Annotated in this window: 86 protein-coding genes, 1 tRNA gene and 1 pseudogene (2 of these 88 running past the window's edge); 45 read left to right on the forward strand and 43 right to left on the reverse strand. The window is 63.2% G+C overall.

Features of this window, described 5'->3' with window-relative positions; translation table 11 throughout:
- From R5N89_RS07940 to R5N89_RS07950, 3 genes are all read right to left on the reverse strand, one after another.
- Positions 1 to 116 carry the 5' end (the start) of an EAL domain-containing protein gene (locus R5N89_RS07940; RefSeq protein ID WP_354680670.1) on the reverse strand. Its footprint begins 2182 nt before the window's first position, so 116 of the gene's 2298 nt are visible here — the first part of the coding sequence; its start codon is at positions 114 to 116; its stop codon lies beyond the left edge, outside the window.
- 23 nt (positions 117 to 139) lie between these two features.
- Positions 140 to 697, reverse strand: a complete 558-nt coding sequence (locus R5N89_RS07945; protein ID WP_244192288.1) for a Crp/Fnr family transcriptional regulator — start codon at positions 695 to 697, stop codon at positions 140 to 142.
- Positions 698 to 1699: 1002 nt separating this feature from the next.
- The gene (locus R5N89_RS07950; protein WP_110570073.1) at positions 1700 to 3022 is read right to left on the reverse strand and encodes an ATP-dependent RecD-like DNA helicase; all 1323 of its coding nucleotides are present in this window, start codon (positions 3020 to 3022) and stop codon (positions 1700 to 1702) included.
- 537 nt (positions 3023 to 3559) lie between these two features.
- Here R5N89_RS07950 and R5N89_RS07955 point away from each other — a divergent pair.
- Positions 3560 to 4786, forward strand: coding sequence for an MFS transporter (locus R5N89_RS07955; RefSeq protein ID WP_110570072.1), 1227 nt, complete (start codon positions 3560 to 3562; stop codon positions 4784 to 4786).
- Between the two features lie 35 nt (positions 4787 to 4821).
- Here R5N89_RS07955 and nagA read toward each other — a convergent pair whose 3' ends face one another.
- Positions 4822 to 5925 (reverse strand): N-acetylglucosamine-6-phosphate deacetylase, encoded by a 1104-nt coding sequence (nagA, locus tag R5N89_RS07960; protein ID WP_110570071.1) that lies wholly within the window; start codon positions 5923 to 5925, stop codon positions 4822 to 4824.
- A 283-nt stretch (positions 5926 to 6208) separates the two neighbouring features.
- Entirely contained in the window at positions 6209 to 8764 is a 2556-nt protein-coding gene (locus tag R5N89_RS07965) for an EAL domain-containing protein (protein ID WP_110570070.1), read from the reverse strand.
- 506 nt (positions 8765 to 9270) lie between these two features.
- Between R5N89_RS07965 and R5N89_RS07970 the strand changes: the two genes are divergently transcribed.
- From R5N89_RS07970 to R5N89_RS07980, 3 genes are all read left to right on the forward strand, one after another.
- Positions 9271 to 11784, forward strand: a complete 2514-nt coding sequence (locus tag R5N89_RS07970; RefSeq protein WP_110570069.1) for an HWE histidine kinase domain-containing protein — start codon at positions 9271 to 9273, stop codon at positions 11782 to 11784.
- A 42-nt stretch (positions 11785 to 11826) separates the two neighbouring features.
- Positions 11827 to 12966 (forward strand): sorbosone dehydrogenase family protein, encoded by a 1140-nt coding sequence (locus R5N89_RS07975; protein WP_110570068.1) that lies wholly within the window; start codon positions 11827 to 11829, stop codon positions 12964 to 12966.
- Positions 12967 to 13073: 107 nt separating this feature from the next.
- Positions 13074 to 13640, forward strand: coding sequence for a cupin domain-containing protein (locus R5N89_RS07980; protein WP_373320432.1), 567 nt, complete (start codon positions 13074 to 13076; stop codon positions 13638 to 13640).
- 196 nt (positions 13641 to 13836) lie between these two features.
- Here R5N89_RS07980 and R5N89_RS07985 read toward each other — a convergent pair whose 3' ends face one another.
- Entirely contained in the window at positions 13837 to 15186 is a 1350-nt protein-coding gene (locus tag R5N89_RS07985) for an amidohydrolase family protein (protein ID WP_110570066.1), read from the reverse strand.
- A gap of 902 nt (positions 15187 to 16088) precedes the next feature.
- On the opposite strand from R5N89_RS07985, the gene R5N89_RS07990 reads away from it, so the two are divergent.
- From R5N89_RS07990 to R5N89_RS08020, 7 genes and pseudogenes are all read left to right on the forward strand, one after another.
- Positions 16089 to 16790 carry a YoaK family protein gene (locus R5N89_RS07990; RefSeq protein ID WP_110570065.1) on the forward strand — a complete coding sequence of 234 codons (702 nt, stop codon included), beginning with the start codon at positions 16089 to 16091 and terminating at the stop codon, positions 16788 to 16790.
- A 97-nt stretch (positions 16791 to 16887) separates the two neighbouring features.
- Positions 16888 to 17385, forward strand: a complete 498-nt coding sequence (locus R5N89_RS07995) for a YbaK/EbsC family protein (RefSeq protein ID WP_110570064.1) — start codon at positions 16888 to 16890, stop codon at positions 17383 to 17385.
- 80 nt (positions 17386 to 17465) lie between these two features.
- Positions 17466 to 18368 (forward strand): DMT family transporter, encoded by a 903-nt coding sequence (locus tag R5N89_RS08000; protein WP_110570063.1) that lies wholly within the window; start codon positions 17466 to 17468, stop codon positions 18366 to 18368.
- Between the two features lie 101 nt (positions 18369 to 18469).
- Positions 18470 to 21424, forward strand: coding sequence for a glycosyltransferase (locus R5N89_RS08005; protein ID WP_110570062.1), 2955 nt, complete (start codon positions 18470 to 18472; stop codon positions 21422 to 21424).
- A gap of 130 nt (positions 21425 to 21554) precedes the next feature.
- Positions 21555 to 22232, forward strand: a complete 678-nt coding sequence (locus R5N89_RS08010) for an NUDIX domain-containing protein (protein WP_110570061.1) — start codon at positions 21555 to 21557, stop codon at positions 22230 to 22232.
- Positions 22233 to 22446: 214 nt separating this feature from the next.
- Positions 22447 to 22803, forward strand: coding sequence for a YidB family protein (locus tag R5N89_RS08015; RefSeq protein ID WP_110570060.1), 357 nt, complete (start codon positions 22447 to 22449; stop codon positions 22801 to 22803).
- Between the two features lie 230 nt (positions 22804 to 23033).
- A pseudogene (locus tag R5N89_RS08020) lies at positions 23034 to 24378 on the forward strand (IS1182 family transposase).
- A 154-nt stretch (positions 24379 to 24532) separates the two neighbouring features.
- Here R5N89_RS08020 and R5N89_RS08025 read toward each other — a convergent pair.
- A tRNA-Val gene (locus R5N89_RS08025) sits at positions 24533 to 24607 on the reverse strand.
- A gap of 175 nt (positions 24608 to 24782) precedes the next feature.
- Here R5N89_RS08025 and R5N89_RS08030 point away from each other — a divergent pair.
- From R5N89_RS08030 to R5N89_RS08040, 3 genes are all read left to right on the forward strand, one after another.
- Positions 24783 to 25643, forward strand: a complete 861-nt coding sequence (locus tag R5N89_RS08030; protein ID WP_110570210.1) for an N-formylglutamate amidohydrolase — start codon at positions 24783 to 24785, stop codon at positions 25641 to 25643.
- 495 nt (positions 25644 to 26138) lie between these two features.
- Positions 26139 to 26498 carry a general stress protein gene (locus tag R5N89_RS08035; protein WP_110570213.1) on the forward strand — a complete coding sequence of 120 codons (360 nt, stop codon included), beginning with the start codon at positions 26139 to 26141 and terminating at the stop codon, positions 26496 to 26498.
- Between the two features lie 92 nt (positions 26499 to 26590).
- On the forward strand, positions 26591 to 26968 hold the full coding sequence (locus R5N89_RS08040; RefSeq protein ID WP_244192307.1) for a PRC-barrel domain-containing protein: 378 nt from the start codon (positions 26591 to 26593) through the stop codon (positions 26966 to 26968).
- Positions 26969 to 27110: 142 nt separating this feature from the next.
- On the opposite strand, the gene R5N89_RS08045 is transcribed toward R5N89_RS08040, so the two are convergent.
- The 3 genes from R5N89_RS08045 to R5N89_RS08055 all read right to left on the reverse strand — a co-directional run bounded on the left by R5N89_RS08045 (position 27111) and on the right by R5N89_RS08055 (position 29856).
- On the reverse strand, positions 27111 to 27647 hold the full coding sequence (locus tag R5N89_RS08045; protein ID WP_110570208.1) for a methylated-DNA--[protein]-cysteine S-methyltransferase: 537 nt from the start codon (positions 27645 to 27647) through the stop codon (positions 27111 to 27113).
- Between the two features lie 150 nt (positions 27648 to 27797).
- The gene (locus R5N89_RS08050; RefSeq protein WP_110570207.1) at positions 27798 to 28982 is read right to left on the reverse strand and encodes a YncE family protein; all 1185 of its coding nucleotides are present in this window, start codon (positions 28980 to 28982) and stop codon (positions 27798 to 27800) included.
- A gap of 52 nt (positions 28983 to 29034) precedes the next feature.
- A complete protein-coding gene (locus tag R5N89_RS08055; RefSeq protein ID WP_110570206.1) occupies positions 29035 to 29856 on the reverse strand; it encodes a creatininase family protein in 822 nt (273 codons plus the stop codon).
- Positions 29857 to 30015: 159 nt separating this feature from the next.
- Between R5N89_RS08055 and R5N89_RS08060 the strand changes: the two genes are divergently transcribed.
- The 4 genes from R5N89_RS08060 (at position 30016) to R5N89_RS08075 (ending at position 35268) form a co-directional block, all read left to right on the forward strand.
- On the forward strand, positions 30016 to 32118 hold the full coding sequence (locus tag R5N89_RS08060) for a catalase (protein WP_110570205.1): 2103 nt from the start codon (positions 30016 to 30018) through the stop codon (positions 32116 to 32118).
- A gap of 597 nt (positions 32119 to 32715) precedes the next feature.
- Positions 32716 to 33030, forward strand: coding sequence for a SelT/SelW/SelH family protein (locus R5N89_RS08065; protein WP_110570212.1), 315 nt, complete (start codon positions 32716 to 32718; stop codon positions 33028 to 33030).
- An 82-nt stretch (positions 33031 to 33112) separates the two neighbouring features.
- Entirely contained in the window at positions 33113 to 33496 is a 384-nt protein-coding gene (locus R5N89_RS08070) for a DUF4112 domain-containing protein (RefSeq protein ID WP_110570204.1), read from the forward strand.
- Positions 33497 to 33651: 155 nt separating this feature from the next.
- Positions 33652 to 35268 carry a glycosyltransferase family 9 protein gene (locus R5N89_RS08075; protein ID WP_244192306.1) on the forward strand — a complete coding sequence of 539 codons (1617 nt, stop codon included), beginning with the start codon at positions 33652 to 33654 and terminating at the stop codon, positions 35266 to 35268.
- A gap of 8 nt (positions 35269 to 35276) precedes the next feature.
- On the opposite strand, the gene R5N89_RS08080 is transcribed toward R5N89_RS08075, so the two are convergent.
- Positions 35277 to 36698, reverse strand: coding sequence for an FAD-linked oxidase C-terminal domain-containing protein (locus R5N89_RS08080; protein WP_354680671.1), 1422 nt, complete (start codon positions 36696 to 36698; stop codon positions 35277 to 35279).
- Positions 36699 to 36877: 179 nt separating this feature from the next.
- On the opposite strand from R5N89_RS08080, the gene R5N89_RS08085 reads away from it, so the two are divergent.
- The gene (locus R5N89_RS08085; RefSeq protein ID WP_110567676.1) at positions 36878 to 37813 is read left to right on the forward strand and encodes a DMT family transporter; all 936 of its coding nucleotides are present in this window, start codon (positions 36878 to 36880) and stop codon (positions 37811 to 37813) included.
- A 12-nt stretch (positions 37814 to 37825) separates the two neighbouring features.
- Here the strand turns inward: R5N89_RS08085 and R5N89_RS08090 are convergent, their stop codons facing one another.
- On the reverse strand, positions 37826 to 38767 hold the full coding sequence (locus tag R5N89_RS08090; RefSeq protein ID WP_110567674.1) for an AEC family transporter: 942 nt from the start codon (positions 38765 to 38767) through the stop codon (positions 37826 to 37828).
- A gap of 660 nt (positions 38768 to 39427) precedes the next feature.
- Between R5N89_RS08090 and R5N89_RS08095 the strand changes: the two genes are divergently transcribed.
- From R5N89_RS08095 to R5N89_RS08105, 3 genes are all read left to right on the forward strand, one after another.
- Positions 39428 to 41449 carry an acyltransferase family protein gene (locus R5N89_RS08095; protein ID WP_110567673.1) on the forward strand — a complete coding sequence of 674 codons (2022 nt, stop codon included), beginning with the start codon at positions 39428 to 39430 and terminating at the stop codon, positions 41447 to 41449.
- A 528-nt stretch (positions 41450 to 41977) separates the two neighbouring features.
- A complete protein-coding gene (locus R5N89_RS08100; RefSeq protein ID WP_110567671.1) occupies positions 41978 to 43489 on the forward strand; it encodes an aldehyde dehydrogenase family protein in 1512 nt (503 codons plus the stop codon).
- Positions 43490 to 43693: 204 nt separating this feature from the next.
- On the forward strand, positions 43694 to 44974 hold the full coding sequence (locus R5N89_RS08105) for an NAD(P)/FAD-dependent oxidoreductase (RefSeq protein WP_110567669.1): 1281 nt from the start codon (positions 43694 to 43696) through the stop codon (positions 44972 to 44974).
- A gap of 134 nt (positions 44975 to 45108) precedes the next feature.
- Here the strand turns inward: R5N89_RS08105 and R5N89_RS08110 are convergent, their stop codons facing one another.
- Complete coding sequence (locus R5N89_RS08110; RefSeq protein ID WP_110567667.1) at positions 45109 to 45744, reverse strand: TetR/AcrR family transcriptional regulator; 636 nt, start codon at positions 45742 to 45744, stop codon at positions 45109 to 45111.
- Between the two features lie 83 nt (positions 45745 to 45827).
- Complete coding sequence (locus R5N89_RS08115) at positions 45828 to 46502, reverse strand: DUF1868 domain-containing protein (RefSeq protein WP_167400828.1); 675 nt, start codon at positions 46500 to 46502, stop codon at positions 45828 to 45830.
- On the opposite strand from R5N89_RS08115, the gene R5N89_RS08120 reads away from it, so the two are divergent.
- A complete protein-coding gene (locus tag R5N89_RS08120; RefSeq protein WP_167400819.1) occupies positions 46401 to 46679 on the forward strand; it encodes a hypothetical protein in 279 nt (92 codons plus the stop codon). The two genes, R5N89_RS08115 and R5N89_RS08120, sit on opposite strands and share 102 nt — an antisense overlap.
- Positions 46680 to 46737: 58 nt before the next feature.
- Complete coding sequence (locus tag R5N89_RS08125; RefSeq protein ID WP_110567663.1) at positions 46738 to 47919, forward strand: lipase family protein; 1182 nt, start codon at positions 46738 to 46740, stop codon at positions 47917 to 47919.
- An 8-nt stretch (positions 47920 to 47927) separates the two neighbouring features.
- On the opposite strand, the gene R5N89_RS08130 is transcribed toward R5N89_RS08125, so the two are convergent.
- On the reverse strand, positions 47928 to 48716 hold the full coding sequence (locus tag R5N89_RS08130) for an alpha/beta fold hydrolase (RefSeq protein WP_110567661.1): 789 nt from the start codon (positions 48714 to 48716) through the stop codon (positions 47928 to 47930).
- Between the two features lie 207 nt (positions 48717 to 48923).
- Between R5N89_RS08130 and R5N89_RS08135 the strand changes: the two genes are divergently transcribed.
- A complete protein-coding gene (locus R5N89_RS08135) occupies positions 48924 to 49175 on the forward strand; it encodes a hypothetical protein (protein ID WP_110567658.1) in 252 nt (83 codons plus the stop codon).
- Between the two features lie 39 nt (positions 49176 to 49214).
- On the opposite strand, the gene R5N89_RS08140 is transcribed toward R5N89_RS08135, so the two are convergent.
- On the reverse strand, positions 49215 to 50867 hold the full coding sequence (locus tag R5N89_RS08140; protein ID WP_373320414.1) for an alginate export family protein: 1653 nt from the start codon (positions 50865 to 50867) through the stop codon (positions 49215 to 49217).
- Positions 50868 to 51407: 540 nt separating this feature from the next.
- Here R5N89_RS08140 and R5N89_RS08145 point away from each other — a divergent pair.
- Genes R5N89_RS08145 through R5N89_RS08155 form a run of 3 tightly spaced genes read left to right on the forward strand, consistent with a single transcriptional unit; the run spans position 51408 to position 53888 of the window.
- Positions 51408 to 52229, forward strand: coding sequence for a MetQ/NlpA family ABC transporter substrate-binding protein (locus tag R5N89_RS08145; protein ID WP_110567654.1), 822 nt, complete (start codon positions 51408 to 51410; stop codon positions 52227 to 52229).
- Positions 52220 to 53254, forward strand: a complete 1035-nt coding sequence (locus R5N89_RS08150; RefSeq protein ID WP_110567652.1) for a methionine ABC transporter ATP-binding protein — start codon at positions 52220 to 52222, stop codon at positions 53252 to 53254. Before R5N89_RS08145 ends, R5N89_RS08150 begins: the two co-directional genes overlap by 10 nt.
- Positions 53235 to 53888 carry a methionine ABC transporter permease gene (locus tag R5N89_RS08155; protein WP_110567650.1) on the forward strand — a complete coding sequence of 218 codons (654 nt, stop codon included), beginning with the start codon at positions 53235 to 53237 and terminating at the stop codon, positions 53886 to 53888. The genes R5N89_RS08150 and R5N89_RS08155 overlap by 20 nt, the downstream gene beginning before the upstream one ends.
- 55 nt (positions 53889 to 53943) lie before the next feature.
- Here R5N89_RS08155 and R5N89_RS08160 read toward each other — a convergent pair whose 3' ends face one another.
- Positions 53944 to 55230 (reverse strand): NAD(P)/FAD-dependent oxidoreductase, encoded by a 1287-nt coding sequence (locus R5N89_RS08160; protein WP_110567733.1) that lies wholly within the window; start codon positions 55228 to 55230, stop codon positions 53944 to 53946.
- Positions 55231 to 55567: 337 nt separating this feature from the next.
- Between R5N89_RS08160 and R5N89_RS08165 the strand changes: the two genes are divergently transcribed.
- Entirely contained in the window at positions 55568 to 56329 is a 762-nt protein-coding gene (locus R5N89_RS08165) for an SDR family NAD(P)-dependent oxidoreductase (protein ID WP_110567648.1), read from the forward strand.
- A 73-nt stretch (positions 56330 to 56402) separates the two neighbouring features.
- On the opposite strand, the gene R5N89_RS08170 is transcribed toward R5N89_RS08165, so the two are convergent.
- The 5 genes from R5N89_RS08170 to glpD all read right to left on the reverse strand — a co-directional run bounded on the left by R5N89_RS08170 (position 56403) and on the right by glpD (position 62509).
- The gene (locus R5N89_RS08170; protein WP_078523595.1) at positions 56403 to 57161 is read right to left on the reverse strand and encodes a DeoR/GlpR family DNA-binding transcription regulator; all 759 of its coding nucleotides are present in this window, start codon (positions 57159 to 57161) and stop codon (positions 56403 to 56405) included.
- A 33-nt stretch (positions 57162 to 57194) separates the two neighbouring features.
- Positions 57195 to 58301 carry a class II fructose-bisphosphate aldolase gene (gene fbaA / locus R5N89_RS08175; RefSeq protein ID WP_110567646.1) on the reverse strand — a complete coding sequence of 369 codons (1107 nt, stop codon included), beginning with the start codon at positions 58299 to 58301 and terminating at the stop codon, positions 57195 to 57197.
- Between the two features lie 51 nt (positions 58302 to 58352).
- Positions 58353 to 59339: a class II fructose-bisphosphatase gene (glpX, locus tag R5N89_RS08180; RefSeq protein WP_110567644.1), complete on the reverse strand. Its 987-nt coding sequence runs from the start codon at positions 59337 to 59339 to the stop codon at positions 58353 to 58355.
- A gap of 34 nt (positions 59340 to 59373) precedes the next feature.
- Complete coding sequence (gene glpK / locus R5N89_RS08185) at positions 59374 to 60873, reverse strand: glycerol kinase GlpK (protein ID WP_110567642.1); 1500 nt, start codon at positions 60871 to 60873, stop codon at positions 59374 to 59376.
- Between the two features lie 73 nt (positions 60874 to 60946).
- Positions 60947 to 62509 (reverse strand): glycerol-3-phosphate dehydrogenase, encoded by a 1563-nt coding sequence (glpD, locus tag R5N89_RS08190; RefSeq protein ID WP_110567640.1) that lies wholly within the window; start codon positions 62507 to 62509, stop codon positions 60947 to 60949.
- 455 nt (positions 62510 to 62964) lie between these two features.
- Between glpD and R5N89_RS08195 the strand changes: the two genes are divergently transcribed.
- Positions 62965 to 63777 carry an MIP/aquaporin family protein gene (locus tag R5N89_RS08195; protein WP_110567638.1) on the forward strand — a complete coding sequence of 271 codons (813 nt, stop codon included), beginning with the start codon at positions 62965 to 62967 and terminating at the stop codon, positions 63775 to 63777.
- Positions 63778 to 63871: 94 nt separating this feature from the next.
- On the opposite strand, the gene R5N89_RS08200 is transcribed toward R5N89_RS08195, so the two are convergent.
- Positions 63872 to 64635 (reverse strand): IS5 family transposase gene (locus R5N89_RS08200; protein WP_110567731.1). Its coding sequence is split into 2 segments (ribosomal slippage): positions 63872 to 64302 and positions 64302 to 64635, totalling 765 coding nucleotides; the frame shifts between segments, so codons are not numbered across the junction.
- Between the two features lie 75 nt (positions 64636 to 64710).
- Positions 64711 to 65154 (reverse strand): Lrp/AsnC family transcriptional regulator, encoded by a 444-nt coding sequence (locus tag R5N89_RS08205; RefSeq protein ID WP_110567729.1) that lies wholly within the window; start codon positions 65152 to 65154, stop codon positions 64711 to 64713.
- Positions 65155 to 65291: 137 nt separating this feature from the next.
- Here R5N89_RS08205 and alr point away from each other — a divergent pair, with 137 nt between their 5' ends.
- Both alr and R5N89_RS08215 read left to right on the forward strand, forming a co-directional pair.
- Positions 65292 to 66473, forward strand: a complete 1182-nt coding sequence (gene alr / locus R5N89_RS08210) for an alanine racemase (RefSeq protein ID WP_110567636.1) — start codon at positions 65292 to 65294, stop codon at positions 66471 to 66473.
- Complete coding sequence (locus R5N89_RS08215) at positions 66473 to 67729, forward strand: D-amino acid dehydrogenase (protein ID WP_110567634.1); 1257 nt, start codon at positions 66473 to 66475, stop codon at positions 67727 to 67729. The genes alr and R5N89_RS08215 overlap by 1 nt, the downstream gene beginning before the upstream one ends.
- Positions 67730 to 67733: 4 nt before the next feature.
- Here R5N89_RS08215 and R5N89_RS08220 read toward each other — a convergent pair whose 3' ends face one another.
- The 3 genes from R5N89_RS08220 to R5N89_RS08230 all read right to left on the reverse strand — a co-directional run bounded on the left by R5N89_RS08220 (position 67734) and on the right by R5N89_RS08230 (position 72974).
- On the reverse strand, positions 67734 to 68684 hold the full coding sequence (locus R5N89_RS08220) for a LysR family transcriptional regulator (RefSeq protein WP_110567632.1): 951 nt from the start codon (positions 68682 to 68684) through the stop codon (positions 67734 to 67736).
- 180 nt (positions 68685 to 68864) lie between these two features.
- Positions 68865 to 70943: an FUSC family protein gene (locus R5N89_RS08225; RefSeq protein WP_110567630.1), complete on the reverse strand. Its 2079-nt coding sequence runs from the start codon at positions 70941 to 70943 to the stop codon at positions 68865 to 68867.
- A 318-nt stretch (positions 70944 to 71261) separates the two neighbouring features.
- Positions 71262 to 72974, reverse strand: a complete 1713-nt coding sequence (locus R5N89_RS08230) for an NAD-dependent malic enzyme (protein ID WP_110567628.1) — start codon at positions 72972 to 72974, stop codon at positions 71262 to 71264.
- A 118-nt stretch (positions 72975 to 73092) separates the two neighbouring features.
- Here R5N89_RS08230 and R5N89_RS08235 point away from each other — a divergent pair, with 118 nt between their 5' ends.
- Positions 73093 to 73998: a LysR family transcriptional regulator gene (locus R5N89_RS08235; protein ID WP_110567626.1), complete on the forward strand. Its 906-nt coding sequence runs from the start codon at positions 73093 to 73095 to the stop codon at positions 73996 to 73998.
- 105 nt (positions 73999 to 74103) lie between these two features.
- Here R5N89_RS08235 and R5N89_RS08240 read toward each other — a convergent pair whose 3' ends face one another.
- Positions 74104 to 75240 carry a cell wall metabolism sensor histidine kinase WalK gene (locus tag R5N89_RS08240; protein WP_265001330.1) on the reverse strand — a complete coding sequence of 379 codons (1137 nt, stop codon included), beginning with the start codon at positions 75238 to 75240 and terminating at the stop codon, positions 74104 to 74106.
- 507 nt (positions 75241 to 75747) lie between these two features.
- Between R5N89_RS08240 and R5N89_RS08245 the strand changes: the two genes are divergently transcribed.
- The 5 genes from R5N89_RS08245 to R5N89_RS08265 all read left to right on the forward strand — a co-directional run bounded on the left by R5N89_RS08245 (position 75748) and on the right by R5N89_RS08265 (position 81610).
- On the forward strand, positions 75748 to 77475 hold the full coding sequence (locus R5N89_RS08245) for a carbohydrate porin (RefSeq protein ID WP_110567624.1): 1728 nt from the start codon (positions 75748 to 75750) through the stop codon (positions 77473 to 77475).
- A gap of 184 nt (positions 77476 to 77659) precedes the next feature.
- Positions 77660 to 80068, forward strand: coding sequence for a TonB-dependent siderophore receptor (locus R5N89_RS08250; protein ID WP_110567622.1), 2409 nt, complete (start codon positions 77660 to 77662; stop codon positions 80066 to 80068).
- A gap of 31 nt (positions 80069 to 80099) precedes the next feature.
- The gene (locus R5N89_RS08255; RefSeq protein ID WP_110567620.1) at positions 80100 to 80789 is read left to right on the forward strand and encodes a Fe2+-dependent dioxygenase; all 690 of its coding nucleotides are present in this window, start codon (positions 80100 to 80102) and stop codon (positions 80787 to 80789) included.
- A 226-nt stretch (positions 80790 to 81015) separates the two neighbouring features.
- Entirely contained in the window at positions 81016 to 81222 is a 207-nt protein-coding gene (locus R5N89_RS08260) for a cold-shock protein (protein ID WP_061271879.1), read from the forward strand.
- A 154-nt stretch (positions 81223 to 81376) separates the two neighbouring features.
- Positions 81377 to 81610 (forward strand): hypothetical protein, encoded by a 234-nt coding sequence (locus R5N89_RS08265; protein ID WP_244192079.1) that lies wholly within the window; start codon positions 81377 to 81379, stop codon positions 81608 to 81610.
- 132 nt (positions 81611 to 81742) lie between these two features.
- On the opposite strand, the gene R5N89_RS08270 is transcribed toward R5N89_RS08265, so the two are convergent.
- The 4 genes from R5N89_RS08270 to R5N89_RS08285 all read right to left on the reverse strand — a co-directional run bounded on the left by R5N89_RS08270 (position 81743) and on the right by R5N89_RS08285 (position 88251).
- Positions 81743 to 85255, reverse strand: a complete 3513-nt coding sequence (locus R5N89_RS08270; protein ID WP_110567616.1) for a YhaN family protein — start codon at positions 85253 to 85255, stop codon at positions 81743 to 81745.
- Positions 85242 to 86501 (reverse strand): DNA repair exonuclease, encoded by a 1260-nt coding sequence (locus tag R5N89_RS08275; RefSeq protein WP_244192078.1) that lies wholly within the window; start codon positions 86499 to 86501, stop codon positions 85242 to 85244. Before R5N89_RS08275 ends, R5N89_RS08270 begins: the two co-directional genes overlap by 14 nt.
- A gap of 39 nt (positions 86502 to 86540) precedes the next feature.
- On the reverse strand, positions 86541 to 88010 hold the full coding sequence (locus R5N89_RS08280; protein WP_110567612.1) for an NAD-dependent succinate-semialdehyde dehydrogenase: 1470 nt from the start codon (positions 88008 to 88010) through the stop codon (positions 86541 to 86543).
- 73 nt (positions 88011 to 88083) lie between these two features.
- Positions 88084 to 88251 (reverse strand): hypothetical protein, encoded by a 168-nt coding sequence (locus R5N89_RS08285; protein WP_167400827.1) that lies wholly within the window; start codon positions 88249 to 88251, stop codon positions 88084 to 88086.
- A gap of 48 nt (positions 88252 to 88299) precedes the next feature.
- Here R5N89_RS08285 and R5N89_RS08290 point away from each other — a divergent pair, with 48 nt between their 5' ends.
- A complete protein-coding gene (locus R5N89_RS08290; protein WP_167400826.1) occupies positions 88300 to 89202 on the forward strand; it encodes a LysR family transcriptional regulator in 903 nt (300 codons plus the stop codon).
- A gap of 27 nt (positions 89203 to 89229) precedes the next feature.
- On the opposite strand, the gene R5N89_RS08295 is transcribed toward R5N89_RS08290, so the two are convergent.
- The 6 genes from R5N89_RS08295 to R5N89_RS08320 all read right to left on the reverse strand — a co-directional run bounded on the left by R5N89_RS08295 (position 89230) and on the right by R5N89_RS08320 (position 95152).
- Positions 89230 to 89727 carry a hypothetical protein gene (locus R5N89_RS08295; protein ID WP_208624632.1) on the reverse strand — a complete coding sequence of 166 codons (498 nt, stop codon included), beginning with the start codon at positions 89725 to 89727 and terminating at the stop codon, positions 89230 to 89232.
- A 40-nt stretch (positions 89728 to 89767) separates the two neighbouring features.
- Positions 89768 to 90622, reverse strand: a complete 855-nt coding sequence (gene nadC / locus R5N89_RS08300) for a carboxylating nicotinate-nucleotide diphosphorylase (protein ID WP_110567610.1) — start codon at positions 90620 to 90622, stop codon at positions 89768 to 89770.
- Positions 90623 to 90639: 17 nt separating this feature from the next.
- Positions 90640 to 92175: an L-aspartate oxidase gene (locus R5N89_RS08305; protein ID WP_110567608.1), complete on the reverse strand. Its 1536-nt coding sequence runs from the start codon at positions 92173 to 92175 to the stop codon at positions 90640 to 90642.
- Positions 92172 to 93152: a quinolinate synthase NadA gene (nadA, locus tag R5N89_RS08310; protein WP_110567607.1), complete on the reverse strand. Its 981-nt coding sequence runs from the start codon at positions 93150 to 93152 to the stop codon at positions 92172 to 92174. The genes R5N89_RS08305 and nadA overlap by 4 nt, the downstream gene beginning before the upstream one ends.
- A 140-nt stretch (positions 93153 to 93292) precedes the next feature.
- Positions 93293 to 94183 carry an NrtR DNA-binding winged helix domain-containing protein gene (locus R5N89_RS08315; RefSeq protein WP_110567605.1) on the reverse strand — a complete coding sequence of 297 codons (891 nt, stop codon included), beginning with the start codon at positions 94181 to 94183 and terminating at the stop codon, positions 93293 to 93295.
- 66 nt (positions 94184 to 94249) lie between these two features.
- On the reverse strand, positions 94250 to 95152 hold the full coding sequence (locus R5N89_RS08320) for a diacylglycerol kinase family protein (protein ID WP_244192077.1): 903 nt from the start codon (positions 95150 to 95152) through the stop codon (positions 94250 to 94252).
- A gap of 285 nt (positions 95153 to 95437) precedes the next feature.
- Here R5N89_RS08320 and R5N89_RS08325 point away from each other — a divergent pair, with 285 nt between their 5' ends.
- Entirely contained in the window at positions 95438 to 96790 is a 1353-nt protein-coding gene (locus R5N89_RS08325) for an amino acid permease (protein WP_110567722.1), read from the forward strand.
- A gap of 2 nt (positions 96791 to 96792) precedes the next feature.
- Here the strand turns inward: R5N89_RS08325 and arsC are convergent, their stop codons facing one another.
- Together arsC and R5N89_RS08335 are read right to left on the reverse strand one after the other, a co-directional pair.
- Complete coding sequence (gene arsC / locus R5N89_RS08330; RefSeq protein WP_110567601.1) at positions 96793 to 97164, reverse strand: arsenate reductase (glutaredoxin); 372 nt, start codon at positions 97162 to 97164, stop codon at positions 96793 to 96795.
- An 84-nt stretch (positions 97165 to 97248) separates the two neighbouring features.
- Positions 97249 to 97926: a hypothetical protein gene (locus R5N89_RS08335; protein ID WP_110567599.1), complete on the reverse strand. Its 678-nt coding sequence runs from the start codon at positions 97924 to 97926 to the stop codon at positions 97249 to 97251.
- 90 nt (positions 97927 to 98016) lie between these two features.
- On the opposite strand from R5N89_RS08335, the gene R5N89_RS08340 reads away from it, so the two are divergent.
- The 3 genes from R5N89_RS08340 (at position 98017) to R5N89_RS08350 (ending at position 102094) form a co-directional block, all read left to right on the forward strand.
- Positions 98017 to 99078 (forward strand): rhodanese-related sulfurtransferase, encoded by a 1062-nt coding sequence (locus R5N89_RS08340; protein WP_110567720.1) that lies wholly within the window; start codon positions 98017 to 98019, stop codon positions 99076 to 99078.
- A 302-nt stretch (positions 99079 to 99380) separates the two neighbouring features.
- Positions 99381 to 99962, forward strand: a complete 582-nt coding sequence (locus R5N89_RS08345; protein WP_146220183.1) for a DUF1851 domain-containing protein — start codon at positions 99381 to 99383, stop codon at positions 99960 to 99962.
- A 236-nt stretch (positions 99963 to 100198) separates the two neighbouring features.
- Entirely contained in the window at positions 100199 to 102094 is a 1896-nt protein-coding gene (locus R5N89_RS08350; RefSeq protein WP_244192076.1) for an ABC transporter ATP-binding protein, read from the forward strand.
- Positions 102095 to 102112: 18 nt separating this feature from the next.
- Here the strand turns inward: R5N89_RS08350 and R5N89_RS08355 are convergent, their stop codons facing one another.
- On the reverse strand, positions 102113 to 102886 hold the full coding sequence (locus R5N89_RS08355; RefSeq protein ID WP_110567595.1) for an SDR family oxidoreductase: 774 nt from the start codon (positions 102884 to 102886) through the stop codon (positions 102113 to 102115).
- Positions 102887 to 103031: 145 nt separating this feature from the next.
- Here R5N89_RS08355 and R5N89_RS08360 point away from each other — a divergent pair, with 145 nt between their 5' ends.
- On the forward strand, positions 103032 to 103946 hold the full coding sequence (locus tag R5N89_RS08360; protein WP_110567716.1) for a LysR family transcriptional regulator: 915 nt from the start codon (positions 103032 to 103034) through the stop codon (positions 103944 to 103946).
- A gap of 55 nt (positions 103947 to 104001) precedes the next feature.
- On the opposite strand, the gene nhaA is transcribed toward R5N89_RS08360, so the two are convergent.
- A complete protein-coding gene (gene nhaA, locus R5N89_RS08365; RefSeq protein WP_110567593.1) occupies positions 104002 to 105150 on the reverse strand; it encodes a Na+/H+ antiporter NhaA in 1149 nt (382 codons plus the stop codon).
- Positions 105151 to 105260: 110 nt separating this feature from the next.
- Positions 105261 to 106850, reverse strand: a complete 1590-nt coding sequence (locus tag R5N89_RS08370) for a sodium:proton antiporter (protein WP_110567714.1) — start codon at positions 106848 to 106850, stop codon at positions 105261 to 105263.
- Between the two features lie 478 nt (positions 106851 to 107328).
- Between R5N89_RS08370 and R5N89_RS08375 the strand changes: the two genes are divergently transcribed.
- A protein-coding gene (locus R5N89_RS08375) for a GH36-type glycosyl hydrolase domain-containing protein (RefSeq protein ID WP_354680673.1) crosses the window boundary here: on the forward strand, positions 107329 to 115343 show its 5' portion. The gene runs 589 nt beyond the window's last position; 8015 of the gene's 8604 nt are visible here — the first part of the coding sequence; its start codon is at positions 107329 to 107331; its stop codon lies beyond the right edge, outside the window.

A 115343-nucleotide genomic window follows, 5' to 3' on the forward strand; every position in this document is an offset into this window, starting at 1 on the left:
GCCGCCTGATTATAGAAGATGATCTCGTTTTCCTGCCCGATGATGACGGTTGCATCAATGGCCTGCTCAAGGGCGGGAAGAAGGATTTCTGTGGTGAGGGCAGTGATGTCGGGCATCGTCGTGCTGTCTTTCTTCGCTATCATTCGGGATGGGCCACGATCGCCCGCAGGCGGTCAGGATCGAGAATATGGATGGCGCGGCGTTCCCGGGAGATAAGCTGCTCCCGATGGAAGGCGCTGAGCAGGCGGCTGACGGTCTCGGTTGTCAGGCCAAGGAAATCAGCCATGTCGGCGCGTGAGATGGCCGGATCAACGGGCCAGAGTTCACCTGACCCCATACGTGTGCCCTGACCGAGCAGGAAGGTTGCGAGGCGCTCGCGCGCGGTCTGGCGGCCAAGCATGAGCAGCCGGTTATGCAGGCTGACCAGCAGTTGGCGGGCAGAATTCAGCGAAGCCGCGCAGGCACCGGGCGAGGTTTCATGCAGGTGGCTCAGATAGGGCGCGGGCACGCACACCACCTGTAGCGTGCGCATGGCTTCGGCGCTGTAGTGGTAGCGGGTGCAGGGATAGGCGGGAAGCACGTCGCCTTTATGGGCAAAACCGATAATCTGCCGCCGCCCGTCAGGCAGTGATTTGAAAAGACGCGCCCCTCCGGCCACCACATGGAAATGCATGCTGGCGGGCATATCTTCCGTCATGAATTCCCGACGTTCGGAAAATGTCCGTTTCATTCCATCAGAAGACAGAGAGGGCCGCACAAGAGACATGTTAATTTTTTTCTGTTTTCAGCACGATTACGAATGCTCTCATTAATGACATATTTCCGCCATAAGTTAATTTGTAAAATATATGCAGAATATCCGATACGGTTTTTATGCATCTGCCTGATAGTTTATACTTTCAGTTAATGGTTAACGGATTGCCAGACCGTATAATGTAAGTGTCCATAGCGGATCGGGACTTCACTTACCTCATCACGATACCCCATGGCGTATGACGCAGCGCCGCCCGCCGGGATCGGTAACGGACACGCATTTCCACGCTTGCGGCACGCGATCCATATGGCGCACGACATGCCGTGAGCATGGATGTGTTATCGTTGATTCCGATCATTGCGGCCGGACCGGTACCGTCTGTCAGGCAGATGAGGTTCCTGTTCCCATGGCGCCCTTGCAGGAACCGGGGTTGCCTTCGCCTTCTCCTGTCAGGGCCGGACGGGAAATAACCCGTTATCCGGCACCTGGTGGGTTGCCTCGCCTGTATGCCACGGGGGGAACCCCATGGCGTTCTGTTGCCCCCTTCGTGGCCTGTCGGGCCGGGAGGCTGACCGTGCGCACCCGCGTGGTCAGCGTGCAGCGGCCTGGATACGCCTGTCAGCGCGTGGTCATGCCTTGCAGGCGGGAAGAAGACAGTCGTGCCATCATATCGGACCACGTGGTCCATGACTGACAGGCAGGCAGTTCATTCCCCTCTCCCATGGCGCAACCATGAGCCTTCAATCTCATGGAGATGATTTAAGATTTTATGAAAGTTTTCGGGAATTTCAAAAATATAAAATATATCGCATATAATATGCATCTTATTGAAAAGACCGAGAATTTTTCTAAAAATCGCGAAAAACCGCCATAATTTCTAAGTCGTATCGCAGCGGTCTTTTTTTGAACAACAGGACGTGAACAGTCCTCTATCCACCCCGCGCCTCACGTCCGGCCAGACGCGCCGGTGGGCAGGCCCGTGAGAATCATGGCCGTGGTGGGGCGGGTGGCCGCGACATAAAGCAGTTGCTGTGCCTCAAGCACATTGGTGGCGGCGCGGCGGCTGATATCGCCCACATCCACGAACACACGGCCAAACGTACTGCCCTGCGCGGTATGCACGGTCATGGCGTAAACCGCCTGAAGCCGCCCGATGCTGCGGCGGAACACAAAGCGGTGCTGCCAGCGCGCGCGCTCAAGGGCGGCCTCGCGCTTCAGGCGCTGCTCGATCTCCCCCATGTTCGCGCCGGGGCGCAGGATGGCCACCGGCGTTTCATCGCCCGCCAGGGTACGCAGCACCACATCATACACCGGCAGGTCGGTGGTCCATCCGGGCACCTTTGAGGTGGCGGGAAAGGCATGGCGCAGCACGCCGGGGCGGATATCAGCTATTTCCGCCTCCTCATTAGTGGCCACCATCACGCGGCGGCCTTCCACATCCATGACCGGAACGCGGGCAATCACGCGCTCGCCCACCACAAAGGGCATGGGCGTCTCGCCCCCGTGCACCCACCGGCGCACGGTGCGGTTCACGGCCTCGACCCGCGCATTGGTCCAGCACAGGTAGCGGAACGCATCACTATCGGCCCGGAAGGCATCAGAGGTGAAAGCACGCTGCATCCAGGCATCTGGCGCGCGCGGCACGAACAGGCCCGCGCCCTCATGGTGGCTGGCGCGGCACCATGACCAGTCCAGCGGGCCGCCCTGGCTTTCGCGGATGGCGGTGGCGGCGGCCACCAGCGGGTTGTCGGCCGCCTGCCGCACCACGGTTTCGAGATGCGAGGCCGAACGTATGGCGAAGGACGGGCTGATCGCCTCGCCCACTGGCGGCAGCTGCGCCGGGTCGCCCACAAACAGCACGAAGCGGTCGGGCACAAGGTCGCGCACCCAGCGCATGAGTTCGGAACCAACCATGGAACATTCATCAATGATGATGACATCCGCCGTAATCGGCTCGGGCCGGTCGGCGCGTTGCAGCACCTCACGGCCATCCTGCGCGCCGGGCTGGAGCGAGAGCACGTTATGAATGGTGCGGCACGGTGCAAGCTTGCCCACCCGCGCCTTGAGCACGGCGGTGGCCTTGTGGGTGGCGGCGGTAAACACCACATCCGCCCCCTGTTTGTGCAGCGCGCGGGCCACCTGCTGCATGAGGGTGGTTTTGCCCGTGCCTGCGTAACCGGTCAGCAGATGCGTGGCCGAGACCCCGCGCGCGGCCAGGATTTCAGCCAGCGCACGCTCCTGGCACGCGGTCAGGACCGTGCGGGACATGGAATGCTGGATCCTTGGATGGAGCGGGACGGGCGCATCGGGGGGTGAAGCGTTCCTTCTGGGCAGGGCATGGCTGGGGCAGTATTAGGCCGCCCCCTTCAAACGGGCCAGCACAAATGCATGGCTCATGAATGAAATACCCCGCCACCTCCATGAAGATCGGACATGGCTTGACGCGCCGCGCGCGCCCTCGTTACGCTGAACCGCGCCTGAAGCAAGGCGTTACAGGCCGCATGATGCCCTGCGCGCCCTTCCCCATCACAGTGCGTTGCAACCGGCGCTGGCCATGTGTGGCGGCAGGTCACGTTCACCGCGCTTTCATGCCCCTGCCCTTACAGTGCAATCGGGACATGCGCGCGATGGGTGAGGAAACCGGGCAGACCACGGCACCCCTGTTACCCTGCTGGCACCCTTTCATGAACGCGACGCCTGCCCATCATCCCGCCCGCTCCCGGCCCCGACGCCCGCATGCATGACAGCGCCACGACCGGCACGACGGGAGCCGTCATCGCCCTTCAGCAAAGGTTGTAAGTTCCCTTGCCGCTTTCTTTCGCCTTTGGCGCCCGCGCCATACGCTCGCTGCGCCATCGCAACTACGCCATATGGGCCAGCGGCGCTGTCGTATCGAACATTGGCACCTGGATGCAACGCACGGCGCAGGACTGGTTTGTGCTGACCCAACTGACCGCGCATGACGCGACGGCGGTGGGCATGACCATGGCCTTCCAGATGGCGCCGCAACTGCTGTTCCTGCCATGGACAGGCTATGCCGCCGACCGTTTCGACCGCCGCGGCCTGCTCATGCTCACCCAGGGCCTGATGGGCGCCCTGTCACTCGGGCTTGGCATACTGACGGTCAGCGGCACGGCGCGACTGTGGGAGATGTATGTCTTTGCCTTCCTGTTTGGCAGCGTGGCCGCTTTTGATGGCCCGGCACGCCAGACCTTCGTATCGGAACTCGTCGGGCGCGACGACCTGCCCAATGCGGTGGCGCTCAATTCGGTCTCCTTCAATGCCGGGCGCATGCTGGGGCCGGTGGCGGCGGGGGCGTGCATTGCCGCCGTGGGCACGGGGTGGGCATTCGTGCTCAACGGCATTTCGTTCATTGCCGTGCTCATGTCGCTGCTGGCCCTACGCGGGCGGGCCGTGGCACTACCCGCAAAGCGGGGCGCGCGGGGCCTGCTGGAAGGCTTCCGCTACGTATGGCGGCACCCTGACCTGCGCACCATCGTGCTGATGCTTCTGCTCATTGGCATGTTTGGCCTGAATTTTCCGCTGTTCATTTCCACCATGGCGGTCAGCGTATTTCATGTCGGCGCGGGGCAGTATGGGCTGCTGAGCGCCTGCATGGCGGTGGGCACCATGCTCGGCGCGGTTCTGGCGGCGGGTCGTGAAAAGGTCTCGATGGCAACCCTGCGCACGGGCGCGCTGCTGTTTGGGGTGGGGTGCCTGCTGGCCGCCGTGGCCCCCGGCTACGGGCTGTTTGCCGCGGCCCTCGGGCTGGTGGGGCTGGCGACCCTGACCTTTACCACCACGACCAACAGCCTGATGCAGCTTTCCGCCGCCCCCGAGATGCGGGGCCGCGTCATGGCCATCCGCCTGGCCGTGGCCCTTGGCGGCACACCCGTGGGCGCGCCGGTCGTGGGGTGGGTGGCCAATCATTTTGGCCCGCGCTGGGGGCTGGGGCTGGCGGCGGCCTCCGGCTTTGCCGCCGTGCTGGTGAGCCTGCGGGCACAAAGGCCTATTTCAAAAACAGACCCGTGACCAAAAATTTTTCAGGATGTTCGCCAGCATTGCCCTCAGGCGCAACGGCGGCCGTTCACCCATACTTCCTGCACGCTCAGGTCAGCCCCCATCACCACAATATCGGCCCGGCGACCGGGCATGAGCATGCCACGGTCATGCAGGCCCAGCCAGTTGGCGGCATGCGTACTGACCAGTGCGGCCGCCTGTGGCAGCGAGGCCCCGGCCTGCATGGCGTTACGCAGCGCCTGATCCAGTGTCAGCACGCTGCCCGCCAGCGTGCCATCAGGCAGCCGCGCCACGCCATCGGCCACCATCACGTTCTGGCCACCGAGTTCACTCGGGCCATCACCCGCGCCGGTGCCGCGCATGGCATCGGTTACGAACACCAGCCGGTTCCCCATGACCCGATGCGCCAGCCGGAACAGCGCAGGATGGACATGATGGGTATCAAACACCATCTCGGCATAGGCCATGTCACTGCACAGCAGGGCCGCAGCAGCCCCCGGCGCGCGCGCCATGACCGGCGGCATGGCGTTGAACAGATGCGTGCCCCCTGCCGTGCCCCCCATGCCGCAGATCCGGCATATGGCCCGCTCCGCCTGCTCGTAACCCGCCTGCGTATGCCCGATATTGACCCGTATGCCCGCATTGACGAATTTCTGGATGGCGGCATCCGCCTGCTCGATTTCCGGGGCCAGCGTCACGATCTTGATGGCGCCGGTCTCGATCACCGCACTCACCCGCGCGGGCGTGGGCAATACAGTAAAGGGCGGCTGCGCGCCACGCCTGTGGGGGTTGATGAACGGCCCTTCCAGATGGGCGCCGGGAATGCTGGGGCCGCCATAAATGCCCAGATGCACCACATCGGCCACCGCATGCAGCGCCGCCATCACATCAATCCACGGGGCGGTGATGGTGGTGGGCAGCAGGGTGGTCACGCCATGCGCCATATGAAACATGGCCAGATGGCGGATGGCATCCACCCCATCCATCACGTCAGCCCCGCCGCCGCCATGCACATGCCCATCAATAAAACCGGGCAGAATGTAGCGATCAGGCACAAGCGAGAGCGGGCGGACATCGGTAATGGCCGTATCAAACACGACACGCCCCGGCATGACCCGGTCTGGCAGTACGATGTGGCCATCAATATTCACGGTGCGGCGTTCCCTATCCGGCAGGGGTGTAAAGGCTTTACGGCCCTGTTACCCTACTGCACCGTGAAAGGCCATATGTTGCGTGAATACGACCGCAATCCAGATCAGAATAAGATACGTATCAGATACAATAAATATCCTGCGTGTAATGCCTGTAGCCGTTACATGAAATGACGGGATGCGTATTTCCCGCGCCATCATGGGCCGTGCCCCGGTCATGCTTCACGCACCACGAGGCTGGCCTGATCCACCCTGCCCTGCCTGCACGGTCCGGCAGGTTCCCTCAGTTGCCCACGCCACCCGACTGATAGGCGGAGAACCAGGCCGCCAGTTCCTCCGCTGGCAGCGGCTTGGAGAACATGTAGCCCTGCAGCACGTCGCAATCCATGTTGGCCAGCAGGCGGCGCTGTTCTTCATGTTCCACGCCTTCGGCCACCACGGTCATGCCCAGGCTCTGGCCAATGCGCACCACGGCCATCACCACCGCCCGCACCTTCTCGATGCTTTCCAGCCCGGTCATGAAGCTGCGGTCGATCTTCACCTCGTTGACCGGCAGGCCCGCAAGGTTGGACAGGCTGGAGAACCCGGTGCCAAAATCATCCATCGACATGCCAACCCCCATTTCACGCAGCTTCTGGGCTACGCGGATGGTGCGTTCGTAATTGTCGATCATGGTGCTTTCGGTAATTTCTATGGTCAGGCTCTCGGGCGGGATCCCGGTCTCTGCCAGCAGTTCGGTCACGAACTGGGGCAGTGTTTCATCACGGAAATGCAGCGGCGACAGGTTGACCGAAACCACCGGCACCTCCACCCCATCACGAATCCACTGCGCCATCTGGCGGCATGCCGCGCGCAGCGACCATTTGCCGATGGCCTCGATCTGCCCCGTTTCCTCCGCCACGGTAATGAAGCGCGCGGGCGAGACAAAACCAAGCGAGGGGTCGATCCAGCGCGAAAGCGCCTCCACGCCGTAAAGCTTGCCGCTGCTGGCGTGCACCTGCGGCTGATAGAACAGGCGCAGCCGGTCATGGGCAATGGCATCACGCAGGGCGGCGGCCAGAATGAGGCGGTCGCTGGCCTGCTGGTTCATGCGCGGGCTGAAAAAGCAGCAATGCCCGCCCCCGTTCGCCTTGGCCTGGAACATGGCGGTCTCGGCATTCTTGAGCAGGGTGTCGCCGTCCTCGCCATTTTCGGGGTGAACGGCCACGCCAAGACTGGCCGAGAGGCTGACCGGCACATCGCCAATATGCGATGGCACGGCCAGCACGCGCAGGATATTGGCGCTGAGCGTGGAGGCATGCTGCTGCTCGCCATTGGTCACGATGGTGAACTGGTCGCCACCGCTGCGCACCAGCGTGTCGTCTATGCTCAGCACCTCGCGCAGCAGGCCGGCAATGCGGGCAATCAGGTCATCACCCGCCGTATGGCCGAACACGTCGTTGATATGCTTGAAGTTATCTATGCCCACGGTCACGAGCATGAGGTTACCCCGCACGGCGCGGCGCAGCATGCGCGGCATGTTCTGGCGCAGCCAGCGGCGGTTGGGCAGGCTGGTCAGCAGGTCAAAGTCGGACAGGCGGTTGATATGTTCCTTCGCCTCCTGCCGCTCTATGGCCAGGGTGCACAGGTGCAGGCTGGTGGCCACGGCCTTCTGGCAGGCGGCATCGGGCAGCGAACTGGTGCGCGAGTAGCAGGTGAACACGCCCGCCACCCGGTTGTTGCGCAGGATGATGGGCGTGGCGCGCGCGGCCTTGATGCCGTTATGCAGCGTCTGCTCGCGCATGTGCTGCCAGCGCGGGTCATGGGCAATGTCCGGGCTTTCGGCCACGCTGCCGGTGCTCGCGGCAACGCCCGAGCAGGCGGCATCGAGGCCTATGGGTAGCGTGTCATACAGCTTGACCAGCGAGAGCGGCAGGCTGGCGCGGCCCTTGCATTTAAGCCGGTCGTCCTTTTCCACCAGGTAGATGGCGGGCATGACATCGGGAATATAATGCTCGATGCGGCGGCAGATGAAGTCCATCACCTCATGCAGGCCCAGATCGCTTGAAATCGCTTCCAGCGTGTCGCGCTGCAGGCTGTCAAGGAAGTGCTGCTCGGTAATGTCGGTCAGCACCACCACGATGTTCTCGATCTCGCCGCTGTCATTGAACACGGGGTTCATGGCCGCCGAGACCCAGATATCGCGGCCACTGGCGTGGCGGGCGCGAATATCGAGCGTGAAGCCGCGGGCGTTGCGCGCGCCCTCGTGCAACTGGTTGAGAATGCCGATATCGGTCGTATCGCCCGCGAGGATGACCGACAGGCCATGCCCCGTCACCCGCTCGGCGCCAAAGCCGAACATGTCGCTGAAGGCGCGATTGACATAGATGATGCGGAATTCAGGGTCGAGAATGGCCACGCCACGGTCGGTCTCGCGCACCACGAGCGAGAGCAGGCGGATCTTCTCGCGGTCATCAACTTCCTGTGAAATATCGCGAATCAGCGCCATGTAGCCGATCTTGCCATCCACCGCGATGCGCGACAGCGAGAGGTTGGCCCAGAAGGTCGTGCCATCGAAACGCTCGACGCAGACCTCGCGGCTGGTGCCGACGATCTTGTTGATCCCGGTCTCGCGGTTGTGGCGGATCAGGTCATCATGGGTGGAGCGGATGTTGCGCGGCACCAGCACGTTGACATTGCGCCCGATCACATCCTGCCGCGAACAGTGCCACAGGCCCTCCGCCGCCTTGTTGAAAAAGGTGACGGTGTTATGTTCATCAATCAGGACAACGCCAAGAATGGTCTGTTCCAGCGCGGGCAGGACGGTTACCTGCATGTCGTCTATCATGTCGCGGGGCATCTGGCTGTAGGTCTCCGGCTGGCTGAAAGCGAACGGGGGTAAGGCTGAAATCGTGACACCTGATTTTATGTTCCGGGCCACTGTAATAAGTGACAGCCAGCATGATGTTTCATACCCATGACTGTGTTAATAAAGAGTATATGCCAAACCGTATAAAATATTGTACAAATCATGCATGTAATGAACAGGGTATATGCGGGCATGACGTGCGGCGCGTGGGGGCGTGAATATCCGGGCGGCCTCCCCCACGGCAGATGACAGGTCCGGCGCGGCCCTTGATGGAGCGCCCGATGCGTTCCCCTCCTTTTTCGCTGCGCTGTCACTTAATGGTGCAGTCGCGTGCATCGCTGGAAAAACCGGTACTGCAGGTATAGCATCACACTCCGCGTCGCATGCAGGAGCCTGTATGGCACAACTGAAGTCCCGTTACCCCACCGGGCAGACTACGCTGTCCGGCCCTGTTCCCCCCCGGCCGCCCCGCCGGGGCGAAAGTGAAATGACGCAGCATGACTGAACAGGCATTCCACCAGGCAGGAGATGAAGGCATCCAGCCCCATGGCTGGCTGCTGGCGTGCGATGCGCGGCTGGGGCACATCGTGCGCTGGTCGGCCAACGCCCCGGCGCATCTGGGGCTTGACGGGCTGGAGACGGGCCTGCCGCTGCGCGATGTGATCGGCCGCGACGCCACCCACAACATCCGCAACGCGCTGGCCATGCATGGCGAGGCCCATCGCCGCCCGGCGCTGGTCTTTGGCCAGGAACTGCCCTGTGGCGGGCGGTATGACGTGGCCATCCACACCGCAGGCCCCGACATCATGCTGGAATGGGAGCCCGCCCTGAGCGAACGCGACGGTGCGCACCTGTCGCTGCTGCGCACCATGATCGACCGCATCCGCGAGATTACCGACTTTGACCGGCTGTTCCGCACGGTCGTGCGCCTGCTCTCGGGCGTGCTGCGCTATGACCGCGTCATGCTCTACCGCTTTGCCGAGGACGGATCGGGCAAGGTCGAGGCCGAGCATCACGGCCCCAACCTCGAAAGTTTCCTGGGCCAGCACTTCCCCGCCTCCGACATGCCCGCCCCCTCGCGCAGGCTTTACAGCACCAACCTCATCCGCGTGATCGGCGACGTGGCGGCCGTGCCCGTGCCCGTGATCTCGCCGGGCCATCCCCTGCCGCCCGACCTGTCGCACGCCCATCTGCGCGCGGGCACGCCAAGCCATTACAGCTACATGCGCGGCATGGACGTTTCAGCCTGCGCGTCGGTCTCGCTGATGGTGGATGGCCGCCTGTGGGGCATGATCGTGTGTCATCACTACAGCGCCCATGTGCTCAACATGAGCGAGCGCATCGTGGCGCGCATGTTTGGCGAGTTCGTCTCGCTCCAGATCACCAACCTGCTGCGCACCAAGCGTCTGGACATGACGCGCCAGACCCATGGGCTGATCGAAACCTTCCTCAAGGGCGCGGCCCCCGTGGCGGACATGCCCGCCTACCTCATGGCGCATCTGACCGACATGCTCACCTTCGTGCAGTGCGATGGCGCGGCATTATGGGTGGGCGGCCAGTGGACCTATACCGGCCAGCACCCGCCGCCCGCGGCCATGCCAGCCATGCTGGACCTTGCCCGCGCCCGCGCAGGCAGCCAGATCTGGCATACAAGCTGCCTGACCGCCTACATCCCCGATGCCGAACAGTATGTGCGCGAGGCGGCGGGGATGATGATCGTGCCGATTTCGTCGCAGCCCGGCGATTACCTGCTGGTGTTCCGTGGCGAGGAAATACGCAGCATGAAGTGGGCCGCCGACCCCGCCGCCCCACCCCGGAGCGAAGATGAAGACGGCTATTTCGGCCCGCGCAGCAGTTTTGCGGTCTGGACCCAGCAGGTTACCGGCGCCTGCCTGCCGTGGTCGGGCGATGACATGGAGGCTGCGACGCTGGTCCGTTCCGCGCTGATCGAGGTCATGGGCGCCTACCACCAGTTACAACTGCGTGAACGCGCCACCGCCGACCTGCGCCAGCGCATGCTCAACGAGGAACTGAACCACCGGGTCAAGAACATTCTGGCCGTGGTGCAATCGCTGGTCAGCCAGCCGGTGGAACCCGAAATGACGGCGGCCCAGCATGTCGCGCGCCTGCGCGGGCGCATCCGCGCGCTGGGGCTGGCGCATGACCAGGCCGTGCGCAGCGATGGCGGCGGCCTGCTGCGCGCCCTTCTTGATGCGGAACTCGCGCCCTACCGCGAGCGTTGCTTCATCACCTGCACCGGCCCGCGCATCTGGCTGACAGGCCAGGCGCTGTCGGTGCTGGCGCTGGTGGTGCATGAACTGGCCACCAACGCCGTCAAATACGGGGCGCTGGGTCAGGCGCGCGGGCGGCTTGATGTGGCATGGTCGCATGATGCGGCACACGATGAGTGGCGCATTACATGGCGCGAGCGTGGTGGCCCTGCCGTCACCCAACCCCGACGCCGGGGTTTTGGCTCGGTGCTGATGAAGCGCGGCTTTCCGCATGAACTCGGCGGGGCCACGCATGCGCATTTCCACCCTGACGGGCTGGAGGTGATCATGCACCTGCCCTGCCGCCATGTCAGACCCGCCCCGGATATGGAAACCCCGGACGCCGCCCCTGCTCCGTTACACGCTGAGGCCCCAAAGGAGAATCCCGTGCTCGATGCTGACATCCTGCTGGTGGAAGACCAGTTCCTCATTGCCATGGAAGCCGAAAGCGCGATTGAGGAAATCAATATCGGGCAGGTCCGCACCGTCGCCTCGGTCTATGAAGCGATGAATGCCATCAGCGCGCGCGTGCCGGATGTGGCGATACTTGATGTAAACCTCGGCGGTGAAAACTCGCTTGAGGTCGCGCGCATCCTTCAGGCGCGGGGCGTGCCCTTCATCTTCGCCACCGGCTATGCCGACCGCACCATGATCCCGCCCGAGCTGCGCGACGTGCCGGTTGAGCGCAAGCCCTATTCAGCGCGCGCTCTGGCGGAAAAAATACGCCAGATCGTATCCTGACCCGATCCTGACAGCCCCGCGCCCCAAGGAGATTTTCCACTTATGAAACGCCTTCCCGGTCTCTTTCGTGCTTCTTTCTCCGGTATGGCCAGTATGACGGCCCTCAGCCTGTGCACCCCCGCCCAGGCGGCCCCCCAACCCGATGCGCTGCAGGTGCCATCGGGGTTTCATGTCAGCGTGGTCTCGGATCACGTGCCGGGCGCGCGTGAACTCGCCCGTGGCGCGCGGGGCACCATCTTCGCGGGCAGCCGGGGGCCGGGCAAGGTCTATGCCATTACGGGCGTGGACGGGGGCGGGCCGGTAATGGTGCGCACCATTGCCCAGGGGCTGACCCTGCCGGTGGGCGTGGCCTACCATGATGGCGACCTGTATGTGTCCGACACGCAGCGTATTGTCGTGCTGCGTGATATCGAAAATCACCTCGACAAACCGCCCAAACCCGAAACCGTGGCTGACAACCTGCCCTACCGCATGGGCGACCATTCATGGAAATTCATTGCCTTCGGGCCAGATAACCGGCTGTACGTGCCCATCGGCGCACCGTGCAACATCTGCGACGTGGGGCATGATTTTGGCCGGATCATCAGCATGGCGCCTGATGGCACCGACCGGCGGGACGTGGCGTTTGGCATTCGCAACACGGTCGGATTCACATGGCAGCCCGGCAGCGGCACCATGTGGTTTACCGATAACGGGCGCGACAATATGGGCGATGACATGCCATCGGATGAACTCAACCGGCTTGATACGCCCGACCAGTCCTTTGGTTATCCCTACTGCCACCAGGGCAACGTGCCGGACCCGGAATTTGGCAGGCAGCATGCCTGCTCCGAATTCACGCCGCCCGCCCTGCTGCTCGGCGCGCATGTGGCAGCGCTCGGCCTGCGGTTTTATGAGGGCACCCAGTTTCCCGCCGCCTATCACGGCAACCTCATCATTGCCGAGCACGGATCATGGAACCGCAGCCAGCTTGCGGGTTATCAGGTCGTGAACGTGGCGTTCGACGCGGATGGCAAGCCCAGGGCGCCGCAGGTGCTCGTGGGCGGGTTCCGGCAGGGGCAGCATGCATGGGGGCGGCCAGCGGACGTGCTACCCCTGCCCGATGGCAGCGTGCTGATCAGCGATGATCTGTCCGGCACGGTCTATCGCCTGAGCTATGGCGGGGCCGCACCCACGCCGTAAGCCATGCAACCAGCCTGCCGCCCCTGCCCTGCGGAAACGGTGCGACACAACCGGGCGGAGAAGTACGGCAGGCCCCTCCATTCCAGCCAAGGAGGCATGTCATGTCCATGCGCAAAACGCTCATGTTCGCCGCCCTGCTCATTCTGCCCGGCATGACCGCGCAGGCTGCGCGTCCCCCTACAACGCCAGCCCCTGCCATACTGCCCGATACGACCCAGCCCACCCCGCCACAGCGGCTGTACCGGCATTTATGGGCCGACGACAAAGGTGTGAGCCATATCACCACCTGCCCGGTGCATGATTTTTTTCTTAAAAGCATGTCGCCCCCTGCCGGGCCGCAATGGCAGGACCCCATGGCCCCGCAGATGGCGACCATCATGATGACGGTCCAGCCCGCTCACTGGAATGGCACCTGGCACCCCGACCCCAAGCCACAGTGGATCATTCCGCTGCAGGGACGGTGGTATGTGCGGGCAATGGATGGCACGCGGGTGGAAATGGGCCCCGGCGACATCCTGCTTGGCGAGGATCAGGCCGTGCGGCCCATGGCCAAAGGCCCCTTTCGTGGCAAAAAAGGCCATGATGCGGGCAATGTAGGCGATGGTCCGGTCACGCTCATGGTGATCCAGTCCGAGGCGGCACCGGTTACGAACCAGCCCTGCCGCTACAATTGAAGGTACCTGGCCTTATCCACAGATTCCGGGGATAGTCAGAAAGATAACCCTGTGGAAAAAACATGAATATTTTCATTCATGCTGTAAAATAAACAATCTTTCAAAAGGGCATATGGTTTCGCGGCCCTGCCCCAGCGTGCCGGCCATGGAGCCACGCATGGAGGGCTGGGTCGCAGCGCCCATGCGGGCCGCGCCCTCAGTCGAGGCGCTGGATGCGCCGCGCATGTCGGGCATGCTCACGCAGGATATCGGTCAGCCCCGGCAAGTTGGGCTCGCAGTTCTCCACCAGCACGCGACCGTTGACGATCGTGGTGCCCGCCACGGCGGGGCCACAGCGCAGCCAGGCCTCGACCGGATCGGTCAGCGCGCCCGCCAGCGCCACGTCGGACATATGCCAGATCACAAGATCCGCGCAGGCGCCGGGGCGCAGATGACCGATCTCGTCCTCCCACCCCAGGCAGGCGGCTCCGCCCCGCGTGGCCATGTTCAGCGCCTCACGCGCGCCCATGGATTCCGGGCCGCCGCGCATGCGGCCAAGCAGCATGGCGTTGCGGGTTTCCATCCACATCGAGGCATGATCGGTCGTGGCCGAACCATTGCAGCCCAGCCCCACGCGCATGCCGCGCTCCTGCAGGTTCTGTACGTCGGCGCTGCCACCGCCGATCATCATGTTCGAGCCGGGACACTGCACCACACTCACCCCGGCCTGCGCCAGGCGATCGATCTCGGATGAGGAAGGATAGATGTAATGGGCAACCCATGAGCGCGGGCTGGCCCAGCCCATCTGCTCGAAATGCTCGGTTGGCGTGCAGCCATAAACGCTCAGGCTGTAGTCATCTTCCTCCATGTCCTCGGCCAGATGGGTATGCAGGCGCAGGTCATGGCGCTCGGCCAGCGCCACGGACTCCCGCATGACGCGATCGGAGGCCGAGAACAGCGATGCCGGGCCAAGGGCAACCCGCCCCATGGCGCCGGGCGCGCGATCATGGAAAAGACCGACCAGCCGCTCGCAATCGGCCATGATGGCCTCTTCATCCTGCACGAGGGCGGCGGGGGGCAGGCCACCATCTTCCACCGAGCGGGTCATGCTGCCGCGTGTCGCGTAGAAACGGAACCCGATGTCACGCGCCGCGCGGAACTGCGCATCGATCAGGCCGGGCCGGGGATGGACGTACATATGATCCATCGAGGTGGTGCACCCGCCCATCAGCAGTTCCACCATGGCCACATAGGTGGCGACATAGGTCGCCTCCTCATCAAGCACGGTCCACAGGGGATACAGTTCCTGCAGCCACGTGAAGAGCTTGCTGCGCGTGACCGGCGCGTACGAACGCGTCAGATTCTGGATCATGTGGTGATGGGCATTGACCAGGCCAGGCGTGACCAGCCGCCCGCGCGCGCTTATGACGCGACGGGCCTCGGGCCGGGGCTGCCCTGCGGCGCCAACGGCGTGGACGCGATTTTCCCTGATCGCTATCCAGCCATCAGGAATTTCCCATTCACGGTCAATGTAAAGGTGGGCATCACAAATCAGGATATCGATCATTACTTACCCATGCTGCCCCAGTACCGGCATGGGCAGGCTCAGGACAGGCCCACTGCATCCCGGTTTGCTGGAGACGTAAACGCTTCATCATCACTTAAGTAAATTCATTAGGTATTTTTCGAAACATGCCATCATCATGCGTGCCTGTCTATATGTATAGATCGGAATATTGAGGGGGAAAAAGGAGAATAACAACCCGCGATTGTAAAAAACAGGCGCGAAAGACCACCTTCTTTCCCTTTCAGGTTGTATGGAAAAGATAGAATTAATGTGGAAATCGTGTTTTCTTGCAAAAAAATTGGAACAAAATATTACGTTAATATATATTAACTTTATGCTTTGTGATTTTATTTAGATCAGTCTATAAAAAATCACTTAAAAGATGCCTATTCATTTCTAAAGCACATAGTTCCCGACTGGAAAATTGACACTTAGGTATATTTTCCTATAATCTGAACTATGCCGGCGTATTAACAGGTCATGCCTCGGAATAGCAGCATTATTACCTTTGAACGGCATCATATTATTAATATATGTTTATGTGAACACTATCAATATTTATGAAAGCGTCGACTGTCTCACTTACCATAATCGTATAATGAAATGGTTCGGTTAAAAACGTCTTTATGAATATGGCAAAAATCGGGCAGCGCCTGCACCCGGTGCCGGATCTTGCGGCAGGGCATCCGCAACAGGATACATGCCGTACCTCAATAAAAAATATTCATGATATTATCAGAAACATTCCACCTGCGGTTGCATTTGTGCCTTCAGTCCCTCGCGTTGATGTGATCCTGCCCGATCATACCGGGGCGTGCGGTATTGCTGGTTGCATTTGCCGTATCCTCTGGCCGATACCACCGTCATGGCGCGGACTGTCCCGCGTTACGCGGAAGACGGATATGCTGGTTCACGAAGGCCCATCGCGCAGTATCAGAACCGACCTCAGGCTGGGCTGCACGCTTGCCGCGGTGGCAGGCGGCGTCAATGCGACCGGTTTTCTGGCAGTCGGTGCCTATGCCGCGAACATGACAGGCAACCTTTCTGCCATGGCGACAGGGCTGGCGCAGGGCGGGCGCATGACCGTGCTGTGTAGCCTGGGGCTGGTCGTGGCCTTCGTGGCGGGGGCCATGGTGGCAACGCTGCGCCTCAGGGCCGGATACAGGCGAGGCGTGGCGTGCATACATGCCCGCATCATCGTGCTGGAGGGCATCGTACTCGTGGCGCTGGGACTGACCTCACCCTGTCTGCCCACGCGGCCAGGCGTGGGCGTGCTGGGCTATGGCCTTGCTTTCCTTATGGGGATGCAGAACGCAACGGTCACCCATATTTCAGGTGCGCGGGTACGCACCACGCACATGACCGGCATGCTCACCGACCTCGGGCTGGAACTGGCCCAGTGGATGGAAAACCGCACGCGCCCCTCGCCTGACGTGACAACCCGGCTGCGCCTTCATGGGGCGATCATCGCCTCCTTCGTGCTGGGCGGCAGCGCGGGCGCCCTGGGTTACGGGTTGTGGGGCGCGCGGGCACTCACGGGGCTGGGGGCGGGGCTGATCCTGCTTGCGCTGCCTGCCGTCCTGCGGGGTAGATGGCGGGCATAAAGCGCAGGGCAACGCGGTTGCATGCCACCGGGTGTCATTTTATCCTTGGTGTTGCAACAGGCTGCATGGCCGCGCCAGAGGGATGGGAACAGACAGCATGACACAACAGACAAAGGCTACCGAATTTCTCACCGCCAGTGACGTGCCCTTTTCGGTGCACCATTATGAATACGCGCCCGGCGGCGGGCTGATCGGCATGCAGGCGGCATCCTCCATCGGGGCCAACCCCGCCTGCGTGCTCAAGACCCTGGTGGTGGAGGTGGACCGCACAACACCTGTCTGCCTTGTGGTGCCGGCTGACCACAGGGTCAACTTCAAGGCGGTCGCGGCCCTGTTCGGGGGGCGCAACGCCCGCATGATGCCACCGGAAAAATCCGCCGCGCTGACCGGTTTCCGCTCCGGTGGCACCAGCCCGTTCGGGCAGGCCAACCCGATGCCTGTCGTGCTGTCGGCTGCGGCCATGGCGCAACCCACGGTCTATATCAATGCGGGCGACCAGGGGCTTGTCGTCTCGCTTGCCCCGGCCGATGCCCAGAAAGCCGTCGCAGCCGAGGTGGCCGATATTTCGGCCCCGCCCCCCGCCAGCAAGGGCTGATCTCCCCACCACGGCAGGGCAGGCCAGCGCGGGGCTTAAATCCATTCCCCTTGCGTTTCAAACCCTGCTATGCGGGAGGCATGAACAACAAGACCCTGACAGCCCGCATGCTGCCATTTGCCGCGGCAGTGGCCATCCTGTCGTGGGCCAGCGCTTACCCGGTGGTGCGCATTGCGCTGCGTGACATGCCGCCGGTGCCGCTGGCCGCGATCCGTTACGCGGTGGCAGCGGTGCTGGCGGCCGTATGGCTGGCCTGCAGGCGCGTGCCGCCGCCCGCATGGCGCGACGTGCCACGCGTGCTTGCCTGCGCGGGCATTGGCATTTCACTTTATAATGTACTCTTCAACATCGGCGAGGTTACGGTCTCGGCCGGGGCGGCGAGCCTGCTCATCAGTTCCTCTCCGCTGCTGACCGCGCTGATTGCCATGCCCGTTCTGGGCGAGCGGCTGACCGGGTGGGGCTGGGCAGGCTCCGTGCTCAGTTTCTCGGGCGTGATCCTGATCGCGGGCAGTCAGTCAGGCGGCATCGCCTTCGGCTCGGGGGCGACGATGCTGCTGGCCGCGGCCCTGTGCGCCGCGATCTATACCATCATGCTGCGCCAGCTCATGCCGCGCTACGGGGCACTGCCCACCATCGCCTACATCCTCATGGCGGGGGCGCTGCTGCTTGTGCCGTGGCTGCCCCGCGCCTGCGTGGTTGTTGCCCATGCGCCGTGGTCGTGCACGGCGGCGGTGATTGAGCTGGGCCTCTTTCCCGCGGCCCTGGGCTATGGCGCATGGACCTTCGTAATCAGCCACATGGGCGCCGCGCGGGGCTCCGCGCTGCTCTATGCCCTGCCCCCCGCCACCATACTGCTGGCCTTTGCCCTGACGGGGGAAGTGCCCGCAGCCCGCACGCTGCTTGGCGGTGGAGTGGTCATGCTGGGGGTCGTGATCATGAACACATGGGGCCACCCGGCACGGCGGCAGCCCTCACGGGGCTGAAACGGCATGATGGCGGACTATCTCAAAAACAGGGGTTTCAAACCGTCTCTTAACCTTTTGCGGGCATAACGCCGTGAACAGGAACGAGACAGGGATTGAGAATGGCTGTTTCCCCCGATCATGCGGAAATGGCTGCCTGCTGGGCCAGTTTCGATGCCGCATGGTACCATGCCCGCTATGCGCCGGTGCTGGACCTTATGGGAGTAACACCCGCGCAGGCGTGTGATTTCTACCACGAGCATGGCGTAGCACTATGCCACGCCCCCAACCCGTTCTTTGATGAGGAATGGTACCGCGCCACCTATCCTGACGTGGCGGCGCTGATAGCACAGGGTGCGTGGCGCAGCGGGTTCGACCATTATCTGAACGTGGGCCTGCGCGACCATAACCCCCACTGGCTGTTTGACGAACACGCCTACCGCGCCGCCTACCCCGACATGACGCAGGCCGGCCTCGAGCAGGCGGGCTACCGCAATGGTTACGACCATTACCTGCGCGCGGGCGATACGGAAATGCGCACCGGGTCATGCTTTTTCGACCCCGCCACCTATCTTGCCCTTGCGCCCGAGGGAGAAGGCAGCACCCTCGCCCGCCCTTTTGCCGATTATCTGCTACGCGGGGCCACGGCCCTGCCATGGCGCACTCTCTCGCCCTATTTCGATGCGGAATGGTACGCGCGCACTTATCCCGATGTGCAGGCGGACATTACGCAGGGGGTGTGGCAGTCCGCCCTGCACCATTATCTGTGCAATGCCACGCCGCTGGCCTTTGACCCCGGCCCCCTGTTTTCCGAATCCTTCTACTGCGCCGTCAACCCCGATGTGCTCGAGGCGGTGGAACGGGGCGAACTGCGCAACGGCTATGCCCACTTCCTGCGCCACGGCGTGCATGAACTGCGCAAGCCGTGTTCGATGCTGGACCTGGCGCAATACATGCGCGACCCTGCCATTCAGGCCGATGTGACAGAAGGCCGCGCGCGCGATGGCTTTGGCCACTATCTCACCGCCCGCCCCGACCTGCGGCCTGCCGCCCCGCCCGCCGTAACCGAGATGCAGGCCCGCGCCCTGTTTCGCCACATGTGCGCCGTGCGCCTGCCGCTGCTGCTGGCGGCGGGTATCGATTTCAGCAGCGGGGAACCGCCCGCGCTGAGTGTCATCATCATCGCGCATGACCAGTTTGAAATGACCATGTCCACCCTCGCCTCGCTGCGGGCCAATTACGCGGGCGCGCTGCAGGTGATCGTGGTCGATTCCGGCTCGCGCGATGGCGTGGCCCATATCGAGCAGCACGTAAAAGGCATCGAGGTGCTGCGCTTTGCGGGCAATATCGGCTTCGTGCGCGGGTGCAATGCGGGCCTTGCCAGAGTGGTGGCGCCTGCCGTGCTGTTTCTCAACAACGACGTTGATCTGCAATACGGCGCGATTGCCAACGCACTGGCCCGCCTCATGGCTGATGAGACAACGGGGGCCGTGGGCGGACGCATCATCCGCACCCATGGCGTGCTGCAGGAGGCAGGCAGCATCGTATGGCGCGATGGCTCGGTGCAGGGCTACATGCGCGATGCCCACCCCGCCGTGCCCGAGGCCGGATTTGTGCGCGCGGTTGATTTCTGCTCGGGCGTGTTCCTCATGGTCCGCGCCGATGTGGTGCAGGCCCTTGGCGGATTTGATGAAGCCTATGCCCCCGCCTATTTCGAGGAGACGGATCTGTGCCTGCGCATCCGCGCGCAGGGCTACCGCATCCTGTACGACCCCACCGTATGCCTGGTGCATTATGAATGTGGCACGTCGGACGCCACCAGCGCCTCACGCCTGATCGCGCGCAACAGCGCCCTGTTCACCCGCCGCCATGGCCCGGAACTGCGGCGCAGGCCCCTGCGGCACGACCCGCTGCAGGCCCGCGCCCGGCATGCCGATGCGGGGCGCGGGCATGTGCTGTTCATCGAGGACAGGCTGCCACTGCGTTATCTGGGCTCGGGCTTCACGCGCTCGAACGATATCATCACGGCGCTGGCTGAACTGGGCTACCGCGTTACGGTCTACCCCGTTTTTCGTCCGATTGAGGATCTGGCCACGATCCGGGCCGCCTTCCCCGATCATGTCGAGGTCATTCACGATCGAGAACTGCCAGACCTGGGCGCTTTCCTGCAGGAGCGCCGCAGCTGCTTTGATGCCATCTGGATCGCCCGCACCCATAATGCCGCCCGCCTCGCCCCTATTTTAAACGAGGCCGCCTCCAGCATTCCCACCGACCGCATCGTGGTTGACACCGAGGCTCTGGCCACCTGCCGTGACGTAGCCTACGAGCGCCTGCACGGCCTTGCCAGTCCCCAGCCTTTTGCCGCGCGGCTGGCGGCGGAACTGGCCCCGCTGTTCATTGCCCGCCAGATCGTGGCGGTGAACGGGGCCGAGGCCGATCTGCTGCGTGAAGCAGGTTTTGATAATGTGTCCGTTCTGGGCCATGCGCAGGTGCCCCGCGCCACGGGGCCGGGCTGGGAGGCGCGGGGGGACATCCTGTTCCTTGGCGCGGTGCATGACCAGAATGCACCCAACCTTGATTCGCTCGCCTGGTTCAGCGCCGAAGTGCTGCCCCTGCTTGTGGCCGAACTCGGGCCGGACATCCGCTTTGGCGTGTGCGGTTATGTCAATCCGCGCGTTGATCTTGGCCCCCTGCGCCAGCACCCCAATGTGCGCATGCTGGGCCAGGTGGCCGATACGGCTCCCATCTATGACCGGTATCGCGTCTTTGTCGCCCCCACCCGTTTCGCTGCGGGCATTGCCTATAAACTGCACGAGGCGGCGGCCAATGGCCTGCCCATCGTCGGTTCGCCCCTTCTGTGCCAGCAGGCGGGCTGGCAGGAGGGGCATGACATGCTCTGCGCCGACATAACCGACCCTGCCGCTTTTGCCGCGCAGATCATCCGGCTGTATCATGACCAGACATTATGGGACACGGTGCGCGCCAATGCGCTGCACCGCATTGCCACCGAGCAGGCGCCGGATGCCTATCAGGAACGGATCAGTGACATCATGCACGGCCTGTTCGCGCCAGACTGAGAGCGTTTGAAAACAGCGCCTTGATCGCGGGGGATCGCCTCTGCTCAAGGAAGGTGGTGTTATCCTGAACTGGCTTTTCAACAGTCCCTGAGGCCGGTCGCGTTGCTGGCCCGTATCATGGAGAGGCCGGATGACCGATATTTCCTTTGCTGAAGGCATTGATGCCGCCCTGCAGGCCCGCGTGCTGGCCGCCCCGCATTTCCGCCGGTGGCATGAGGCCATGCGTACCCGCTTCACGTTGCGCCATGTGCTCGTGCGCGACGCGGTGGCCTTTGGCCCGGACCGCATGGGCTTCATACTCGTGGAGGCCGACGCCCTGCATGATGGCCAGGCCGTGCCCGGCCTCGCGCTGCTGCGGGGTGATTCCGTATCGGTCATGGTCGTGCTGCAATGCCCCGGCTACCCCGACCGCACCATTCTCACGCGTGAGCCCCGCGTGCCGGTAGCCCGGCCCGACCTGCTGGCCCTGCCAGCGGGCATGCTCGATGGCGGCGCGTTTGTCAGCACCGCGCTGCGCGAACTGTCGGAGGAAGTGGGAGCCGACCTGCGGGTGCGTGCCGAGGATCTGGTGGAACTGACGCGTGTCTGGCTCTCACCGGGTGGGTGTGACGAGGCGATTGGCCTGTACTATGCCGAACTGCGCATAGACGAGGCCCTGGCCCAGAGCCTGACGGACCGGCAGACCGGACTTGCCTGCGAGCACGAACATATCCGCCTGCGGGTGATTGACCTGGCCGATCTGCCCCATATTGGCATGACAGATGCCAAAACGTTGCTTTCATGGCACTTGTACCAGGCACGAAAATGAACATACGTTTTTTTGTTGACACAACAATGTGAGGGTTGTCATAACGGCGGGAAGCAGACTGCCTTGTGCAACTGCTTCTTGGACGTTTCCTCCCTAAACTCAGCGGTGCATATGCACCGCTTTTTTTTGCCCTGTTTTATATAAATTTCCTATAACTCTATGTCGTGTAGTATAATGCGGCACAGACCAAATTACATGAGGGGAACAAAGCAGAATGAGCGGTATCTTCAATGATGTTATGGGCAAGCTGAGCGATCTGGCTGGTGCGACAGGCCTGTCGGAGCAGGTGCATTCCTACCTGGCCGAGCTTCTTACCCCCGCCACCATCACCAACCTGCTGAACCAGGCGGAACAGGCCGGGCTGGGTGACAGGGTGCGCTCATGGATTGGCGATGGCCACAATCTGCCCATCTCGACCGATGAACTGCGCACGCTGCTGAGCAATGAGCAGGTCCAGGCCATGGTGAACAAGACCGGCCTGCCCGCTGCGACCATCCTGCCTGTTCTGGCCCATCTGCTGCCCGAGGCCGTCAATACCCAGACCCCGGCAGCCGCCCCCAAAACCGCCTGAATACAAAACGGGGCCGGTCACATGTGATCGGCCCTTTTTCATGGATGCTGCGGAAAGCATCAGAGGTCATTTTAACTTTTTGGGACGCTTGGCCGCGACATTATTCGCTGGCGGGCGCATGGCCCTGACAACCTGACTTAATGTCAAAACCACTCCACGGAAATTCCACAGATCTAGCAGCCTGTCGGGTTGGGGTAACCTGTGAAGGGGTGAGGTTGTAAGGTTATGAGATGAGCAGCTTTATCCCGTTTGACCGGTCTCAGCCGTATCTTCTGCCGCCTGATTTGAAGTCGTGGCTTCCGGCTGACGATATGGCGCATTTCATTGTTACCGCTGTTGAGCGGGTTCCGATGAATGCGTTTTGTGTGCCAGTACGCACGGGAGGCAAGGCACAGTATCATCCGCGGCTGATGCTGGCCCTTCTGATTTTCAGTTACGCGAACGGAATTTTTTCCTCACGGCGGATCGAGCGGGCGACATATCGTGACATCGGGGTGCGCTTCGTGGCGGCGAACCTGCATCCGGATCACGACACGATTGCCGCCTTTCGCCGAACGAACCGGACGGCCATTGAAGCTGCATTTGCGCAGGTCCTGCTTCTGGCGCGCGAGACGGGCCTGCTGCGTCTGGGTGTGGTGTCGATCGACGGCACGAAGATTGATGCCGACGCCTCGAAATACCGCTCCCTGCGCTACGACCGGATCAGGGCCCTGCGTGAACAGTTGGGGGTGGATATCGCGAAACTGATGGAACAGGCGGAGCACGCGGACGCCACAGACAGTGATCCGCAGGCATTGCCGGAAGAACTTGCCCGCCGGGAAACGCTGAAAGCGAAGCTGGATGAAGCCTGCGCCCGGCTGGAAGCCGACGCGAAGGCTCAGGCCGAGGCGGCGCGACCGGCATACGAGAAAAAGAAAGCCGTCTATGACGCAAAAACAGGGCGTCGCGGCCGGGCGCCGAAACCGCCTGATGAGGAACCGCCACCCGACCGGCAGATCAGCCTGACTGATCCCGACAGCCGCCTCATGCGGCGTTCGGACGCCCATGAGTTCCGGCAGGCTTACAAATGCCCAGGCTGTGGTCTGCGCTGAAGGCAGCCAGCTGATCGTGACAACCGGCGTTGTCGCCACGTCAGCGGACGCGCCATCCTTTGCCGACACGGTGCTGTCGATGGAAGACACAATCGGTCTCCCGGAGAAGGTGCTTGCTGACACCGGTTACGCCAGCGGGCAGGCGGTCCGGAAACTGCGGGAAAAGGGCATTGATCCGCTGGTCGCCATTGGACGGCCCTGTGCCCGTAGACCTTACGACTTCCGACCCCGGCCCGCAGAAAGGGAGCCACGCCGGATAACCGAACCCTGGCGGCTTGCCATGAAGGACAGGCTGGAAACTACAGAAGCCGGAGATGTTTACAGACTACGAAAACAGACCGTTGAACCGGTCTTTGGAATTATCAAAAGCATCATGGGGTTCAGAAGATTCAGTCTGCGCAGCCTTGCAAAAGTTACGACCGAATGGACACTCGTCGCTCTCGCATACAACTGCAAAAGAATGGCTCGGCTTCACGCAGCATAAGCCGGGTCAGCCTCAGCGGTATCAGCCGCAAAATGCCCAACCCGACAGGCTGCTAGATAGATTTCCATAGGCACTAATATACGATGATAGATTTTCCCCTACAGGGAACTATCACACATTATTCTAATTTTCGTGAGTTTTCTGCGGGACGCCGTGGTGGGCGCAACAGGGATTGAACCTGTGACCCCTACCATGTCAAGATAGTGCTCTACCGCTGAGCTATGCGCCCTCGGCGTCCGCTGAAATGGCTTTTACTGCCCCTTTCAGGCGGGCGCAACCCCTCTTTTCAAAAAAAACGCATTGACCCCCAAGCTGCCGCCTGCCCCTATGGCGGCCATGCGCTGCCCTGCCTTTCCGTTCCCGCCATCTGCTCGTATGTGGCTGTTCCCCATGGGAAAACCCGCATGACGGAACGCGCCGTGCCGCCCTTTCACATCATTGAGCCACACGGCATCCATCGGCCTGTTATCGTGGCGTCTCCCCATTCGGGGCGTAACTACATGCCTGAGTTCCTGCGCCTGTCGCGGCTGGGCGCGCTTGCGCTGCGGCGCAGCGAGGACTGTTATGTGGAGCAGCTGTTTGAAGCAGCGCCAAGGCAGGGAGCCACCTTGCTGCACGCCACCTTTCCGCGCGCCTATTGCGATGTGAACCGCGAGGCATGGGAACTCGACCCAACCATGTTCCGCGAACCGCTGCCCGCCTGGTGCAATACCACCAGCCGCAAGGTCAAGGCCGGGTTTGGCACCATTGCCCGCATTGTCTCGCGTGATGGGCCGATCTATGCGCGTCCGCTCCCCTTCGATGAGGCGGAAAAGCGGATACGCACCTGCTGGCGGCCCTATCATGATGCTCTGGCCCATCTGGTGCATGACAGCGTGGCGCGGCACGGCTTCTGCCTCCTGCTTGATGCCCATTCCATGCCTGCAGTGAAAGGGCGCGGAGAGCAGCCGGATTTTGTTCTGGGCAATGCCTGGGGCACGGCCTGCACCCAGCAGATGACGGCGCTGGTGGAGCATGTGCTGACAGGCCACGGCTACAGCGTTGCGCGCAACGTGCCTTTTGCAGGGGGGTATGTAACCCGGCATTACGGGCAGCCACGGCGCGGAGTGCAGGCCCTGCAATTGGAAATGAGCCGGGCGCTGTATATGGATCAGGACAGCCTGCAGCCCCATGAAGGCTTCGCGCGCCTGCAATCCGTGCTGATGGAAGTCGTGGCCATGCTGGCGCAATATGGCGACATGCTGGCGCAGATGGCAGCCGAATAGGCCACGAGGGCGCAAAAGCGCGGCGGAAGTCGCTTTCATCGCCTGTATGCCCGGCCTGTCACCTTGATCCGGGCACGCTCTATTACTGATCTTCTGCCTTTGATCGCAGCGCCTGTTTTCGGCGCCCGGCCTCACATGGCCCGCGCACCAATAAGGCCCGGCGCACGTCGCCACGCAACGCCAGTGTAAAATACCGCGCATATTGACGCAGCGCACCAATCATTCGCGCAATAAATTTTCCCCTCCCGGCCCGAGACCGGAATAAATTATAAGGTATATGGTCTTAATTTTATTATGGATCGCCTCATTCCGGCATGTCCGCTTATTGTAATAGTCTTTTTTTATTTTATGCAGTCTGTCCGCAACCGGGCAAGGGATACCTCGTTGATCTCCTCACAGCGTGCAGTCCCGGGATTGCTTCCTCAGCAAAACCCCATGATGGAACGAGGAAAAACAAGGATCCCCTGTAGCCGCTGCCAGTAAAAGGTGAAGATCATGAGTCATCATATCTCCCTGCATAACCGTATCGCCCTGGCCCCTGCCGATAGTCGCGGGGGCGGCGGTGCCGCGCACAATCCCGGCAATTTCGCCAATGACCGCGCCAAGGCGGCCGAGGCAGGGCACAAGGGGGGGCAGAACAGTTCTGGCAACTTTGCCCGTGACCCTGAACGCGCCGCCGAGGCGGGCCGCAAGGGTGGCCAGCACAGCCACGGCAGCACGGGCCATGAGGCGGAAAAAACCACGCAGGCAAGCCGCGGGGGCACAGCCCCCCGTTCCGGCAATTTTGCTGATGACCCCGAGCGGGCGGCACAGGCCGGGCGCAAGGGCGGCCAGCACAGCCACAGCAAAACCTGAACGCACCGGCTCGGGGCGTGATGGGGCTACACGGCCATGCCGTGGCCCCTTCCCCCTCTGGCTACATGACAGAACCCGCAAGGAGAAGTTTCATGTCTGCTACGGCAACCAGCACAATGACCAACAAGCATGACCTCATTTCCTCCGACCAGGTTGAAGGCACGGCAGTGTATTCACCGGCGGGCGAGAAACTGGGCACGGTCAAGTATTTCATGGTCGACAAGATTTCAGGCGATGTCGCCTATGTTGTCATGAGCTTTGGCGGCTTCATGGGTATGGGGAACAGCTACCACCCCCTGCCGTGGAAAGCCCTTCATTATGACCCCAACCGTGGCGGCTACATCGTGGCCCTCACGCGCGCGCAGCTTGAAGGCGCACCGGCCTATGAACAGGATATGTCGCCTGACTGGAGCAATGACACCTATGGCCAGCAGGTCGATACCTATTACGGCGGATTGCCCCACGTATAAATCGGGCCGTAATCGGTAAACTTGAACCGCAGGTGACAGCTTTAGGCCGTAACCTGCGGTTTTTTTTGGCCTGCCGTAATCATGAAAAATTTCTGGTGAAGCTTTTTTCAAGCTGACAAAAACGGCACCCGAAAAGTCTCCATCATTTTTCCCCTGCGCGCCAGGCCCGTTCCCGCGCGAGAAGTATCTTCTTGCGCACGACACCCCAGCGATAGCCCGACAGGCTGCCATCGTGGCGGATCACGCGATGGCAGGGCACCACCACGGCCAGCCGGTTGGCCGCACAGGCCCCGGCGACCGCCCGCACCGCGCCCGGTCGGCCAATGCGGGCCGCAAGTTCGCCGTAAGTTACGGTATGGCCGCAGGGTATGCCGCGCAGGGCCTGCCAGACCTGCCGCTGGAAGGGCGTGCCCTGCACCTCAAGCGGCAGGTCGGGCATGGCCCATGGGGTCTCGACGCAGGTGGTCACGACCGCCAGCGCGTGCGCCAGTGCCGCATCATCCGTGCCTCCGGCCCGTGCCGTAGGAAAACACGCCTGCACGGCCTGTTGCAGCACATGCTCATCCGCATCGAGCATGATGGCCACAAGCCCCTCCGGGCCAAGCGCCACCATGACCATGCCAAGGCTTGAAGGCCCCGTGATGAAACGGATGTCGGTATTCTGTTTTAATGGTGCCATGACCGGACAGCCTCATTCCGTGCGGCAGCTATTGCAGCAGAGAGCGGGGCTATCATGCAAAAGTTTTTGGTGACGTTTTTTTAAGCTCAAAAAAAGTGCCGCCTTTGAAAAAAGGCGGCACCCAAAAACTTTTATTTTTATAACAGTTCCTTAACGCAGGATGCCGGTATGCCCGACCGAGTAGCGGCCCGGCTGCGGCCATACGGTCAGGCCATGAGGCTCCTGCCCCACCGGGATCTTGCGCATGGCCCCCGTGGTGGTGTCGATGGCGTAGACGACATCATCAAACCGGCCCGAAAGCCACAGCGTTTTGCCATCATTGCTGACATTGCCCATGTCGGGGCTGCCACCGCCGGGAATGGGCCAGTTGGCCACCACCTTGTCGGTTGCAAAGTCGATCACGCTCACGCCACCCGCCTTGCCATGCGGCGGCCCATGAATCTTGTGCGAGCCACGGTTGGCCACGTACATCATGGTGCCGTCACGGCTGGGATACAGGCCATGGGTGCCGATGCCGGTGGGGATGAAGCCCGTTTCGCGGAAGCTGTCGCCGTCGATGACGAACACGCCATCGGCATGCATGTCGGCCACGTAAAATTTGTGCCCGTCGGGCGCGGTCAGGATATCCTGCGGCATGCCGCCGCCAGACAGCTTGAGGTAGCCAATAACCGTACGGTTGACGGTATCAACCTTGGCAAGGTAGCCGCCAAACTCACAGGTGAAGATGGCGTAGCGTCCGTCGATGGAAAAATCGGCGTGGTTGACGCCCTTGCACTGCGGCACCGACACCGACCCCTGCAACGCCATGGTGTGCGGATCGCGGAAGTCGAGCCGTTCACGCGCCTCGGCCACCGTAATGGCCGATTTGCCATCGGGGGTGAAATACATGTTGTACGGATCATCCACCGCCACTTCAGGCAGGGGCTGGGTGGTGCGCGGGTCGATGGGGGTAAGCGTGCCCCTGGTCGTGCCCTCGGCGTTGTTGGTCACCCACAGGGTGCGCAGATCCCACGCGGGCACGACGTGCTGCGGGCTCTTGCCCACCTTGAAGCGCGAGACGACCGTATAGGTCTGCGGGTCGATCACGTACACATTGTTCGAGCGCAGGTTGGGCACGTAAATGCGCGCCGGATCCTTGGCCACCTCGGGGTTGAGGTTGTTGGCCCGGGTCTCGGTATAGATGTTGTGGGGGTCGAGCACGGGCGGCATGCCGGGAATGGTGTCAACAGCCTGCGCCATGGCCACCCCACCTTGCAGCAGCAGCATGCCCAGACCCAGACCCAGACCCAGACCCAGACCCAGACCCAGAACCGGTAGTTTTTTCTTGTGTGTCATAGTGTGATCCTGTTCGTCGCGGCCCCTATAGCACGCCGTGGCAGCAGCGCAATCAGGGCGAATTCCGTCCTGTTAGGTCGTGTTGCATGGCCGCAACCGTGGCGTTGACCTGCATGTCCGCCCCCACCTGCCCAAGGGCTGCATCGGCCCGGCGCGGATCGCCGCCATACACGCCCTGCGCCGCGGTGGGCAGCGGGGCCGTACGCAGCGCCTGCTGGCGCACGAGGGCGGGGTCGAGGGCCAGCATCAGCGCGGTGTCAGACAGGTCGGCATGCGTGCCCACCTCGGCTGCGTGGCCATGCTGGCGCAGCCAGGTTGCATAGGCGCCCGGCACCACGTCGTAATAGGCAGGCACGTACAGCACGTGCGCGCCCGCAGCCTGCCAGCGGTGGTTGAGCGTATCGGCCACCATGCGCAGATCCTTCTGGTAGCCGCCATGGTCACCGATCAGCACCACGCGCGTGAAGCCCTGCACGCGAAAGCTCTCGGCTGCATCGCTGAGCAGCGCGCGGAAGGTGGCCGGCGTGATGCTGATGGTACCCGGAAAGCGCATGTGCGAGGTGCGCGGCGACGTGCCGCCTTCGGGCACGTAAGCCACCACCGGGGCCACGAGGGCATGGCCCGCAGCGCGTGCAATGCGGCGGGCGAGCAGCAGGGCGCGCACGTCATGCTTGCCCACCGCGATGTAAGGCCCGCTCTGTTCCGTGCCGCCAACGGGCAGGATGATGGTTGTATCCCCCCCCTGCACCGCGTTGCGGATTTCGGTCCAGGTCAGGTCCGTAAAATCAACCGTGTCGGGGCTGGCTGCGGCCGGGCCGCACCACAGGGCGGCAAGCAGGCTGCCCATGGCCAGAAGGGCTGGACGGTTACGCATGGATGGCAAGGCTCTCCTGCAACAAGCGATTCATGCGCTCCTGTGCCCTGTAGCGGCACGATTGGCAACAGTCATACGACACATGCATGAAACCCTGCTCACCCATACCCGTTGGAAAAGCCACATCTCCCGCTCTCCAGCACGGACATACACCCCCTCATGACAAAAACACCCAAAGCCCCCAAGGCCGTGGCGACCCATACTGGCGCCGGTGGCGAAACCCACCAGACCGCTGGCGGCGATACGCCGGTCATGACCACCCAGCAAGGGCTGGCGGTGTCAGATGACCAGAATACCCTGCGTGCGGGCGCGCGTGGTCCGGCCCTGATGGAGGACTTCCATTTCCGCGAAAAGATCTTCCATTTCGACCATGAGCGCATCCCCGAGCGCGTGGTGCACGCCCGTGGCTACGGCGCGCATGGCTATTTTGAACTGACTGACAGCCTGGCCGATGTGTGCAAGGCCGATATCTTCAACAGGGTGGGCGAGCGCACGCCCGCCTTCGTGCGGTTTTCCACCGTGGCGGGCAACAAGGGCTCGGCCGATGTGGTGCGCGACGTGCGCGGCTTTGCCGTCAAGCTCTATACCAGCGAGGGCAACTGGGATCTGGTGGGCAACAACATCCCCGTTTTCTTCATTCAGGATGCCATCAAGTTCCCCGATTTCGTGCATGCCGCCAAGCAGGAACCAGACCGCGACTTTCCGCAGGCGCAGACCGCGCATGACAATTTCTGGGATTTCGTGTCGCTGTCGCCCGAGGCCACGCACATGGTCTGCTGGGCCATGTCGGACCGCGCCATCCCCCGCTCCTTCCGCTTCATGGAAGGGTTCGGGGTGCATACCTTCCGCCTGATCGATGCGGAAGGACAGTCCACTTACGTGAAATTCCACTGGAAGCCCAAACTGGGCCTGCAATCGGTGGTATGGAACGAGGCGCTCAAGATCAACGGGGCCGACCCTGATTTCCACCGCCGCGACCTGTGGCAGGCCATCAAGTCAGGCAATTTCCCGGAATGGGAACTGGGCGTGCAACTGTTTGATGATGATTTTGCCGACAGCTTCGACTTCGACATCCTCGACCCCACCAAGCTGATCCCCGAGGAACTGGTGCCCGTGCGCCGCGTGGGCCGCCTCGTGCTTGACCGCATGCCTGACAACTTCTTTGCCGAGACCGAGCAGGTGGCCTTCTGCACCCAGAACATCATCCCCGGCATCGACTTCACCAACGACCCGCTGCTGCAGGGGCGCAACTTCTCGTACCTCGATACCCAGACCAAGCGCCTCGGTGGCCCCAACTTCACGCACATCCCCATAAACGCGCCCAAATGCCCGTTCGCCAACTTCCAGCAAGATGGCCACATGGCGATGCACAACCCCAAGGGGCGCGCCAATTACGAGCCCAATTCGTGGTCGCAGCCCGCCGGTGGCCCGCGTGAGACGCCCGCGGGCTACACCTCCTTCCCCGAGGAAGAATCCGGCCCCAAGCTGCGCCAGCGCTCGGAAACGTTTGCCGACCACTACAGCCAGGCCCGGCAGTTCTACATCAGCCAGACGCCAGTGGAACAGACCCACATGCGCGATGCCTTCGTGTTCGAACTGAGCAAGGTCGAAACGCCCGCCATTCGGGCGCGCATGGTCAGCTACCTGCTGCATGTCGATCAGGCGCTGGCCGAAGGTGTGGCGAGCGGGCTTGGCCTCTCGCCCCTGCCCGAACCCGCCCGCGCTGCCCGCCCGGTGGTGGAAGGGCTGGAACCCTCGCCCGCGCTGAGCATCCTCAAGAACGGGCCGGACAGTTTTGCAGGCCGCAAGCTGGGCATCGTGGTGACCAACGGCGTGAATGCGGACCTTCTCTCCGCCCTGATTGCCGCGACCGAGGCGGTGGATGGCACGGTTGAACTGATCGCCCCCACCGTGGCGGGCATTACGGACAGCGACGGTAATGAAATTGTAGCGCAACAGAAGATCAATGGCGGCCCATCCGTGCTGTATGATGCCGTGGCCCTGCTACCCACGGTGGAAGGCGCAAACCTGCTGCGCCATGAGGCCACCATGCGCGACTTCATTGCCGATGCCTTCGCCCACGCCAAGTTCATCGCGCATAATGATGCCGCCGAGATCCTGCTGGCTGCGGCGGGTCTGCACCCACGTGCACGCGACGCCGGTGTGATTGCACTGGAGAGCGGGGATGACGCCACTACCTTCATCCAGACCTGTGCGGCGCTGCGCCTGTGGTCGCGCGAAAATCAGGTCCACGCAGTCTGAAAACGCCCTGCGCCCGCCCCTCCGCCGCGATAGCGGAGGGGCGGGATGACCTTCCCTGAACCAGAAGGATTCTACTTTTATCGTTGCGCGCAGAATACTCTCGACCTGCCCGCGCAATTTTGAAATCAGGCTCTGGAATTTCCGTGACGACAGGGATTGTGCCGCAGGTCCCGCACCTTCATCTCCAGCATAATAAAGTGAAGTGCTGATGATGGGCCAGACTTCTTCCTTCCTGATTTCATGGATATCGTGTGCGACTACATCTTCCCCGAATACCTTTTTCATTATCTCGACTGAATCCCTGTTTTCATAAGGTTCGATTAAGACAGATTTCAGAAATACACTATAATTCCAGGCATCTTCTTCCAGAATCTCCACTACCGCATCGAGCAATGCCTGATCGACTGCTTTCATTTCCATATTTCCCTCACTTCAAGACCCCGATAATATTTTTTTACTCGTACGGCTGACACTCATGGCCCGCAAGGTTTCCGGTGCTTCATGCCCGGAAAGCCGCTATATCCGTTCACGGTGCATGATACCCATCAGGGCAACCGGGCAGGCCTGTCCGGCTGGATGAGACAGGAAGAACGCTCCATGACCGACCCGAACCCCACGACTGGCCGCCCCGATATCTCCATCCTGTACTGCACGCGCTGCAACTGGCTGCTGCGCGCGGCATGGATGGCGCAGGAACTGCTCTCCACCTTTGGGGAGGAACTGGGCAGCGTCAGCCTCATCCCGGCCAGTGGTGGCCGGTTCGAGGTCACGGTCAACAGCCAGCTTGTATGGGAACGCAAGCGCGATGGCGGCTTTCCTGGCCCCAAGGAACTCAAGCAGCGCGTGCGCGACGTAATCGCGCCGGGGCGCGACATGGGCCATATTGACCGCAATGGGGGCGCATCCGGTTAGGGTCTGGTCTTTTTTGGCAAGTGTCGCGCACCATGCCGTCGGCTGCATTGTAACGCCTCATGGCGCACCCCATAATAGTAGCATGAACGCTTCTGCTTCTTCGGCCGCCAGCGCGCGGCCTGCCGATATCCGTGCTGAAGTGGCACGGCTGCGGAAACTGGCGACCCTGCTCAATGCCGCCTTCCGTATGCCCGGCACGCAGGCGCGCTGGGGGCTTGATACACTGATCGGGTTGCTGCCCGTGGGCGGCACGGCGATCATGGCCGTTCCCTCCCTCTACATCATCTGGAAAAGCTGGACGCTGGGCGCAAGCCAGCCGGTTCTGGCGCGCATGCTGGGCAATGTGCTGATCGAGGCGGCGGCTGACCTCGTGCCCGTTCTGGGCGATATTTTTGATACCGCCTTCAAGGCCGACCTGCGCAACGTGGCCCTGCTGGAAGCGCATCTGGGCCTGTCCACGCCCTAGACGGGCGCGGCGGGGGCGCTACACTAGGCGCCCCTGCACCCCTGAATTCAAAGAAATCCGCCGCCCATGCCTCTCCCCTTTCTCCATACCGCGCGGGCGGGCCAGCCCAAGGCCCGCGCCTGCCATGGCCATCAGTCCATGGACGCCAGCGCGGCATGAGCAAAAAAGCCCCCCACATGGCCACCGCAACCCGTGCCATGCTCGCCGATGCGCTCGGCCTGCTGCGCCAGGGTCAGTTCGCCCAGGCCCGTGCCGTGCTCGAAGGCTGCACGCCTTCCCCCGATGTCGAGATCCTGCTGGCGCATGCCCATGCGGGGTGCAACCGGGTGCAGGAGGCGGCCCGCCTGCTATGCCGGCAGGCTGTCGCCAACCCCGGCGCCCGCCACCCGGCACGTGACATGCTCGACCTGCTGCTGCCCCATGAGCGCGTGGATGAGGCCGAAGCCGTGCTGCGCGCCGTGCGCCAGCGCGCGGGGCAGGATATCCGCACGCATGACATGCTGGGCGAGCTGCTGCTGCAACGGGGCCGCACAGCGGAAGCGCATGCCGTGCTGACCGATGGGCTGAGCCTGTCACCCGCCCAGCTCACCACCGGCAACCTCATGGCCGTGTGCCTGATGGAACAGGGCGAATACGCCGCCGGGCGCGACCTGCTGCTCTATATTCTCGAACACCACCCCCGCAGCGCCATGACGCATGCCAACCTCGCGCACCTGCTGGCGGCGTGGAACCGCACCGATGAGTCGCTCAGGGTTCATGCCCGCGCCCTCGCGCTGCGCCCCGATGATGCCAATCTGCGCCTGAACCATGCCCTGACCCTGCTCAAGAACGGGCAGATGGCGCAGGGCTGGGCCGAATATGAATGGCGGCGCAGGCTGCCCGGCCGCGAACGCCTGCCCGCAGCACGGATGCTGCCCGTGCTGGAGCCGGATGCCGACCTGCGGGGCAAGACCATCCTCATCACGCGCGAGGGGGGACTGGGCGACATGCTGATGATGCTGCGCTTCGTGCCGGTGCTGGCGGCCCTGGGCGCACGGGTGTACGTGCAGGCCCCCGACACGCTGCATGGCCTGATCCGCCGCATGGATGGCGTGCGCCGCATGTTCCATGACCGCCAGCCCGTGCCGTTTCATGACTGGCACTGCCCTTTCCTCAGCCTGCCGCATGTGCTGCACCGCATGGCGAACCATGCAGGTGCTGCGGTGCCCTACCTGCGGGCCGATGCGGGGCGCGTGCAGGCCTGGGCGCCCTTCCTGCCCGCGCGCCCCACATTGCGGGTGGGGCTGGTATGGGGCGGGGCCAGCAGGCCCGATGTGCCCGCCGCCCACGCCATGGACCGCAGGCGCTCCATCCCGCTGCGCAGCCTGGCACCGCTTGCAGGAGTGCCAGGCATCTCGCTGGTCAGCCTGCAGATGGGCACCTACGCCATGCAGATGATGGACATGCCCGCCGGGATGCGCCTGCATGACCCCATGGAAACCGTGCGGGACATGGATGATACGGCGGCCCTTATCACAGGCCTCGATGTGGTGGTGTCGGTCGATACGTCGGTGGCCCATCTTGCTGGCGCGCTGGGCTGCCCGGTCATATTGCTCGACCGGTTTGACAATTGCTGGCGCTGGCTTTCAGGCCGCACCGACAGCCCGTGGTACCCCACGCTGCGCATCATTCGCCAGATCCGCACCGGGCAGTGGGATGACGTGGTGCGCAGGCTGTGCAGCATGCTGGCCAAGCGCGACCTGCCACCCTCGCGCCTGCAGCCTACTTCCTGATAAGCCCCTTAACCCTGATAGAGCGGCCCCGGCGGCAGCAGCTTGCCGGGGTTGAGGATGTTGAGCGGGTCCATGGCGTGCTTGAGCGCGCGCATGACCGCGAGCGTGCCCGCGCCGTGCTCGGTCTCGAGAAATTCCAGCTTGCCCATGCCCACGCCGTGCTCGCCGCTGCATGAGCCACCAAGGGCCAGCGCCCGGTGCACGATCCTGCGGTCAAGCTCCAGCGCCCGGGCATGACCCGCGGGCGTATCATCGGTGATGATGAGGGAGTGGAAATTGCCATCGCCCACATGCCCCAGCAGCGGCACGCGCAGGCCGGAAGCTGCAATATCCTCCCGCACGCCCGCGATCAGTTCGCCCAGCTTCGAGATCGGCACGATGCAGTCGGTTGAAATGACGCGCGCGGTCGGCTCGATGGCCTTGGCGGCCCAGAAGGCATCGTGCCGGGCCTTCCACAGCCGGGTGCGTTCCTCCGCCGTATCGGCCCAGGCAAAGGCCAGCCCGTTATTGGACAGGGCAATGGCCTCGACCGCCGCCACCTGCTCCTGCACGCTTGCAGGCGCGCCGCCAAACTCGAAGAACAGCGTGGTGAGATCCTGATAGCCGTCCAGCTTCGAATACCGGATCGAGGCCGCCATCTGCACGTCATCGAGCAGTTCCACCCGGCTGATGGGAATGCCGCACTGGATGATCTCGATCGCGGTCCGCACGGCGTCATTGAGGTCGGCAAACTGGCATACGGCGGCGGAAAGCGCCTCAGGGCGGCCATGCAGGCGCAGTTGCACCTCGGTGATGATGCCCAGCGTGCCTTCCGAGCCGATGAACAGCGATGTCAGGTCATAGCCGGTGGACGACTTGCGCACCCGCCCCCCGGTGCGGATCACCTCGCCCGTGGCCAGCACCACGGTCAGGCCCAGCACGTTCTCCTTCATGGTGCCATAGCGCACGGCGGCCGTGCCCGAGGCGCGCGTGGCGCACATGCCGCCCAGCGTGGCCTCGCCACCCGGATCAACCGGAAAGAACAGCCCCGTATCGCGGATCTGCGCATTGAGCGCCTGCCGCGTCAGCCCGGCCTGCACACGGCAGTCCAGGTCCTCGGGGTTCATCCCGACAATGGCGGTCATCTCGGACAGGTCGAGGCTGATGGCCTGTTCGGCCGGCGTGACATGCCCCTCGACCGACGTGCCGGCGCCAAAGGCCACCAGCGGCACCGCATGGGCGTGGCAGGCACGCAGCACGGTAGCCACATCTTCCGTTTTACGGGCAAAGACCACGGCGGCGGGCAGGCAGGCGGCTTCCATGGCCTCGCCATGGCTGTGGGCCTCGAGCACCGAGGGCGACGTGCTGACCTGCCCGGCCAGCCCGCCGGCGCGGATGGCGCTCAGGGCGGCCTGAAGGCGGGCTGTGGGCGAGGCGGGCGTGTCAGTCATGCAGGGTGTCCAGGTAGAAAATCAACAAAGTGCCGTAGTCTAACAGCATATTACGGCACACGGCCAGACGGGCCAAACATGCCGGTCATGCCTGTTTTTTCAGGCATCTGCCTGCAACCGGCCCTTGCGCCTGCCCCCCTATGATGCCCAAATGCACGCCGCAAAACGGGGGAAAACAGATGAACATGGCCTTTCTTACCTCGGGCATGATGCTGGCATTTGCTGCATTTTCCTCGTTCTCGATCAGTGATGCCTATTCCAAGCTGCTCGCAGGCCAGCTTGACCCGTTCGAGGTCGCCTTCTCGGGGGGCGTGTTTGGCTTTCTCATCATTCCATTCATCCGTAACAAAAACGAATCCTACAAGGACATCTTTGCCCCCACCCACCCGCTGATGTGGGTGGTGCGCGCCGTGGCCACCTTTGCCGCGACGGCCGCCAGCGTAGAGGCCTTCATGCTGCTGCCCATGCCCGAGGCCCTCTCGCTCATGTTTCTCATGCCGCTGTTCGTCACCATCCTGTCCGTGACATTGCTGCATGAGAAAGTGTCGGGCTGGGCGTGGCTTTCGGTCATACTGGGTTTTGTGGGCGTGCTGATCGTGCTGCGGCCCGGCGTGCGGGCGCTGCATCTGGGGCATCTGTGCGCGCTGGTGGCCGCCATTGCCAATGCCGTGGGCGTGATCGCCTACCGGCTGGCGGGCAATGACACGCCCCGGCTCTCGCTGTTCGGCTCAAGCCTGTTCGGCCCGTTAGTCGGTGATGGCGTGCTGATGCTGGCCCATGCGCACTGGCCGCACGGGCTGAAAACATGGATGTTCCTGTTCGGCTACGGCTTTCTTGCCGCCCTTGGCCAATTGTTCATGATGATGGCCACCGCCCGCGCACCCGCCAACCGCGTGGCCCTGCCCCAATACAGCCAGATGCTGTGGGCGGTGGCGTTCAGCTACTTCCTGTTTCACCAGCCGCTTGATGGATGGACCTTCGCGGGCATTGTCGTGGTCACGCTATCGGGCATGATCAACTGGATCCGCCAGCATATCGTATACGAAGAACTCATCCTGAAGGAACGCCGTGCCGCCCGGCGGCGGGCTGAGACCCATGTGCCTGATCGGGCCTGAAAATAGGGCCTGTCAGCGCGGCGTGGTAAGCAGGATGAACAGCACCATGGTCAGCACGGAGGCAACCGCGCTGAGAAACAGGGTTGAGGCCGCCTCCTGCTCATCGGTTTTGAAGCGGACTGCCAGAATGACCACGACCGTGCCCACGGGAATGGACAGCGTAAGCACCGTGGCGCGAATGACATCATGCGGCATGCCCAGCACGGCCAGCACCAGCCACGCCCCGGCGGGCACGACAATGTTGCGCGCGAGCACCGTCATCACCACCGGCAGCGTAATGTGCACGCGCTGCAGGAACAGCACCACGCCTGATGCAAACAGCGCCACGCCTGTTGCGGTATTGCCCAGCAGGCCCATGGCGCCGAGCAGCGAACGGGGCAGATGCACGTTCAGCACCACCAGCAGCGTAGCCAGAAGCGGCGCCCACACGATCGGCTCCTTCAGCGCGGCCCTCACCTGCCCCATGAAACTGACCGATGCGCCATCCGCCACGGTTGCATCATGGCCCAGCATCATCATGCAGACCGGCGTCTGTACCAGCACCATGGCGAAGACGGCAGCCGATATGGCAACCGCCGTGCTGTCATGCCCGATCAGGACCGGCAGCATGGCGGACCCGATAAAAGGCACCGAGGGCGCGCCAATGGCCAGCCCCTGCAATGCCGCCGCCGCCCCGCCACGATGCGCCACATGCCGCGACACCAGATACGCCACGCCAAAACTTGCGCACATGAGCCCGAAGACCGAAGCCGCGAGTGGCATCTGGCCTGCAAGGATGGTGCGCGGCATGTGGGCAATGCCCACGAACAGGTTGAGCGGAAACGCATAGAGCATGACCAGCCGGTTCAGAACGGCAACATGCGTGCCATCAAAATCATGGTGCCACCCGGCACGGTACCCCAGAACAAATACCACAATGAGCGGCAGCATCGCGGCAATAATGGTCGAAAGCATGGAACGAAGCGGCCTTATCCTACGCGCACCCGGCCATGTCGTGGCTGGGGAACTGCCAAAAACAATCCTGAGCAGACCTGCGCGGATAAGGCAATGGCATCCCTGCATCCGGGATCACGTTTCGCCTTCAATGAAAGCTGACGGTTTCTTTATGTTGCAAACAATAATTTTTAATTTTTTTTAAATTTACTACAAATTAATTCAAAATATTTAATAAAATATTTTTGTTACTTTCAAACAACCCCAGACCATTTTTTAGATTGGCTCTGGCGGACGTTATCAAAAAAACAATTTCTTTTATTTCAAAAGAGATTCTATGCATGAAGTCGCCTGCAGACAGACCATACAAATGGAAACTCATTCCTGTGGATGTCGGTCGACTGCACGAAAATCAATACATGGATCATTCCCGTTAAAATATTTTTTATGCTTTCATGCCTCAACGTATACATTGCTGCGCATCGTCTGAAGCAGCGATACATGGTCTTTTACAAACCTGTCCAGATTACATTTACTTATAAGTAAAAAACAATTAAATAAAATTTACGTGAAGAAATATAAAAGAAAAACTCTGAAACAATACTGGCGTTTGCGTGCAGCTATCCCCTCCCCAGAACGGTGCCCGAGCATCGTTCACTGCCGCACGAAAAGACCCAGCCCATGGCCCCAGATCCCTCCCGCCGATACCGCCGCGATATTGATGGCCTGCGCGCCATTGCCGTTACCGCCGTGGTTCTGTTCCATGCTGGTCTTTACCCGCTTAAATCGGGATTTACCGGCGTGGACATCTTTTTTGTCATTTCCGGCTTTCTCATAGGCGGCATCGTGTACCGCGATGTCGGGGCGGGGCGCTTCCACTTTGATGCTTTCTATGCCCGCCGCGCCGCCCGCATCCTGCCCGCACTCATGGCCGTCATCGCCTTTGTCACGATCCTTGGCCTCGTGCTGGCAAGCCCGCAGGACTACAGGCAGATCGCAATCGGGGCGATGGCGGCCCTGAGCGGGTGGTCCAACATCCTGTTCTGGCGCCAGATCAACTATTTCTCGCCCGATGCGCATCTTGATCCGTTTCTCATGACATGGTCGCTCGGCGTGGAAGAACAGTTCTACCTGCTGTTTCCCTTCCTGCTGCTTGCGCTGCGCCGCACGGCGCGCCCTTTCGTGCTCGGGGTCATTGGCGTGCTCTGCCTGGGTTCCCTTACGCTTGCCGTCATTGGCATGGGCCGCTGGCCCACGGCGGTTTTCTATCTTCTGCCCACGCGGGCATGGGAACTCGGGGCAGGAACCTTTCTGGCCATCGCCCGCTCAAGGGCAACAAAACCCCTGCCCGCCCTGGCCGCCAACATACTGGGCTTTAGCGGTATCGGGCTTGTCGTGCTGTCCGTGTGCCTGTTTAACGAACATACGCCCTTCCCCGGCCTGGCCGCGCTGCTGCCGGTGGGGGGCACGCTGGCGCTCCTGCTGGCGGAGGGCAGTGTTTTCAACCGCCTCGTCCTGTCCGCGCGCCCATTCGTGGGGGTGGGGCTTGTTTCCTATTCATGGTATCTGTGGCACTGGCCACTCATGGCGTTGACATGGCTGTGCATGGCGCAAGCCCCCGGCCCCACGCAGCTTGTGGGCGTGGCGGTCGTGTCTCTGGGGCTGGCCGTGCTGTCATGGCGTTATATCGAACAGCCCTTCCGCCATGCCCGCCTACCCAACCACACGGTCCTGCTGCGCTATGGCAGCGCTACCGCATTATGCGGGGTTGCCCTGTCAGTCATTTACATGAGCCACGGCTTTCCCGCCCGCTTCAACCCCGCCCTTCAACTGACGGAAGCCAGCCTGGCGGCAGGGCGGGGCGGTTCCTGCCTGGCCAATTATGGCGATGCCCAACCCAATACCGGCTCCGCCTGCGTGCATGAGACCGGACACCTGCAGATCGCCCTGCTGGGTGATAGCCACGCGGCAGCCCTTGCCCCCGCCCTTTCGCGCATCGCGCGCGAAGGCGGGTATGATTTCGTGCAGTTCACCAAATCATCCTGCCCGCCGCTGATGGGGGCCACACGCCTCATGCCGCAGCATCCGGGCCATGCGGCCACCTGCGCGCTCTACAACGAACGCGCCATAAACCTGGTGGCCAGCAACCCTGAAGTGCAACTGGTGGTCCTGACCGGCTACTGGTCCGCCCCTTATGAGACCGATGCAGGCGACGACGCCTATGTGGACCCCCGACATCCGGTGGATGATGGCGTGGTGGCTGGCATCGCCCGCATGCGCGCCGCCCTGATCCGCACCGAAACCATCCTGACCCATGCAGGCAAGAAAGTGATCGTGCTGGGCGACGTGCCGCATTTCCGCCTCGACCCCGCGCGGGAGGCGGTCACGGCGTTCATGCCCGTGCGCTCATGGATCGAGCACCGGCTTGACCCTGACCTTGCGCGTGCGGACGGGATCGCCCCGCTGCCCTGGGTCGCAACCCCCTCCCGTTCCATTGAAAATGCCGTGCGTGCGGCCGCCACCGCGATTGGCGGCATAACCTATGCTTCGTTGCATGACCGCTTCTGCACGCCGCAGGGGTGCCGGTTCAGCCGTGATTCCGCATCGCTCTATGTAGACTCCCAGCACCTGTCAGACATGGGGGGCACATTCGCCCTCAATGGCCTGATTGATGTCGCGCCCTCCACAATGGCGAACAGGTAAACGGGGCTGCCTGTCCTCGTGATTTCCTTCATGCCTGCCCGTGCCAGGCAGCCATGCCCGTCATGGCCGTTCTGGCATGAAGCCGCTCGCCTCCTGTTGCCCCGACGCGGAGAAGGCAGCATGAAACCATAAAATATTTCCTTTTTGATAATTAATTAACATGTTGATTTATCTATATTTGCACCAAGTTCCTAATGGCACTGAATGCATATATCACGGTTACGTTACCGACCTCTCCCTTGCGCGAGGGGGATCGTCTATATATCACTGGATATAGATGATTCTCCGGCTTTCCACCGGGGCATATCCAGAACTGTCCGGTTTGCAGGAAGGGCATAGACTTATGCTTTACACGACCATGAGTATGAATTTCCAAATATCCGGCATTATGGAACATCAAAAAAAGCAGTAATAAAAAAACGAAATATTTTTACTGTATTTTCTTCACGCCGGGCTTTTTGCATTGCGCGTAATGCGCTCTTGCGCCCCGACCTGATGAATACACCATTACCCTGAAGGAAAATCACCGTGTCAGCAGACAGCATCACGGCGGCCCCGCCGTTCAAGTCCCGTTATGGTAACTACATTGGTGGCAAATGGGTTGCCCCCGTCGATGGTCATTACCTGACCAACACCTCCCCCGTTGATGGCCGCGTGCTGTGCGAGGTACCTGCTTCCACCGCAGCCGACGTGGAACTGGCGCTTGATGCCGCCCACAAGGCAAAGACCGCCTGGGGCGAGATGGCGCCTGCCGACCGCGCGCTGATCCTGCTCAAGGCAGCCGATGTCATGGAGAAGAACCTCGACCTGCTGGCCCGGGCCGAGACATGGGACAACGGCAAGCCTATCCGTGAAACCCTGACCGCCGACATCCCGCTGGCGATCGATCATTTTCGCTACTTCGCTGGCTGCATCCGCGCCCAGGAAGGCACACTGAGCGAGATCGACGCGACCACCATCGCCTATCACTTCCATGAGCCGCTTGGCGTCGTGGCGCAGATCATTCCGTGGAACTTCCCGTTGCTCATGGGATCGTGGAAGCTGGCTCCTGCCCTGGTTGCCGGTAACTGCGTGGTCATGAAGCCTGCCGAGAGCACGCCTGCTTCCATGCTGGTGCTGATGGAACTGATCGGTGGCCTGTTCCCGCCCGGCACACTGAACATCGTCAACGGCCTGGGCCGCGACGTGGGTGCCGCCCTGTCCAACAGCGACCGCATTGCCAAGATCGCCTTCACCGGTTCCACCCCCACCGGCAAGATGATCGCGCATGCCGCTGCCGAGCACCTGATCCCGGCGACCCTGGAGCTGGGCGGCAAGTCGCCGAACATCTTCTTCGCCGACATCATGGACAAGGACGACGACTACCTCGACAAGGCGATCGAAGGCTTCACCATGTTCGCCCTCAACCAGGGCCAGATCTGCTCCTGCCCCAGCCGTGCGCTGGTGCATGAATCGATCTATGAAAAGTTCATTGAACGCGCCCTGCCCCGCATCAAAGCGATCCGTCAGGGCAACCCGCTTGACCCCGACACCATGATGGGCGCGCAGAATTCGCACGGCCACCAGGAAAAGATCCTGTCCTACATCGACATCGGCAAGGGAGAAGGCGCCCAACTGCTGACCGGTGGCGGCCGCCCCGACCTTGGTGGCGACCTGAACAACGGGTGCTACGTGCAGCCGACCGTGTTCAAGGGCAACAACAAGATGCGCATCTTCCAGGAAGAGATATTTGGCCCGGTTCTGGCCGTGACCACCTTCAAGACGGAAGAAGAAGCGCTGGCCATTGCCAACGACACCCCCTTCGGCCTCGGCTCGGGCGTGTGGAGCCGCGATGCGAACACCTGCTACCGCATGGGTCGCGGCCTTGAAGCCGGTCGCGTATGGATCAACTGCTACCACGTCTATCCGGCGCATGCCGCCTTTGGTGGCTACAAGAAATCCGGCATCGGGCGCGAGACCCACAAGATGGTGCTCGAACATTACCAGCAGACCAAGAACATGCTGGTCAGCTACAGCGAAAAGAAGCGCGGCTTCTTTTGATCCGCTGAGGGGGTGAAAACCCCCTGGCCATAAGGCAGGACGCGGCGGTCGGGCTGTTTTACCGGGCCGGCCGCCGTGTTCCATTGTCCGGGCCATTAGCGTCGGGTCCGTGGCAGGACAGTTTTCGATATTTCAGGATATGCGACAGGGTTTTTTCCCACGGGACCGGGACACTGTGCGGCAGAAGTAAAAAAGAGGCATAGGATGGCACAAAAGTTTCGGGTCGTAATCGTAGGCGGTGGCGTGGCTGGCCTGGCGCTGGCAACCCGGCTGGGTGACAAGATCGGCAGATCGGGCCGCGCGGAAATCACGCTGGTCGATAAAAGCTTCGCGCATGTGTGGAAGCCCATGCTGCACTGTTTTGCCGCCGGCACCGCCGCCAACGAGAACGACCGCATCAGCTTCCTGTCGCAGGCGAGCCGCCATCATTTTGAATTCTGGCCCGGCGAGATTGCGGGCATGGACCGCAAGGCCAAAACCATTACGCTTGCCCCGGTTGTCGAGCCCACGGGCGAGGTGATCCTTGATGAACGCAAGCTGGAATATGACGCGCTAGTGCTCTCGATCGGCAGCCGCGCCAATGATTTTGGCACGCCCGGCGTAGCCGAGCACTGCCTGTTCATTGACAACCTTGTCGATGCCAACGGCTTCAACGACCGCTTCCGCATGGAACTGCTCAAGGCGTTCGGCAACAACGAGCAGCTTGACATCGCCATTGTGGGCGGTGGCGCCACCGGCACGCAGCTTGCCGCCGAACTGCACAAGGCGCTTGACCTCGCATCGCTTTACAGCTTTGGCAAGAAGCCGCCCAAACTGAACATCACCCTGCTTGAGGCGGGCCCGCGCATCCTGCCCGCCTTCCCCGAGGCCGTGTCGGTCGCGGCCCAAAAAGAGCTTGAGGCGATTGGCGTCAAGGTCCAGACCTCGGCCATGGTCAGTGGTGCTGATGAAAAAGGCTTCATGCTCAAGGATGGCACGCGCATTCCCGCTACCCTGCGCGTGTGGGCTGCAGGCGTTAAGGCCCCCGATGTGACGCGCAAATTTGGTGAACTCAAGCTGTCGCGCTCGGGCCAGCTTGAAGTGCGTCCCACGCTGCAACTCGTGGAAGATGACAGCATCTTTGCCATGGGTGACTGCGCCTTCATTGCTGAAAAGCCCGTGGCCCCCACGGCCCAGGCCGCCCGCCAGCAGGCCCATCACCTTGCGCGCTACATGCCCGCCTGGATTGGTGGCAAGGTGCTGCCGCCTTTTGCCTTCCACAACAAGGGCGCGGTTGTTGCCCTGGGTGACTATAACGGGTGGGGAACCTTCCCCGGCGGGCGCGTGTTTGGCGGTGGCTGGCTGCGCGGCATTACCGCGCGCATGGTGCATCTCATGCTCTATCGCCGGCACCAGTTTGAACTTTACGGCGCGTTCCGCGGCACCATGTCATGCCTGGTGGACTGGCTGGACGTGTTCGTGCGGCCTTCCGTGCGGCTTGACTGAATCATGCCAGCATAGGGAGCGCCGTTTTTTCACGAAGGCGGCCTTCCTTGAAGCTGTTTGAAAAAAGCTTCACCAGAAACTTTCTTATGATTGCTATACCAGCAGGGCGGGCGCCATCAGACCCCACCCTTTCTTTATGGTTCAGCCGAAGCGGGTGCGGCCCATAGCGAGGATTGCAGTGCGTATGTGTTCTGTAGCAGCGGCACCAGCGCCGGGCGGCCCTTGAGCCTGATCCACTCATCAAGTGCCGTGCGAAAAATGGCGATACCGCAGCGCGCCATGAGGCGGGCGGCAGCCTTGCGGTTCTTGCGCTCGGTAATGCGCCTGGCCAGCCCATCGGCCAGGCAGTCTTCCCACTTGCCGTATTTCTGCAGGCTCACGGTGTGGAGCGAGGGTGTTTTTTCGATCAGGAACACAAAGGCATAGGTATCCTGCCGGTTGGCCGCGATGCGTGGCACGAGCGAGGTGAAGGCGTGCATCATCGCATCGGCGGGGTGCATGTCGGCCGGGCACGCCGCGAGTGCTTCGGTCAGGGTCTGGGTCATGCCGCGCGTCCAGGCCAGCACGATGTCGCCCTTGGTCTCGAACATGCGGAACAGGGTGCGACGCGAGACTTCCGCCGCGTCGGCGATCTCGTCCACCGTCGTCTCGTCATATCCCTTGGCGGAGAACAGCCGCATTGCCTCGGCAATCAGCGTATTGCGCGCGCGGGCCTGCTTGCGTTCGCGCAGGCCTGGCTTTGGCTGATCGTCAGGGGCGTCGGACTTCATGCAATCTCCTTGTGGGCATTCCCGTCATGCTGCATGGGTATTACGCATATTCAGGATGCGAGGAAGAGCAAAACGGTTTCCGGTTACGCCACAAGGAACTGGCGATGATAGGCATGCATGTCATCAAACAGGCAGAATTCCGGCGGGCCAAGATCGATTTCGGGCAGGCGCGCGGCCATGCGCCCCTGCCACTGCACCATAACATCGGCAAATTCACCGGCTTCGCGCGCGGTAAAGGCCCTGATCCTGTAGCCTATTGTGGCATGAAAAACATAGCGCTCCTGCCATGCATCATGCATGCCCAGATGGGCGGCAAGGCTGGCGCGGAAGCGGCGCAGCGCATTGGCGCCCTCCCGGTCCAGCGCCTCGAGCCGGATGCGGCAGCCCTGCCTGTCGCGCAGCGTGTCGGGCCGCGCGGGGCGCATGCGCAGGGGGTTGGGCAGCCTGCCGGGAAAGGCGCGGAGCCTTTCGCCCGCCCACGCATCGCATTGCGGCATGGGGGTATCACGGGCCAGGTCACGCGGCCATGTGCGCTTGCCCCGGCGGGAATTGTTCAGCCCGTCAAAAACCGTCATGTGATAACTTGAAGGCGGCAGGAGCGCGATCTTTGCAGCAAAATCGAACTGGCCCATCTGGTTGTGCAGATCAAGCATGGCGTGAAAAAACGCGCCATCGCGGGGCAGATGGCAGATAACCGTATTGCCGGGAAAGTATCGGGGCCTGCCATCGGGATGAAATTTATTCTGATTGAACAGCACTGCTTTCTTCTCCTCCGGCTGGCCGCCGCCCCTTCTCCGCGCCAGGCCCAGGTTTTTACCGCCATTTTTCCGGGCAACCACATGCTTTTACCGCAGGGGCAGGCATGCCTTGGGCCGAACAGGGGACCTTTATTGCCGCCTGCCGCTTTACAGCGCCATGATGGGCTGGAAATATGAACCCGACAGGGCAAATACCGCAACAGCCCCGCAGCCCCCATGAAGGACTGATCTTGACATGACCCTGCCTGCCCGAATCCTTGGCACGCTCGTGGCCAGCGTATGCCTCGCCACCCCCGCCCTGCATGCCCATGCGGCTGAAACCACAGCCAGCCCCGGCACGCCGGTCGGCACAACCGCGCTGGCCCCGGCCCTGAGCCTGCCCGATGCGGGCCGCGCCCTGCGCATGACCTATCTTTCAACCGATGGCGTAACCGGCAAGGGCACGGTGCCCGTCACGGCGGAAGTCATCCTGCCGCCGGGCAAGGCCCCTGCGGGCGGGTGGCCTATCGTGGCCTGGGCGCATGGCACCGTTGGCATCGGGCAAGGCTGCACGCCCTCGCTCCACCCCTATAGCGCGCGCAACAGCACATATCTGGCCGCCTGGATGAAGCGGGGCTTCGCCGTCGTCGCCACCGATTATCAGGGGCTGGGCACGCCGGGCGTGCATCCTTACCTCGATACGCGCGTCGAGGCCTATAACGTGCTTGATAGCGTGCGCGCCGCCGTGGCCGCCGTGCCGGGGCTGCGCAACACGGTCATGATCGTGGGCCAGTCGCAGGGCGGCGGGGCAGCCTTTGCCGCGGCGGCGTTTGCGGCCACCTATGCGCCGGATGTGAATATTCGCGGCACGGTGGCAACCGGCGTGCCCTACTTCACCCCAGCGCTCGGCGCGCAACTGACCGCGGCAGCCCAGGTGGCGGGGCCTGTGAAGTATGACCCACTTGTTGTCTACATGCTCTATCTGGGTGCCTCGCTTGCCGCACGCGACCCTGCCTTCCACCCCGAGGAAGCCTTTACCCCCCGCGCCATGGCTGCCTACCACGCCGCATCAACCACCTGCGTGGGCGACATGGAACAGAAGATCAGGGATGAAGGCCTGACCCTGCCCAACGCCCTGCAACCCGGCTTCCCCAAGGCGCTGGCCCCCGCCTTCGCCGGCATGGCGTACCCCACCCTGAAGCTGGCACAGCCCCTGTTCGTGGGCACCGGCACCAATGACCACGACGTGCCGCCCGTGTTGCAGCTCTCGCTGGTCAAGGATGCCTGCGCGGCGGGCAGCACGGTTCAGGCCCATCTGTACAAGGGGCTGGACCATTCACAGACCGTCAACGCCTCGCTGCCTGATTCGGCGGCCTTTACGCAGGCGGTCATGACGGGCCAGCCGGTCACGCCGCAATGCGCGCCGGTGCCGCAGTAAGGCCATTCCTAGCCCGTCGCGTGCAGGAATTCCTCGACCATGCGCAGGAATTCCCATGGCTGCTCGGCATGCAGCCAGTGCCCGGCCCCCTTCAGGCGCACCAGCCGGTAATGGGGAAAAAGCTGGCGCATGAGCGGGTAATGATCGGGCTGCACATAGGGTGAAGCCCCACCCGCCACAAACAGCACCGGGCCACCATACTGCGTGCCCGGCGGCAGGGCGGGCCAGCCCACTACCTGCGCCATGCCCGCCACGATCTGCTCCAGCCCTATCTGCCAGTGCGGGTTGGCACCGAGCACGATGTTCTGCTTCATCATGTCGCGCACGGGCTTTTCGGCAATGGCGGGGGCAAGCCAGGCATCGGCCTCGCCCAATGTCAGAGTGGCGGGAAAATGCAGCCCGGCCAGCGCAGTCGCGATCGCACCCGAATGCGCATGCCCGCCCGGCCCCGGTGCAATATCGGCCACAAGCAGGGCATGCACGCAGGCAGGCGCCTGCAACGCCAGCATCATCGCCACCTTGCCCCCCATGGAATGCCCGATAATCGTGGCGGGCAATGCGTCATGCGCGGCCAGCGTTTCATGCACATCGGCTGCCATGGTGGGGTAATCCATCGGCCCATGCGGGCTGCCGCCATGGTTGCGCAGGTCAAGGGCAAGGACGCGGCGGGTTGTGGCAAGGCGGCGCTGGAAAAACCCGAAATTGCGCGCCCGCCCGAACAGCCCGTGCAGAAAAACCACCGGCGGCAGGCTGCTATTTCCATTCTCCGGTCCGCGTTCGATCACATCAAGCAGCACGCTGGCCCGCTCCTTCTCTTATGCCTCAAGGCCGCAAGCATAGCCTGCGGATAAAGACCGCGTGCTCATAATTCCGTGCCCCCGCCGCCCTGCCCTGCCGTGGGCCGCCCTTGAAAACCCTTCCGCGCGGACCGACATGTAAATCGTTACGCCCGATGAAGATGATCGGCGCGATGTTTTTTAATAAAAACAGGACTGGAACAGACCATGAGCGCTGCTGAAACCCTCCGCAAACTCAGCCCCGAAGATGTGCAGGAAATTGCCAAGCAGCTTGAGGGCACGCTGCACCAGCACAAGACCGACCTGCACAAGCAGATTGCCGAGCACCTGGCCAGCCTGAAGGGCGAGGTCACGCTGCATGAGAACAAGATCCCCACCTCGTGCAAGGTTTACGGGATGATGTTCCTGCTTGCCGCCGCGCTGGCGAGCTTCATCTTTGGCCGTAAATCGGCTGAATAAGCCCTGCGGGCACGGGCAGCCCGGCGTGGTTGCCCGTGTTCAGAAGCGGAAGACGAAATTCGACTGGTAATAGGTGCCGCTCGACCCGCCCGCCTCATTGAGCGCGCGCGATGTCATGAACCGCGAGACATACTGCGTCCATGACAGATGGGTATTGATCTGCCACGCCACTGAAACCTGTGGCGCCATGCCCACGAACCGCCCCCGGAAATTACCCGCGAACTTGTAGTAACCCGATGATTTGTAAACCGGGTCATTTACGCTATCGCGCCAGAACAGCGGGTATTTGAACTGGATGCTGACGGACTTGAACGGCGTGATGCGCACGAGCGGGGCAAAGCTGATCAGGTTCGAGCCTGTCATGTAGGTTGTGGTGTCGAGATAGTTGGTCTGCGGGTTGAAGGGCGAGAGATAGGTGCCCACCGTGCCCTGGCTTCTTGAGGCATTGCCGCCAGAATACACATCCGTCTGGATACCGGCAAAGGTGTGCAGCGACTGCTCGGGCAGCCGATAACCCACCGTGCTGTTGATGGCATAGGCGCTGACCCCGCGCGCCGCGTTGTTGCTGGCGTTACGGAACACGCCGCCCTGCCATATGCCACCCACCGAGAATTCGATCGGGCCTGCAATGCCATGCCAGCGCATGCCGAAGTTGTTGCGCGTATCCGATCCGTTGACCGCCTTCTTCGGCCCCGCGATTGCCCCGGCCGAACCATTGAGCTTGTAGCCGATATAGAACGCATCAACGAAGGAATACCCCTTCTGCCCCATGAAGGTGAAATCCGGGGGTGCCCAGGTGGCGTTAAAGCCGTACAGGCGGCTGCCATAGTTCTCCACATCGTGGAACATGCGGCGGTCACTGTCATCGGTCTGCACGAAATCCCATGCATCGATGCGGACACGCTGCCACACCATATAGGCGCGGAACCCATCCCATGACAGCGGCACGTTGGGCGTCTCGCGTGCATAGAGCATGTACGATGGCGCATCGAGAAACTGCTGGCGGCCAAACATGAAGCCGCTTTTGGCACCCAGCATGTTCCACCGCACCTCCACGAAGGCCTGCTGCGCATCGAGCCGCTTGCGATAGGTCGAGCCATAGCCATAACCGCCCCACCCGCCTGCATCCGCATTGACCAGCTGGCCAAAAAACCGCAGGTGCTCGCCAATATGCAGGTCTGCGCCATACAGGTTGCGCACGCCAAAGCGGCCGGAATCATTGGGTTTCTGCGTGCCCAGGCCGGGGCGCGTTTCAAACCAGTTGCGCAGCCGCGTCTCACCCGAGAAACTGATCCACACATTGCCGCTGCGGGTGAGCGGAATGTATTTCAGCGCATCGAACAGGTCATCATGCTTCTTGGGGTCGCGCAGGTTGCGCCAGTCCTCGGCCCAGGGGCTGACGCCATACCGCCCCACCGGCCCGAAGCCCGCGGCCTCGCCATTGCCACGGTTGAACACGCCCCAGTCATACTGATGGCCGCTGCGGCGGTTTTCCTGCCCGCCAATGCGGATGGGCTGCCCCACCGGGTTGGCATGCGGAAACGTGAGGATGGGCGGGCGCTGGGTCATATGCACCACCATGCGCTCCGGCTGACCGGGCGCGGTGCTGCCGCCTGCGGGCACGACCGGATCAGGCGCCGCCTGGGCTGCATGCACCGCCAGCATGGACATGCACAGGGCGCCCCCACGCATATACCGATACCCCAGTTGTGTTGCTGAATGGAGGGTGGACATCATGTTCATGCACCACATGGCGTGCCGGGTGGCTGCGGCAGCAGGTTAAATACTGATAACGATCGTATTATGATAAAATATTCCGGTCAATATCGTATTTTATAATCCTCTCCATCGTGAAACCGTATGAACCAGCCCGGCGGCAAAAGGCTGATACAGGAGTATCTCCTTGAAAAAACGCTGTTAAGCCACAAGGAACCAGATGCCGATTCATTGCACGAGAATGATCGTACGATACGAAAATATCCCGGAAAAATACCTTCTTTCCGCCTGTAGCATTTATGCCACGGACAGGGCATCAAACCTGCCCGTCCTTCCTGCAGGGCGTTAATAAACATAACATATCGTATTTAATATTGACGCACGCAGCCTCTTGTCTCTTTATGCCCTTCCGCCCCGGCACGCCATGCGGCCCATCAGGGGCGTTGTCAAAAAGACCATCACGCCATAGTGGTGCTGCATCGTTGCTCTTCCCGCGATGTACCGATCAGGAATGCCATGAAACAGATTGCCCCCCTCACCCGTCGCACCCTGCTTAGCCTGTTTGGCGGCATCGTCTGCCTGCCCATGGCAACACGGGCCATGGCGGCAGAAGGCAAGCTGATCCGCGTTGGCATCATGGCGGGCGAGGACGAAGATCTGTGGCGCGTGATTACGGCCAATGCCGCGAAGGAAGGACTCAATCTCGGCATCGTGACATTCTCCGATTACAACACGCCCAACGAGGCGCTGGCCGAGCACGAGATTGATGCCAACGCCTTTCAGCACGCCCCGTTCCTCGAGGCCCAGAAAGCGGCCCGTGGTTATGACATCGTCAGCGTGTGCACCACCTATTTCTCCCCCATCGGGCTGTATTCAGCGCGGTGGAAAGCTCTGGCTGACCTGCCGGACAAGGCCGTGATCGGCGTGCCGAACGACCCGAGCAATGAAGGCCGCGCCCTGCGCCTGCTCGAAGCGCTGGGGCTGATCAGACTTGATTCCGCAGTAGGCCTGCTGCCCACCCCGCTCGACGTGACCGAAAACCCCCATCACTTCTCCTTCCGCGAGCTTGATGCGGGCATTGTCGGCCGCACGCTGCCTGATGTGGATGCCGCCGTAATCAACACCAACTGGGCGCTGAAGGCTGGCGTGGACATACAGAAGCAGCGGATCGGGGTGGAATCGCTGCAAAACAACCCTTACGTCAACTTCGTGGCCGTCAATGCCGCTGATGCCCATGCCCCCTGGGTCGAGGCGCTGGTCCGCGCCGTGCACCAGCCCGCCACGCGTGAGGCGATCGCCACCATCTTCCACGGCGCGGTTGAACCGGCATGGACGTAAATGTTGTTGACGTACGCCATGTGAGCCGCCGCTTTGGCGGGCATGTGGCGCTTGATGATGTCTCCTTCTCGGTTGCAAAGGGCGAGATCCTGGGCGTGATCGGGCGATCAGGAGCGGGCAAGAGTTCGCTGCTGCGCTGCCTTGGCGCGCTCGACCGGCCTGATGCGGGGCAGATCCTGATAGAAGGCCAGGACATCACCACCCTGCCGCAGGCGCAGCTTGTGCCATTGCGGCGGCGCATCGGCTTCGTGTTCCAGCATTTCAACCTGCTCAGTTCGCGCACGGTGGCCGGCAATATCAGCCTGGCGCTTGAAATCGCGGGCGTGCCGCGCGCGCAACGCCAGGCGCGCATTGAGGCGCTGCTGGCGCTGGTGGGCCTTTCGGCGCATGGGGATAAATGGCCTGCCCAGCTTTCGGGCGGGCAGAAGCAGCGCGTGGGCATTGCGCGCGCGCTGGCCAATGACCCGGCCCTGCTGCTGTGCGATGAAGCCACCTCCGCCCTCGATCCCGAAACCACCACCGCCATCCTCGACCTGCTGGCCGAGATCAATCGCGAACTGGGGCTGACCATCATCCTCATCACGCATGAGATGGATGTGATCCGCCGCATTGCCACCCATCTCGTGGTACTGGACCAGGGCCGCATTGTAGAAAACGCCCCCACGCTGGCCATCATGGGGGCGGCCACGCAATCCACTGTTACCCAGGCCCTGCTGTCGGAAACGCAGCCACAGGTGCCACCCGCCCTGCGCGCGCGGCTGGTGGCGGAGCCTGCGCCCGAGGGATGGGCGATCATCCGCATCAGGCTGGCGGGCGAGGCGGCGTGGCAGCCCCTGCTGTCGCTGCTGGGCCAGCAATATGGCGTGGAAGCCACCGTGCTGCAGGGCGGCACCACCGAGATCGCGGGCCAGCCCTTTGCCGACCAGATCGTGTCGGTGACCGGTTATTGTGCCGAGATCCATGATTTCCTGACGCAGTTCGACCCCTCACTGAAGGTTCTTGGCCATGTCCCGGCTGATCATTGACCTGATCGCACGCGCAACGTGGGAGACGACCATCATGGTCGCCTGCTCGGGGCTGCTCGCGGTGCTCGGCGGCCTGCCGCTGGCCCTGCTCATGGTGGCCATGCGGCGTGGTGGCCTGATGCCCTGCCCGCCCGCCGCCCGCCTGCTGGGGCTGGTGGTGGACATCCTGCGCGCCATTCCCTTCATCATCCTGCTCGTCATCCTCATTCCCGTGACGCGGATGATCGTGGGCACCTCACTGGGCACGACGGCGGCCATCGTGCCGCTTTCGCTGGCGGCCATTCCCTATTTTGCCCGCATTGCCGAGGTCTCGCTGCGCGCGGTGGACCCCAATCTGGTCGATGCCGTGCACGCCATGGGCGGCACGCGGTGGATGATCGTGCGCCATGTGCTCATACCCGAAGCCCTGCCCGGCCTCGTAGCAGGGTTGACGGTCACCCTCATTACCCTGACCGGGGCCTCGGCCATGGCAGGCGCCGTGGGCGCGGGGGGGCTGGGTGACCTTGCCATCCGCTACGGCTACCAGCGCTTCAATTCGCAGGTCATGTCGCTTGTGGTGCTGGTGCTGATCGTGTTCGTGGCCATTATACAGGCGGCAGGCAACGCCCTGTCGAACCACCTGCGCCACGATTAGGGGCTGCGCGAAAAGGCAGCCCCGAAGCAGCCATAGGGGGTCTGCGCCCCTGCCCTCAGTCCAGCCGGATCGAGGGGCGCACGAACACGTCAAGCCAGTCGACAAGGCACGAGATCGTGCCGCGCACCGGCCCATACAGCTCGAACTGGTGCTGGCGATAGAGCATGAGATGCACCATCCGCGCCGACAGGCCATGCAGCCAGCCCCCGCCAAACACCGTGCCACCGGGGAAGGTGCCCCAGCCATTGTAATCGCCCAATGCCACGACCGCTCCCTTATTATGGAAGGTGAAGGCAGGCATGGGCTGGCCACTCATCATCCACCGGGGCAGATGGCGGGCCAGATGATGGGCCTGCTGCCGGGCCGCCTGGGCTGTAGGGGCAACGGGCTTTTCAGCAATGAAGGCGCAGTCGCCCATGGCGAAGATGTTGTCATCATCAAGCACCTGCAGCGAGGGCCGCACTTCAAGCTGGCCCGAGCGCGACAGCTTGAGGCCGCCAAATTTGCTGGTTACATCCGGCGCCTTGACCCCCGCAGCCCACACCCGCAGCGTTGCAGGCACGCGCGAGCCATCCTTGAGCATGAAGCCGTTTTCATCAGCACCGCTGACCATGGCACCTGCGCGCACGCTCACGCCAATGGCCTCAAGCTGCCTGACCGCCGCCGCCGACACCGCCTCGGGGAAGGCAGGCAGAATACGGGGACCGGCCTCAAGCAGGGTAATGCGCAGCTTGGGCGGCTTCTGGCCAAAGCTGTAGAGCGAGGCCAGATCAAGCGCCTTGTGCAGTTCGGCGGCGAGTTGGGTGCCGGTCGCCCCCCCGCCCACGATGGCAATATCGAGTTCGTTGTTATTGGCAAAGGACCGCAGCAGTTCCATGCGGAAGCGGTCGTTGAAGCCATTGGCATCGACAAGGTTGTCAATGAACAGGCAGTGCTCGGCCACGCCGGGCGTGCCAAAATCATTGGCGCGGCTGCCGATTGACAGCACCACCGCATCATAATCAAGCGTGCGGGCCTCCACCACCACCTCCCCGCTGAGCGGATCCTTGATGGGAGCGAGCGCGATGGTCTTGGCCGCGCGGTCGAGCGCCGTGATCTCACCGGGCCAGAACTCGAAATGGTGCCGGCTGGCCTGTGACATGAAGCTGATGCGGTCATTCTCGTTGGCGGCGGTGCCAGCCGCAAAACAGTGCAGCATCGGCTTCCACACATGGGCGAAGCTCTTGTCCACCAGCGTGATTTCCGCACGGCCCGATTTGCCGACCGAATTGCCCAGCCGCGTGGCGAGCGCAAGGCCCGCAACACCGCCGCCTACAATCACGATCCGAAACTTTTGTGCCATCTCGATAATGCTCCACACCCGCTCGCACGGCGTGCCGGTTTCCGCATGGAAAACACCGCCCCGCCACATTCATAACAAACCATATTTGTGGCGAGTATAGGTGATCCCCCCCGTGCCTGAAACATGCGCAGGCCCGAATTCTGGTGCCATTTCGCAATGGATACCCCTTTTCCCCGCTGTCTGACCGCGCCAGAGCAGGAAAAACGGGCCGATCACGCCCCCCGATCAAAAGAACCCGATCGGGCTGGCGCAGACCGGGCCGCCTCTTGCGGGGCGGGCAACATCTTGGTACCCCCCGCGTTAACCCGCCTGATGCCAGCGACAAGCAGGAGACCCCATGACAGCCACACCCACCGGACGCATTGCAGGCAAGGTTGCCATCATTACAGGTGCAGCAAGCGGCATTGGCCGCGCCACGGCAGAGCGTTTTGCCGCCGAGGGCGCGCAGCTTGCCCTGACCGACCTCAATACCGATGCACTCGATGAACTGACCGACCAGCTTGAAAAAAACGGCGTGGACGTGATCTCGGTGCCAGCCGATGTAACCAGCGAGGCCGATATCGCCCGCGTGGTGCACGAAACCATGAAGCATTTTGGCCGCATCGACATTCTCGTAGCCAATGCCGGGGTCATCCCCGAGGCCGATCTCGCCTCCGCCACGGCCGATCTGTGGGATCACACCATGGCGGTGGATGCGCGCGGCATGTTCCTGTGCTGCAAGCATGCGGCAGCCGAGATGGTCCATGCCGGACAGGGCGCGATCGTGTGCCTGTCCTCCATCTCCGCCTTTGCCGGGCAGAAGGGTCAGGCGGTGTATGGCCCGGCCAAGTTCGTGGCATCGGGCATCACCAAGCACCTCGCCATCGACCTGGCCGACAAGGGCGTGCGGGTCAATGCCGTGGCCCCGGGCACCATCGACACGCCTGCGGTGGCGGGCATGGATGCGGACGGCATTCGCAAGGTGGTCGAGATGCACCCGATGGGCCGCATGGGCAAGCCATCAGAAATTGCCGCCGCCATCCTGTTCCTGGCCTCGGATGACGCCTCCTTCATCACCGGCGCGGTGCTGCCGGTTGATGGCGGCTATCTGGCGCAGTAACTGAAAAAACAGACATTTCCGGGATGCCGCCTTTTTTCAGGAAGGCGGCATCTTCTGAAGCTTTTATCCAGATTCAGGTGATGTGCAGTTCCACATCATGGGCGCGCAGCATGGCGCATATCTGCTCGGACGGCTGCCGATCGGTAAAAAAGCCATGCACATGCGAAAGATGCCCAAGCCGCCCCATGGGCCTGCGGCCGAATTTGGTCTGGTCGGCCAGCAGGTAGACACGCCTGGCATTACGCATCATGGCCTGGGCCACGCTGATCTCATCGGCATCGAAATCGAGCAGCGTGCCATCATCTTCGATGCCGCTGATGCCGATCACGGCAAAATCGGTGCGATACTGCTCGATGAAGGTGCTGGCGGCCGAACCGGTAATGCCCCCATCATAAAACCGCACCTGCCCCCCCGTCACGATCACCTGAAAATCGGTCTGGGCGGAAAGCGGGGTGGCCACGTGCAGGTTGTTGGTAATGACCCGCAGCGCCTTGTGCCGCCGCAAGGCCTTGGCAAAGGCCTCGGTGGTGGTGCCGATGCTGACAAAAAGCGATGAATTATCAGGTATCTGGCGGGCTGCAAGGTTGCCAATGGCCTCCTTGGCCCGCCGGTTGAGCACCTGGCGTTCGGAATAGGCGATATTCTCGACCGACGAGGCCAGACCCGCCCCGCCATGATGCCGCGCCACCAGCCCGCGGCGGGCCAGAAGGTTGACATCACGGCGGATGGTCTGGACCGCAACATTCAGCCTCTGGGCCAGATCCTCGTTGGAGACATAGCCCTGGGTACGCACCAGCGCGGTAATTTCCCGGTGACGTTCTTCTGCTGACACGTTGCCTGTTACTCCCCCTTCACATGCGGTCTTTTATATTACGCGCGCGACGCTACGCCCTGTCGCCCCAAGATCGGCGAAGGACTGCTCAAGCCGCGCCACGATGCCCTGCTCGCCCACGCGCAGCCATTTGCGCGGATCATACAGCTTTTTGGTCGGCTTGCCGGTGGAAGGCGCAATCTGGTGGCTGAACGCCTCCGCGTGCTCATGCACGTAGCGGCCAATGCTGGTGGCAAAGGCGAACTGGATGTCGGTGTCGATGTTCATCTTGAACACACCGTAGGATACGGCCTCGGTAATCCTGGCCTGCTCCGAGCCTGAACCGCCATGGAACACCAGCGCCAGCGGCTTCTCGCCAAGGTTGGTGGCCTTGGCCACCGCCGCCTGCGAGTTGCGCAGGATCTCGGGGCGCAGCTTGACGTTGCCCGGCGCATACACGCCATGCACGTTGCCAAACGAGGCCGCGATGGTCACAAACCCCAGGGGGGAAAGCGCCTCATACGCCTTCAGCACATCCTCGGGCTGGGTGTAGAGATGGGCATTATCGGCGCCATCATCGAGGTCATGGCCAATGCCGTCTTCCTCGCCGCCGGTCACGCCAAGCTCGATTTCAAGCCCGATGCCCAGCGGCGACATGCGGCGCAGGAAGCGGGCGCATTCGGCAATGTTGTCTTCCAGCGGTTCAGCCGAAAGGTCGATCATGTGCGAGGAGAACAGCGGGCGGCCGGTTTCCTTCACCGCCTCCTCGCTGGCATCGATCAGGCCGGAAATCCATGGCAGCAGCTTGCGGTCGGCGTGATCGGTATGCAGGATCACGCACACGCCGTAAGCAGCGGCCACGGTATGGACATGACGCGCCGCAGCCACCGCACCGAGCACGCGGGCCTGTTCGGCATCTTTCATGCCTTCGCCCGCATAGAACCGCGCGCCACCGTTGGAAAGCTGGATGATGACATCCGCCCGGTTGCGCGCCGCCGCCTCAAGCACCGCGTTGATGCTGTCGGTGCCCACCACGTTGACCGCCGGCAGGGCATAGCCCTCATCGCGGCAGGTCTCGACAAGGCGACGGTAATCCGCGCCCGTCACCACGCCGGGGCGCAGGCCCAGGCGGCTCGATGCGGTGTGTGCTGTATTGGTCATGTCGTTTCTCTATTGCCTGTTCTTGTTGTTATGCAATCGATGAAATACTGCTCACCAGGTCTTGGTCTGGTAATCGTGGTGGCCCTCCACAAACCGGATGGTGCCGGATTTGGAGCGCATGACCAGCGAATGCGTGACGGTGCGGATGCCACTGCGGCGGATGCCATGCAGCAACGCCCCGCCCGTTACCCCGGTTGCGGAGAACAGCACGTCACCACGCGCCATGTCTTCCAGCGCCAGCTTGCGCGAGGGGTCAGCACCCGGGTTCATCTTGCGCGCGCGCGCCACCTGGTCGTCATCCTCAAACAGGAGGCGGCCCTGCATCTGGCCATGAACGCAGCGCACGGCAGCGGCGGCCAGCACGCCTTCGGGCGCGCCACCGGAGCCGACATAGATGTCGATCTCGCTCTCTTCCAGGCAGGCGGCGATGGCGGCAGCCACGTCGCCATCGCTCAGCAGGGTCACGCGCGCGCCTGCGGCCCGCGCGCGGGCGATCAGTTCCTCATGGCGTTCACGGTCGAGCGTGCAGAGCATGAGGTCGGACACCGCGCATTTCTTGGCCTGCGCGAGCGACTTGAGGTTGGCCTCGATGGTGCTGTCGAGATCCACCACGCCCTCTGGCAGGTAGGGGCCGACCACGATCTTGTCCATATAGATGTCAGGCGCGTGCAGGAAGTTGCCGCTTTCCGCCAGCGCCACCACGGTCAGCGCGTTGGGCAGGTTCTTGGCGCACAGGTTGGTGCCTTCAAGCGGGTCGACGGCAATATCCATGCCCGGGCCGCCGGAGCCCACCTTCTCGCCAATGAATAGCATTGGCGCTTCATCCATCTCGCCTTCACCGATCACCACGGTGCCATCAATGGCGACCGTATCGAACGCGCGCCGCATGGCTTCCACCGCCGCGCCATCGGCTTCGTTCTTGAGGCCACGACCGGTCCAGGCCGATGCGGCGACCGCAGCCGCCTCGGTAACGCGCACGAGTTCAAGGGCCAGATTGCGATCGGTAACCTGATAGGGATTATGCCGTGTGGTGGTCATGAAACACTCTTTTCCTGTTCGTCTGTGGTCTTGATTACGCTGCAACGGTGGAACTGAGCGTGCGGCGGACTGCCACATGCCATCCGGCTACCATAGTATCGCGCTGCGCCTTGTCCATCGTCGGGCGGAACAGATGCCCGCGTGTCCAGGTGCCTTCCAGTTCGGCGATGCTTTCCCACACCCCGGTCGCCAGCCCCGCGAGGAAGGCGGCCCCGAGCGCCGTGGTCTCGACCTGTCGTGGCCGCTCCACCGGCGTCTGGAGCATATCGGCGAGGAACTGGCAGAACCAGTCATTGACCGACATGCCGCCATCAACACGCAGTGCGCTGAGCTTGCCGCCGCCATCCTCATGCATGGCGTCCATCAGGTCCATGGTCTGGTAGGCCACCGATTCCAGGGCGGCGCGCGCGATGTGCGCGGCCGTGGCATCAAGCGTGAGGCCACAGATCAGGCCACGGGCGTCGGGGTCCCAGTGGGGCGCGCCAAGCCCCACGAAGCCGGGCACCATATACACGCCGTGGCTGTGCGGCACGCGGGTGGCCATGTCATCGGTCTGGGAGGCATGGGTGATGAGGTTCAGCCCGTCACGCAGCCAGCGGATGGCCGCGCCCGCAACAAAGATCGAGCCTTCGAGGGCATAGGTCGTCTCCGCCCCAATGCGGTAGGCGATGGTGGTGAGCATCCGGTTTTCAGACATGACGGGCGTCGCGCCGGTGTTGAGCAGCGCGAAGCAGCCCGTGCCGTAAGTCGCCTTGGCCGTGCCGGGGCGGAAGCAGGCCTGCCCCACCATGGCGGCGTTCTGGTCGCCTGCCATGCCAGCCACCTTGAGCGGCTCGCCAAACAGCTCCGGCGCCGTCTCGCCAAACACTTCGCTGTTGGTTTTCACTTCAGGCAGAATGGCGCGCGGCACCTTGAACAGCGCCAGCAATTCATCATCCCACGCGCAGGTGTGGATATTGAACAGAAGCGTGCGCGAGGCGTTGGTGGTGTCGGTGGCGTGCACGCGGCCGCCGGTCAGCCGCCATAAAAGAAAGCTGTCGATGGTGCCGCAGGCCAGTTCGCCCTTCTCGGCGCGCGCACGGGCGCCTTCCACATTATCAAGAATCCACGCAATCTTGGTGGCGGAGAAATAGGGGTCGAGCAGCAGGCCGGTGCGCTCGCGCACGAGGGGCTCGAACCCCTCCTCATGCATGCGTGCGCAGATGGGCGTGGTGCGCCGGTCCTGCCAGACAATGGCGCGGTGGATGGGCCTGCCGGTGCTACGCTCCCACACCACGATGGTTTCGCGCTGGTTGGTAATGCCGATGCCCGCGATCACGCCGGGGCCGCCTGCCTTTTCAATGGCCTCCTGCGCGGTGGAGAGAACGTTGGACCAGATTTCCTCCGGGTCATGCTCGACCCAGCCCTGGCTGGGATAATGCTGGGCGAACTCGATGCGGGAGACCGAAATGGCCGTGATATCGCGATCGAACACGATGCTGCGGGTCGAGGTTGTTCCCTGGTCGATGGCGAGAATTCTGTTCTTCTTGTTCATTATCTTCTCCTGCCCCAACAGGGCGGATGCGAGTTTGGGCCGCAGGCGTGTTGCACCTGCGGCCTGATAATTTTTACGCGGAAGTCGGCGCCGTGCCCGGCTTGCGGGCCTTGAGGTAGGCCTCGAGGCGGGCCGTGTCCTCATCGGTTACATGCAGGCCAAGGCGGGAGCGGCGCCACAGGATGTCCTGCGTGGTCTGCGCCCATTCGTTTGCGATCAGGTATTCCACCTCACGCGCGCTCAGGCCCGCGCCAAACAGTTCGCCCATATCCTCCATGCTACGGGCATCGCCTACGATCCCGGTGGCGCGCGATCCGTAATTGCGCACCAGCCGCCAGCTCAGGTCGGGGCCAAGGAACGGGGCCTGCGCGCGCAGGCGGGCCAGCGCGCCCTCGAACCCGCCCTCGCCCAGATCACCGCCAGGCAGCACCTTTTCCGCCGTCCAGCCAGGTGCCGACAGCACGGGCAGGAAGGGCTGGAGCTTCTCGATCGCGTGCTCGGCAAGGCGACGGTAGGTGGTGATCTTGCCGCCAAAGATGGATAGCATGGGCGCCTGATTGCCCTGCGTATCCACATCGAGCACATAGTCACGCGTTACGGCGGAGGCGTTCTTGGCCGCGTCATCATAAAGCGGGCGCACGCCAGCGTAGCTCCACACCACATCGGCCGGTGTTACGGGCTTGGTGAAGTAGCGGCTCACGCTCTCGCACAGGTAGCTGATTTCCTCGGGCGAGATCTCGACATCGCCGGGGGCCTGCGTCCAGGGCACGTCGGTCGTGCCGATCAGGGTGAATTTCTGCTCGTAGGGAATGGCGAAGACGATGCGCTTGTCCGGGTTCTGCAGGATATAGGCCTGCGGCCCGTCAAACAGGCGCGGCACCACGATGTGGCTGCCCTTGACGAGGCGCACGTTCTTGGTGGAGTTCACCTGCGCACGCTCGCGCAGCACCTCGCTCACCCACGGCCCACCGGCATTGACCAGCACGCGGGCGCGCACGGTGGTGGTGGTGCCATCGAGCGTGTTCTCGATATCGGCTTCCCACACGCCATTGGCGCGGCGGGCGCTGACCATGCGGGTGCGGGTGCGGATATCGGCCCCGCGTGCCTTGGCATCCATCGCGTTGAGCACGACGAGGCGGCTGTCCTGCACCCAGCCATCGGAATAGGCGAAGCCGCGGGCGAGCTTGCCATTGAGCGGCTGGCCTGCCGATGACGTGCGGAAGTCGAGCGACTTGCACTTGGGCAGCGTCATGTTGGGCGCGAGGTGATCATACAGGAACAGGCCAAGGCGCAGCATCCAGGCCGGGCGTGCCTGCGGCGTGTAGGGCAGCACGAAGCGCATGGGCCAGATGATGTGGGGCGCGATGCGCAGCAGCTTCTCGCGCTCGATCAGCGCCTCGCGCACCAGACGGAATTCATAATATTCCAGGTAGCGCAGGCCGCCATGGATCAGCTTGGTGCTGGCCGATGAGGTGTGGCTGGCCAGATCATCCTGCTCGACAAGCAGGACCGATGCGCCGCGCCCGGCAGCATCGCGCGCGATGCCCGTGCCGTTTACACCCCCGCCCACGACCAGCAGGTCGAGCAGGCCACCCGGTGCCGGGGGGGTGCGCAATGATTCGTCCATGGACGCCATAGTAGATGTTCCTCCTGATACACATGTTCGTAACCGAACATTCTGATCGGTTCAAGAGGGTGCGCGCACATTTTTTCATGCTGCGCGTTTAAATAATTCCTTCTTTTTCAAGGCATGATAGTGCCCGGCATTAGCCATAAATTCGCCATCCCGAGTAATTTATATGCCGGAGTGATTTTTGTGCATGTGCGAAATCGCGCATTTTGTTCCGTATCCTCACCCCTTGCCTTCCATCGACACAACAACATCACCTGCCCCCGAATCCGGAATGTTGGAGAAATTTCATGAAATATAATGAAATATATGGAAAAAGGAGAAACTGTTACCCCACGGATCGCACGCGCCCCTTTCCCGGTGAGATATGTTCGTTTAAGAACATTTTAGAGCTGCAAACCGGCCATAAGGCCAACAGCCCTTTCCCATCGAATGATAATAAAAGAATAAAGTGGGTTAAAATGCTGAAAAACAGACAATTCCTGGGCGAACTCATATCCGAGTGCATCGCGGTCATGATCATCGTGCTGATCGGTGATTCGGTGGCCGCGATGTACGCGCTATATGATCCCAGCCCGTACAAGCAGGCCTATTGGGGCGTGGCCATTGTGTGGGGGCTTGGGGTTACAATCGCCATCTACATTACCGGCAGCGTGTCGGGCACGCATGCCAACCCGGCCGTATCACTGGCGCTGGCGGTCTTTCGCGGCTTTTCGTGGCGCAAGGTGCCCGGCTACTGGGCGGCGCAGGTGCTGGGCGGGGTGATCGGGGCAACGCTGGTCTATACGCTGTACCAGCCCGTGATCGAACATTACAATCAGGCGCATGGCCTTACGCGCGCCGCGGGCGGGGCGGCGGGGGTGTTCTTCACCCATCCGGGCGAGAGCATTACGCCGCTGCACGCCTTTGTTGATGAAATCATCCTGACCGGTCTGCTGGTCTTCGGCATCTTCGCCATCACGTGCGAATATAATACGGTTGCGCCACAGGCCAATTCGGGCGCGCTGATTATCGGGCTGCTGGTTGCGAGCATCGGGGCATGTTCGGGTTACCTCGAGGCCTGGGCCATCAACCCCGCGCGCGACTTCGGGCCACGGCTGTTCTGCTTTTTGGCGGGCTGGGGTGAATCCGCCCTGCCGGGGCCGGACCATTACTGGTGGGTGCCCATTGCCGGGCCGCTGATTGGCGGGGTTGTGGGAGCCGGGTGCTACCAGTTCCTCATCCGCCCGTTCATTCCGCGCAGCGCCACGCCATCCATCCCGCCTGCACCATGAATTTTACAGCCCGCCTGCAAAACATTCCGGGTGTGATCTGACGAAATGCTCGGGCGCCGCCTTTTTTTAAAAGCGGCGCCCTTAGGCTCAGGACTCATTCTTTGAGATAGAAGATGAAGCTTGCCGCGATGTGGATAGCGGACATGAAAGTGTGTGCGCAGCGGTCGTATCTGGTCGCGACACGCCTCCAGTCTTTCAGATTTGCGAACATGTTTTCGATCAGATGGCGCTTCTTATAGAGATGCCAGTTGTAAGGCGGCTTTGATTTCCGGTTCTTCTTCGGCGGAATACAGGCTGTGATATTGCGTTCTGCAAGCGATAACCGGATCCGGTCGCTGTCATAGCCTCTATCCCCGATGACTTCTTCTGTCTCGTCGGAGAGATCTGCCAGCAGCACGTCTGCGCCTTTGAAGTCACTGACCTGACCCGCAGTCAGATGCAGGCGGATAGCCCGACCCTGACCATCACACACGGCATGCGGCTTTGAGTTCAGGCCGCCTTCTGTTCGTCCGATATGACGGGGAAAAGCCCCTTTTTAAGCAGGGACGCCGACGTCCGGTGAGCCTTGAGATGTGTCGCATCAATCATCAGGCGCTTCGAACGGCCAGCCTGCTCTGTCAGCACGACAAATATCCTGTCAAAGACGCCCAGGCGGCTCCACCGGATAAAGCGGTTGTATAAAGTCTTGTGCGGACCATAGGCTTTGGGAGCATCTTTCCATTGAAGACCGTTGCGGATCACGTAAACAATTCCGCTCAGAACACGACGGTCATTCACACGCGGAACCCCATGTGCCAGTGGGAAAAACGGCCTGATCCGTTCCCTCTGACGCTCGGACAGCAAAAACACGTCACGCACAGGCTCACCCTCCATTCGGTTAAGCCTGTGAATCACAACACACCGCTCAGCTCAACAAATTAATAGGTCCTGAGCCTAGCGCTGCACCACGGTGCGGATGGCGAAATTGCTCTGTATGCGGGCCACGCCGGGCATGCGCGAGAGTTCCTCCTTATGGATGCGCTCGTAATCGGCCGCGTCACGCGCCTCGACGCGCACGAGGTAATCGGCGTCGCCCGTCATCAGGTAGCATTCGCGCACATCGGCGCATTCGCGCACGCGCGCTTCAAAGCGGCGCAGGCATTCCTCCGTCTGCCGCTCCAGCGTGATGTGCACGATGACGGTGGTCATGCCATGCACCGAGCGCTCATCCACCAGGGCGCGATAGCCCCGTATCACCCCCTCTTTTTCAAGCATGCGCACACGGCGCAGGCACGCCGAGGGCGACAGCCCCACCCGTTGGGCCAGGTCCGCATTGCTCATGCGGCCATCATGGCGGAGGTGGCGCAGGATGGCATCTGTCAGCCGATCGAAGGGCATGGTGAATTTTCCGCTTATTTTCGTATATAATTGCGTGTAAGCGCTCATTAATCGCATGATCATGCACAAAACGACAGGACATTTTATTACCATCCGCGTACGATCAGCCATGTTCCGCCCGATGGAGTAAGCGCCCCATGCCTGACCTGCCCTTCCCCCAGCCCATGGCTTCAGGCTGGGCCTTTCCCGGCGCTGGTGCTGCGCTGGAAATAGATCTGGACGCCATCGCCGCCAATTACCGCCTGCTTGATGCCCGCACGGGCACTGCCACCTGTGCCGCCGTGGTCAAGGCCGATGCCTATGGCCTTGGCGCCGACAGGGTTGCCCCCGTGCTGGAACAGGCCGGGGCGCGGGTCTTCTTCGTGGCCCATCTGGAAGAAGGCATCCGCCTGCGCCCGCATGTCTCGCCTGCCGCGCGCATTTTCGTGCTGCACGGCCCCATGCCCGGCACCGAGGCGCTGTTCACCCATCACGCCCTGCTGCCCGTGCTCAACAGCATGGAGCAGGTGGCTGGCTGGCGCGCCCATGCGGCTCAGGCGCAAAAAGCCCTGCCCGCTGCCCTGCAGGTTGATACCGGCATGTCGCGCTTTGGCCTGTCGGAGGCGGATGTGACGACACTGGCGCAGACTCCCGCCCTGCTTGAGGGCATCGACACCAGGCTGGTCATGAGCCACCTCGCCTGCGCCGACACGCCCGAAAACCCGGCCAACGCCATGCAGCGCGACCGGCTGCGCGCCATGGCGGCCCGGCTGCCCGCGGCGCCGTGGGCGCTTTCGGCCTCATCAGGCATCTTTCTCGGGCCGGACTATCATTTCAACCTCGTGCGCCCCGGCGCGGCGCTGTACGGCCTCGCCCCCAATGCGCAGGCGCCCAACCCGCTGCGCCCCACGGTCAGGCTGCGTGCCCGCATCGTGCAGCGCCGTGCCATTGGCGCGGGCGATGGCGTGGGCTACGGCCTGACATGGCGGGCCACCGGCCCCCGGCGCATTGCAACGCTGGGCATAGGCTATGCCGATGGCTTCCTGCGCAGCGGGGCGCAGGGCGGCTGCGCGTGGCTTGGCGACTACCGGCTGCCCATCCTGGGGCGCATTTCCATGGATTCCACCACGGTGGATGTCAATGACGTGCCCGAAAGCGTGCTCGATGCCGCAACGCATGTGGACATGATCGGCCCGCGCCGCAGCGTGGACGATGTGGCCCACAGCGCAGGCACCATCGGTTACGAAGTGCTGACCGCACTGGGTTCGCGTTTCCATCGCACATATCGGCAGCCTGTCGCGTGCGATGCTTCTCCCCGCCAGAACAAGGCCTCCGTGTAATGAAAATCATCGTACTGGGTAGTGGTGTCGTTGGCGTGACATCGGCATGGTATCTCGCGCAGGCGGGCCATGAGGTCACGGTTGTGGACCGCCAGCCCGAAGCCGGGCTTGAAACCAGCTTTGCCAATGCGGGACAGGTCTCGCCGGGCTATTCCTCGCCATGGGCCGGGCCGGGCGTGCCATTCAAGTCCATCAAGTGGCTGCTGATGAAGTACCGCCCCTTCGTGTTCTGGCCCATGCCCGACCCGCATCTGTGGAAGTGGCTGGTGCAGATGCTCGAGAACTGCACCGCAAGCGCCTATGACCGCAACAAGGGCCGCATGGTGCGCATTGCGGAATACAGCCGCGACATGATGATGGACCTGCGCGCCACCACCGCCATCACCTATGATGACCGCCAGCAGGGCACGCTGCAGGTGTTCCGCACGCAAAAGCAGCTTGATGGCATTGCGGGCGATATCCGCGTGCTGGAGCAGTACAACGTGCCCTATCAGGTGCTCACGCGTGAAGGCTGCGTCGAGGCCGAGCCGGGGCTGGCCGCATCGGCGCATAAATTCGTGGGTGGCCTGCGCCTGCCGGGTGACGAGACGGGCGATGCCTTCCTGTTCACCCAGCGCCTCGCGGCCAAGGCGGCGGAAGCGGGCGTCACCTTCCATTACGATACCAGCATCCGCACCATGACATCCGATGGCGGCCGCATTACCGGCATCGAGACCAGCCGGGGCCGCATGGTGGCGGATTCCTATGTCGTGTCGCTCGGCAGCTACTCGCCCGCCATGGTGCGCCGCCTTGGGCTCGACCTGCCGATCTATCCGGTCAAGGGCTACTCGCTCACCGCCGATATCATGAACGAACAGCGCGCCCCGGTCTCGACCATCATGGATGAGACCTTCAAGATCGGCATCACCCGCCTTGGCAGCCGCATCCGCATTGGCGGCACGGCGGAACTCGCGGGCTTCAGCACCAAGCTGCGCGCCCCGCGCCGCGAAACGCTGGAGCATTCGGTGACGGACCTGTTCCCCGGTGGCGGCAACATCCCCGCCGCCCAATTCTGGACCGGCCTGCGCCCCATGACGCCCGATGGCACCCCCATCATCGGTCGCACCAAATACGATAACCTGTTCCTCAACACCGGCCACGGCACGCTGGGCTGGACCATGGCCTGTGGCTCGGGCAAGGTGCTGGCTGACATCATGTCCGGCCGTATGCCCGACATCCCGTATGAAGACCTGGGCATTGTCCGCTACGGGCAGTAATCCCCTACGGGCCTGACGGGGGGGCAAACCCCTCCGGCAGGCCTCCGCCACGCTCGCGCACGACGCGATACACCGTATTGCGCAGCCAGCGATGCACCGGGTCGCCATCGCGCCTGGGGTGCCATGCCTGAAAGGAATGCACCGTAGGCAGGGCGAAGGGAAATTCGAACTCGGCCAGGTGCATGGAGCGGATGGGCAGGTAATCGATGGCGATGCCCGGCAGCGGCAGGATCATGTCGGTCATGCGCAGGGTCTCGACCATGGCGTAATAGGTGGGTACCACCATCACCACGTGGCGTCGCAGGCCAAACTGTTCCTTGAGCACCGCATCGATCGGCCCATGCAGCCTGCCCCGGCGCGACACGCTGATATGTTCATACCGCGCGATTGATTCCGGCGTGATCCCTTCCGCCAGAATGGGGTGATCGGCCCGCACGAGGCCACGGAACGCAGTGGGGAAGATGCTCTGGCGGCGTATTTCGGGCCGCATGTCATCCGAGGCCCCCAGATACAGGTCGATATGCCCTTCGCGCAGGTCGTTGCTGGGTTCATCATCCGTTTCAGGCACGAAGGTCAGGGTGCAGCCGGGGCAGTCATGGCGCAGGGCGGCGAGAATGGCCGCACCGAACGCGCCGACAATCAGGTCATTGGCGCGCAGCATGAAATGCGGCGACAGGCTGGCAATATCGGGGGTGTCCTGCTCTTCAAGCAATGAATCGGCGCCATCGACAATGGCCCGCAGCCGCTCGCGCAGGCCGAGCGCAAAGGTCGTGACCACCATGCGCCGCCCCGATGCCACCAGAATCGGATCATTGAACACCACGCGCAGCTTGGCGAGGCTGCGGCTCATGGCGGCCTCGCTCATCTGCAGCCTGCGCGCCGCGTGCGAGACGCCTTCCTCCTCGATCAGGGCCTGAAGGCTGCGGAGCAGGTCGAGATCATAGCGTTTTCTCATGCTCCGTGCGTCTCCCCCTTGGCCGCAACCGGACCGGATGCGTTGCGATTATCATAAAAAAACCGGATTTGACCAATCCGTAACCTGACTGAAATCAGTAAAAAATTCTTGGTGAAGCTTTTTTCAAAAAGACGACACCCATTAACTTCCGGTCTTATGCCCCTGCATGCAGGCGGGATATTATTCCACTCCCGCTTCCATCGCACTCAGGCAGGCCGTGGCCGTGCGGGCAATGCCATCAAGGCAGGCCAGCACCTCAAGCAGCCTTCCATTGCCGGGGTCGGCTTTTTCCAGCCGGGCCAGCCGCCTGCGTGCCGCCCGCACCAGGGCCACCCCGCGCGGGCTGATGGGCCTGTAGCGCACCAGCGCGCGTAGCAGGGTGGTGATGATGTCCGTCGCGGCATCGCGCCGCTGCCGCTTGAGCGCGCGCAGCAGCAGGATGTTCAGCCCCACGGATGAGAACATGAGCATGAGCCGGATGCCGCCACCCGCCGTATGATCGCCCGCCTGTGCCGCGTGGCGCACCATGCGCCCGATCCGGTCAACGCTCGTGCCGATCCACCACTGGGGCGAAGGCAGCAGCGGCACAAGGCACAGCCGCCGCAGTTCACCACGCATATGCGCGCCAAAACGCAGCCGCTCGGCCCGCGCCCTGAACGGCAGCACAAGACGGAACACCAGCACGCTCAGCCCCACCGCCAGCACCGTGTGCAGCGCGTTGTTGAGGAAGGCGATCTCATCCACCCGGCTCTGGTTGCCGGTCATGAGCAGGTTGGGCATGAGCAGCCCGTAGGCCGCCGCAGCCCCCGCCGTGCCCCGGTTGCACTTGGCAAGCCCGCCAACGAACAGGAAGATGCCCAGCACAAAGGCCAGTTCCTCATAATCACTCAGATACGGAATGAGCCACAGGCTGAGGCACCCCGCCGCCACGGCGGACCACACGGCCCCAGACAGGAAGCGCGTGGTGGCCACCACCGGGTTCTCGCGCGTGGCGAACAGCCCGCACACCAGCGTGGTGATGGCAATGAACCCCATGCCGCCTGGCCATGCCGTACATTCATAGACAAGGGCGGCAAGCATGATGGCCGCAGCCCCCCGCAGCCCGTTATGGAATGCCAGGCGGATATCGCGGTGGCCACCGAGATGAAAGCGGAAGCGGTCATGCGGCGGCGGGCTGAAAATGGCATAGGCGTGGTCAAGCGCTGTCTGCAGGTCATCCATGGTGGCGGCCAGCACGCCATGGGTCACGCGGGCCATCTCATGCGCGCCCCGCGCGGCACGCTGCTCGAACAAAACGCGCAGATGCGTGACCTGCTCGTACAGTTCATCCAGCGCGCCAGCCTCAAGGCGGCAGGTGGCCAGCCGATCACACAGATGCAGAAGCTGCCCGCGCGTATCGGCCAGGGCCGCGTCATCGGCCAGCATGGCCCGCTCCGCGCCGCCAGACAGGCCAACAAGACGTGTCACCAGAATCGAGACCTCGGCCAGCACCGCGCGGGCATGGTCGCCCGCATGTACCTGCCGCCCCATCTCGATGGCCGGGAACTCCAGCCCCTGATGCACCGATATCAGCATACCGGAAAACTCACCGGCATGGACCAGCGTGTCACGCTCATGCAGCACGATCTCGCGCAGCAGGCCACCGAGGCGGTGCAGTACGGTCTCCACCTGCCCCACCATGGTGGCCTGCGCGCGTGTGGCGAGGTTGAAGGTGAACAGCACCCCCATCGCCGCCTCGCACACCACGCCCAGCACGATATAACTCGCGCGCGACATGGCGATGAAAAACACGTTATCGGGCTCGGATGCCGCCGCCACCGCAATGATCGAGCATGTGTAGCCCGACAGCACGAACGCATAGGAACGGAAGTTGAGGCAGAACGTGGCCAGAAAGCTGCACAGCCCGATCCACGTCGCAACGGCAGGAAAAAACAGCCATGACTGCTGCGGAAACGCCCCGATGAACACGACCGCCGCCACCGCGCCGACCAGCGTGCCCACGATGCGCCACCGCGCCTTGGACATGCTCTCCCCGCGCCGCACCTGGGCAACCGACCACACGGTGGCCACCGCCCATTGCGGGCTGTCGAGTTCCATCCACAACGCAATGGCAAGGGCGATGAGCGAGGCCGCCGTATTGCGCAGCGCAAAGCCCACGGCCTGCGGCGTAGGGCAGAGCAGCCAGCGTAGCCAGTCCATCCCCAGTGGCCAGCGAAGGCGAGCAACCGGGTTGGGCATGAGGAAGCGGGACAGATCCATCTAGCCCGCCCTGCCCTGAGGGGGCAGGTTACAGCCCGATACCGGGCAGGCTGCTTTGATGCGCAGGCATGGCGACCTCAGAACACGGCTCCGCATCGGGCCGGGGCGCATGGGCAGGGTAACGTCACGGCAGGCATGGTCTTTATGCAAAACCTGTCCGCGCAATCGCCTGTCAGGCACAGGAGTGTCGTGCCAATGCTTTTTACGGAACGCCGCACTAAAACGCCGCATTCTTGAAAAAAGGCGGCATAGGGGGCCTTTCATCATTTGGCATCAGGGCGTTGCCTGCACACGCTTCCATCTGAAAAATACCGGGATTCAGGCTTTCTCATACGGACGATAGCGGGCAGTCCACACCGCGTCGCGCAGGGCGGTCTCGACTTCATGGGCCGGGGCCTGCGGGGCCACGCCTTCCTTCTGCCCCTGCGCAATGACGGCGCGGGCCACGGCGGTGGCGACAAGCCGCAGTTCCGATACGGGGGGCAGCAGCGGGGCTGTCGTGGGGTCGGCTGCCCCGGCTGCGGGCGAGAGGGCGGCCAGCGCATGGGCTGCGGCAAGGAACATGCCATCGGTCATGCGCGTGATGCCACCGGCCACCACGGCCAGCCCCACGCCGGGAAAGACATAGGAATTGTTGATCTGGTCAACCGGGCGCAGGCGACCGTCATGCTCCACCGGCGCGAACGGGCCGCCCGTGCCGATAATCGCGCGCCCCTGCGTCCATGCCAGCAAGTCGGCAGGTGTGGCCTCGATATTGGCGGTGGGGTTGGACAGCGCGAAGATGATGGGCCGCGCCGCCTGCCGGGCCATGGGGGCCACGATCTCGCGCGTGAACGCCCCGCCCTGCCCTGACGTGCCGATCAGCATGGTGGGCTGCACATGGGCCATGACCTCGGCCAGCGTGATGTGGGCGGCATCATCCACGCGCCAGCCCGCCGCAATATCGGCAGGCTGGGCAAAGGGCTGCTGGCCTTCGGTCACGCCCGGCATGCCCTCGCGCACGAGGCCGTTGATATCGACCATGAAAAAGCGGCGGCTGGCCTCCTGCGCCGTCATGCCGCCTGCCACCATCATCTGCGCAAGCAGGTCGGCAATGCCGCACCCTGCGCCACCCGCGCCAAAAATGACGATCTTCTGGGCATCCAGCGCAGCCCCCCCGGCTTTTATGGCCGCGAGCAGCGCGCCGGCGGTAACGCCCGCCGTGCCCTGAATATCATCATTATAGGTGCACATTTCGCCCCGGTAGCGGCGCAGGATGCGCAGCGCGTCGGCACCCGAAAGGTCTTCCCAATGCAGGGCGATATTGGGCCAGCGCGTGTTCACGGCCTGCACGAATTCGGCAATGAAGGCATCATAGTCCGCGCCGCGCACGCGGGCATGTCGCCAGCCAATATATTCGGGGTCGGCCAGCAGGGTCTCGTTATCGGTGCCCATATCAAGCAGGACGGGCAGCGCGCGGGCCGGATCGAGGCCGCCACACGCGGTGTAGAGCGAGAGCTTGCCAATGGGGATGCCCATGCCATTGGCCCCCTGGTCGCCAATGCCAAGGATACTGCCGCCATCGCTCGCCACGATCACGCGCACATCATCAAACTGCGGGTTGGCCAGGATCTCGGCAATGCGGCCCCGGTGCGCGGCATAGCTCAGGAACAGGCCGCGCGGGCGGGTCCAGATATGGCTGAACTCACGGCACGCCCGCCCGATGGCCGGGGTGTAGATGATGGGCAGCCAGGCCTCGAGCGCCTCGTCGATAATGGCGTAGAAAAGCGTTTCGTTCCGGTCCTGGATTTCGCGTAGCGCAATATGTCGCGCAAAATTGTCTGGCAGTTCGGCCAGCCGGGCACGGGCGAGATCGGCCTGTTCGGCCAGGGTCGCCACGCTGGCGGGCAGCAGGCCATGCAGCCCGAACAGGTCACGTTCACGCCTGTCGAATGCATTTCCCTTGTTCAGCACAGGGCAATCCAGAAGTTCCCTGCCAGACAAAGCTGTTTTGAGGGAAGAGGAAAGCATGGCCCGCGCTGTATCCGACATAATGACCCGACATTGTGATAACGATTGAAAGAGGCGCAGGATACGGATCTGCACATCTTCGTGTAGGGCATGGGCATGCACGCCAACCGTACGCCAAACGCAATCATGGAGCCGCCAGTTGCCCGACGAGATCAGTGACCTGAGATTTTTCTGTATCCTTGCCGCGGCGGGCAGCATTGCGGGGTGCGCGCGCGCCATGGGCCTCTCGCCCGCCGCCATGAGCCGCAGGCTGAGCACCATGGAAGCCCGGCTGGGCACCCGGCTGGTCACCCGCACCTCGCGCCATTTCGCGCTCACGGCGGAAGGGCAGCGCCTGCACGAGCATGCCGTGCGCATCATGCAGGAAGTAGAAGAGGCGGAAGCGGAACTGACCGCGCGCGCGGGCATTCCGCGCGGGCTGCTGCGCGTGGGCGTGCCATCGGAGATCGGGCGCAAGATGCTTGCGGGCGTGGTGGCCGCCTTTGTGGAGCAGTACCCCGAGGTGACGGTGCAGCTCACCCTGTCCGATGCCGGGCTGGATGTGATTGATGACGGGCTGGACATCGCCATCCGCCCCGGCAGGCCGCCCGATCAGGAGGTGATGACCACCAGCCTGATCAACAGCCGCCGCGTAGTCTGCGCCTCACCCGATTACCGTGACCGCAAGGGCCTGCCCGCCACCCCGCACGACCTGCTCAAGCATGACTGCATCTGCCTGATCCGCCGCCAGCGCATCTTTAATGAATGGGTGTATTTTGATGGCAAGGCCCGCAAGGAAGTGCAGGTTACCCCCCGCCTCGCCACATCAAGCAGCGAGGTGGTGCATGACTGGGCAGTGAGCGGGCGCGGCATTGCGCTCAAGGTGCTGTGGGACATTGCCGATGACCTGAAATGCGGCAGGCTGATCGAATGCCTCAGTACCTACAGGTGGGAGGACGTGACGCTGTGCGCGGTCTACCCCTCGCGCACACACCTGCCCTCACGCACGCGGCTGTTCCTCGATTTCGTGCGCAAGGAGTTGCGGCAGGCCTATTTCGGCACATAGGCCCGATCAGCCGGGATGGGTCGGGGTGCGATATGTCGCGGCACCTGTCATGAACAGACTCCCTTACGCACAGATAACAGCTTTAAAAATAATCAGGATCGATAATTACGGGACATTCGTGCTGCCCGGCAACCACACCGCGCAGCAGGTGCCCTGCCCCGGCACGCTGGTTATGTCGAGCCGCCCGCCATGGCGGTCAACGATATGGCGCACGATGGCCAGCCCAAGCCCGGTGCCCTGCTCGCCCCCTGCCCCCGGCGCGGGTGAGACACGGTAGAACCGCTCGGTCAGGCGTGGCAGATGCTCGGGTGCGATGCCCGGCCCGTTGTCACGCACCGAGAGCAGCAGGCCGCCATTATCCTGCCATTGCGCCGCGATTTCGATGCGTGGTTCGACTGACGGCGGCCTGCCATAACGCAGGGCGTTCTCGCTCAGGTTGACCAGCACCTGCAATATCTGGTCCGCATCACCACGCAATGCGCCTGCGGGGGCAGGATGAAGCACCAGGGCCGCGCGATCGGCCTCGGGCTTGCCCTGCACCTCATCATTAAAGCGGGCGAACAGGTCGGCCACCGCAATCATGCCCTGCGGGCGCTGGTGCTCGAGCATCTGCACGCGCGAAAGGTAGAGCAGCCGGTCGATCAGGCGCTGCATGCGGCTGGCCTGCCGGGCCATGATGGCAAGGAATTTGTGCCGTGCCGTGGCATCATTGGCCGCCGGGCCCTGCAAGGTCTCGATAAAGCCGGTCAGGGCGGCAAGCGGCGTGCGCAGTTCGTGGCTGGCATGGGCCACGAAGTCACTGCGCGCGCGATCAAGCGCGTCACGCGCCGTTGCATCAAGCAGCACCACAACGCAGGCGGGCTGTCCGTGCCATGCCCCTGCCCTGACAAAGGCCTGCACCACGCGGCGCACCGGCACGTCGGCCTCGATGGTGACCTCCGCTACGCCGCCGGGGCGCAGTTCGGCCACGGCGCGCTGCAGGGCCGGGTGGCGCACGAACATGCCAAGCCCCTCGGCAAATTCCATTTGCGCGCGGGCACCGGCATGCAGCAGGCGCCCGCCCCGCGTCAGTACCAGCAGCGACACGGGCAGATCATCGACCTGCACCGCATCCTCATCCGCGCCCACGGGCTCGGCCTGCAGGCGCGCAAAGTCACCCGACAGCCGCCCCACCGCGCCATAACGCCGCACGGCAATGCCCCCAAGCAACGCCCCCGCCATGAAACCCATCACTACAAGCACAAGCGCCGACACACCCTTCCCCCCCTAGCGAGCCTGCCAACGGCACTACGGGCGCGATACCATGAATGGGAGAGCCGCGGAAACCAGAATGATTTACGAAAGAAAATTACAATTTGTGCATCGCAAAATTAATATAGTTATTTATTGTTTGACAATTTTATAACTTTAGGTCATCATCGCCTCAAGCTTGAAGATTGTCTGAAAAAGCCTGCAACCCGCATGCGGTCCGGTGATGTTTTTTTACGAAAGCGTCGCCACAACACCGCCTTAAAAAAAGACGGGATCTGAAAACTTTTATTCTTACCGGCGGTTTATTTTAAACAATCTTCTAAAAAAACAAGAACAATGGTGCTTCAAATCATGATTTACTCCCTCCCGCGCAACAGCGCGCCTGTCGTTTTTCCTGCCATGCTCATGGTCCAGCCTCCCGGCTGAGGCCTGCGCCCCTTTTTCCCGGCATTCCTGCCCCGTCCCGTAATGGACCGGGCCGCGAGAAAATCGACAGACATGACAAGACATATTTCCCCACACGCCAAAGGGCGTGCGCGCGCGCCGTTCCCTCCCGGCTGGGGATGGCTGCTGGCCGCAGGCACCACCGCGCTGGTTCCGGCCTGGCAGGCCCATGCCCAGGCGGTTGACCCCGGCATGAAGCCTGTGCCCTCCATCATGGCGCCCGGCGCGGTCTCGGCCATGCCTTCCACCGGCATGACGCAGGAAGAACAGATCAGCATGCGCCTCGATGCCGAGCGGCTTGGCCCCCAGCCCGAGGCCATCCGCAGGCCGCCCAATACGCCCATCCCGCCCAGCGGCGTGCCGGTCTATCCGTCCGCCGGCCTAGCGACCATGAGTGTTGCCCCCGTCAGCAGCCCCGGCGCCAGCAAGACTTTCCACCAGATCGAACTTGATGCGCTGACCCGCCACGAAGGCCCATCAGGCCTGCTGCCCGCATGGATCGATGCCCAGCATGATATGGACCTTGAAGACCCGTACTACGTGCCCACCGCAGGCAGCGGCCACCTGGTGCCGCTGCTCGACCCGATGCGCAAGCGCCTGCGCGACCACGGGGTGAGCTTCGCCTTCACCTACAAGGGCGAGGCAATGGGCGTGATTGATGGCGGCGTGCAGCGCGGCATGAGCTACGTGCATGAACTGACCGCGCAGGTGAACTTCGACCTTGAGAAAATGGCCGGAATCAAGGGCTGGTCGGTGCATACGCTGGTGATGGAACGCGCGGGCCGCGCCGTGAGCCATGACCGGGTGGGCGAATATTACGTCAACCTGCAGGAAGTTTATGGCCTGTCAGGCAACGTCGTGGCGCATCTGGTTGATTTCTATGCCGAAAAGAAACTTCTGAACAACCACCTCGACATCACCTTCGGGCGCATGGCGCTGACCCATGTGTTTGCCACATCGCCCCTGCTGTGCTCGTTCATGGTCACCTGCTCGGCCCCGGTGGCGCTCAAGCTCGACCCCGGCTTTTCGGTCTACCCCAAGGCCACATGGGGCAGCCGCCTGCGCCTGCGCCCCACGCGTGACACCGCCATCCAGTTCGGCGCCTATTCCGTCAACGCGCTGACCGACAACCCCAGCGGCTGGTCGTGGGGCAGCGAGAAGGCGACGGGCGTAATGCTGCCGGTCGAGTTCACGTGGCAGCCCTTCCTGACCCGTAACCGCCTGCCGGGGCATTACGTGCTGGGCTACGCGCATGACACCACACGCTACCCTGACGAGATCGGCATCGGCCTGCCCGCCGCCCTGCGCACGGCAGCAGGCCACCAGCGCTCGGCGCCGATGGACATGTTCTGGTTTGAAGGCGACCAGATGGTCTACCGCCGGGGCGGGCGCAACCAGATGGCCGGTGGCTACCTGATGGCGGGCTACATCCATAACACGCCCCATGTCACATCCATCTCGGATGAAGCCTATGGCGGCCTGTCATTTGCGGGTGTCATCCCCTCCCGCGTGACCGACCGGCTGGGCATCATGTATTCGTGGCACCATGTCAGCCACCGCAAGGAGGAAGGGCAGATCTTGCGCTACGAGGCCGGGTATGCGCTCGGTGCCTCCGTGCGCGCGCCGCAGACGGACTCCCACATCATCGAGGCCTATTACGCCATTGACGCCATGCCCGGCATCCTGGTGCAGCCGGAGTTCGAATACATGATCCGCCCGGGCGAGACAAAACACATCCCCAACGCAGCCCTCGTGGGGCTGAAGGTCATCGCCAACCTGTAACAGCACGGCCCCTGCCCTGCCTTGCCCCGCGCCCGACATGGCGCGGGGTTTTTCATGCGCCATTATTGCAAATGCGAATTCGTTGCAATTATGTGACACGCTCCGACAAACCTTGTAATGCCATATTGCGAGTAATTATCAGAATCGATATTGCAACCTCCTGCAATTAAGAGGCTGTTGCAATATGACCGATAAAACCATCCGCCAGAAACTCAGGCCATTCTCCCTGCTCACCGCCTCCATGGCCCTCGCCTGCGCAGCCACCAGCGCGCATGCCGCGCAGGACACGGTGCCCGCAACCGATACGCAGGCCACCACCCCTTCGGGTGATGCCAGGGGAAAGGACACCGGAACGCGCGATGCCTACAACCATGATGCGGAACATGGGTTTGACGTAACCCACGTCACGGCCTCGCCCATGAACGTCTTGCATGAATCCATCGGCCTGAGCCGCATGCCGCAAGATGCCATGCACACGCCCCAGAACGTGAACGTGGTGCCGCAGGTGCTCATGCAGCAGCAGAACGTCAAATCGCTTGATGAGGCGCTGAAAAACGTGCCCGGCATCACCGCATCGGTGGGTGAAGGCGAAGGCGGCATGGCGGGCGATCAGTTCCTGATCCGCGGTTTCGCGGCCCAGAACGATATTTATGAAAACGGCCTGCGGGATTTTGGCGTCTATGCGCGCGACAGCTTCTATTATGACCATGTCTCGGTCATCAAGGGTCCGTCATCGGAGGTGTTTGGCAATGGCACCACGGGCGGCGCCATCAACATCGTGACCAAGACACCACATCTGGGCAACAGCTATCAGGCCAGCTTTTCGGGTGGCAGCGGGTCGTATTATCGCGGCACGCTGGATGTGAACTACCAGATCAACAGCACCACCGCCTTCCGCCTGACCGGCATGGGCAACGAGAACAATGTGGTCGGGCGCGACCATATCTATTCCCATCGCTGGGGCATTGCGCCGTCCATCGCGTTCGGGCTGGGCAAGAAGGTCTCGTTCGTTCTGGAATACTTCCACCAGAACGACAACCGCATCCCCGATTATGGCGTGCCGGTTGTCACCCCCACCGGCGGCATCGGCTATCCGGTAACCGAAAGGGGCGTAAAGCGCACCAACTGGTATGGCACCACCTATGATCAGGACAATACCAGCGATGACATGATTACAGGCCGCCTGACCGCCAAGGTCAGCCCCCTGCTCACGCTGTATAACGACATGCGCGGCGGCATCTTCCACCGCTATTTCTCGGCCTCGCAGGAATCATGCGCCAACATGGCATCCGGCGCCGCTTACAATAACAACAAGATCAACGGCAGCGTGCCCTCGGCCACCTGCCAGTCCGATTACCTGTCCGGCAACGCGGCGAATGCGCAGGTGGCGCGTAACGGTGGCGTGGGCGGCCCCGAACCCTACCGGCAGAGCGACTGGTCGATCCAGGATGTGTTCTCGGGTGTGGCGCATCTCAAGACCGGGCATATCCGCCACGAAATCATTGGCGGGTTCGACATCGAATACGTAACCGACCACCGCCAGAACTACGCCTATGGCTCCAACCGCCCCAGCACCAGCCTGCTCAACCCCTCGCCCTACGTGCCCGGCCTGACGCTGGGCGACTGCAGCCAGTACCCCAACCGTCTGGTCAATATCGGCAACGGCGTGGGCCGCAAGTGCTACAAGGACAGTTCCGCGCTTGATGTAGGCTTTTTCCTGTCCGATCAGGTTTGGCTGACCAAAAACCTGTCGGTCAAGGCAGGTTTCCGGTGGGATCACTGGAACAGCACCTACAGCGCAACCGGCGGCAGCACGGCCACCCCCGATGTGGGTTACAGCCAGAACGAGACCACCATCAACCCCTCCGTCAGCATCATGTACACCCCGCGCAGCAACCTGATGGTGTATTTCAACTGGTCGGAATCCACCACGCCGCTCAGCCTGTATGTAACCAACAGCTCCGAGCCGATGACCGCCAAGAGCCAGAGCGCCGCCCCCGAGCGCAGCAGGCTGTATGAGGTGGGCGCCAAATACAGCGCCTTCCATGACCGCATCGGCTTTACGGCGGCCCTGTTCCGGCTGGAGAAGAACAATTCCACCCAGACCGACCCCAGCACGGGCGATGTGAGCGCCACCAGCGACCAGGAGCGCAACCAGGGGCTTGAACTCAGCGCATCGGGCACGCTGCTGCGCAACTGGATGTTCTATGGCACCTACGCGCTGTATGACCCCACCATCACCAAGGCAGGCTCGGCCACATCCAGGCAGGGCGGGCAGATCCAGTACGTGCCCCATAATCAGGCCACCGCCTGGACCAGCTACGAGATCGCGCCGCGCAAGCCGTGGAACATGACCTTTGGCGGCGGCATTACCTGGCGGCAGGGCGTGTGGCTTGACCAGCGCAATACCGCCCGCGCGCCCGCCACGGTGGAGTTCGACGCCATGGTCGCCCACCGCTTCAACAACAACTGGAAAGTGGCCATGAACGCCTATAACCTTGATAACCGGCTCAATTACGGCAGCCTGTTCTCCAACCGCGTCACCCCTTCCGTAGGCCGGTCGTTCCTGTTCAACATCTCGGCGCAGTACTGATCCGCCCCCCCTTCAACCAAGGCCCTAGCCCATGCTGCTGCACATCCCCGCCCTGCTCAACGCCGATGAACTCGCCCACTGCCGCGCCCGGCTGCAAAGCGCGCAGTGGACCGATGGCCGCGAGACGGCGGGCGTGCAGTCGGCCAAAACCAAGCACAACCTGCAACTGCCCCGCGATTCCGGGGCATGCCGCGAACTGGGTGAGATCGTGCTGCGCGCGCTCGGGCGCAATGCCCTGTTCAACAGCGCGGTGCTGCCCTACCGGGTCAGCCCGCCGCTGTTCAACCGCTATGAAGGCGGCATGCGCTTTGGCGCGCATGTCGATAACGCCATACGCGGCATCCTCGCAGGGGGCATCCACACGCGCATCCGCACCGATGTGTCCTCCACGCTGTTCTTCTCCGACCCTGATGAATATGACGGCGGCGAGCTGACCATCCATGCCAATGGCAACGAGCAGGCCATAAAACTGCCCGCGGGCGACATGATTCTCTACCCCACCACGGTGCTGCACAGCGTTACGCCAGTCACGCGCGGGTGCAGGCTGGCAGCATTTTTCTGGTCGCAGTCGATGATTGCCGAGGAAAGCCGCAGGCAGATCATGTTCGACCTCGACATGCAGGTTACATCGCTGCGCGAACGGCTGGGGGATGCGGATTCCGCCGTGCTGTCACTAACCAATATCTACCATAACATGATGCGCCAGTGGTGCGTGCTGTGAGCGATTATCCGATGGGGTAAAGGAAATATTTCCGATTTTTTGAATATTTTGCGTGCTATTTCCAGATAACCTCTATAGGAAGGTCCTCACGGCTGGACTTTTCAGCTACGGACAAGATTTCAGAGCAGCTACACCAAGCGGCCTTATGGCATCCCCGATAAAACGAAAAGTCTCGATCCCATGCATGTTCGCGTGGGGGTGCCGGTTATTCTAAGGAGGCCAAATTATGGCCGCAGGAACAGTTAAATGGTTCAACGCCCAGAAGGGCTTTGGATTTATCCAGCCTGATGACGGAAGCGCCGATGCTTTCGTGCACATTTCTGCCGTTGAGCAGGCTGGCCAGCAGACCCTGTCCGAAGGGCAGGCCGTGACGTATGACCTCGAACGGGGCCGTAACGGCAAGTCTTCTGCAGTCAATCTCAAGATTGGCTGATGAACTCGGCAGGAACTTCGGTTCCTGCCGTTTTTATTTCTACTTCTTTTTGCGTCTTATGCCTGCTTTCCGGCTGATCGTGATAGCCCTGCTCTGCCTGCCCGCCTCCGTGGCCCGGGCGCAGATGCCCCAGTCTGGTGGCTGGAATGGAAGCGTGGCTTTGCCTGCTGCCCCTATGGGGCCAGCTTATGCCCCACCATCACTGAACCATTTCGCTCCCCTGCCCCATGCGGCCACGTCGTCCTCGCGCGGCCTCGCCATGCCCGGGTCAGCTACCCCTTACGTGGGCGATTCATCACCCTTCCCCCAGCCCGACCGCTACGAGCAGGACTGGACGGCGTTCGAGCAGTCCGAACGCGCCATTGCCCGGCAGATGGGCCGCAAATAGCCACGCTACGCCCTGTCAGCCCTCTGGCACAGGCCCGTTCCAGTTGGCGTTTTTTGCAAAAAGCAGAACACCCGAAAAATTCTGTCACTGCCCGAGCCTGAGCAAGAGGCCGGTCCGTGCGCCCCGAGGCTTTCAGTCCTCTATTGCAGCCACCGGGCGCGTGCTGGCCAGAGCGGGCAGTTCAAGCAGGTTGATCGCGGCCCCTTCGCCCTGCAGGACGCGGGCCATGTCGCGTATGCTGTCGTGATGGGTGAACAACAGCACCTGCGTGGTGCGCGCAAATTCGGCCAGCACGCTCAGCGTGCTATGGCTGCGGGCATCATCAAACTGCACCAGCAGGTCATCGGCAATAAAGGGCAGCGGTTCGGTCGCGCGGCAATAGGTCTCGACGCTGGCCAGGCGGAAGGCGAGGAAAAGCTGGTCGCGCGTGCCCGCACTCATCTCGCTCACCCCCACCGTGCTGCCATCAGGGCGCACGCCGCGCACCACGGGCTCATTACCGGCATCGAGTTCTGTCTGTATGCCGCTAAAGGCGCCATCGGTCGCCTGCGCCATGAAGCGGCCCGCCTGCCGCACCAGCGGGTCCTGCACCTGCGCGCGCACGCGGTCCATGGCGGCGGCGATCAGGTTACGCGCCAGGGTCAGTTCGGCATATTCCTCCACAATGCGGTGCAGGCTGGTAATGGCCGCCTCGCGCCGGGCGGCGGCCTGCGGGGCATCGGTATTGTGCTCAAAGGCGGCAAGGGCGCTTTCGGCATGCTGCTCCGTGCGCACGGCATCATCACGGGTGGCGGCAAGCTGCTGCTGCCGGGCCTGCATCGCCGCGAGTTCCGCCTGAAGTTCCGGCCCGTCACGCCCCTCAAGGGCTGCATGAAGCTGGGCGGGGGACCGGCCATCAGTCATGCAGGACAGGGTATGCAGCGCCTGTGCGTGGGCGGCAGCCACGCTGTCACGCTGTTCCAGCCGGGTGGCAAGCTGCCGCAGCGCATCAGCGCCCTGCACGTGGGTGCGGGCCTGAAGCGCATCAAGCACGCTGGTGGCGGCCTGCACGCCAGCCTCGCCCTGCGCCACCATATGGTTGGCCTTGTCGAGTTCGGGTTGCAGGGCTTCGCGCTGGTGGTGGGCCTTCTCGGTCTCGCGCCAGTGCTGTTCCAGTTCGTGGGCGGCCAGCGCCGCGTCAGCGGGCAGGCTCAGGGCAAGATGGGGGCGCAACCCGTCAAGGTCACGCGCCAGTTCGGCTTCATTTGCCGCAGCCTGCGCCGTGGCTTCATCAAGTTCGGCCAGTTGGGCAATGGCGGCGGGCGCTGCCGCCCATTCATCGGCAAGGTTACGGCCCGTCATGGGCAGGGCATCGGCGTTCAGGCCAATGGCCTGCATGGCGGGTGCCCAGCGGGCGGCCCATTGCTGCCGTTCGGCCTCAAGTGCCTCAGCCTGCTGGCCAAGCTGGGCGCGTTGGGGCAGCAGGTCATCATGTTCATGCCGCAGGCGGTCATATTCCTCATGCGCGCTGGCATGAAGGCGCAGAGCGCGGGTTACGCCCTCCACGCAGGCGGCGGGCGGCAGATCAGCGTCAACGCCCAGCGTGCGGGCCAGATGCGCCAGCCCGTCACGCTGCACGGCCAGCCTGATGTGCTCGTGTTCAAGAGCCGTGCGCTCGGTGGCGACCTGTTCGGCCTCGGCCAGCACGTCGCCGCGCTGCTGCAGGAACGCTTCAAGTGCCGCGGGCGTGGCCGCATGGGCCATAATGGCGGAAAAGGGCGTGATGAATTCCTGCCAGTGCCGGGCAATCTGCCGTGCCGTTTCGGCCTCCGTGCGCTCATGGCAGGCGATCGTGTCGGTGCGCTGGGTAATATCGTGGCGCAGCGCCTCGATGCGGGCAAGGCGATCGGCCTGTGCCAGCAACTGGCGTGACAGGCTGTCCACCTGCGTGATGGCGCTCTCCAGCATCGTGGCATTGTGCTGGCGCGTGGCGGGTGGGGTGGTGGTGTCCGCGCCCAGATAGGCATCGCGGATGGCGTGCCATGCATCGTCGCGCTGCACGCGGGCGGCATGCAGCATTTCGGGCGTAATGGTGTTGCCTGCGTGCTCAAGCCGCGCAAGTTCCGGGCGCAAGCTGGCCAGCCGTTCGCGCTCCGTAGCCAGGGCGTGGGTAATGCGCTCATGGTGGATGCGCAGCCGCTGCTGGCCCTCGGCTGCCTCGCGCACGGCCTGCGCATCGGGGCATGGCAGGGCCTGCAGGGCCGCAACCGTAGCCACGCCCAATGCCTGCAGCCGCGCATCAAGCCTGGCCTGAAGGGCTGCAAGACCATCCCTGCGCAGATCAAGGCGCTTGATCTCGGCTGGCAGGGTGGCAAAGGCGGATGCATCTGCATCCACGGGCCGGTCACGCCCCTGTGCCCGCAGGGTGTCGAGGCGTGCCGCCTTGCGGGCAAGGTCAAGGTCGGTCTGGGCTATTTTCTGCTCGAGCGCCGTGGCCGCGTTGCGCCACTGCATCTGGGCATCGGCCAGCTGGCGTATTTCTTCCAGCACCACGCGCGCGGGCATGAACTGGCGCAGATCGGCATCCGGGCCCTTGTTGAGCCACTGCCGCAGGCTGGCAAGGCTGAGGTTGATCTGCTGGCGTTTGGCGTCACGTTCAGGCCGGACCGCGCGCGCGCGGCGGACCACCTGCCCCAGCGCAATCACATGCGCCACGCGCGCGCCCTGCGCCATGAGCCGGGCCTGCTCTGCTGGCACTTCTGTCTGCTGTTGCAGGCGCTGGGCCTGCACGCGGGCCGCGGCATGGCTGGCCTGGGCGGCAGCGCTGGCATCAAGAGCGGCGGTAATCTCCGCCCCCATGCCGGTGGGCAGCGCGGCGAGGTCGGCCAGCGTGGCACGTTCAGCTTCCAGCCGGGTCAGGGCGTGAAGCTGGGGCAAGGCTTTGGCCAGTTGTTCGAGGCGTGCATGCAGGCGGCGCAGTTCGGCCTGTTCACGGTCACAATCAGCCCGGTGCTGGCGGGCCTCGTCACGCTGCTGGCAATGGCTTGTATAGGCCTCATGCGTAAGCGAGGCTTCCTTCAGGCTGTCCTGTGCCGCGCGAAAGGCATCGGATGCCTTGTAGAAGGCCCGCTCCGCCGCGCGGCGGGGGGCAAACAGGGCCGTGCGCCGTTCATCGATCTCGGCCAGCCGTGTCATGAGGGCACGCAGGCCGCCGCCCGCCTCCACGATCAGCCGCCCGATATCACCATTGGCCCGGAGCAGGGCCGCGCCCCCGCTGCGCAGGGTTTCATCATTGAGGCCGAACAGGGCGGTAAAGCGCTCGCGCGTCATGCCGCCAAGGGCCGGAGCCAGCACGTCATCGCTGACCGGCTGGCCATCGAGGCCGGCCAGCGTGCGGGTGCGGCCCTTGCGGCGGCGCAGGTCGAGCGTGGCGCCGTTGGCCAGCATGAGGCTGGCCTCCAGCCGGATCTGGTCATTGCCAAAGACGGCACCGGCATCGGACTGGTTGGGAATGCCGAACAGAAAATCCGTTATGGCGGAAAGCGTGGTGCTTTTGCCCGCCTCGTTCGGACCATGAATGACATGCAGGCCGGGAGCCGCACCAAAATCGAGTTCCAGATCCGCAATGGCGCCATAGCGGATGATGCGCAGGTTACGAATGTGCATCGTGGCTTTCTTCGGGGTTTTCCACCAATGACAGGGCAAGGTCCACCGCGCGGGCGGGTATGTCGGCTGCAAGCCCCGCGCGCAGGGCCTCGGTGCGGGTATGGGCGGGCATGCGGTCGATCACGGCGGCAAGGATGGCATCGAGTTCCGCGCGCAGGGCCTCAGGCGTGGCACTGGCGCGGATATCAGCGGCAATGCGCCCGCCGGTTGAGGTATCGAGCACGGGCGCGCGGGTGAGCGCGTGGGTATGAACCTTGAGGCGTTCGAGCCAGATCTCATCGGATATGCTGGCCAGCACGGTCTCGACCTCCAGCGTCAGGTCGCGCGCGTTGCGGATCAGGCCCGCATGCAGCGCTGTCGCGCCTGCGAGTTCCAGCCTCAGGGCAACGGGGCGCTCGCCTGCCTCATGCACCAGCCCCTCAACCGCGTGGCGGATCAGGCCGGTCATTTCGCCGCGCGTGGTGGCGGTGGACAGGTCAACCCGCACGCTGGCCCAGCGCACCACGTCAAGCACCTGATGCGCCACATCCACCACGGCACCCCCGCGCACGCTCACCAGCGAAGCCCCTTTCGGCCCGGCCTCGCGCGCGTGGCGGCCCTGCAGGTTGCCCGCATAGACCACATAGGGATCGCGATGCAGGATCTCGCGGGTGTGCACATGGCCCAGCGCCCAGTACTGGTAGCCATGATTGACCAGCTGCTCGACCGTGCAGGGTGCGTAAGGCTCATGCCCCTCGCGCCCCTGGCAGGCGGTGTGCAGGATGCCGATGTTGAACAGGCCGGGCACGGGCGGCGGGTAGTGCCGGGCAATATTGTCGGTCACGTCGCGGCGGCCAAAACTGCGGCCATGCACGGCCACGCCAAGGTCATCCATCACCTGCGTTTCGGCCTTGCGGGTATCGAACAGGTGCACGTTATCGGTCACGTGCAGGTGGCGCACAAAGCGGTTCTCGGCATCATGGTTGCCCAGAATCATGAACACGCGGATACCCGCCTGCTTCAGCCGCGCCATGCCGTTAACGAAAAACAGCCCGCACTGCGCATCACGCAGGTCGCCATCAAACACATCGCCCGCCAGCACCACGAAGCGGCATTCACGGTTGATGGCAAGGTCGATCATGTCATTAAAGGCGCGGCGCGAGGCATCACCAATCAGGCGGGCATATTCATCCGAGCGCACGCCCAGGCCCCGCAGCGGGCTATCGAGATGCAGGTCGGCGGCATGAAGAAAGCGGAATTCGTTCATGCCACCATCGTACTCCATTGAAAGCGGATGTAAATGTAATCAGGCGTCCGGATCGGTAATGTCGGTGCAGACATATTTCATCTCCAGATATTCATCCATGCCGTAGCGCGAGCCCTCGCGCCCCATGCCCGACTGCTTGATGCCGCCAAAGGGGGCGACCTCGTTCGAGATCAGCCCGGTATTATGGCCCACCATGCCGTATTCCAGCGCTTCGGCCACGCGGCAGGCGCGGGCGTGGTCGCGGGTGAAGAAATAGGCGGCAAGGCCATATTCCGTGTCATTGGCCATGGCGATGGCTTCCGCCTCGGTGTGAAAGCGCATGAGCGGGGCCACGGGGCCGAAGGTTTCCTCATGGGCAATGCGCATGGCGGGTGTTACATCGCGCAGCACGGTGGGGCGATAGAACAGCGCGCCTGCCCTGTCGCGCGTGCCGCCACACAGCACGCCTGCGCCCTTTGTCACGGCATCGCGCACATGGGCCTCCACCTTGTCGCGCGCCTGTGCGCTGATGAGCGGGCCAATGACGGAGTTGGGCTCATGGCCCGGCCCCACCTCCAGCCTGCCCACTACTCTGGCAAAGCGGGTGGCGAAGTCATCATAGATGCTGTCATGCACCAAAAAGCGGTTGGCGCACACGCAGGTCTGGCCAGCATTGCGGAATTTGGCGGCGATGGCGCTCTTGATGGCCTGTTCGATATGCGCATCCTCGAACACGATGAAGGGCGCATTGCCGCCAAGTTCAAGCGACAGGCGCTTGAGCGTGGGGGCTGACTGCGCCATGAGAATGCGCCCGACCTGCGTCGAGCCGGTAAAGGACAGCTTGCGAATGGCGGGGCTTGCGCACAGCGCCTTGCCCAGCCGCACGCCATCACCGGGCAGCACCTGCACCAGCCCTGCGGGCACGCCAGCCTGATGGGCAAGTTCAGCCAGCGCCAGGGCGGTGAGCGGGGTCAGTTCCGATGGCTTGATGATCATGGCGCACCCCGCCGCAAGGGCGGGGGCAGCCTTGCGGATAATCATGGCCGCAGGGAAATTCCATGGCGTAATCGCGGCGCACACCCCCACGGGCTGGCGGATCACGCTCAGCCGGGTAGCGGGGTTGGTGGGAGGGATTATGTCGCCATAGCCACGCATGGCCTCGGCTGCAAACCATGACAGGAAGCTTGCGGCATAGCGGATCTCGCCCGCCGCTTCCCCGCGCGGCTTGCCCTGCTCGGTCACGATCAGGGTGGCAAGGTCATCAAGATTGTCCATGACCAGATCATGCCAGCGCGCCAGGATCACCTGCCGCTGCGCGCCGGTGCGGTTGCGCCATTGCGCCTGTGCCGCCACGGCTGCCTCAATGGCGCGCGCCGCATCCGCCGCCCCGCATTCCGCTACTTCCGCCACCGCCGCGCCGGTCGCCGGGTTGTGCACCGCGCGGCGCGCGCCATTTGCCGCCGGGACCCATTCGCCATGAATGAACGCATCCGTGCGAAAAAGCGATGTATTGGCGAGATGCACGGTCATGTCAGGCTCCGATCAGGCGCGGTGGCGGGTTGGATGATGCTTGTACCTTCATCACGGATCGCATCCGATGCCGTCAATGCCGCATGGAGCCATGATCTGCCGCAGCCTGTGGCTGCAGCCCCGTTTTGCCCGCACGGGCGCGGATCATGACGGCCGTGCCACCGTGGCAGGCGTGCCATGCGCCGGGGGAATATCCTTTCGCTCCGCACCCCATGCCGGATGCGGGCCAGTGGTGCGCCATGCCGTTATCATATAAGTATGAGGCCGTTTTTATCAGGATGGATGTGGCGTGTTTCTGCGGCAACTGACTTACCTCATAGCGCTTGATCGCTACCGGCATTTCTCCCGCGCGGCGGAAAGCTGCGGCGTGTCGCAGCCCGCGCTCTCCTCGGCCATACGCCAGCTCGAGACCGAACTGGGCATTACCATCATCCGCCGCACCCGCCGCTTCAATGGCCTGACCGATGAGGGGCAGCGCGTGCTCGACTGGGCGCGCCAGACGCTGGCAGCCCTTGATGGCCTGCGGCAGGAAGCCGCCTTCGCGCAGGCGGTGGCGGGCGGGTCGCTGTCCATCGGCCTGATGCCGCCAGCACTCCAGGCCTCGCCCGTGCTGCTGGAAAGTTTTCGCACCGCCATCCCCGGCCTGCACCTGCAGGTGCGGCTTGGTTCATCTGCCGATACCATCCACCGCCTGCGCCAGCAGCAGCTTGATCTGGGGCTGGTCTATCTTGACCAGATCCCGCCCGATGGCCCCTTTGAGGCCCTGCCGCTTTACACTGAACAGCACGTGCTGGTGGCCGCCGAGCCGTTCGTGCTGCCCGCGGGCCGACGCGAGTGGCACACGCTGGCCGACCTGCCGCTATGCCTGCTGAGCACGGAAATGCGCACCCGCCAGATCGTGGATGAGGCTTTTCGCGCGGCGGGCGTGACGCCGAGCATCGTGCTGGAAACCAACTCGCTCGAGGTGCTGTATGCCGAGCTGCTGGCCGGGCGCCTGGCCAGCATCCTGCCCGTTGCGGCCCTGCCCACCCATACGGGGCATGGCCGGCTGCAGGTGCGCCCGCTGGGGCCATGCGCCGCGCCCGAAGTCGGGCTGGCACGGCTGACGCAGTCCCTGCCCACCGCATTGACCGTGCGGGTATGGGAGATTGCGGCGAGCATGGACATGCGCGACATCTTCGCCCTCAGGTAGGGCCGGGACTTTACGCCAGGGGCGTGCCTATCGGCCCCATCCCTGACCGAACTGCTGCATCTGCTGCTGCTGTTGCATTTGCATCTGCTGGCGCTGCTGGCCAAGCTGCTCTTCCTGCTGGCGGAACTGCTGATCCATCTGCTGGCGCTGCTGGTCGCGCTGCATGCGCATCTGCTCGCGCTGGCGCTCGATCTGCTCGCGGCCGCCGGGCTGGTTGCCCATCTGCCAGGCCTGCTGGTCAAGCTGCATCTGCTGCTGACGGAACTGCTGATCCATCTGCTGGCGCTGCTGGTCACGCTGCATGCGCATCTGCTCGCGCTGCTGGTCAAGCTGCATCTGCTGCTGGCGGAACTGCTGGTCCATCTGCTGGCGCTGCTGGTCGCGTTGCATGCGCTGCTGTGCATCCTGCTGCATCTGCTGCTGCATGTAAGGCTGGGCATGAGCCACGCCTGCGCCCGTCATCAGGCCGCCTGCAAGCGCAAGAACCGCAAGGCGGCGGGGGTACCGGGCGGAAAGATGGGGCATGACGGTTTCCTCATGTTACAATCCCTTCCTTCCTACAGGATCAGGGCTGGTAATCCAGCCCGATATCCATGACACGCACGGTATGCGTCAGCCAGCCCAGCGAGATCAGGTCCACCCCTGCCTTCGCCACGGCGGTGACCGTATCGGGCGTTATCCCGCCCGAAGCCTCGGTTATGGCGCGGCCATCCACCAGTTTCACGGCTTCGCGCAGCGTGTCGGGCGGCATGTTATCAAGCAGGAACACATCCACGCCGCCGGTTTCCAGCCCTTCGCGCAACTGTTCCAGCGTGTCCACTTCCAGTTCGATGCGCACCAGATGGCCTGCCGCCGCCCGCGCGCGCTCGACCGCGGGCCTGACGCCACCGGCAAAGGCGAGGTGGTTGTCCTTGATCAGGATCGCATCATCAAGGCCAAAACGGTGGTTGCCGCCGCCGCCTGCCCGCACGGCATATTTCTGGATGGCGCGCAGGCCGGGCATGGTCTTGCGCGTGCAGGTGATGCGGGCGCGGTAAGGCCGCACGAGGTCAACCACCGCAGCCGTGGCCGTGGCAATGCCGCTGAGATGCGACAGGAAGTTCAGCCCCACCCGCTCGCCCGACAGGATGCCGCGTGCCGGACCTTCCACCGTGGCCAGCACGTCGCCCGGCCCGACCCTGCCGCCATCACGCACCTTTGGGGCAAACGTGATGCGCCGGTCCATCAGGGCAAAGGACAGGCGCGCCATATCCAGCCCCGCGATCACGCCTTCCTGCCGCGCCACAAAGGCGGCGCGGACGATGGTATCGCCCTCCCCGATCACGGCATCGGTGGTGAGATCGCCCGCGCGGCCCAGATCCTCCAGCAGGCCCGCGCGCACGAGGGGTTCGAGCATGATGTCGGGCAAGGGGTGGAGCATGGGGGCGTTTCTTTCCTTCATTGGGGGGTCGCCATGGGCGCGTCCATCTGCGTGCTCAGGCGGGTAAGTTCCGCCAGTGTCAGGCGCGAGGCATGGGGCGTGGGTGCGGCGTGCGGATAATCGCTGCGGAAATGGCCGCCCCGGCTTTCGGCGCGCATCAGGGCCGCGTGCATGATGGCGGCACAGACCAGCCGGGCATCGCTTTCAGGCTGGGCCAGCACCTGCGCCAGCCCGGCCTCAAGTTCCGCCCCGCTGCGAATGACACCGGCATAACGGCTCATGAGCCGCCGCAGGCCAACCGGCGGGGGCATCCATTGTGGCCCTGTAGCAGCCACGCTGGCCACCGACCGGACCGGCCGATCATGGCCATCAAGCGCCTGGCCGATCCATGTGCCGAACGACACCGCCTCAAGCAGGGAATTGCTGGCCAGCCGGTTGGCCCCATGCAGGCCGGTGCAGGCGACCTCGCCCGCAGCCCACAGGCCCGGCACGCCGGTGCGCCCCGCATGGTCAACCACCACGCCGCCCATATGGTAATGGGCAGCAGGCCTTACGGGGATGGGCTGCGTGAGCGGATCAATGCCATGCGCCGCGCACAGCGCGGAAATGGCGGGGAAATGCTGCGTAAAGGCCGCCCCGATAGCCTTGCGGGCATCGAGATAGACCGTATGCCCTTCCATCATGTGCCGCCACACCGCGCGCGATACGGTGTCACGCGTGGCAAGTTCCTCGGTAAAGCGGGCACCGGTTTCATCGATCAGGGTGGCGCCTTCGCCCCGCACGGCCTCGCTGACAAGACACAGGCGCTGCCCATCCGCCCCGGCGGAAAGGGCGGTAGGATGAAACTGCACGAACTCCATATTGCCCAGCACGGCGCCCGCGCGCGCGGCAATGGCAAGCCCGCTGCCTGTGGCCCCTGCCGGGTTGGTGGTATCGGCAAACAGCCCGCCCACGCCGCCCGTGGCCAGCACGATGGCGGTGGCAGGCAGGGTTGCCTCCTCCCCCGCAACAACCACCCGCAGCCCGGCCACCGCGCCATCATGCAGCACCAGATCACGAGCCCGCGCCTGCTCGATGACTGTAATGCGCGGGGTGTGCCGCACACGGGCGATCAGGGCGCGCATGATGGCGGCTCCCGTCGCGTCCTCGCCTGCATGCACGATGCGGCGGCGCGCATGGGCGGCCTCCAGCCCGCGTTGCAGGCTGCCATCGGGGTTGCGGTCCCATGCCACGCCCAGGGCTGCAAGGCGCCGGACTGCGGCGGGGCCATCATCGGTTACCCGCGCCACTATAGCGGGGTCGCACAGGCCAGCGCCTGCCGCCAGCGTGTCGGCCGCGTGCAGGGCGGGCGTATCATCCGCGCCAATGGCAGCGGCCAGACCACCCTGCGCCAGCCAGCTTGCGGCGGGCGGCGGGCGAAGTTCATCAAGTCTGCCCGCGCACAGCAGCACGCACGGCCGCGTGGTGGAGAGCGCGGTCATCACCCCCGCCAGCCCCGCCCCCACGATGAGCGGCTGCCCCACAAGCGATGGCAGGGGCGGGAGCGCGGTCATATCGCCAGCATGCGCTCGACGGCACGGCGGCCACGGCTGGCCATTGCCGGGTCGAGCGTGACCTCATGCGTCATGTTTTCCAGTGACTGGCGGATATTGGCCAGCGTGATGCGCTTCATGTGCGGGCACATGTTGCACGGGCGGATGAACTCGGTCTGCGGATAGCGCACGGCCAGGTTGTCACTCATGGAACACTCTGTCACCAGCAGGATGCGGCCGCCCTTATGGTCGCGCACGTAATCATCCATCATGGCGGTGGAGCCGCTGAAATCCGATACCGCCACGACCTCGGGCGGACATTCGGGGTGGGCAAGCACCACGAGGCCGGGGTGGTCGGCGCGCATGCGCTCGATCTCGCCCGGCGTAAAGCGCTCATGCACCTCGCAGTGACCAGCCCAGGTGATCATCTTGATGCCGGTCTCGGCCTCGATGTTGCGGGCCAGATATTCATCGGGGATCATGATGACCCGGTCGGTGCCCAGGCTTTCCACCACGCGCTTTGCATTGCCCGAGGTGCAGCAGATGTCGCTCTCGGCCTTCACCTCGGCGGAGGTGTTTACATACGTCACCACCGGCACGCCGGGGTAGCGCTGGCGCAGCAGGCGCACGTCGGCCCCCGTGATGGAATCGGCCAGCGAGCAGCCTGCCCTGAGGTCAGGGATCAGCACGGTGCTGTGCGGGTTGAGCATCTTGGCGGTCTCGGCCATGAAATGCACGCCCGCCATCACGATCACGTCGGCATCCGTATTCTGCGCCTCACGCGCCAGGGCGAGGCTGTCGCCACGGATATCGGACACGCAATGGAAGATTTCCGGCGTCTGGTAGTTATGCGCCAGAATGACGGCGTTGCGCTCGCGCTTGAGGACCTCGATCGCGCGGATGTCCTCGACAAAGGTCTCCCATTCCATTTCGGGGACCAGATGACGCACCCGGTCATACAGCCCGTCCGTTTTGCCACGTGGCGCAATCTGGTTCATGCCTGTTCTCCCTTTCCGTTCCCGCATGCCATTTATGCTCATATTGAGTATAAGTTGGGCCGCAGGGACCGGCCCCACACTTCCAGAGCGAAACAGCCCGCTTGTCAATCAGGATTTTCGTGAGGTGCGCCCCGCCCCGCTCAGGGCTGCACCAGCGGGATCTTGGTGCCAACGAACTGCCGCGCCTGCCGCACCTCGCCACAGAAGCGGAACAGACGGGCCGGGCGACCGCCGGTGTGTTCCTCGATTTCGCCAGTTTCTTCAACCAGTTGCTGCTGCATGATCAGGCGACGGAAATTCTGCTTGTGCACATGCACGCCTGACAGGCTTTCCATCACGCGCTGGAGCTGGAGCAGGGTGAAGGCCTCGGGCATGAGTTCAAACACAACCGGGCGATAACGTATTCTTGCACGCAACCGCGCCATGGCCGTTGCCAGAATGCGACGATGGTCATGGTGCATGGACTGCCCCGGCACCGCGCGATCGGGCGGGCAGCCCGCCTCGGCCACCAGCCCGGCCTCATACAGCAGTTCGTAGCGCTGGAGCACCAGTTCGTCATTCCAGGCCACCATGTCGCCAATGGCGAACAGGCTGACACAGCGCTGCCACTGCCGCACGCGCCCGGCGGCATGGCCCATGCCCGCCACCCAGTGGCACAGCAGGCGCTCGATCAGGGCCAGGCTGGCGCGGCCCTCGTCGCTCTTGCAGTTCTCCCACGGGAAGTAGTCGTACCAGTCACGCCACCCCGTCTCGCCCGCGTGGCTGCGCGTGAGGGCAAGATAGGAAATGGCGATCATCCGCCCCTGCGTGGTGGCAAGGATGCGGTCATGATCGGCAAAGGTATAGAGCTGCTCGACATGCCCGATGGGGTGGCCGGTCTGGCGCTCGACCCATGCCCTGACGCCCGCCTGCAGCGAGCGGTGCGTGCTTTCCAGCGGGCCGGAAGGCAGCTGCCGCCCATGGTCGATGGTCATAACCTGCGGAACATCCCCCCGCACGGCCGTCAGCACGGCGATCAGCTCGATCATCATATGGGTTGTCATGGCGGGCGGAAACCTATCACGCCCCGGCCCGGTTTGGGGAGCGATTTTCCTGTCTTACCCCGCGCGTGGGCAAATGGCGATGCGGATGGGCTGGTCATTGATGTCCGCCCGTATGGCGGTGTAGCCATGCGCATCGCCATCGCTCTGCACGGGCAGGCCGGTGGGCGCGGGAATGGCAACCGTGCTGGCCCGCAAGACCGTTACATCCTTCTGCCGTGGCAGCGTGCCGCGCAGCAGGGCCAGCCCGTAGCGCAGGGTTGCCCACGGCCCGGCACTGCCAAACAGCACGACGGAGAATGCCTTTTCCTCCTGCATGGAGGCGGGCGCGAGCACATGCCGCCCTGCATACAGCGCGCCTTTCGAGATGATGGCGGACGAGGCTTCATGCACGACGCCCTCCACCTCCACGCGCAGAACCGGATAGCGGTAGCCCCACAACGCCCGCAGCACTGACACCACATAGGCCGCGCGGCCCACGGCCTTCTTCAGGCGTGGGGAGACGGTGTGGACCACATAGGCGTCAAACCCCACCCCCGCCATCTGCACGAAAAGCGACGCGCCCTGCGCCGTATGCAGCACGCCTGGCCACACGGTGGTGCTGGTGCCTGCGATAATGCTCCGCGCAAGCGCGCCTTCATCAAACGGCAGGTCGAGTTCACGCGCCAGCACGTTGGCCGTGCCAACGGGCAGCACCGCCAGAACCACATCGGACCCTTCAAGCCCACGCGCCACTTCGGCCACGGTGCCATCACCGCCGGTTGCCACGACATGGCTGCAACCACCCTGCTCCACCGCAGCACGAGCGAGTTCGGTGGCGTGGCCCCGGTCGCGGGTGTGCACAACCTGCACCGCAACGCCCGCACGGCGCAGGATCCTGGCAAGACGCGTGGCATGGCCAGAACGCCGCCGCCCTGCCGTGGGGTTGACGATAATGGTAACGGATCGTGACGCATTCATGGCCATAGCGTTTAGAACACCGCGCATGAAATGACCACCGGGTCCATTCAGCGCGCCATCCTTCTGCTGGAAAACCAGCGCGTTATGACATCATCACCCAACCCCGCCGCCCTTTACAGACGGGGCGGCTTCCTGTCCTAATGGTATGGATGAAAGTGAAACGATTACAACCTGCACCGGCAGGGCCACGCCTGTGGGGCGTTGACATGGGCTGCCCCGGTTTCGGCAGTGTTCTCCCCTCGGGCCGCCTTTTACGCGCCCTGCGCAGGCACGATGGCAGGCAGCATGACTGAGGGCGCGCCCCCCGCCCCGCCTGCCTCCGTGCTGAGGCAGCGCCACATCATCATGATTGCGTTGGGCGGTGCCATCGGGGCCGGGCTGTTCGTGGGCAGCAGTGCTGCCATTGCCGCGGTGGGGCCTGCGGTGCTGCTGGGCTTTGTCGCGGTGGGCATGCTGGTCATGCTCGTGATGCGCATGCTGGGCGAAATGGTGATTGCCAGCCCTGGCAAGGGCTCGTTCGTGGAATATATCCGCATTGCCCATGGCAATGGGGCTGCGTTTACCACCGGGTGGCTGTACTGGTTCTTCTGGCTGGTGGCGCTGGGCAGCGAGGCGATTGCGGGCGCGATCTTGCTGCAGGACTGGATCAGGCTGCCGGTCTGGGCGCTGGCCACGGCGCTGATCGTGGCGCTGAACCTGGTCAACCGCATGGCGGTGCACATTTTTGGCGAATGCGAGTTCTGGCTCTCACTCATCAAGGTGGCCAGCATCGTGGCCTTTGTGGTGGCGGGCGGGCTGTACGTGGCGCATGTGTTCGGCCCCGGCGTGCCGGTCGTGCACAATGTAACGGGTCATGGCGGGATTTTTCCGCATGGCGCGATGGGGGTGCTGTCCATCATCCCCACCCTTCTGTTCACCATGATCGGCTCGGAAATCGCGACCGTGGCAGCGGGTGAATCCGCCGAACCGGCCAAAAACGTGGCGCATGTAACCCGCAGCCTCGGCACGCGCATCATGCTGTTCTACAGCCTGTCCATCGCGCTGATCCTGATGATCGTGCCGTGGTGGACCATCGAGCCCGGCCATTCGCCCTTTGTGGCGGCCATGCAGGTCATGGGCATTCCCGGGGCTGCTGCGTGCATGCGGGTGGTGGTGCTGACGGCGGTGCTGTCGTGCATGAACTCCAGCCTTTACATCACATCGCGCATTCTGGCCGAACTCGCGCGCCACGGCGATGCGCCCGCCCTGCTGCAACGCCGCAACAGCCAGAACACGCCTGTCAATGCCATCATGGCCAATTCACTGGCCGGGGGCGTGGTGGCGTTCTCCTCCATCCTGGCGCCGGATACGGTGTTCTCCTTCCTGCTCAGTTGCAGCGGGGGCGTGATCCTGCTGGTCTATTCGCTGATCGTCACGGCCTATATGGTCACCCGCCGTACCGCCATGCCCGCAGCACAACGGGCCTGTTTCCGGCTGCCATTCTTTCCGGTCATCAACATTGCCACCCTGGGCGGGGTGCTGGTCATTTTCGGGGCGATGCTGCTCAATCCGTCGCAGCGCATGACCGCGCTGGCCAGCCTGGGCACGACGGTGTTTTTCGCGCTGGTCCATGTCCTGCGCCGCCGCAGGCAGGCGTGACCTCAGGATGAAGCCGGACGGGCCTGTGGCAGGATCTCGAACAGCATCTCCTTCGGGCGGCACGGGCGCGCCTGCGTGTCGGTCATGACCACGGGGCGGTTGAGCAGGACCGGGTGGGCCGCGATGGCATCAAGGATCTGCCCGTCACTCAGCGCGGGGTTATCTAGCCCGAGTTCGGCATAGGGCGTGCCGCGCTCGCGCAGCAGGTCGCGCACCGGCACGACCAGCCTGCTGGCCAGCACATCGAGTTCGGCCCGCGTGGGCGGGGTCTTGAGGTATTCCACCACCACGGGTTCGATCCCGGCCGCCCGGATCAGGGCCAGCACGTTGCGTGAGGTGCCACAGGCACGGTTATGGTACAGGGTTACGGTCATGGCATGCCCCACATGGCGCTAGAAAAACAGTCTGATGGGCGTTGGTGGTCCACCATTTTTGCGCAGGCGTAAAGGGCCTGTTGCTCAGGAGGGTATTTCATCCGGGCGTACGTCCGTATTCCGTGCAATGCGGTAGGCATCAATGAAGGGTGCATCACGCGGAAAGTGGAACTGCCGCAGCGGCACCACGGGCGTGGCTTCGCCTTCCGGCACGTCAACGGGCAGGATGAGGCCTGCCTTGAGGTTCTCCCTGACCATATCGACCGCAGACGGAATTTGCGTGCTGTTTACGAGATTGATTGTTGCAATGACATGCGGGCCCTTGAGCACGTAAGCATTATGCTGGCTGTCAAAGCGCACGCCCAGACCGGCATCGACGCCAAGCATGGCCTTGCGGGTGGCGGCGCGGATATTTGCCATCTCCTGCGTAAAGCCCACCCATGCCGCACTGATGGCCTGCATGTAGGCAATATGGTGGCGGATCAGGGTCCGCGCGGGTGCGACATCTGCCCACACCTCGATGCCGAAAGAGGGGAAGACGATGCACCCCTCCTTCCCGAACGCGATGAGAGTTGAACCACGCAGGGCCAGCTTCTCGCCTTTATACAGGAGCAGGTCAAAATCCTCGGCAGCGCCAGGGGAATAGACCTGCCCGACAAACGTGCTGATATGGGAAAAATCACCGCCCGATACCATTTGCAGCAGGAAATGCTCCCAGTCATCGCGCTGGTAAAAAATGTTCCTTACAAGATCGACCGTCATGTTTGCACAGCCCCGCTGCCGTTGCGGTGCATGGTGCATTCAGGCCGCGGTTGGGCTATATAGCATGGCTTCATGTATCCGCATGCCTGCATGTGGCCGTTTCCAGCACAGGTTGCCAGTGTGACAGATCCATCCCCTTCTTCCGCATCGCCATCGGCGGAACTGCCCATCCGCGTCGCGGCCCTTTACCATTTCACCCCGTTTGCGGATGTCGCCGCCGTGCGCGAGCGGCTGCTGGCAGCCTGCCACGAACTGGGCATACGCGGCATATTGCTCGTGGCGCATGAAGGGATCAATGGCACCATCGCCGGAACGGATGCGGGGATTGGCGCCATACTGGCCATCATCCGCGCCCTGCCCGGCTGTGCCGGGCTTGAGGTCAAGTTCTCGCGCGCGCCTGCGCTGCCGTTTCACCGCATGAAGGTGCGCATCAAGCGCGAGATCGTGACCATGGGCATCGATGGCCTCGACCCACGGCGCGATGTGGGCCACTACGTGCCGCCCGAGGACTGGAACGCCCTGATTTCAGACCCCGACACCATCGTGATCGACACCCGCAATGATTATGAAGTCGCGATCGGCACCTTTCGCGGCGCGATTGATCCGCGCACGAAAACCTTCCGTGAATTTCCGCAATGGTTCCGTGAACACCGGGCCGCGCTGGAGCACGAAGGCCGCACGCCAAAGATCGCCATGTTCTGCACCGGCGGCATCCGGTGCGAGAAAGCCACCGCCTTTGTCCGCGCCGAAGGGGTGGAGGACGTATTTCACCTGCAGGGCGGCATCCTGAAATACCTTGAAACCGTGCCCGAGCCCCAGAGCCTGTGGGAAGGCGAATGCTTTGTGTTTGACCAGCGCGTGAGCGTAGGCCACGGGCTGGCCCCCGGCACATTCGACATCTGCCACGCCTGCCGCACGCCGCTCAGCGCTGCCGACCGCCAGTCGCCGGACTATGAGGAAGGCGTGCGCTGCCCGCATTGCAGCACAGAACGGACCAAGGCCCAGCGCCAGCGCTATGCCGAACGCGAACGCCAGATCCAACTGGCCAGAAGCCGCGGCGCGCACCATATGGGCCTGCCCCTGCCGGTTGGCGCAGAAGCGCCGAAAGAAGCCGCCCCATCCGCACGGGAACAGAAGCCCGTTTCAAAATAATGACTTGCTCAAAAGATAATGCCAGATAGCCAAAGGGCCGATGCTCCGGGTACACGCAACACTTTCAAGAAATTGTTTAAAAACAAGAACAGTTTTCGGGTGTCGCCTTTTTAAAAAAGGTGACGTTTTCTGAAGATTTTTGAAAAATTTTCATCAAAAACGTCTATGATTTCGGGGTATTATTGAGCCTGTCTTTTCAAATGGCCCCTCCAGTATCAAAAGCACACTATATCCTGCATTTGTCTTTCGTCAGAACAGGCCAGAAAGCAAATTAAGATATACAGAAAAATAGAAGAGAGATCATGTTTAAATATTTTGATGATAAATTTAAAAAAGATTCCCCACCCTGCAATAAAGAAAATAATGCTTATCCATATCCTGCCGATATGGCGGAAAGTCTATGCCATCTGTTTAAAAATTATGGTGGCGACTCATTTAACGGTGGTCTGTATAGAATTATAAAACCTAAAGACATCAGAATATGGTCAGAACGTATTTGCAAGGCATTCCCCGCTTACAAAAAAACAATGATATGCTTTGGGTATGATTGGCTCGGCAGGGCATTCGCAGCCGAAAATCCAGAAAAAGGTAATCATATATTGATGTTTGAATCGGGAACGGGCGAGGTGTTCAATATTGAAGGCGATATTATTTCATTCCACAATGACGAGCTGGTCAGGTATGGCGATGTTAGCCTGGCAGAAGGGTTCTTCTCAGAATGGCAGAAAGAAACTGGCTTATCAGTAAAATACAATAAATGTGCTTCCTATAAAATACCCTTATTCCTGAACGGAAAAGATGAGATCGATAATTTATACGTAGAAGATATTGATGTTTCCTGGGATATTTTTGCACAAATACTAAATAAGATAAGGGGGAGGTGAACAATAGGAATGATTGAGCATTTGCGCGTAAATTTCATATTCACGTCCCGCATTGCATGACGTTCACTGGGTTGATGTTTTACGGGGGACCCGATCATCCTGTCATGAGAATGGTTATGATAAAGCTTTTTTTCACGAAGGCCACAATGCACGCCGCTTTAAAAAACAGACAATATGCGAAAATTTTTTATTCAATAAATTGGTTTCAAACAGCTTTTATCGGGAGCATAGGCTGATTGAACGCTGAGACAGAACCATCCCGCCCCTCTTCCCCCCGGCCCGAAACGCACCTGCCGTGGTCCACACGGCTGAAGCGGCGTTTTGGCGTGTACGCCCATGTGCCGCGCATGTTCCGCCAGATCTGGCGGTGCAGCCCGGCGCTGACGGTGGCCAGCATCTGCCTGCGGCTGGTGCAGGCCATCCAGCCGCCGCTGGCGCTGTATCTGGGCAAGCTGATTGTCGATGAGGTCATCCGCCTTGGCGGCCATGCCATGCCCGCCGGGTCACTGGCCCACTGGGCGCTGCATGGTCCGGCCACACGGCTGGAACTCTGGATTGCGCTGGAATTCGCGCTCATCATCCTGTCCGACCTGACATCACGCGCCATTTCGCTGGTCGATGGGCTGCTCAATGAGCGTTACATCAACTCTGTCAGCCTGGCGCTGATGGAACATTCCGCAACGCTTGACCTGCAGCAGTTCGAATCAAGCGCATTGCAGGACCTGCTCGAGCGCGCGCGCCGCCAGGCCTCGGGGCGCAACAACCTGCTGGTGCAACTGTTCAACATTGCCCAGACCACGGTCACCGCACTGGTGCTGGCGGCGGGGGTCATGGCGTTTGCACCGTGGCTGGTGGTGGTGCTGCTCATAGCCCTGCTGCCTGCTGCGGCGGGCGAGGCGCATTTCAATGCCGAGGGCTACCGCCTGATCCGCGCCAAGACCGCCGAGCGGCGCGAGATGGAATATCTGCGCCACGTCGGCTCCAGCGCGGAACATGCCAAGGAACTCAAGCTGTTTGGCCTTGGCGGCTTTCTGGTCGAGCGCTTCAGCACGGCTGCGGCAACCGTGCTCGAGCAAAACCGCAGGCTGGCGCTGCGCCGGTTTGCGTGGAGCGGGGCGTTCGCAGCCATCGGCTCGGTGGCGTATTATGGCGTCTATATCGTCATTGTGTGGGATACGGTGCGCGGGCGTTTCTCGGTGGGTGACCTGACCTTTCTGTCAGGGTCGTTCCTGCGGCTGCACGGGCTGCTGTCGAGCCTGCTGCTGGGCGTGACGCAAACAGCAAGCCAGGCGCAGTATCTTGATGATTTCTTCGCCTTTCTCGACCTGCGCCCGGCCATACTCTCGCCGCCCGTCACGCGCCCCTTCCCCTCGCCCATCCGCCAGGGCATCCGCTTCGAGAATGTAGGCTTCCGCTATCCCGGCACGGACAGGTGGGCCATTCGCGGCCTCGACCTGCAGATCGGCGCGGGCGAGACAGTGGCGCTGGTGGGTGAAAATGGCGCGGGCAAGACCACCATCGTCAAACTGCTCACCCGGCTTTACGAGCCTGATGAGGGGCGGATCACGGTGGATGGCGTGAGCCTGCGCGACATGGACCTTGCTGACCTGCGTGCCCATATCGGCGTGATTTTTCAGGATTTCATCCGCTACAGCCTGACCGCATCGGAAAACATTGCCGTGGGCCGGATCGAAGCCTTGAATGACACCGCGCGCATCACCGCCGCCGCCCATGAAGGACTGGCCGAGGACGTGCTGGCCAAGCTGCCCATGGGGCTTGACCAGCCTCTGGGCAAGCGGGTGGCGAAGGGGCGCGAACTGTCAGGCGGCGAGTGGCAGAAAATCGCCATATCACGCGCCTATATGCGCGATGCCGACCTGCTGATCCTTGATGAACCGACCTCAGCACTTGATGCCCGGGCCGAGACGGATGTGTTCGAGCGCCTGCGCGCGCTGCGCCACGGCAAGGCGGCGCTGGTCATTTCGCACCGTTTTTCCACCGTGCGCACGGCAGACCGCATCGTGGTACTCGAACACGGGCGCGTGCTGGAGGCAGGCACGCATGAACAGCTCCTGGCCCAGGCTGGCCGCTATGCGGAACTGTTTGAGTTACAGGCGGCAGGCTACCAGTAGCACCCCGCCGCCCTCGGCCTACTTGGTGGTGTAACCGCCATTGACCAGAATGGTCTGGCCGGTCATCCACCACCCTTCCGATACGATGAAACGGATATAGGGGGCTATATCCTCGATCTCGGTCAGGCCGGTCCGGCTGAAGGGGGAAAGCGCTGCGGCCGATTTGTGGTAGGCCACGGCCTCGGGCGCTTCCTGCCCGTAAAAGAAAGGCGTATCCATCGGGCCCGGCCCGATTGCGTTGACCGAAATGCCGCGCGCGCCATATTCCTTCGAGGCAGCACGGGTAAAATGCTCCACCGCCGCCTTTGACCCCGCATAGGTGGAATAAAACGGCGTATACGCACCAAGCAGCGAGGTGACGAGGGTCAGCAGCTTGCCGTTGTCGTTAAGATGAAGGCCCGCTTCCTTGATGAAGAAATATGCAACCCGCGTGTTAACCGCGAACATGGCATCGAACTCGGCCTCGGTCGTCTCGGCAATCGGCTTCTTGAGCACCTGGCCTACGGTGTTGATGGCAATGTCAGGCCGGCCGATCGCGGCCACCGTATCGGCAAACAGTTTGGCGACCGCGCCGCTTGCGGTCAGGTCGGCCTGAAGGGCCACGGCCTGCACGCCTGCCGCCTTCAGCGCCGCAAGCGTTTTGTCGGCCTCGGGTTTCGTGGCCGCGCTGTGGTAGTGAATGGCAATGGCTTTTGCACCATGGGCCGCAAGGTCACGGGCCACGAGCGCGCCAAGGTTCTTGGCCCCGCCTGTTATGATAACCGTCTTACCCTTGATGCTGTGATCGACCATATCGAGCCTCCGTTCATGCGTGACAAGCGCGGGTGGCGCTTTTGCTATCCGCACAGTATCAGCTAGGGTCAGGCCATAAAGTTCCCATTCCTGACAACACCTGTCAGGAATAACGAACAAATACCCAATGCATGCCGGGGTTGCCGTGGATCGTATCGACCTGTTCCGTATTTTCACCCGCGTGGTGGAAACCGCCAGCTTCACCCGCGCGGCCAATACGCTCAGCATGCCGCGCTCCTCGGTGTCGGCCGCCATACAGGAACTTGAGAACCGGCTGGGCACAAGACTGCTCGCCCGCACCACCCGCTCTGTCACCCCCACGCCCGATGGCACCGCTTTTTCTGAACATTGCGTGCGACTGGTCACGGATGTGGAGGAAGCCGAAACCCTGTTTCAAAAAGACCGCACTGCGCCGCGTGGCCTGCTGCGCGTGAATCTGCCCGGGCGCATCGGGCGGCTGATCGTAGCCCCTGCCCTGCCCGCCTTTTTGCAAGACTACCCTGATATCGACATCGAGCTTGGCGTAAGCGACCGCACCGTGAACCTGATCGAGGACGGAATCGACTGCGTGCTGCGTGTCGGCCCGCTGGCGGATTCAGCACTGATTGCGCGGCAGTTGGGCGAGTTGCCGCTCGTCAACGTGGCCAGCCCCGCCTATCTGGCGCGCAGGGGCACGCCCCACACGCCTGCCGACCTGCCGCAACACGAGGCCGTGCGCTATGCCTCCCCCGCCACGGGCCGGGTGGAGGCATGGGAATGGATGGCGGCCGGCACGGTGCACAACATGTCGGCCCGGGTTACGGTCAACAGTGCTGAAGCCCTCGTGGCATGCGCCCTGGCCGGGCTGGGGCTGATACAGGTACCCGCCTATGACGTGCGGCACCATATCGAGGCAGGCGAACTGATTGATGTCATGCCCGACTGGCGGCCCGAACCCATGCCCATGGCGCTGCTTTACCCGCATCGCCGCCATCTGTCGCGCCGGGTGCAGGTGTTTGCCGACTGGCTTGCAACGCTGCTTGCGGCGGCAATGGCAGGACACCCCGGCGAGGCAAATTGATAAAGTAAAAGTTTTTGGGTGCTGCCTTTATTTAAAAAAGCTTCACCCAAAACTTCTATGGTTTGTCCCCGAAACGCAGCCACAGCCAGCCCGACAGCGCAGCAACAAGGGAGCCTGCGACTATGCCCAGCTTCGCAGCCCCCACCAGGGCGGGGTCCGTAAAGGCAAGGCTGGCAATGAACAGGCTGATGGTAAAGCCAATGCCACATAAAAGCGAAAGCCCGAACAGCATGTGCAGCGAGGTTGCCTCCGGCAGGCTGGCCAACCCCAGCCTGGCCGCCAGCACGCTTGCGCCAAAAACGCCCACGGGCTTGCCCACCACCAGCCCCAGCAGCACTCCAAGCGGCACAGGAGCCAGCAGCATGCCCATATGCGCCCCCGCAAGCGACACGCCCACATTGAGGAAACCAAACAGCGGCAGCACCCCCCATGTCACAACCGCGTTCAGCGCCGGTCGCGCCAGCGGAGCGGGCAGGCACGCCCCGATTGCCACACCCGCAAGCGTTGGCTGCACGCCCGCGCGCACGCACAGCCCCCATAACAGCACGCCACCCAGCCCGTAAACGCACGGATTGACCACCCTGCCACGACGGGCCGCAACCAGCCCCGCCAGTACCATGCAGGCGCAGCCCAAGGCAGGCCAGCAGGGCGCTGAACTGTAAAAGATCGCAATGACGGCAATGCCCAGCAGGTCATCAAAAACCGCCAGCGCCATGAGCCACACCCGTGCCGCCGGGGCTACGCGCGTGCCAAGCAGCAGGATGATGGGCAGGGTAAAGGCGGCATCGGTTGCAATCGGTATGGCCCATCCTTGCGCCGCATCCGCCGCGCCACGGGTTATGAATACATAAACAAGGGCCGGAACCACCATGCCGCCCAGCGCGCCAATCAGCGGCAGGGCGACCTTGGGGGGTGATGAAAGATGGCCATCGCTGATTTCCTGCCTGATTTCGAGAATGATGCTCAGGAAAAACAGCGCCATCAGTCCATCAGACACCCAGGCCGTCAAAGTGTGTGGCCCCGGTGCGCCCAGAACAGCAAGGCGGAGTGGCCATTGCGCCACCGCCCCGTAAGCCCCGGCCCATGGCGAATTGGCCAGTCCGAACCCCAAAACGGACGCCAGCAGCAACGCGCAGGCACCCCCTGCGGGGGAACACAAGAAAGCCCGCAGGCGCTGTGGCAGGAAAGTGGTCGGAACGGTCATCCGGTTGTCATTGCACCCGAATGCCGCCGCATTGCAACAAGCTGCCCGCCGCGCGCCTGCTGGCGCAAAAAACATTCAGAAGTTTTTGGTTAAGCTGGTTGAAAACCGGCTTAGATCAGAGCCCCTTCCGCCGTCATCTGCTGCAGGTCGAGCTCATGTTCAAGCTGGTGCAGCACGGCATCATGGATCTCGCCGCTGCGGTGCAGCCGCAGCAGTTCGGCGCGGCCTGCCTTTATGGTGACCAGCAGGGCGCGGTAATGGGCGTCCTGCCGCCCCTGCAACGCCTCCTGCTCGTGGCTGAAACGCTCGGCCAGTTCCGCGCGGTAGGCATATTGCTCCAGCAGGCGGTCATGCACCAGTTGCCCCTGCGCATCATAGGCCAGATGCTGCATGATGCGCTCCTGCACGCGGGCGATCTGGGCGCGCGCCTGCGATACCGACAGGTAATGCCGCTGCCCCGACACCTGCCCACGCGCGCCCTCCGTCATGCGGATCAGCCAGCCAATGGTGGTGCCCTGCCCCAGCACGGTTGCCAGAATGACCACGAAAGTCGCGATCTGCATGATGTCGCGCTCGGGCATGCCCTCGGGCAGCGCCAGCACGATGGCCAGGCTGACCACGCCGCGCATGCCGCACCACCCCATCACCACAACATAGGTCATGAACCCCCGCACGCCCGGCCGCCGTGATGGCGGCACGCAGGCGATGCGCAGCCCCTCGGTCAGGGCCATCCACACAAAACGCGATACCATGACCGCCAGCACAATGCCCATGACGGGGCCGAACACATCTTGCGCCACCCAGCCCGTGCCCCTGTGGCGCAGCACGATGGCGTGCAGCGCCATGCCGATCAGCACGAAAACGAGGGATTCCAGCAAGAACACCAGCACCTCCCACACCGCCGCCCAGCGCAGGCGCTCATCGGCGCTGAACACGTCATGCTGCCGCCACCCCAGCACCAGCCCCGCCACAACCGTGGTGATGACCCCCGACGCCCCCAGCTTCTCCGCCCCGATATAGGCCACCCACGGCAGCAGCAGCGTCATGGTAATGCTCAGGATCCGGTCGCGCACCCGGCGTAGCAGCCTGATCCACAGCCACCCCAGCCCGCCGCCCAGCACCAGCCCGCCCAAAGCCAGCCATGCAAAGGTGACGGTGGCATGAACAAGGCTGAACGAGCCGGTCAGCACCGCAACGGTGGCAAAGCGGTAAATGACAAGGCTCGCCGCGTCATCCAGCAGGCTTTCGCCTTCCAGCAGCGTGATGATGCGCTCGGGCAGGACCACGTGCTTGAGCACGGCCTTGGCTGCCACCGCATCGGGCGGGGCCACGATAGCACCCAGCACGAAACACCCCGCCCACGGCATGGAGGGAATAAGCCAGTGCGCGGCCAGCCCCACGGCAAACGTGGTGAACGCCACCCCGCCCACCGCAAGTTGCAGAATGCCAAACAGGTGCAGGCGAAACGCATGCCAGACGGAAAAATACGCCCCCGCCAGCAAAAGCGGCGGCAGGAACACGATCAGCACCAGGTCAGGGTCGATTTCAAGCACCGGCAGGCCGGGGGCGAGTGCTATGGCAATACCGCCCAGCACAAGGGCCGCGGCAGGCGGCAGGCGCATCTTGCGTGCGGCAAGTTCCAGCCCGACGATGAGCACGATCAGCAGGAGAATATACTCAAAGCGCGCTACATTGGACATGAACATCATACCTGTCTCAGCCGGGCCTGCTCCTTTAACGCACAAGCCATGTCATCGGTATTTGACAAAATATTCATGGCCATGAATGGAAATAATTCATGTCTTTTTGGTGTCGCAGCATGCCAGTCAGTCAATCATGACGGCATGAATTCAATAAAATACCGACACCGCCATGAAACGGCGTCGCATGCCGCCCGTTCATGTCATGCAGGCCGCCTTTCCGCCCCGTGCTCCTGCACCATACATACCACCCTCTTTACATGTGCCCACCCGCTCCAGACAAAGGAGGACAGCCGATGGATGCATCCCGCACCCGCCCGGCGCAAGGCCCAGACAACACCGGGGCCGCGGTAAAAAAACCATCTCTCACGCCGCCGGCCACCCGGCCCGATACGCCCCCGCCGGCGCAAGCCAGGCCCTGCCTGTCGCACCGTCTCGCCAACCCGGCGCAACAGCCAAGGAAAAGCCTTTTCCGCAAATGAAAACACGGGTGCGCATGGCCGCACCCACCCGGCTGGAGCATGACATGAACGCCACCACACGCCCCTCTCAACCCGGTGGTGCGTTGCGCTCCTGGCTGGCGCGCCTGCCCCGATGGACCACCCAACCGGCATGGCAGGAAGATGCCACCCCGATCAGAAGCGAGATTTTTGGCCCCGAACGGCTCGAAGCCCATGCCAGAAGCCTGGCTGCCGCCCAGGCCATAACCCCTGACCCGCGCGGATACGGGCAGCCCCTGTCACGCAGGCTGGCGCAGAACAGCGCCTTCCTGCGCGCGGCCGATGTCCGCATTGCCGAGGCCATACAGGCGGGCAGGCAACTGACCCCCGCCGCCCAGTGGCTGGCCGATAACTATGCCCTCATCGACATGCAGATCCGCGAGACGGACCTTGATCTGCCACCGGGCTACTACGCGCGCCTACCCAAGCTGGCAGGCGGCCCGTTTGCGGGCCTGCCGCGCGTGTTTGGCGTAACATGGGCGCTCGTGGCGCATACCGACAGCAATATCCAGCCCGCCATGCTCTACGCCTATCTGCTGGCCTACCAGAGCGTGACGCCCCTGAACATTGGCGAACTCTGGGCCGTATCCATCACGCTGCGCATCGTGCTGATCGAGAACCTGCGCCGGGTCACGGGCGCCATCATGGCCAACAATGCCAGCAGGCGCGAAGCCGATGCCCTGGCCGACCGGCTTGCGGCCTGCCGGCAGGACACGCCCGCCGCCCTGTCAGCCCTGCTCGCCTCGGTGGCGCCACACACGCTCACCCATGCCTTTACCGCCCAGCTTGCCCACCGCTCGCGCGGGCTGGACCCGGAAAAAGACCCCGCCCTGATCTGGCTGGCCCAACGCCTGGCCGACCGGGGCACCACCATGGACAACGCGGTGCGCGACGACCTGCTTGAACAGGGCGCGTTCAACGCCACCATCCGCAACATCATTACCAGCCTGCGCCTGATCGCGGGGTTTGACTGGACCGAGGCCTTCGAGCGGGTCTGCCTCGTCAACCGGGTGTTCGGGGCCTATGACAGCTTCACCAGAGCCGATTTTGCCAGCCGCGACCTGTATCGCAAGGCCATAGAGGAACTGGCGCGCGGCAGCGGTCTGAGCGAAATTGCCATAGCCGAACACGCGGTGGCCCTGGCCCGACAGGCACAGACCACCACGCCTGACGACCCCCGCCGCGCCGACCCCGGCTATTACCTGCTCATGGCCGGACGGACGCGGCTGGAGCATGCCATCGGTTTCCGCCCCACCGCACGGCTTGCGCTGGTGCGGGCGTTCTGCGCACGCGGCATCAAGGCTTACAGTGCTGTCGTCACCGCGCTGACGCTGCTGTTCCTCGCCGTGCCGCTATGGTTGTGCGATGCCGCCATGGGGGGCGCTTCATGGCTGCTGGCAGCCCTTGCCTTCGTGCCCGCATCCGAGGCGGCGGTGGCGTGCGTGAACCGCCTGGCGCTTGAGGTCATACAGGCGACATCCCTGCCGGGGCTTGAGTTCAGGGAGGGGATTCCCCCCACGCACCGCAGCATGGTGGTGGTGCCTGCCCTGCTCACCACGCCCGCCACCGTCGCCACCCTGCTGGCGCGCATCGAGGTGCATTACCTTGCCGCGCGTGATGACATGGTGCACTTCGCCCTCCTGAGCGACTGGCCCGACAGCCCCACCCCGGATGCGCCCGATGACCAGCCCCTGCTGGCGACAGCGCTGGCGGGGGTGGCAGCACTCAACCACAAATATGGCCCCGCCGCCGGTGGCACGCGCTTTTTCGTACTGCACCGCAGGCGGATATGGGTGGAAAGCGAGCAGGCCTGGATGGGCTGGGAGCGCAAGCGCGGCAAGCTGCACGAACTCAACCGCCTGCTGCGCGGCGCGGCCGACACCACCTTCATGCCGCCCGCAAGCCCCCTGCCACAGGCCATAAAATACATCATCACGCTTGATGCCGATACGCGCCTGCCACTTGAAACCGTGCGCCGCCTGATCGGCAAGATCGCCCATCCGCTCAATGCCCCGCGTTTCGATCCCGTATCGGGCCGGGTGCATGAAGGCTACGCCATCCTCCAGCCACGGGTCACGCCCGCCCTGCCCGTTGGCCATCACAGCACGCTGTTCCAGCGCATCTATGCCAGCGCGAGCGGCATAGACGCCTATTCCGCCGCCGTGTCCGACCTGTACCAGGACATGTTTGGCGAGGGGTCATATGCAGGCAAGGGCATATATGACATCGACGCCTTCGAGGCCGCCCTTGCACGGCGCGTGCCGGACTCCACGCTGCTCAGCCACGACCTGTTCGAGGGCATTTTCGCCCGCGCGGGGCTGGTATCGGACATTGAGGTGGTGGAGGATTTCCCCACCGACTACCTTGTCGCCGCCCAGCGCCTGCATCGCTGGACGCGGGGCGACTGGCAGTTGCTGCCATGGGTGCTGTCGGGCGCGGGCCATTCGCCACGCAGCCACGTTTCAGGCATCGCGCGGTGGAAGATGCTTGACAACCTGCGCCGCACGCTCAGCACGCCGCTGGCCCTCGCCGCGCTGGTGGGGGCGTGGTTCCTGCCTTTTCACGTGGCCCTTGTCTGGACCGCCTTCATGCTGGCGGCCCTTGCCCTGCCCGCCTTCCTGCCCGTGCTGGCCGATCTCGTGCCCCGGCGGGAATGGATCACGCTGCGCAGTTATTTCAGCGTGCTCGGTGCCGCCAGCGCCGAGGCCGGCGTAATGACCTTCCTCAACGTCACCTTCCTGTCGCATCAGGCCTTCCTCATGGCCGATGCGATCGGGCGCACGCTGGTGCGCGTGTTCATCACAAGGCGGCACATGCTGCAATGGGTGCCGGCCGACCAGCTGACCGACCGCACGCGCGCCGGTCTTGCGGGGTATTACGGGCATATGCTGTCCGGCCCGGTGCTGGCGGGGAGCATGACGTGTGGCGTCAGCCTGTGGGCGCCGTGGAACCTGTTCGTGTGCGTGCCGGTGGCGGTGCTGTGGGGGCTTTCGCCCGCCATTGCCATGTGGGCCAGCCGCACGCCGGTCATTGCCGCGCGCTCGCGCCCCTCGCGCACCGATATCCGCGCCCTGCGCATGACGGCGCGGCGCACATGGCGCTTTTTCGAGACCTATGTCACCCCCGCCGACAACATGCTGCCGCCCGACAATTTTCAAGAAGACCCTGCGCCCCTGCTGGCGCGGCGCACCTCGCCCACCAATATCGGCCTCTATCTTCTGTGCACCATCAGCGCGCGTGATTTTGGCTGGGCCGGACTGGCTGATACCGTGGCCCGGCTGGAGGCGACCTTCGCCACCCTGGCGCGCATGCCGCGCTACCGGGGGCATTTTTACAACTGGTATGCAACCGACGACCTGCGCCCGCTCGATCCTGCCTATGTCTCGAGCGTGGATAGCGGCAACATGGCCGGTCACCTCATTGCGCTGGCCAGCGCGTGCCAGCGCTGGGCTGAACGCGGGCCGGAGACCGACCCGTGGCGCGCGGGCATGACCGATGCGCTCAACATCGCCATGGCCGACCTCACCTTCAGCAATGGCGCGCGGCGCAATCATACCGCGCCCGAGCGGCAATTGCTGCGCCTGCTCACGGGGCTGAAAAACGCGGTCCTGTCCGACACTGCCGCCCGGTCGGCAGTCGAACTTGGCCGCCTGCGCCGCCAGGCGGCGGCGGCGGTCGATCATGCCGCCGTGCTGTACAGCAACCTGCCCGACACCGCGCCCGACATCGCAACCGACCTGCTATTCTGGATTGCGGCCCCCCTGCGCGCGCTCGAGAGCCACCAGCGCGACCTTGACCAAGACCTGCACGCAACCCTTGCCCCGCGCCTTGTCGCCCTCGCGCAGGCGGCGCGGCACATGGCGCAGGAGATGGATTTCAAATTCCTGTGCGACCCGGCGCGCAAGCTGCTCTCGATCGGCTACCTCGTGGCGGAGGACACGCAGGATACGAACTGCTACGACCTGCTGGCCTCGGAGGCGCGGCTGGCGGTGTTTTTCGCCATCGCCAAGGGCGACATGCCCGCCCAGGACTGGTTCCGCCTTGGCCGCTCCATCACCCCGGTGGGCAACGGGGCGGCGCTGGTGTCGTGGTCGGGGTCGATGTTTGAATATCTCATGCCCTCGCTGGTCATGCGCGCGCCCATGGGCAGCCTGCTCGAGCAGACCAATACGCTGATCGTGCAGCGCCAGATCGCCTACGGGCAGGCCCGTGGCCTGCCGTGGGGCATATCGGAATCCGCCTATAACGTGCGCGACCTGGAATATACCTACCAGTATTCCAACTTCGGCGTGCCGGGGCTGGGGCTCAAGCGCGGGCTGGGGCTGGACCGGGTCGTGGCCCCCTACGCCACGGCGCTTGCCGCCATGGTTGACCCGCAAAAGGCGGTGGCCAATCTGTACGTGCTGGAAAAAACCGGGGCGCTGGGCCGGTACGGCTTTTATGAATCACTCGATTACACGCCCGGCCGCGTGCCTGACCGCAGCCCTGTCGCGATCATACGGGCCTATATGGCGCACCATCAGGGCATGTCGATCCTTGCAGTGGCCGATACGCTCATGGGGGGCATCATGCGCACGCGCTTTCATGATGATCCGCTCATGGCCTCGGCCGAACTGCTGTTGCACGAACGCGCGCCGCGCAGGGGGGCGGTGGCCCGCCCCCTGCCGCTTGAAGATGACAGCAAGGCCCCGGCCCCGCCCGTCACCACGCCCGCAGGCCGTTACCTTGACCGGGCCGACACGGTGCAGCCGGTAACCCATCTGCTTTCCAACGGGCGGTACACAGTCATGCTTACGGCGGCAGGGTCAGGCTACAGCCGCTGGCTCGGCCACGCCATCACGCGCTGGCGCGAGGACATGACGTGTGATGAATACGGCCAGTACATTTACCTGCGCGACCGGGGCACGGGCCGAGTGTGGTCCGCCACCGCACAGCCCTGTGCCGCGCGGCCGGATGAATATGGCGTGGCCTTTCATGAAGACCGCGCCGAGTTCGCCCGCCGTGACGGCAACCTGACCACGACGCTGGAAATATTCGTCTCCGCCGAGGATGATGCCGAGGCCCGCCAGCTTTCGCTCTACAACGCAGGCAGCGAGGCGATAGAGCTTGAAGTCACCAGCTACAGCGAACTGTCCCTGCTGGGCCAGGATGCCGATCTGGCGCATCCGGCCTTCACCAAGCTGTTCGTGCAGACCGAATACCTGCCTGAAGCCCGCGCGCTGATCGCCACCCGCCGCAGGCGCGCGCCTGATGACGCGGGGATATGGGTGGCGCATATGGCGGTGTGTGACAGCGCGATCGAGGTGGAAACCGACCGCGCCCGCTTTATCGGCCGCCGCCATGACGTGCATGACCCCGCGGCCCTGCACCCGCGCGCGCGCCTGTCGGGCGCCACCGGCACGGTGCTCGACCCGGCCTTCGCCATCCGCACCACGCTTTCCATCCGCCCCGGCGCCATGGCGCGCATCACGTTATGGACCATGGCCGCCCCCACCCGCGCCGCCCTGCTGGACATGATCGACACCCATCAGGACGCCACGGCGGTCGAGCGCGTGCGCACGCTGGCCTGGACGCAGGCGCAGGTGCAGTTGCGCCATCTCGACATCAGCCCCGCCACGGCGGACCTGTTCCAGCGCCTTGCCGCCCATATCCTTTACGCAGGCCCGGCCCTGCGTGCCGATGCCATGACCATTGCCCGTGGCGCCGGGCCGCAGCCGCTGCTCTGGGCGCAGGGCATTTCAGGCGACCTGCCGCTGCTCGTGCTGCGCATAAAGGCGGCGGATGACACGGCTCTGGTGCGTCTTGTGCTCGTGGCGCAGGAATATCTGCGCCTCAAGCAGGTGGCGGCGGATCTTGTCATCCTCAACGAACATCCGTCCTCCTACATGCAGGATCTGCAGGTGGCGCTTGACCAGCTGGTGCATGCCACGCCGCGCACGGCCAGCACGGCAGGTTCGGTGCGCGTGCTGCGCGCCGATCTCGTAACACCCGTGGTGCTGGATCTGATCCTGTCGATTGCGCGCGTGGTGCTGGTGGCAGGCCAGGGGCTGGCCGAACAGCTTGACCGGGCCGAAGCCCCGCTGGCACGCCCCGTGCCGCCCGTGCTCCCCGTGCCGCGCCAGCCCGCCACGGCCTTTGGCGCGCCGCCGGTGCCGGAACTTGAATTCTTCAACGGCCATGGCGGCTTTGCCGAGAACGGGCGCGAATACGTGATCGTGCTCGGCCCCGGCCAGACCACGCCCGCGCCGTGGGTCAACATCATCACCAACGAGACATTTGGCTTTCAGGTCACGGCGGAAGGCAGCGGCCATACCTGGTCGGGCAACAGCCGCGAGCATCAGCTCACGCCATGGTCGAACGACCCGGTCAGCGACCACGCAGGCGAGATCATCTACCTGCGTGACGAGAACAGCGGCACGCTGTGGTGCCCGGGTGCCGCGACACGGCGCGACGCGGCGGCAACCTACGTCACCCGCCACGGGCGCGGCTACACGCGGCAGGACCGCGTGGCCCATGGCATTGCCAGCACGCTTTTGCAATACGTGCCACCCACTGATGCGGTCAAGATCACGCGCATCCAGTTGCGCAACCTTTCGGCCCAGCCGCGCACCCTGTCAGTCACGGCCTATGTGGAATGGGTGCTTGGCCCCGCGCGCAGCAAGGCCGCCCCCTTCATCCTGACCGAACGCGACGACGAGACCGGCGCCCTGTTCGCGCGTAACCGCTGGCAGGCGGACTATGCCGGGCGGGTCGCGTTTGCCGATATGGGCGGCTACCTGAGTGCCAGTTCCGGTGACCGCACCGCCTTCATCGGGCGCAACGGCACGGTGGAAAACCCGGCCGCCTTCACCCGCCCAAATAACGTGCAGGGCCGCACCGGCGCGGGGCTTGACCCGTGCGGCGTGGTGCAGACCATGGCCACCGTGCCGCCGGGCGGCCGTGTCGAGATCGTTTTCCTGCTCGGTGAAGGCGAAAACGAGGCCGATGCCCGCCGCCTCATCACCCACTACCGCACAGCTGACCTTGACCGCGTGCTCGAAGCCGCAACCAGCCAGTGGGAGCAGGTGACCGGCTCCATACAGGTCAGCACGCCAGACCGCTCGCTCGACATCATGCTCAATGGCTGGCTGCTGTACCAGACGCTGGCCAGCCGGGTCTGGGCGCGGGCGGGCTTCTACCAGGCCAGCGGGGCCTATGGCTTTCGCGACCAGTTGCAAGATGGCATGGCGCTGGCGCTATGCCGCCCCGCAGCCGTGCGCGCCCACCTGCTGCGCGCGGCCAGCCGCCAGTTTGTGGAGGGCGACGTGCAGCACTGGTGGCTGCCACAGACCGGCGCCGGCGTGCGCACCCATATCTCCGATGACCGGGCCTGGCTTGCCTATACGGTGGCGCATTATGTCAGCACGGCGGGCGACAGTGGTGTGCTTGACGAAATCATCCCCTTCCTCGAGGCGCCGCCCCTGCCGCTGGAGGAACATGACCGCTTCATGATCCCGGCAGTCTCATCGCAGACAGGCAGCCTGTTCGAGCACTGCGCCCGCGCGCTCGATCATGCGCTGGCCACGGGTGCCCATGGCCTGCCGCTGATGGGCACGGGTGACTGGAACGATGGCATGAACCGCGTGGGCGAGCACGGCAGGGGCGAGAGCGTGTGGCTGGGCTGGTTCCTGCACGCGACGCTGGCCACCTTCATTCCGCTGGCGCGCGCACGGGGTGAAAACGCGCGCGCGCAGGCGTGGGAGGCACATATGCAAACCCTTGCCACGGCACTCGAGGCCACGTGGGATGGCGACTGGTACCTGCGCGCCTATTTTGATGACGGCACGCCACTGGGCTCGCATACCAGCGCGGAATGCCAGATCGATGCCATATCCCAGTCATGGTCGGTGCTGTCTGGCGTGGGCGCGCCCGACCGGGTGGCCCATGCCATGCGCTCGGTGCGCGCGCGGCTGGTACGCGCCGATGAAGGACTGGTGCTGGTGCTCGCCCCGCC

Origin of the sequence: Komagataeibacter sucrofermentans DSM 15973 (assembly GCF_040581405.1) — a bacterium.
GTDB classification, from domain to species: domain Bacteria; phylum Pseudomonadota; class Alphaproteobacteria; order Acetobacterales; family Acetobacteraceae; genus Komagataeibacter; species Komagataeibacter sucrofermentans.

Coding starts and splice junctions, on each gene's coding strand:
- R5N89_RS08195 (WP_110567638.1), top strand. CDS start 62,965: ATGCTGAAAAACAGACAATTCCTGGGCGAACTCATATCCGAGTGCATC.
- nadC (WP_110567610.1), bottom strand. CDS start 90,622: ATGCTCCACCCCTTGCCCGACATCATGCTCGAACCCCTCGTGCGCGCG.
- R5N89_RS08000 (WP_110570063.1), top strand. CDS start 17,466: ATGAACAACAAGACCCTGACAGCCCGCATGCTGCCATTTGCCGCGGCA.
- R5N89_RS07950 (WP_110570073.1), bottom strand. CDS start 3,022: ATGTCCCGCACGGTCCTGACCGCGTGCCAGGAGCGTGCGCTGGCTGAA.
- R5N89_RS08110 (WP_110567667.1), bottom strand. CDS start 45,744: ATGAAGTCCGACGCCCCTGACGATCAGCCAAAGCCAGGCCTGCGCGAA.
- glpD (WP_110567640.1), bottom strand. CDS start 62,509: ATGGCGTCCATGGACGAATCATTGCGCACCCCCCCGGCACCGGGTGGC.
- R5N89_RS08245 (WP_110567624.1), top strand. CDS start 75,748: ATGACAAGACATATTTCCCCACACGCCAAAGGGCGTGCGCGCGCGCCG.
- R5N89_RS08080 (WP_354680671.1), bottom strand. CDS start 36,698: ATGACTGACACGCCCGCCTCGCCCACAGCCCGCCTTCAGGCCGCCCTG.
- R5N89_RS08285 (WP_167400827.1), bottom strand. CDS start 88,251: ATGGCGCACCACTGGCCCGCATCCGGCATGGGGTGCGGAGCGAAAGGA.
- R5N89_RS08205 (WP_110567729.1), bottom strand. CDS start 65,154: ATGCCCTTCGATCGGCTGACAGATGCCATCCTGCGCCACCTCCGCCAT.
- R5N89_RS08305 (WP_110567608.1), bottom strand. CDS start 92,175: ATGACCGCGCTCCCGCCCCTGCCATCGCTTGTGGGGCAGCCGCTCATC.
- R5N89_RS08370 (WP_110567714.1), bottom strand. CDS start 106,850: ATGTCCAATGTAGCGCGCTTTGAGTATATTCTCCTGCTGATCGTGCTC.
- nhaA (WP_110567593.1), bottom strand. CDS start 105,150: ATGACCGTTCCGACCACTTTCCTGCCACAGCGCCTGCGGGCTTTCTTG.
- glpX (WP_110567644.1), bottom strand. CDS start 59,339: ATGACCACCACACGGCATAATCCCTATCAGGTTACCGATCGCAATCTG.
- R5N89_RS08070 (WP_110570204.1), top strand. CDS start 33,113: ATGAACGCTTCTGCTTCTTCGGCCGCCAGCGCGCGGCCTGCCGATATC.
- R5N89_RS08040 (WP_244192307.1), top strand. CDS start 26,591: ATGTCTGCTACGGCAACCAGCACAATGACCAACAAGCATGACCTCATT.
- R5N89_RS08030 (WP_110570210.1), top strand. CDS start 24,783: ATGACGGAACGCGCCGTGCCGCCCTTTCACATCATTGAGCCACACGGC.
- R5N89_RS08215 (WP_110567634.1), top strand. CDS start 66,473: ATGAAAATCATCGTACTGGGTAGTGGTGTCGTTGGCGTGACATCGGCA.
- R5N89_RS08145 (WP_110567654.1), top strand. CDS start 51,408: ATGAAACAGATTGCCCCCCTCACCCGTCGCACCCTGCTTAGCCTGTTT.
- R5N89_RS08075 (WP_244192306.1), top strand. CDS start 33,652: ATGAGCAAAAAAGCCCCCCACATGGCCACCGCAACCCGTGCCATGCTC.
- R5N89_RS08315 (WP_110567605.1), bottom strand. CDS start 94,183: ATGATGATCGAGCTGATCGCCGTGCTGACGGCCGTGCGGGGGGATGTT.
- R5N89_RS08060 (WP_110570205.1), top strand. CDS start 30,016: ATGACAAAAACACCCAAAGCCCCCAAGGCCGTGGCGACCCATACTGGC.
- R5N89_RS07975 (WP_110570068.1), top strand. CDS start 11,827: ATGAAACGCCTTCCCGGTCTCTTTCGTGCTTCTTTCTCCGGTATGGCC.
- R5N89_RS07985 (WP_110570066.1), bottom strand. CDS start 15,186: ATGATCGATATCCTGATTTGTGATGCCCACCTTTACATTGACCGTGAA.
- R5N89_RS08125 (WP_110567663.1), top strand. CDS start 46,738: ATGACCCTGCCTGCCCGAATCCTTGGCACGCTCGTGGCCAGCGTATGC.
- R5N89_RS08095 (WP_110567673.1), top strand. CDS start 39,428: ATGGCCCCAGATCCCTCCCGCCGATACCGCCGCGATATTGATGGCCTG.
- R5N89_RS08275 (WP_244192078.1), bottom strand. CDS start 86,501: ATGAACGAATTCCGCTTTCTTCATGCCGCCGACCTGCATCTCGATAGC.
- R5N89_RS08255 (WP_110567620.1), top strand. CDS start 80,100: ATGCTGCTGCACATCCCCGCCCTGCTCAACGCCGATGAACTCGCCCAC.
- R5N89_RS08105 (WP_110567669.1), top strand. CDS start 43,694: ATGGCACAAAAGTTTCGGGTCGTAATCGTAGGCGGTGGCGTGGCTGGC.
- R5N89_RS08150 (WP_110567652.1), top strand. CDS start 52,220: ATGGACGTAAATGTTGTTGACGTACGCCATGTGAGCCGCCGCTTTGGC.
- R5N89_RS07965 (WP_110570070.1), bottom strand. CDS start 8,764: ATGCCCCGCGACATGATAGACGACATGCAGGTAACCGTCCTGCCCGCG.
- R5N89_RS08140 (WP_373320414.1), bottom strand. CDS start 50,867: ATGCGTGGGGGCGCCCTGTGCATGTCCATGCTGGCGGTGCATGCAGCC.
- alr (WP_110567636.1), top strand. CDS start 65,292: ATGCCTGACCTGCCCTTCCCCCAGCCCATGGCTTCAGGCTGGGCCTTT.
- R5N89_RS07980 (WP_373320432.1), top strand. CDS start 13,074: ATGCGCAAAACGCTCATGTTCGCCGCCCTGCTCATTCTGCCCGGCATG.
- R5N89_RS08050 (WP_110570207.1), bottom strand. CDS start 28,982: ATGACACACAAGAAAAAACTACCGGTTCTGGGTCTGGGTCTGGGTCTG.
- R5N89_RS08355 (WP_110567595.1), bottom strand. CDS start 102,886: ATGGTCGATCACAGCATCAAGGGTAAGACGGTTATCATAACAGGCGGG.
- R5N89_RS08250 (WP_110567622.1), top strand. CDS start 77,660: ATGACCGATAAAACCATCCGCCAGAAACTCAGGCCATTCTCCCTGCTC.
- nadA (WP_110567607.1), bottom strand. CDS start 93,152: ATGAACCAGATTGCGCCACGTGGCAAAACGGACGGGCTGTATGACCGG.
- R5N89_RS08260 (WP_061271879.1), top strand. CDS start 81,016: ATGGCCGCAGGAACAGTTAAATGGTTCAACGCCCAGAAGGGCTTTGGA.
- R5N89_RS08230 (WP_110567628.1), bottom strand. CDS start 72,974: ATGTCGGATACAGCGCGGGCCATGCTTTCCTCTTCCCTCAAAACAGCT.
- R5N89_RS08335 (WP_110567599.1), bottom strand. CDS start 97,926: ATGACGGTCGATCTTGTAAGGAACATTTTTTACCAGCGCGATGACTGG.
- R5N89_RS08135 (WP_110567658.1), top strand. CDS start 48,924: ATGAGCGCTGCTGAAACCCTCCGCAAACTCAGCCCCGAAGATGTGCAG.
- R5N89_RS08220 (WP_110567632.1), bottom strand. CDS start 68,684: ATGAGAAAACGCTATGATCTCGACCTGCTCCGCAGCCTTCAGGCCCTG.
- R5N89_RS07995 (WP_110570064.1), top strand. CDS start 16,888: ATGACACAACAGACAAAGGCTACCGAATTTCTCACCGCCAGTGACGTG.
- R5N89_RS07970 (WP_110570069.1), top strand. CDS start 9,271: ATGACTGAACAGGCATTCCACCAGGCAGGAGATGAAGGCATCCAGCCC.
- R5N89_RS08340 (WP_110567720.1), top strand. CDS start 98,017: ATGTGGCCGTTTCCAGCACAGGTTGCCAGTGTGACAGATCCATCCCCT.
- R5N89_RS08325 (WP_110567722.1), top strand. CDS start 95,438: ATGACTGAGGGCGCGCCCCCCGCCCCGCCTGCCTCCGTGCTGAGGCAG.
- R5N89_RS08295 (WP_208624632.1), bottom strand. CDS start 89,727: ATGCCCCATCTTTCCGCCCGGTACCCCCGCCGCCTTGCGGTTCTTGCG.
- arsC (WP_110567601.1), bottom strand. CDS start 97,164: ATGACCGTAACCCTGTACCATAACCGTGCCTGTGGCACCTCACGCAAC.
- R5N89_RS07990 (WP_110570065.1), top strand. CDS start 16,089: ATGCTGGTTCACGAAGGCCCATCGCGCAGTATCAGAACCGACCTCAGG.
- R5N89_RS08035 (WP_110570213.1), top strand. CDS start 26,139: ATGAGTCATCATATCTCCCTGCATAACCGTATCGCCCTGGCCCCTGCC.
- glpK (WP_110567642.1), bottom strand. CDS start 60,873: ATGAACAAGAAGAACAGAATTCTCGCCATCGACCAGGGAACAACCTCG.
- R5N89_RS08090 (WP_110567674.1), bottom strand. CDS start 38,767: ATGCTTTCGACCATTATTGCCGCGATGCTGCCGCTCATTGTGGTATTT.
- R5N89_RS08065 (WP_110570212.1), top strand. CDS start 32,716: ATGACCGACCCGAACCCCACGACTGGCCGCCCCGATATCTCCATCCTG.
- R5N89_RS08225 (WP_110567630.1), bottom strand. CDS start 70,943: ATGGATCTGTCCCGCTTCCTCATGCCCAACCCGGTTGCTCGCCTTCGC.
- R5N89_RS08345 (WP_146220183.1), top strand. CDS start 99,381: ATGTTTAAATATTTTGATGATAAATTTAAAAAAGATTCCCCACCCTGC.
- R5N89_RS07945 (WP_244192288.1), bottom strand. CDS start 697: ATGACGGAAGATATGCCCGCCAGCATGCATTTCCATGTGGTGGCCGGA.
- fbaA (WP_110567646.1), bottom strand. CDS start 58,301: ATGACCAATACAGCACACACCGCATCGAGCCGCCTGGGCCTGCGCCCC.
- R5N89_RS08010 (WP_110570061.1), top strand. CDS start 21,555: ATGACCGATATTTCCTTTGCTGAAGGCATTGATGCCGCCCTGCAGGCC.
- R5N89_RS08045 (WP_110570208.1), bottom strand. CDS start 27,647: ATGGCACCATTAAAACAGAATACCGACATCCGTTTCATCACGGGGCCT.
- R5N89_RS08155 (WP_110567650.1), top strand. CDS start 53,235: ATGTCCCGGCTGATCATTGACCTGATCGCACGCGCAACGTGGGAGACG.
- R5N89_RS08280 (WP_110567612.1), bottom strand. CDS start 88,010: ATGACCGTGCATCTCGCCAATACATCGCTTTTTCGCACGGATGCGTTC.
- R5N89_RS08055 (WP_110570206.1), bottom strand. CDS start 29,856: ATGCGTAACCGTCCAGCCCTTCTGGCCATGGGCAGCCTGCTTGCCGCC.
- R5N89_RS08160 (WP_110567733.1), bottom strand. CDS start 55,230: ATGGCACAAAAGTTTCGGATCGTGATTGTAGGCGGCGGTGTTGCGGGC.
- R5N89_RS08270 (WP_110567616.1), bottom strand. CDS start 85,255: ATGCACATTCGTAACCTGCGCATCATCCGCTATGGCGCCATTGCGGAT.
- R5N89_RS08005 (WP_110570062.1), top strand. CDS start 18,470: ATGGCTGTTTCCCCCGATCATGCGGAAATGGCTGCCTGCTGGGCCAGT.
- R5N89_RS08085 (WP_110567676.1), top strand. CDS start 36,878: ATGAACATGGCCTTTCTTACCTCGGGCATGATGCTGGCATTTGCTGCA.
- R5N89_RS08015 (WP_110570060.1), top strand. CDS start 22,447: ATGAGCGGTATCTTCAATGATGTTATGGGCAAGCTGAGCGATCTGGCT.
- R5N89_RS08320 (WP_244192077.1), bottom strand. CDS start 95,152: ATGAATGCGTCACGATCCGTTACCATTATCGTCAACCCCACGGCAGGG.
- R5N89_RS08165 (WP_110567648.1), top strand. CDS start 55,568: ATGACAGCCACACCCACCGGACGCATTGCAGGCAAGGTTGCCATCATT.